The organism is Novispirillum itersonii (assembly GCF_014205675.1).
GTDB lineage: Bacteria > Pseudomonadota > Alphaproteobacteria > Rhodospirillales > Rhodospirillaceae > Novispirillum > Novispirillum itersonii_A.
On record NZ_JACIIX010000011.1, the window covers coordinates 1 to 115,343 of the forward strand.

The following is a 115,343-nucleotide window of genomic DNA, read 5'->3' on the forward strand; positions in this document are numbered from 1 at the left end:
CTTAGGCTATATGAGCCCCATCCAGTTCGAGAGCACCGCTCTTAAGCTGGCCGCATAAAGCCCGGTTCCCTCTCCACTTTTTCCGGGCAAGTCCACATAGGTCATCAGGCGGATCAGGGCATTAACGGTTTTTTCCGGATCTGCGGAAATCACACCGGAGCCTGCGATCCCAAGCGCCCCGGCGGCCTCGCGCCAGATCGGATGCGCCCACTCATCCGGCACAACCGGCAGGCACTGGACGCCCCCCCAGACCACGGCCACAGCAAACAGCAGGGCTGGCACTCTCAGGCGCCGCAACGGCATGCCGGGGTTAATCCGCCCCCGGAGAGCCGCGACCGCCCAGAGGACAGCAATCCCCCCCACGGCCACGGCCAGCAAAGACCATGACTACGGCCGGTTGGAGGCCAGCGGCAGCGGCGCCAGAACAACAAGAGCCGTCAAGGCCATAAACAGGCGGTCGTTCCCCGAGAAACGGTTACTGCCGGACATTGTCCCCTCCCGGAAGACCTGACGTTTCCTGCTCCATCAGATGGCGGACTATCATCTCAGCCGCCCCACCGGTCCCGAAGGCCAGCGTCCCCCGTGTGGAGGGTCCCCCGGCCCGCAGACCGGGCAGAATCTCCCGCACCGCTGCGAGAATGGTTCCGGCGTCGGTCCCGACCAGCTGCCCGGTCCCCGCGCCCAGGACCTCGGGCCGTTCCGTGCTGTCCCGCATGATCAGAACCAGCTTCCCCAGAAATGCGGCTTCCTCCTGCACCCCTCCGGAGTCACTCAGGATCATCGAGGCATCCTCAAGAAGACCGATAAAATCAACATAGGTTTGGGGCGCGATCACCTGAAGGTTCGGATGCCTGCCCCGAAGACGCTGGACCAGCCCCGACAGAGCCGGATTGGGATGCGCCGGGAAAACAACGCGGCACCCCTCTTCCACCGATAACCGGACCAGAGCCTCTTCAACCTGTGCAAGACGGTCTGCACGCAGGTTTTCACGGCGATGCAGGGTCACAAGCACCATCGGCGCGTCGTTCACAACCTCAGGGCCGGGGTCCGGCCGTGCGGAAGCCGCCCGTTTTTGCTCCAGCATGCGGCGGGCCAGCAACAGCGCATCAATCACCGTATTGCCCGTCACCACGATCCGGTCTTCCGGAACCCCTTCCCGCAGCAGGTTCTCCCGCGCCCCCGGTGTTGGGGCAAAATGCAGGTCAGCACAAGCACTCTTTCTTTGCCCATCGGGAATCCAGAGACAGAAGACGTACCCGTTATTCCAGAACCAGAGTCACCCACGGCTTCAGCCGAATCCGGCGCTTCAGCCGCAGCCCCTGCATCTGATAAGCGGCACGGACCATGGTTTCCTGACGCTCCAGCAGACCCGCCAGAATCACCCGCCCGCCCGGAGCAAGCGCCGCAGCAAGGTCACGCGCCATCGAACACAGCGGCCGAGCCAGAATATTGGCGCAGATCACGTCGTAAGGACCATTTTCCTTCACAGCGCGGGTCTTAAAGCCATCCCCCGGGAAAATGGTCATGTGATGAGCGACACCATTCCGCTGAGCATTGAAGCGGGTCACGCGGACGCTTTCTTCATCAATGTCAGTCGCCACCACCGGAATCTTCCAGCGCTTGGCCATCGCCAGCCCAAGGATCCCCGATCCGCAGCCCATATCAAGGGCATTGCCAAGGCCGGTGGTGATCGGCGCACCTTCCTTGCCAATCTGGTCCAGCGCCAACAGGCAACCATAGGTGCTCTGATGTTCCCCGGATCCAAATGCCGTCGCCGCATCCACCAGCAGAGGAATGCTGCCAACCGGAGGGCGGTCCGTCCAATGGGAACCATGCACGAAGAACCGCCCGGCGCGGATCGGCGGGAAGCTTTGCAGGTTTTCCGCCAGCCAATTCCGCGGCGCTTCATGCTCAACGGTCAGCTCAGGCTCCGGGATCCCCGCAACCTGCGCCGCCAGTGACAGGGCTGCCGTCACTTCTGCCTGATCAAACGGACCATCCGAATAGGCATCGACCATCCACATGCCATCCTGCGGCCCGCCATCTTCGATCAGAAAGCACAGGAAGGCACCAAAATGCGGCTCCAGAGCCGTTTCATAGGCTTCCACCGCTTCTTTCGGGATCACGAAGCGCAGACGGTACACGTCCTGAGCCTTCTTATGCGCCATTGCAGCTGTTCCTTCCTGACCGAATCAGACCGTTCTTCCGCGGTTTTTACCAGCCTCAGCCCCGCCTGTCTTGTGGTTTTCAGCGCCCGTTTCTATGCGCACAGGCTCACCCCAACCCGAACGGGTAGTATGGCAGCAGCCATGCACCAAATGCGCAGGGACCGTGCAAAAATGGCGCTCCAGATCCTGACGCAAGCGAGTAAGGTATAAGAGAAAGGTCAGCAATGCTGACTCTCATGTTTCAAGGAGACCTGACATGTCCACCCTGTCGCCCGAAACCAACACCGTCTCCGCATATCAGGCTGCCACCGCGGCCCGGGGTGCCATGGCTGGCAGCTTCTTCTCCACGCTGTCGCGTTGGCTGCGCGGCAAGCGCTGACACCGTCGCCTTCAAGGCGGTCCGGCCTCAGGTCGAAGAGGGTCTTCCCGTTAACGATCAGGCCACAGCACGCAGTGCCTGCGCCAAAAACAAACCCCCGCTGGCGTGACACGCCCAGCGGGGGTTTTTCTCCAACGACACTTCCAGCAGCTCAGGCAGCGGTTTCCCGCGCCAGACTGCTGTGGGCAAAGGCGCTTTCGAAGTCGACGGCCATCCGGATTTCGCGCAGCGGCCGGACCCGGCGGATCGACTCTTCATACAACGGGTGGGCCTTATAGGCCTCAAGCGCTTCGTAGCTGTCGAACTCCCCGTAGACGATCACGTCGATTTCCTTCGACAGACCATCGCGCTTGGAATTGTAAGCGACTTCAAAATGATGAGATCCGGGAATGTCGCGGAGAATCGACAGACCATCGCGGATCACTTCCACATCAGCCTGATTTTTGGCGCTGAACAGCACAATGTGACGGATCACAGCTTCACCTCTTCACCGGCAGAGCAGGCCTCTGACCGCTCCGCAATCGTTGTGGGGCATCCCGCCCCGGTTGCCCTGCACATGCACCCTTTCCCCTGCGCCGTCAAGGGAAAGGCCAGCCTCAGGCTTCAGGGCTCCGCGCTGACGAAACTGTCGATCACCTTCTTGCGCCCGGCCTTGTCAAAATCGACCTCCAGCTTGTTGCCATCCACGGCACAGACCCGGCCATGACCGAACTTCTGATGAAACACCCGGTCCCCGACGGAAAATCCACCAGCACTGTCCCGGGCCGCCACCTGCCACGTCAGCCCTTCCTTCTCCCGGAAAGCCTGCTTGCGCTGCCCCCAGCCACTGTCAGCCCCGGCCCCATCCCAGCTGGACCACGGCTCCCGCTGTCCACGCCCGCCACCCATCAGGCCGACATCAGAGTCCTCTTCCTTAAACTCCTCCGGAACCTCGCCGATAAACCGGGACGGCACGCACATCACCCAGTCGCGGAAAATCCGGCGCTGCGAGGCATGGGTGATGAACACCCGCTTCCGGGCCCGGGTCAGGCCGACATAGGCCAGCCGCCGCTCTTCCTCCAGCGCCGAGACGCCGCCCTCATCCAGCGCCCGACGGTTGGGGAAGACCTCTTCTTCCCACCCCGGCAGGAAGACGGTGTCAAACTCCAGTCCCTTTGCGGCGTGCAGGGTCATCAGGGTGACTGCATCGCCGCTTTCGGCCTTGCTGTCGTTCTCCATCACCAGCGAGACGTGTTCCAGAAAGTCCATCAGGCTGTCGTAGTCTTCCAGCCCACGGATAAATTCCTGAAGGTTTTCTACCCGGCCCGGAGCCTCCGGGCTCTTGTCCTTCTTCCACATCTCCAGATAACCGGAACCATCCAGCACCGTCGCCGCCAGTTCCGACGGATCCATCTGCTCCCGCAGAGCGGCCCATTCATCAATCGCCTCGACAAACCCGCGCAGGGCGGCACGAGGCTTCGGCTTCAGCTCATCAGTCTCCAGCACCGAGCGCGCCGCCTGCAACAGCGGACAGCCCAAAGCCCGGGATGACAGATGGATGGTCTGCAAGGCGGCATCACCCAACCCGCGCTTCGGCAGATTGATAATCCGCTCAAAGGCCAGATCATCGGCAGGCTGCTCAATCAGGCGCAGATAGGCCATCGCATCGCGGATTTCCTGCCGTTCATAGAAGCGCAGACCGCCGACCATGCGATAGGGCGTCCCGGTGGTGATCAGGCGTTCTTCAAACTCACGGGTCTGGAACCCGGCCCGCACCAGAACCGCCATCGATGCCAGCCGCTCGCCCCGGCGGTGCAGGCTTTCCATCTGCTCCACCACATGGCGGGCCTCCGCCGGGCCATCCCAGACCCCATAGACGCGGATCGGATCGCCATCTTCGGTGGCCCCGGCGGCCCGCAGGTCCTTGCCGAGCCGACCGGTGTTATTGCGGATCAGCGCCGACGCCGCCCCGAGAATCGTCGGGGTTGAACGGTAATTCCGCTCCAGCCGCACCACCTGCGCACCGGGAAAATCATGTTCGAAGCGCAGAATGTTGCCGACCTCGGCCCCCCGCCACGAATAGATCGACTGATCGTCGTCCCCGACACAGCAGATATTACGGTGCCCGCGCGCCAGCAGACGCAGCCACAGATACTGGGCGGTATTGGTATCCTGATACTCATCCACCAGAATGTAGCGGAACTGATCCTGATAGGCGGCCAGAACCTCAACATGATCGCGCAGGATCACCAGCACATGCAGCAGCAGATCGCCGAAGTCACAGGCATTCAGTGCCAGCAGCCGGGCCTGATAGGCGCGGTACAGCTCCAACAGGCGCCCCCCGGCGATCTCCCCGCCGGTTTCCTGCCCCGGAACCTGATCGGGCGTCCATCCCCGGTCCTTCCAGCGCTGGATCACCCCCATGACCATCACCACCGGCCACTTCTTCACGTCCACCCCGGCCTCTTCCATCAGGGCTTTGAGGACGCGGTTCTGGTCATCGCTGTCCAGAATGCTGAAACCGGACTGAAGGCCGACCTTGTCGGCATGCTTGCGCAGCATCCGCAGGGCCAGCGCATGGAAGGTGCCCAGCCAGACCGCATCGGCGGCCGGGCCGATCAGGCCGGAGACCCGTTCCCGCATTTCCCGGGCTGCCCGGTTGGTGAAGGTCACCGCCAGCACCCGCCACGGCTGGGCCAGCCGCGAGGCAATGATATGGGTCAGCCGGGTGGTCAGCACCCGGGTCTTGCCGGTGCCGGCCCCGGACAGAACCAGCAGCGGCCCTTCGGTGATTGTCACCGCCTGCCGCTGCTCCGGATTCAGGCCGGTCAGCCAAGGAGGATCCATTCCCACCGGCGGCGGAGGGGGGGTGTAGTCTTCGGTCAGGTCAAAGGCGTCGTCCATCATGCCGGTACTATAGGGGCTTCCGGGCAATCACACAGCAAAAAATGCGGACAAAAGCAGAACGGGGCCACCCTTCGGCAGCCCCGTCCCCGTTGATGGTCTGCAAGACCGTCAGGTCGTTGTTTTCACAAAACGGTCCCACTCCCCGGACAGCCCCTGCGTGCGGCCATCCAGCATCGATGCGGTTTCCGCCAGCGTTCCGGTGTGGGAACTGGTGCGGGTGATGCTGCTGCGCATACCGTCCAGCCGCTCCACCACGGTCCGCGTCCGCTCCGACGCCACCGTGATGTGTTCGGCCATTTCCCGGGTCGCCGCTGACTGCTGCTCCACCGATTCGGTGATGGTTGCGGCAATCTGCTCGATCGCCCCGATGGTCCCCGACACCTCATCGTTCACCCGGACCGCATCCAGCGCCGCCTCCTGCACTGCGGAGATCTGGGCGGCAATGTCTTCCGTCGCCTTGGCCGTCTGCTGGGCCAGCCCTTTGACCTCCTCCGCCACCACCGCGAAGCCTTTCCCGGCATCCCCGGCGCGGGCCGCTTCAATGGTTGCGTTCAGGGCCAGCATCTGGGTCTGGGAGGCAATCTCGGTGATCATGCTGGTGATCTCGCCGATGCGGTGGGTCACCTGCGCCAGACCGGAGAGGGTTTCGCTGCTGCGCTGCGCTCCCTGCGCCGCCTCTGCCGCGATGGCGGCCGAACGCCCGACCTGCGCGCTGATCTCGCCGATGGAGGCCGCGAGTTCCTCCGCCGCTGCCGCCACCGACTGCACGGTCGCCGACGTATCTTCCACCATCCCGGAGACAGACAGCGTCTCGGATGTCGCTTCCTCGGCAAAGGCATTCAGCGACACCACAGCATCGGAGACACTGCGGACATCACTCAACACCCCGTCAATCGTGGTGCGGAAGGTATTGGACAGACGCTCCTGCGCCGAGACCACCGTCCAGATCAGCATCGTACTGACATGGGCCCCGGACTGGTCGTGCAGGGCACTGAGGCGCTGATCAACCGTCTCGTCCCCGATCGCAATCCGGGCGCGGTGCGGCAGGGTGGCGGCCTGCGTCACCTGCCGCAGCAGATCAGCTCCGCCCCCCGGCAGATCGCTGACCCGACGCCCCGTCAGGGCCGCAGGATCGCAGGGCAGATGTTGCCGCATATCGTACAGCACGGTCCCCATCGCCTTGTTGAAATAGGTCACGGTGCCATCCTGCGCCGAGCAGGTCAGGATATTGATCGGCATTTCCTCCAGCATATCCTGGAGCATAAAGGCGCGGACCGTCACCGTGTGCAGCGATTCCAGCGCCACGGACATCGACCCGATCTCGTCACTGCGGGCGAAACTCGGCATTCGGCCGCTGGTATCCCCCCGGGCCAGCAGCTCCACCGCATCGGCCAGTTTTGACAGCGGATCCACCAGACGGCGCTGAATGAAGACCTGAACCCCGACAAAAATCACCGCCACCGCCGCCAGCGACAGGGCAAGGCTGAGGATGGCAATCCGCCATGCCGCCTTGTCCCGGGCTTCCAGCTGGGCATTGGCGGTGTCAAGCACCAGCCGGTCGAAGCCATAGGCGGCCGCGATCACCTTCGGGGCCAGTTCGGCAATTTCGGCCACATCCTTTTTCAGGATCCGCGCCGCCCCGATCGGCAAACCAAGGGCCGCCGCCATCGCCGGTTCCTGCGGCTCCGCCTTGGCTTTCAGGGTCGAAGCCAGAAAGTTAGACTGCTGCACGAAGGTTTTTGCCGGTTCCTCAAGCACCGGCATCAGGGCCGGGGCCGTCGCCGCCACCACTGACATCGCCTGATCCACCGACTGAAGGGCATTCACAATCACCCCTTCGGCCTTCAGGATCTCCATATTCCCTTCCGATGTGATCATCTTCCGGGGGGCCGCCTTCAGGTACAGGTCGGTGCTTTGCCCCAGCAGTCTGGACACCAACGGTGTCCGGTCCAGCGTCACCGCCATCAGGGCGGAGATTTCAGGGTTGGCATCGGCACTGATGCCGGACTGATTGGCGGCGGCACGGCGGGCTTCCGCCACCGCCCCCCGCAAGGAAAACAGGGTATCGGGATTGGCCGCCTTCTGCCACGCTTCCAGCGCGGCGGCGGCCTTGGCGACACTGTCGCTGACCCCCGGCAGATTGCCGGACTGTGCCACCGCCGCCGCCTGCTGGGCCACCAGCGGCTCGGCGGGTGGAGCCGCCGCCCCGGTGAGGTTGAGGGCCACCGCCTCATCAACCGAGGACAACCATTTTAGGATGGTCAGTCCGTAGAGTTCCCGTTCCGTATCCTTCACCAAGGTCATTTTTTCATTGAGCAGCAGCCCGAGAAAGATGACCGAAGGTATGAGGAACAGAACATTAACGACGGAAAGCTGGCCCCTGAGCTTCATTCTTTTAAACATGGGTATCCCCGGTTCAGTCCGGCTTCTGCGTGCCGGTAAACATTGACATCCCGGGAGCATCCTCCTTACGCCCGTTCTGTCTGCCATTCCTGCGATAGTGGCCGAAAGGGGCAGACAACAACAAGCCCGAGGGCAGTTAGGCGAAAAAACTATCAAATATGCTTTTTTCGGCACTATCTTCCAAAAAAATCCATGATCAATTCATAAAGTGACCCTGTTCCGCTGATAGCATGGCGGATTACCCTGTCACAGAATCCCGGAAACATCAGCAAATCCGCCGATTCGCAGTCTTCCATCCTGCGGAAGGCCTACGACAGGTTCAACACCCCCTTTTTCCGCGTGATGGAACGCAACACCATCGTATAATCGGCTTGCGCGCTCACTTTTTCGACTGACAGCATACAAAAACCGCCCGGTTTGCACCGGGCGGTTTTTTCAACGGGTCTGTTCAAAGACCAGACACGAGATCGGCACAGTGTCCACAGTCCGGACAGTTCTGACCTTTTTATAACCAGCTCCTCCGCAATCAGAGGAAGGCCAAAACCACCCCCGGACCGCACATCAGGACGGCTGCTGTGCCTTCATCTGATCAACCTGCAAACGGATCAGATCATTGAGGCGGCCAACCGTCACCGACGGATCAGACAGCGCTGCGGAATATTCAGAACGGTATGTGATGGCCATCGAAACCCCTTCGACAATCAGGTCAACCACCCGCCAGCCATCCTCGCGCATCCGCAGGCGCCAACGCACCGACAGCGGCTTCTGGCCTTCCGTCTGCTCCACCATCGTATCGACGTAAGCCCCGGCGTCGCCGTCAGCCTGCACCCCGGTCACAGCCAGCTTCTGGCCGTTGTAGTCCTTGAAGCGGCGCGCCCAGGTGTAGACGTTCAGTTCCCGGAACTGCTCGACAAAGCGCGCCTGCTGCGCCGCATCGGCATCCTTCCACGACCGCCCCAGCACAAAGCGGGCAATCGACGGCATATCAAAATACCGGTCGAACAGGCCACGGAACCGTTCAATCTTCTCCGCCTGCGGCACATTGGCACCGACAACCTCGCGCACCCCCTGCTCGGCCACTTCCGCGACCATCGCCCGGGCCTTCTCGAGATCAGCCGCAGCGGCTGCCGGAGCCTGCATTGAGGCCATCACCGAAACCAACACCATAAGCACCGGAGCAATCCAGCGAATCCAACGCATCATCTGACTGAGCTTCCTGCTTTACAGATCGGGACCAAAGAAGCCGCCCCCGGCGGACGGGGACACCATACGGTGGCAAAACACACGACACACCTGAAATATGGTTCCGGTGTGACATTCTGCGGGGGCATCGCCCCCGCCGCGCGGGAGACAGCCGGACCCCGGCTGCCGTCGCACGACGCCCTAACAGAACCGCCCCCCGGAAAATCCGGAGGGCGGCCCTGAAACAGACAACAGCCGGATCACTGCTTTTTCGGCGGATCCTGGAAGTCGAAGGAGGCCCCATCGACCCCACCGGCATAGGCTCCGGCGGGCTGATTGCTGATTTCGGCGGCCCGGCGCTGACGGTACATACTGCGCAGGGCGACATAGGTATCCAGAGAAGACCGTTCAATCTCGTTGATCGGGTCGATCAGACCGGCACGGGCATCGACAATGGTCAGGCCGGTCCGGGCCCACTGGAACTCATCCCAGTTTTTGGCCGCCGCCAGAATGCGCACCGGATCCATCGCCCAGTCAACCGCCCGGCCGACGGCATCGCGGGCGTTGGAGGGCCCGAGAAGCGGCAACACCAGATACGGGCCTTCGCCCACACCGGCGGTGGCCAGGGTCTGGCCGAAATCTTCGTCGTGGCGCTTGAAGCCCATCGGGGCGGCGATGTCATGCAGACCGGCCAGACCCCAGGTGGAATTGATCAGGAAGCGCATGAACGTGGTCCACGCCCGGTCCCACTCGCCCTGCATCAGGTCGTTGGCCAGAACCACCGGGCTGGCCAGATTGCGCAGCGTATTGCCGATCCGCTCCTGAATCGGGTCCGGCAGACCGTCGCGGTAGGCATAGGCCAGCGGACGCAGAAGCACATAGTCAACCGCCTGGTTGACGCCGTACACGGCCCGGTTGACCGGTTCCAGCGGGTCATTGGCACCGGTGTCGGAAGAGGCACAGGCGGTGGCGGTCAGCAGCACGGTGCCCAGCAGGGCAGCCCGCAGACCGGCCTTGCGCCAGCGCCGGAACGGAAGGAATGCGGCCGCAATGCCAGCAGCACGGTGAGACATTTCTTGGCCCATCTGCGGTCGGTCCATCTGTTTATCGATCCCTGCCTCTGTCATTCGGCGGCAGCCGCTGCTCTCTGCTGACCGGAGCCTGTCAGCCCCGGAACACTGCGCCGGTTTCCTTCAGAGCGGTCCCTTCCGCCCTGTCGGAGTCCACAAAAACTGCCTGTCCGCGCTTTATTTCAGGCCCTTTTCAGGGCTGACACTGCGTGACCTGCTTAGAAAGCGGTAGCACACAATGGTTAAAATTTCCAGACACGAGGACAGACTGCCCCCGTGGTCCCGCGTACAATTGCTGCGGATAGTGGCAGAGATGACACGCCTGCACCAGTCACTTTCTGGCATGGGTGCACTGCAACGGTCAGGCCCCGGGCAACCGCACCGGCAAAATTCCTCTGGACACATCCAGATATAAAGATATCCTTATGTCGCTTTAAGAGTAGAGCCATCGCCTGCCCACCACACTGCCTGCTCAGGAGCCGTCATGGAAACCGTACTTGCCGGACTGCGCGCCGCCGGAGAAGAGACGCGCCTGCGTCTTCTGGCCCTCTGCGCCCGGGGTGACCTGACCGTCACCGACATGTGCCGGATCGTCGGGCAAAGCCAGCCGCGTATTTCCCGCCACCTGAAAGTGCTGTGTGACACGGAGTTGCTCGAGCGGTTCCGTGAAGGCAGCTGGGTGTTCTACCGCGCGGCCCGCAACGGGGACGGTGCCGCCCTGACCGGCCACATCCTCGGCCTGATCCCCGAGGATGACGCCGTTCTCAGCGCCGACCGCGCCCGGATGGATCAGGTCCGGGAAGAGCGCGCCGAAGCCGCCGCCGCCTACTTCCGCGACAATGCCGCCAACTGGGATGCCATCCGGTCCCTGCATGTTGATGACCGGGAAGTGGACCGGGCCCTGCTGAGCCGTCTCGGCAACGGGCGGATCCGCCATCTGGTTGATATCGGCACCGGCACCGGCCGCCTGCTGACCCTGCTGGGGCCACAGGCCGATCAGGCTACCGGACTGGATCTCAGCCGCGAAATGCTGGCGGTGGCCCGCGCCGCGCTGGACCGGGACGGCCTGCGCCACTGCGTCGCCCGCCCGGGGGATATGTATGCGGTGCCCCTGCCCGATGCCACCGCCGATCTGGTGACCATCCATCAGGTTCTGCACTACGCTGACCGTCCCGCCGCTGCGATTCAGGAGGCCGCCCGCGTGCTGGCCCCCGGCGGACGGCTGGCGGTGATCGACTTTGCCCCGCACGATCTGGAAGAGCTGCGCACCCAGCACAACCACCGCCGCCTCGGCTTTTCCACCGAGGAGGTCTCGGCGTGGTGCTGCCATGCCGGACTGACCCTGACCTCGGCAGAATCCCTTGCCGGACGCCCGGCCTCCGGCCAGCCGCTGACCGTGGTGCTGTGGCTGGCGGAAAAAGCCGCCTGATCCCGTTTCCTCGCCGTCCCCGTGTTCCCTTTCCCGGAGTTTGAAAGACCATGACCGAGTCCCAACAGGCCGCGATCACCAAACCGATCGAAGTCAGCTTCGAGTTCTTCCCGCCGAAGACCGAGAAGATGCAGGAAAACCTGTGGACCTGCGTCAAGCGTCTGGCGCCGCTGGCCCCGTCGTTCGTCTCCGTCACCTACGGGGCTGGCGGATCCACCCGGGAGCGGACCCATGACATCGTCACCTCCATCACCCGCGATTTCGGCATTCCCGCCGCCGCCCATCTGACCTGCGTCGCCGCCACCCGGGAAGAGGTGAATGCGGTGGCACAGGAATACTGGGATGCCGGAATCCGCCATCTGGTCGCCCTGCGCGGCGATCCGCCGGATGGGGAAACCGATTACCTGCCGCATCCGGGCGGCTATGCCTATGCCGCCGACCTGATCGAAGGCCTGAAGGCGGTCGCTGATTTCGAAATTTCGGTGGCAGCCTACCCGGAAGTGCACCCGCAGGCGCTGTCCGCCCGCGATGATCTGGACAACCTGAAGCGCAAGATCGACGCCGGGGCCACCCGCGCCATCACCCAGTACTTCTTTGATGCCGACACCTACCGCCGCTTTGTTGACCGGGCGCAGGCCGCCGGGATCGGTGTGCCGATCGTGCCGGGCATCCTGCCGGTGACCAACTTCTCACAGGTGGTCAAGTTCTCGCGGGCCTGCGGCACCACCGTTCCCGCCTGGCTGCGCGACCGCTTTGAAGGGCTGGATGATGACCCGCGCACCCGCGAGCTGGTCGCCGCCACCACCGCCGCCGAACTGTGCGAGGACCTCCAGAAGGACGGCGTGCGGAATTTTCACTTCTACACCCTCAACCGCGCTGACCTGACCTACGCCATCTGCCATATTCTCGGCGTGCGCCCGCAGCGCCCGGCAGCGGCCTGACCATCCGCCTGTCCTATCTCTACCCAGCTGTGACTTTCCATAAGGACTCCCTGTGATGAGCGATTTCCTGACCCACCTGAAGGACCGCGTGCTGTTGTGCGACGGCGGCATGGGGAGTCTGGTGCAGGCGATGAACCTGTCGGTCGATGGCGACTTCGACGGCAAGGAAAACTGCACGGAAGTGCTGAACCTGACCCGTCCGGACGTCATCCGCTCCATCCACGCCCGCTATTATGCGGCCGGGGCCGATATGGTGCAGTCCAACAGCTTCGGCGGCAGCCCGCTCACGCTGGAAGAGTTCGAACTGGGCAGCAAGGCGTTTGAGATCAACAAACGCTCGGCGGAAATCGCCCGCGAGGCGGCGGAAGAGTTCGCCCATGATGGCCGGGCCCGCTTTGTGCTGGGCGGCATCGGGCCGGGCACCAAACTGCCCAGCCTCGGCCATATTGATTATGACACGCTGGAAAGCGGCTATCATATTCAGGCCGCCGGGCTGATCGCCGGGGGCTGTGATGCCATCCTGATCGAAACCTGTCAGGATCCGCTCCAGTTCAAGGCCGCCATCAACGGCAGCAAACTGGCGCGGGAACAGGCCGGAAAGCACATCCCGATCCTGCTGCAGGTGACGGTGGAAACCACCGGCACCCTGCTGGTCGGCACCGACATCGGTGCCGCCGCCACCATCGCCCATGCGCTGGGGGTGGACGGCATGGGCCTGAACTGTGCCACCGGCCCGGCGGAAATGGCCGATCATGTGAAATGGCTGTCGGAAAACTGGCCGGGCCTGATTTCGATCCAGCCCAACGCCGGGCTGCCGGAGCTGCGCGACGGCCAGACCTACTATCCGCTGACCCCGAACGAACTGGCCAGCTGGCACGAACGCTTCCTGAAGGAAGACGGGGTCAACATCCTCGGGTCCTGCTGCGGCTCCACCCCGGACCACACCGCCGCCGTCAACGCCATGCTGACCCGCGTCGGCAACGGCGACCGCCCGGCCCCGGTCAGGCGCAGCCATCACTGGGTGCCCGCCGTCGCCTCCCTCTATGGCCGCGTCGATCTGCGGCAGGAAAACGCCTTCCTGTCGATCGGTGAACGCTGCAACGCCAACGGGTCGAAGAAGTTCCGCCTGCTTCAGGACGCCGAGGACTGGGACGGCACCGTCGCCATGGGCCGGGAACAGGTGCGGGAAGGATCCCACACCCTCGATATCTGCACCGCCTTCGTCGGCCGCAACGAAATCCATGACATGACGCAGGTGGTCAGCCGCATGCGCGGGTCGGTCAACGCGCCGCTGGTGATCGACTCCACCGAAACCCCGGTGATTGAAACCGCCCTGAAGCTGTACGGCGGCAAGTCAATCATCAACTCCATCAACTTCGAGGACGGCGAACACCACGCCGACGAACGGGTCAAGCTGGCCCGCAAGTTCGGCGCGGCGGTGATTGCCCTGACCATCGACGAAGTCGGCATGGCGAAGGACTGTGACGGCAAGGTGCGGATTGCCAAGCGCCTGCACCAGTTCGCCTGCGAGGAACGCGGCCTGCCCGCCAGTGACCTGATGTTCGACCCGCTGACCTTCACCATCTGCACCGGCAACGATGATGACCGTCAGCTGGGGCTGGAAACCCTGAACGCCATCGAACAGATCGCCCGCGAGCTGCCCGAGTGTCAGATCATCCTCGGCCTGTCCAACATCTCCTTCGGTCTGAAGCCGCTGGCCCGGCAGGTGCTGAACTCGGTGTTCCTGCATCACGCCGTGCAACGCGGGATGACCGGGGCGATCGTCCATGTCTCCAAGATCCTGCCGCTGCACAAAATTCCGGCGGAAGAGGTACAGGTGGCCGAAGATCTGATCTTTGACCGCCGCCGCGAGGGCTATGACCCCCTGCATGCCTTCATCGCCCTGTTCAAGGACCGGGAAGGCGGAACTGCCGTCAAGCAGGCCCTGCCGACCACCATTGAGGACCGGCTGAAGCAGCGCATCGTCGACGGCGACCGGCTGGATCTGGAAACCGACCTTGCCAAGGCGATGGAAACCTACAGCCCGCTGGACATCATCAACACCCTGTTGCTGGACGGCATGAAGGTGGTGGGCGAGCTGTTCGGTTCCGGCCAGATGCAGCTTCCCTTCGTGCTGCAATCGGCGGAAACCATGAAAACCGCCGTCGCCTACCTTGAGCAGTTCATGGAAAAGGCCGACGGTCAGGCCAAGGGCACGCTGGTGCTGGCCACCGTCAAGGGCGATGTCCATGACATCGGCAAGAATCTTGTCGATATCATCCTAACCAACAACGGCTACCGGGTGATCAATCTGGGTATCAAGCAGCCGATTGCCTCGATCATTCAGGCGGCAAAGGAACATCAGGCCGACGCCGTCGGCATGTCCGGCCTGCTGGTGAAGTCCACCGTCATCATGAAGGAAAATCTGGAGGAAATGGCCCGTCAAGGGCTGTCGGTTCCGGTGATGCTGGGCGGTGCGGCGCTGACCCGCGCCTTCGTCGAGGAAGACTGCGTCAAGGCCTATGCCAACGGCGGCGACACCGGACTGGTGGCCTATGCCCGCGATGCCTTTGACGGACTGGACCTGATGGCCAAGGTGGTCGAGGGCCGCTTCGACGACCATGTGAAGGAGGCCACCACCAAGCGGGCTCAGCGCCCGTCGCGGCGGTCATCCAACGAGAACATGGCCGCCCCGGATGTGCAGTCGATCACCCAGCGCCCGGTGGACTGGGACGAGATCTCGCTGCGCCGTCAGGAGCTGGCACAGGCCAACGACATTCCGGCCCCGCCGTTCTGGGGGCCGGCACTGGTGGAGAATGTGCCGCTGAAGGCGCTGGTGCCCTACATCAACGAAGTGATGCTGTATCAGTTCCAGTGGGGCTTTAAAAAGCAGGGCCGCGACCGCGATGAATGGCGGGCATGGGTGCAGCAGGACGTCAAGCCGATCCTGAAGCGGATGCTGGACCTGTGTGAGGCCGAGGACATCCTGCATCCGAAGGCCGCCTATGGGTACTGGAAATGCGCCAGCGACGGCGACGCCATCGTGCTGTTCGAGGACGACGCACAGGGCAATGAGCGGGAAGCCGGGCGTTTTGCCTTCCCCCGCCAGCCGTTCAAGGGCGGGCTGTGTCTGGCCGATTTCGTGCGCGAAGCCGACAGCGGCCACCGCGACGTGATCGGCCTTCAGGTGGTGACCATGGGCGAGCGCGCCTCTGATGTCGCCCGCGACTGGTTCGCCGCCAACCGTTATCAGGATTACCTGTACCTGCATGGCCTGTCGGTGGAAATGGCCGAGGCGATGGCTGAATACGTCCACAAGCGGATCCGCGCCGAGCTTGGCTTTGCCGGGGAAGACGCCCGCGAGATCCCGGAGCTGCTGAAGCAGAATTATCGGGGATCCCGTTATTCCTTCGGCTATCCGGCCTGCCCCAATCTGGCCGATCAGGCCCTGTTGCTCGACCTGCTGAAGGCCGACCGGCTGGGCCTGCGGATGAGCGAGGGGGATCAGCTGCATCCGGAACAGTCCACCAGCGCCATTGTCCTGCATCACCCGCAGGCCAAGTACTTCAAGGTCTGAGGTCAGGCCATCCGCCGACAGCCCCGGGGATCCTTCTCCGGGGCTGTCCGGCAGGACTTACAGAATCACCGGGTGCCCCCGGCCTTTCAGGCAGTCGGTGACGATCTTCTGCCGTTCGTTGCGGGTTTCCAGCGCCCCCATCACCCCGACCGCGGCCAGACCGATCCCGGCCCCGGCCCCGACACTGCCCCACTGCCGGTCATTGGCGAGGCCGATCCCGCTGCCGACCGCCGTGCCCAAGGCCATTTCCTCCAGCCGGTTGCCATTGAAGTAGGACCGCTGCTCCGCCAGTTGCTGGCAGGCGGCAAGGTCACTTTCCAGCCGGGCGCGGACCTCCGGCGCATAGGCGGGATTGCCGGTATCGACAATCGGCCGGTATCCGGCCCCACTGTCCGCCGCACAGCCGGTGACCAGCAGGACCAGCCCCAGCAGAATCATCCGTCCGTCGTGTGTACCCTTTGACATGATCAGTCGTTTCCATCGGTCATCCATGACAGCGCGCCCCCGGTTCAAGTCCGGATGGCATCCTCCTGTTGTGTGCCGAAACGACCGGAAACGCGTCCGGATGGATCCGCCCGGACGTCCGGCAGGAGGATCCGGACACCGCCGGATAATCCCGGTTGCCGCCCGGACGCCGACACGGCAGGATGGCGCCCCGCTCCGGCGGCCTGACGGGTGATCCCCCCCTTCCTCACCGAAAGAACCATGATGCTGCGTCGTTTCCTGTCCCTCCTCAGTCTCAGCCTGTTCTGCGCCCTTGCTGCCTGTGGCGGCGTGCCGGAAGACGGATCCTCCGCCGCAGAATGGCGGAAGCTGGCCGCCGATGCCGCCGATGACCGGGCGTGGATCGCCGACCGCGAGAAAGAGGCCAAGGCCATGCACGTCAAAGTGCGGCAGCTGATCGGTGTGGTCCCGGAGGAACAGCCGAAATTCAAGGCACTGGTCGACTTCTACGTCCGCCTGAGCAAGCAGGAGGACGCGCTGGCCGAGGCGGTCGGATTCTATGACCCGATTCTGGAACGGATCTGGACCGGGCGCGGCTTTCCCGGCATCGAGTCGGCCCAGAAAGCACAGGCCGATGCCTTTGCCCGCGCCAGAGAGCCGGGCACCCGGATTGAGGCCTTGCGGGATGAATTTAAGGCCCTGTCGGCAAACTGAGGCAGACCGGCCCCGGTTTTCCGCCCTGCTGCCGGTTTCCCTGCGGGAGACCATTGATCCTGACCCGGAGGTTCCGTTAGTCTATTAACGAATGGTAAAGGTTTTTGCCGCACATCCCCACCGGGGGATTGGTCCAGACAGACACAAATCAGCGGATCCGCATGCGGATCCCGTACCGTCGCTGGGCTGAGCAAGCAGGGGAAAGACCGTCGTTGAGCAACGATGTGAACTATCATACCGCGGTTGCCGATCCATCGGATCGGGCCCACCGGTTCTCGCAGCAGGTGCTGCATAGTCTTCAGGCTTTGGGGCTTCCCCCCAGCCCGGAGAACTATGCGGCGTGGTATCTGTATGCCTCCGGGGCCAACCGCGCCCTGTGTGACGAGATTGATACCCACCTCGCCACCCGCCATGGCATCAGCAATGAGGCGCTGCGCGCCCTGCATGACCGCCACCTGGGATCCGCCAGCGAGGCCGAAGGGCTGGAACGGGTGTCCGGTGGGATTGACAGTGCCCTGAAGTCGCTTCTGATCCATATCGGGCATGCCGGGGCCACAGCGGTGCAGCACGGGCAGACCCTCGGCACCCTCACCTCGGCCCTGCGGCACGCCGACCCGGCGGATCTGACCCATCTGGTGCACAGCCTGATGGGCGAGGCCGAGCGGATGGCCAAGCTCAACCGCCAGCTGGAAGAGCGCCTCAATCAGTCGGCGCGCGAAATCGCCCGCCTGCGCAGCGATCTGGAAACGGTGCGTCTGGAGGCCAACACCGATCCCCTGACCGGCCTGAGCAACCGCCGCGCCTTTGAGCGGGTGGTCAGTGACCGCCTGCTGTCCCACGACGGGCAGCTTCTGCTGCTGATGCTGGATCTCGATCATTTCCACCGCTTCAACGAACAGTACGGGCACACGGTCGGCGATCAGGTGCTGCGGCTGGTCGGCAGAACCATCCAGACCCATGTTCCGGCCGGGGCGCTGTCCTGCCGCTATGGCGGCGAGGAATTCTGCATCGCCCTGCCGGACTGTACGGTGGATCAGGGCCGGAGCATCGCCGAAACCCTGTGCACCACCCTGTCCACCCGGGTGCTGCGCAACCGCCGCACCGGCGACATGCTGGGCAACCTGACCCTGTCCATCGGCATGGCCGCCCATCAGAGCGGCGAAAGCCAGCACAGCCTGTTCGAACGGACGGAAGCCGCCCTGCTGTCTGCCAAGGCGCAGGGGCGGAACCGCGTCTGTACCGCCGAAGACGATCTCGACGAACTGGATATGGTGGACTGACCGGCCAGCCGCCGGGGCACCGTCTTCAGACCGTGCTGAGCAGCATGCTGGTCTCGCTGTTTTCAATGCCGTCGATGGTCCGCACTTCCCGCAGGACACGGTCAAAATCCGTCAGGCTTTCTGCCCGGATCTCGGCAATCAGATCCCACGCCCCATTGGTGGTGTGCAGCGACACCAGTTCCGGCATGCCGCGCAGCTGCCGGATCACCGCAGTGGTTGACCGCCCCGCCACCTGAATCATCATGATGGCACGGATCGCCTGCGTGTCGTAATCCTGCCGGAACCGCACCGTGAACCCGAGAATCGCCCCGGATTCCATCATCCGGTCCAGACGGGTCTGCACTGTCGCCCGGGATACCCCGAGAATCGCCGCCAGCTTGGAGACGGGAGCCCGCCCGTCTTCCCGCAGTGCGGCAATCAGGCGGCGGTCAAGATCATCAAAGATATGCATTGTACAAAATGCTCACTGTCATCGGGCAAGAATGACAGTTTATCTATCAAATCCTCCAAGTTTCAACATTGTTGAGGCACTTTGCCCCTCCGTACACTGGTCTCAAGATCCAATGACGGATATGGGAGACGTCCTCATGGTACGGTATGTCGGTGTGGAAAATATGGTGCGGCTGGTCCGTACAGTCGGCGTTGAACAGTGGCTGACCGGCCTTGCCGCCGTGATCGAGGAAGATTTCCGCCGCTGGCCTTCCTTCGAGAAGACCCCGCGCGTCGCCAGCCATTCCCGCGATGGGGTGATTGAGCTGATGCCGACCAGTGACGGCACGCTCTATGGCTTCAAATACGTCAACGGCCACCCGAAGAACACCCGGTCCGGTTTGCAGACCGTCACCGCCTTCGGTGTGCTGTCGGATGTGGAAACCGGCTACCCGGTGCTGCTGTCGGAAATGACCCTGACCACCGCCCTGCGCACCGCCGCCACCTCGGCGCTGGCGGCCCGGTATCTGGCCCGCCCGGACTCGTCGGTGATGGCACTGATCGGGCTGGGGTCGCAGTCGGAGTTTCAGGCGCTGGCCTTCCGGGCCCTGATGGGCATCACCCGTCTGCGGGTGTTTGATATCGATCCCACCGCCACGGAAAAGTTTGTCCGCAACCTTGGCGCCGCCGGATTTGACATCACCGTGGCCACCAGCACGCAGGATGCCGTGCAGGGCGCGGATATCATCACCACCGTCACTGCCGACAAGCAGATGGCCACCATTCTGTCCGATAACATGATCGGGGCCGGGGTCCACCTGAATGCCGTCGGCGGCGACTGTCCCGGCAAGACCGAGCTTCAGGCCGATATCCTCCGCCGGGCCGATGTGTTTGTCGAACTGCCGGAACAGACCCGGATCGAAGGGGAAATTCAGCAGATGCCGGCTGACTTCCCGGTCACCGAACTGTGGCAGGTCATCACCGGACAGGTTGAAGGCCGCCGGACCGCCCAGCAGATCACGCTGTTTGATTCCGTCGGTTTTGCCATTGAGGACTTCTCGGCCCTGCGCTTCCTCTACGGGCAGCTCAACGGCACCGACTGCTACGAAGACATTGACCTGCTGACCGAACCGGACGATCCGCGTGACCTGTTCGGCCTGCTGTCTCCCCCCACCCCCGGCCACAGCAACGGCCAGTCCCGTGGCCTTGCCACCTGATATCCCCCCGGAGCATCCCCGATCATGAAAGCCGTTTACTCCCCGCTGCACAGCCGCCACGACGGCGGCATGGAACTGCACCGGGGTGAGCTTGTCCCCTGTTACGAAATGCCGCGCCGGGCCGATTACATTCTCGCGGCCATTGAGGCGGCGGGGCTGGAAACCCTGCCGCCCCGCCCGTTTACACTGGAAACGGTGCTTAAGGTGCATGATGCCGCCTTCGTCACCTTTCTGCGCACCGCCTTTGACCAGTGGAAGGCCATCGGCAAGGACGGCTTCATGCTGCCCAGCGGCTTCGCCGCCCGCTCGATGCGGCAGGACGTGATCCCGCCGGGCATCAACGGCAAGCTGGGCTATTACTGCTATGACGCCGGAACCCCGATCGTCGAAGGCACATGGGATGCGGTTCTGGCCTCGGCCCACTGCGCCCTGACGGCGGCGGCGCTGGTGGCGGACGGGGAGCGCAGCGCCTATGCCCTGTGCCGCCCGCCGGGCCACCATGCCGGGGCCAGCACTTACGGCGGCTACTGCTTCCTCAACAATGCCGCCATTGCCGCCCAGTACCTGCGCGATCACGGGTCGGCCCGCGTGGTGGTGCTGGATGTCGATTACCATCACGGTAACGGCACGCAGGATATCTTCTGGTCGCGCGAGGACGTGATGACGGTGTCGGTACATGGCTCGCCGGAAACCGAGTATCCGTTCTTCCGGGGGTTTGCCGATGAACGCGGAGAGGGCAAGGGCGAGGGCTTCTGCCACAACTTCCCGCTGCCGCGTGGCACCGGCTGGGATGAGTACAGCGCGACGCTGGATCAGGCGCTGGCGGTGATCCGCGACTATGCCCCGGATGCGGTGGTGATCTCGTTGGGGGTGGATACCTACGAGAACGACCCGATCAGCGCCTTCACACTGGGCCAGCAGCATTACCCGCTGATCGGGGCGAAGATCGCCACGCTCGGCCTGCCGACGGTGTTCGTGCAGGAAGGCGGCTATGCGGTGGCCGATATCGGCACCAACGTTGCCAATGTCCTCACCGGGTTTGAGCAGGCAACCGCCTGAGCCTGCCTTTCCAGAGACCGTCTCTGCTCCCTGTTACACGTTCCCTCTGAACGGACTCGACTGACCCCGCAGCCTTCTGCGGGGTCTTTTTTTCATACCGGAAGAACCATCCAAATCATAACGCCGGTTTCACTATGCAATTTGTATAATTTTTTCAAAAAATCTTAAAAGTCAGAGGATTGGCATATCACTTTGGCATTCATACAGTAAACCATAGAGACCGTTCCCTCAGAGAGGACACCTTCCATGCCCCGTCCGTCCGTTCAGGCTCCCCGCAGCGTTGTGATGATCCGGCCGCATCACTTCCGGCCCAACCCGGATACCGCCGCCGACAACCGCTTCCAGCGCGACAGTGACAGTGCGCAGGACGCGCTGGCCCGTGCTGCCTACGGCGAAGTCACCGAGGCAGCCCGCCAGCTGGAACAGGCCGGGATCACCGTTCACCTGTTTGAGGATACCGGCACCGAAACCCCGGACTCGGTGTTTCCCAACAACTGGTTTTCCACCCATTCCGGCGGGCACGTCGCCATTTACCCGATGTTTGCCCCCAGCCGCCGCAAGGAACGGCGCAGCGATGTGATCGAGATGCTGAAGCACCGCTACCGGGTGCAGGATGTCATCGATTATTCCGGTCTGGAGCAGGACAACCTGTTTCTGGAAGGAACCGGGGCGATGGTGCTGGACCACCTCGACCGCGTCGCCTATGCCGCCCGCTCCAACCGGACCAACGAAGTGGCGATGGAACGGTTCTGCACCCATTTCAATTTTGAGCCGATGGTGTTTGACGCTGTCGATGCCGACGGAACCCCGGTGTATCACACCAATGTCCTGATGTGCGTCGGCAGCGATATCAGTCTGGTCGGCCTCGACTGTATCCGTGACGCCCAGCGCCGGGCGGAAATTGCCGACCGCCTGACCGCCGGGGGCCGCGCCCTGATCGACCTCAGCCACGACCAGATTGCTGATTTCGCCGGAAATGCCATCGAGCTACAGGGCACCCATGGCCGGGTTCTGGCCCTGTCCGCCCGCGCCGCCGCCAGCCTGACCAAAAGCCAGAAGGCCCGGCTGGAACGCCATGTCACCCTGCTGCCGCTGTCGGTGCCGACCATCGAGCTGGCCGGGGGATCGGTCCGCTGCATGCTGGCAGGCATTCACCTTGCCCCGCGCCCCGGAACAGCAGCCTGAGACAGGCCTATCCAGAGGCAGATGGCAGAGACAGAAACCAAAGACAGAATGAAAAAAGCCCCGCCCGGTTTTCCCGGACGGGGCTTTTCTGTCGGAACCGATCCTCAGTTGTCGAGGAAGCTGCGCAGCTTGCGCGACCGCGACGGGTGCTTCAGCTTCCGCAGGGCCTTGGCCTCGATCTGACGGATACGTTCGCGGGTCACGCTGAACTGCTGACCGACTTCTTCCAGCGTGTGGTCGGTGTTCATCCCGATCCCGAAGCGCATGCGCAGCACACGCTCTTCACGCGGGGTCAGAGTGGCCAGTATACGGGTACAGGTCTCACGCAGGTTGGAGTTGATCGCGGCATCCAGCGGCTGTACGGCGTTCTTGTCCTCGATGAAGTCGCCGAGGTGGCTGTCTTCCTCGTCCCCGATCGGGGTTTCGAGGGAGATCGGCTCCTTGGCGATCTTCAGGACCTTGCGGACCTTTTCCAGCGGCATCTGGAGCTTTTCCGCCAGCTCTTCCGGGGTCGGCTCACGGCCGATCTCGTGCAGCATCTGGCGGCTGGTGCGGACCAGCTTGTTGATCGTTTCGATCATATGCACCGGAATACGGATGGTGCGGGCCTGATCGGCGATCGAGCGGGTGATCGCCTGCCGGATCCACCACGTGGCATAGGTCGAGAACTTATAGCCGCGCCGGTATTCGAACTTGTCCACCGCCTTCATCAGGCCGATGTTCCCTTCCTGAATCAGGTCAAGGAACTGAAGGCCACGGTTGGTGTACTTCTTGGCGATCGAGATCACCAGACGCAGGTTAGCCTCGATCATTTCCTTTTTGGCGCGGGAGGCTTCGCGTTCGCCCTTCTGGACGGTCTGAACAATACGGCGGAACTCGCTGATCGGCTGACGGGCCTGATCGGCGATCTGGGAAATCGCCTCACGCACCTTCTGCACTTCGCGGGCATGACGGGTGGCAAAGTCCTTCCAGCCCTTGCCAGACCGACCGGCCACAACTTCCAGCCAGTTCGGATCCATTTCCGAACCGTAATAGGCATCCAGGAAGTCTTCGCGCTTCACCTTGCTGTCAACAGCCAGACGCAGCAGCTTGCCTTCCAGCATCATCAGCTTCTTGTTCAGGTCGTTCAGATGTTCGACCAGATACTCGATGCGGGCGTTGTTGAGATGGACCCCTTCCATCATCTTGACCATTTCCGACCGCATCTTGTCGTATTTTTTCTCGACAGCGGCGGGCACTTCGTCCCCGGCGGAAATATGGGCCAGACGCTGGTCCTGGACCTTCTTCATCTTGTGGTAGGCACCGGCGATCTTCTCGAAAGACTCGAGAATGATCGGCAGCAGTTCGGTTTCCATGGCCGACAGGCTGACGGAGCTTTCCTCCAGTTCGCCTTCGTGCTCGCCTTCGCCCTCAGCGTCGGCTTCGCCCTCGACAACCGCTTCCCCGTCGGCTGCGGTCTCGTCGTCCTCGTCCCCGTCTTCTTTCTTGACCGGAGTCACAGCAGCCACCGGAGCGGCCGGAGCCCGGACCGGGCGGGCCCCCGGCTGCGGCAGGGCCGCTTCTTCGGCCTCAACAGCTTCCAGATCGACGCCTTCGGCAATCGGATCATCGGCGCCGTAGGTGGTTTCAAGGTCGATGATGTCGCGCAGCAACATCTTACCTTCGACCAGCGAATCGTGCCAGTCGAGCAGGGCGGAGATGGTCAGCGGGCTTTCGCAGATGCCGCCGATCATCATCTCGCGGCCGGCTTCGATCCGCTTGGCGATGGCGATTTCGCCCTCGCGCGACAGCAGTTCCACCGACCCCATTTCGCGCAGATACATGCGCACCGGGTCATCGGTCCGGCCCAGATCTTCTTCCGAAACATTCCCGGCGGTGGACTCGTCATCGGAGGATTCCGCCGTGCTGGCCTCTTCCTCGTCATTCTCGACGATATTGATCCCCAGATCCGACAGCATCGCCATCGAGTCTTCGATCTGCTCCGACGAAAAATCTTCCGACGGCAGGGCGGCGTTCAGCTCGTCATAGGTGACGTACCCGCGTTCCTTGCCCTTGGCCACCAGCTTGCGGACAGCCGCATTCAGGGTGTCGAGCAGCGGCCCTTCCTGCGCGTCTTCATTGGGTTCCGGGGTATCCGTCGTTGCGGTCGCCTTCGTCGCCATACCCGTGCAAACTCCTTAAACCTGTTGCGGCGGCCCCGGACGGAACCGCCAACCCTGCTCTTACTGGTACCGCGCGGTCCGGCCGGTTTCCCGGCCTGTCCGTCCTGTTACTCGTCACCGGGCATTCGCTCATGCCCCTTCAGCGCCACAAAGGTCTCGAAGGTCTCCGGGGTCGGGTCATCACCCAACTGCTCGACAATCCGGTCGATATCGGCCTTCAGATCAATACGGCGCGTCAGCTCGAACGTGTGATCCCATCCGGTCCGTGCCGCATCCAGTTCCGCATCGGGGCGGCAGAAGGCGGCATGGACCCAGACGTTGGAGGATAAAAGACCACGCACGGCGGATTCCAGCCCATCCGCGTGTAAGTGGCTTTTCACACTGTCAAAGTCAAGACCCGGTTCACGACCGAGCAGGATTAAGAGAGCACGACGGATCTTGTCAAGGTCCGGTTCCGGAAGTTCCAACGATCCGAGCCGTTCTTCGATGTGATCAAACAGCCGGGGATGGCACAGGGCGGTGGCCACCAGAATGCGCCGACGGGTGGCTTCAGCACTTTCCGCCGACAGTTTCGGCACCAGCATTCCGGCAGCGGGCAACGGCGGCAACGGGGCCGACCAGCGCGGTGGCTGGCGGTTTCCCCAGCCTTTTCCACCACTGCGCGGACCCCAGCCCCCCCCGCCTGCGGCAGGCTTGCCGCCATAGGCCGGGCGCTGCGGGCGGAACAGATCCCGCAGCCGGTCGCGAAAGGCCTGACGGTAATACTGCTGAACCGTCCGGTCTTCGATTCCGCGCGCCATATCTTCCAGATGGGCCTCCAGCGCGGCGCGGCGCTCCGGAGTCGTCAGGTCCCGGCCTTCCAGCGCCATCGACCACAGCATGTCCATCAACGGCCGCGCCGCCGACAGCGCCGACCGCAGGGCCTGCGGCCCCTCATCGCGGAGAATTTCATCCGGGTCACGCCCGCCCGGCAGCAGGGCAAAGCGCAGGGACCGCCCCGGCTTCAGCACCGCCAGCGCCCGTTCCGCCGCCCGCGCCGCCGCCCGTTGCCCGGCGGCATCGCCGTCGAAGCAGAGAATCGGCTCTTCCGCCAGCTTCCACAGCTCTTCAATCTGGGTTTCGGTGAGGGCGGTGCCCAGCGGGGCCACCGCCTGCGGAATGCCGCCCCGGGTCAGGGCGATCACGTCCATATACCCTTCGGCGACCACCACTTCGTTGGCTTTGCCCGCCGGTTCGCGCGCCTGCGCCAGATTGAACAACACCTGCCCCTTGTGGAACACCGGGGTCTCCGGGCTGTTCAGATACTTCGGCTGACCGTCACCCAGCGTCCGCGCCCCGAAGGCGATCACCCGGCCCCGGCGGTCGGTGATCGGGAACATCACCCGGTCGCGGAAATATTCACCAAGCGATCCATCGTCCCGGCGCTTCAGCAGCCCAGCCTCGACCAGTTGGTCCTCGCCGATGTTCTGCCGCGCCAGCGCGCCCTTCAGCACGCCGCCGCCGGGGGCCCAGCCCAGCCGGAACTGACGGATGACGGCATCACTCAGGCCCCGGCGGCGCAGGTAGCCAAGCCCGTCCTGCCCGCCGGGCAGCATCAGGTTCTGCTGGAAAAAGGCGCAGGCAGCCTCCAGCACCTCCAGCACCCCGGCCCGGCGCTTGGCATCCTCCGCTTCGCGCGGTGTACTTTTGGGGACCTCAAGACCGGCTTCGGCGGCCAGTTTCTCCACCGCCTCCATGAAGCCGAGATTGCCCTGCTCCATCTCAAAGGTCAGGACGTCACCATGGGCCCCACAGCCGAAGCAGTGGTAAAACCCCTTGTCGTCATTGACCGTAAAGGAGGGCGATTTTTCCTTATGGAACGGGCACAGGCCGACATGTTCGCGGCCGCGCCGGATCAGCCGGACCCGCCGCCCGATCACAGAGGACAGGGTGATGCGGGCCCGGAGCTCATCCAGAAACTGGGCTGGCAGCGCCATCAGCGGCCACCGTTACGACAGGCGGGCCTTCACCATCCCGCTGGCCTTGGCGAAATCCATCTGCCCGGCGAACTTTTCGCGCAGGGCGGTCATCACCCGGCCCATATCCTTGACGCCGGTGGCGCCCAGCTCGGTGACCAGCGCGTCGATGGCGGCCTCGATCTCGGCCCCCTCCATCTGCTTGGGCAGGAAGCGTTCGATGACGACGATTTCTTCCTGTTCCTGCTGCGCCAGCTCCAGCCGCCCACCCTGTTCGTACATGGTGATGCTCTCGCGGCGCTGCTTGATCATCGACTGCAACATCTGAAGAATCTCATCTTCGTTGATGCCGTCATAGTTGCCCTTGGAACGGGCAGCGATGTCACGGTCCTTCAGGGCGGCGGAAATCAGGCGCAGGGTTGCCGTCGAACGGGCATCCTTGCTCTTCAGCGCGTCCTTCAACGCCTCGCTCAGGCGGGTGCGGAGCATGGAGAATCCTCGGTCTTCTGTATCGGGAAAGGGTGGAGAATACAGCAAAACATGCCCGTTGGCAAAGGGTTATGCCATTCTCAAATCCTTGAAAAGACATGCGATTTTCTTTTCCCGGTTCTGCTTGACAGCGCCCCGGCAATTCTTTAAAAGCGCGCAAATTTATCCGCCGCCATCCGCGCACTTTCAAATACACACACCGGCACGTCCAACCCCCTGGAATGCCGTGGGTGTTTTGCGCGCGAAAAACGGACGGGTTCCCTCCGATGCCCGCTGGCAGTAGTCTGTTGCCGGGCGCGAACATCTTAAAGTCTCCTGCCGGTGCGCAGGCCCGGCCCGGGCCTGATGCAGCCTGACGGAAAAAGGAATGGTGTCCATGACAGAGCCGATGAACATTGCCGCCAGCACCCGCCCCGACGGTGCGACTGGCGTGCTGGTGCTGGCCGACGGGTCGGTCTTCTGGGGCAAGGGCCTCGGAGTACAGGGCCGGTCGGTCGGTGAGGTGGTGTTTTCCACCGGCCTGACCGGCTATCAGGAAACCCTGACCGATCCGTCCTTTGCCGGGCAGGTGATCACCTTCACCTTCCCCCACATCGGCAACGTCGGCACCAATGCCGAAGACAACGAAACCGTCACCCCTGCCGCCCGTGGCTGTATCCTGCGCGCCGACATCACCGAGCCCGCCAACTGGCGCGCCGCCCAGCATCTTGACCGCTGGCTGGTGTCGCACACTCTGGTCGGTCTGGCCGGGATCGACACCCGCCGCCTGACCCGCAAGATCCGGGACGGCGGCGCCCCCAACGGCGTGATCGCCCATGCCGCCGACGGCGTGTTTGACCTGCCCGCGCTGCTGGCGCAGGCGCAGGGCTGGCCGGGGCTGGAAGGCATGGATCTGGCCAAGGATGTCACCTGCCGCCAGTCCTACGACTGGACCCAGACCCGCTGGTCGCTGAAGACCGGCTACGGCACCCAGCGCGACCCGAAGTACCATGTGGTCGCCTATGATTTCGGGGCCAAGCACAACATTCTGCGCTGTCTGGCCGATGCCGGCTGCAAGGTGACCGTGGTGCCCGCCACCGCCACCGCCGAGGACGTGCTGCGCCACAATCCCGATGGCATCTTCCTGTCCAACGGCCCGGGGGACCCCGCTGCCACCGGCACCTATGTGGTGCCGGAGCTTCAGAAGCTGATCGGCACCGGCACCCCGGTGTTCGGCATCTGCCTCGGCCATCAGCTGCTGGCGCTGGCGCTGGGGGCGAAGACCTACAAGATGGACCGCGGCCACCGTGGCTCCAACCAGCCGGTGAAGGACCTGAAGACCGGCAAGGTGGAAATCACCAGCCAGAACCACGGCTTCGCCGTTGACCGGGCCAGCCTGCCCGACACCGTGGAAGAAACCCATGTGTCGCTGTTTGACGGCTCGGTCGAAGGGCTCGCCCTGAAGGGGAAGCCGGTGTTCTCGGTGCAGTACCACCCGGAAGCCAGCCCCGGCCCGCAGGATTCCCATTACCTGTTCAAGCGCTTCGTTGACACCATCGAAGCCCACAAGAAGTAACGGGGTGCGGGCATGACCGACACCGGCTATTCCGCCTACCGGTCCTCGCTGCTGGCCGTTCTGGCCGCCGAGGACCGCCTGCCCGGCCCGGCCTTCCGCACCCTGACAGAGGTGACGGACGAGCATGGCCTGCCGGAGCCGGAAACCGGTTGGCTGCTGCGTGCCGCCGGGGAATTCTGCGAAGAAGGCCTGATCCAGCTTGAGGATCATGCCCTGACGGTTTCCCCCGGTGCCCCGGTGGCCTACGCCCTGACCCTGCTCGGACTGGAGCAGGCCGGGGCCCTGAGATAAGCCCGCGTCCCCCGTTATCCGCCAGATGCACGCCTGCCCCGGAGGCTTCCCCAAAGCCGGGGCCGACCAGAAGCGAAGAAGTTAGACGACAATGCCCAAACGCACGGACATCAAAAGCATCCTGATCATCGGCGCCGGTCCCATCGTGATCGGTCAGGCCTGCGAGTTCGACTATTCCGGCGCTCAGGCGTGCAAGGCCCTGCGCGAAGAAGGCTACCGGGTGATTCTGGTCAACTCCAACCCGGCCACCATCATGACGGACCCGGACACTGCCGACGCCACCTACGTCGAGCCGATCACCCCGGAAATCGTCGCCAAGATCATCGAGAAGGAACGCCCGGACGCCCTGCTGCCGACCATGGGTGGCCAGACCGCGCTGAACTGCGCACTGGCGCTGGCGGCCAACGGCACGCTGGAAAAGTTCGGCGTCGAGATGATCGCTGCCAAGAAGGAAGTGATCGAAAAGGCGGAAGACCGTCAGCTGTTCCGCGATGCCATGGACAAGATCGGGCTGGAAAGCCCGCGCTCCCGCGTTGTGAAGTCGCTGGACGAAGCCCGCGCGGCGCTGGACTTCGTCGGCCTGCCGTCGATCATCCGCCCGTCCTTCACGCTGGGCGGCATGGGCGGCGGCATTGCCTATAACAAGGAAGAGTTCGAGCAGATCTGCGCCTCCGGCCTCGCCGCCTCTCCGGTGCATGAAATTCTGGTCGAGGAATCGGTCCTCGGCTGGAAGGAATACGAGATGGAAGTCGTGCGGGACCGCAACGACAACTGCATCATCGTCTGCTCCATCGAAAACATCGACCCGATGGGCGTCCACACCGGCGACTCCATCACCGTCGCCCCGGCGCTGACCCTGACCGACAAGGAATATCAGGTGATGCGCGACGCCTCGGTCGCCGTTCTGCGCGAAATCGGCGTCGATACCGGCGGATCCAACGTGCAGTTCGCCGTCAACCCGAAGGACGGCCGCCTGATCGTCATCGAGATGAACCCGCGTGTGTCCCGTTCCTCGGCGCTGGCGTCGAAGGCCACCGGTTTCCCGATCGCCAAGATCGCCGCCAAGCTGGCGGTCGGCTACACCCTCGACGAGCTGGAAAACGACATCACCGGCGGCCAGACCCCGGCCAGCTTCGAGCCGACCATTGACTATGTGGTCACCAAGATTCCGCGCTTCACCTTCGAGAAGTTCCCGGATGCCGACCCGCGCCTGACCACCTCGATGAAGTCGGTCGGGGAAGCGATGTCGATCGGCCGCACCTTCGCCGAATCGCTCCAGAAGGGCCTGCGGTCGATGGAAACCGGCCTGACCGGCCTGAATGAGATCAACCTGCCGGAAGCCAAGGGCGGCGAGGACAAGGACGCCATCCGCGCCGCGCTGGCCACCGCCCGCGCTGACCGGCTGCTGCTGATCGCGCAGGCCTTCCGCTGGGGCCTGACCGTCGAGGACGTGCACGCCGCCTGCGCTTACGAGCCGTGGTTCCTGCGCCAGATCAAGGCGATCATCGATACCGAAGCCGACATCCGTAAGGCCGGTCTGCCGACCGACCGTCAGGCCCTGCTGGGCCTGAAGAAGATGGGCTTCTCCGATGCCCGCCTCGGCGAACTGACCGGCAGGACCACCGAAGAGGTCACCGCCCACCGCCGCGCCCTGAACGTGCGCCCGGTGTACAAGCGCATCGACTCCTGCGCTGCCGAATTCGCCTCGCCGACCCCCTACATGTACTCCTGCTATGAAGGCGACGGGGTCAACCCCGCGGAATGCGAAGCCGAAGTCAGCGACCGCACCAAGGTCGTGATCCTCGGCGGCGGTCCGAACCGGATCGGTCAGGGCATCGAGTTCGACTACTGCTGCGTCCATGCCGCCTTTGCGCTGGAAGAGGCCGGGTACGAGACCATCATGGTCAACTGCAACCCGGAGACCGTCTCCACCGACTACGACACCTCCGACCGCCTGTACTTCGAGCCGCTGACCGCCGAAGACACCATTGAGCTGATCCAGCTGGAACAGAGCAAGGGCACCGTCAAGGGCGTGATCGTGCAGTTCGGCGGCCAGACCCCGCTGAAGCTGGCCCGGGCGCTGGAAAAGGCCAATATCCCGATCCTCGGCACCAGCCCGGATGCGATTGATCTGGCCGAAGACCGCGAACTGTTCCAGCAGCTGCTGCACAAGCTGTCGCTGAAGCAGCCGCCGAACGCCATTGCCGCCTCCGCCGATGCGGTGCTGGCGGAAGCGGAAAAGATCGGCTACCCGCTGGTGGTCCGTCCGTCCTTCGTGCTGGGCGGCCGCGCCATGGAAATCGTCCATGACATCGACGGTCTGTCGGCATGGCTGAAGCGCATGGAAATCGAACGTCTGCGCGGCCAGAACGCCATCGAGATCTCCGCTGACATGCCGGTGCTGCTCGACAAGTACCTGTCCGGTGCCATCGAAGTGGACGTTGACGCCATCCGCGATACTACCGGTGCGGTGTTCATCGCCGGGGTGATGCAGCACATTGAGGAAGCCGGGGTCCATTCCGGCGACTCCGCCTGCTCGCTGCCGCCGTACTCCCTGCCCGATGCCATGGTGGAAGAACTGAAGCGGCAGGCCCGCCTGCTGGCGGAAGGCCTGAACGTGGTCGGCCTGATGAACGTCCAGTTCGCGGTCAAGGACGGCACCGTCTACATTCTGGAAGTCAACCCGCGCGCCAGCCGTACCGTGCCCTTCGTCGCCAAGGCGACCGGGGTGCCGGTGGCCAAGATCGCCGCCCGCGTGATGGCCGGGGAAACCCTGGCCTCCTTCGCGGTGTCGGAAAAGCCGCTGGGCCATGTGGCGGTGAAGGAAGCGGTGTTCCCGTTCGCCCGCTTCCCGGGCGTGGACATCATCCTCGGGCCGGAAATGAAGTCCACCGGCGAAGTGATGGGCATCGACACCGACTTCGGTCTGGCCTTTGCCAAGAGCCAGCTCGGCGCCGGGGTCACCCTGCCGGAAACCGGCACCGTGTTCATTTCGGTGCGGGATGCGGACAAGATTCCTGCCCTGACCGTTGCCCGTAAGCTGACCGACCTTGGCTTCACCCTGGTCGCCACCGCCGGGACCGCCGCCTTCCTTGGCCAGCACGGCGTGACCGTCAGGCAGGTCAACAAGGTGACCGAGCCGCGCCCGCACTGCGTGGATGCCATGCAGTCCGGCGAAATCCAGATGGTGATCAACACCACCGAAGGGGCTGTGGCCGTGCGCGACAGCTTCTCGATCCGCCGCACCGCGCTGACCCGTAACATTCCGCACTACACCACCATCGCCGGGGCGCAGGCCGCCGTGGCGGGGATTGCCGCGCTGAAACGCGGGGCACTTGATGTTGCGTCGCTTCAGCACTACTCTAGTGTGTCGGCCTGAGGCGCGGAGGGGGGAACTCCCCCCTCCCCGCAGGCCTTTTGTACTTTCAGCCGGAGTGGCCCTCGCCGCTCCGGCTGATGCCTGAGACGGGACCGCCGCGCCACGGTGCGGGCGGCCCGTTTCGGGTTTTGGCGTACCGCGTGCCAGGGCCGATCCGATAGGGGGTAAGGCCGCACGCAGAGAGAAGGACTGGGTTGTAATGGAAAAGATCCCCATGACCCCGGCGGGCATCAAAGCCCTTGAAGACGAACTCCGGACCCTGCGGTCAGTGGAGCGTCCCGGTGTCATCCGGGCGATTGCCGAGGCCCGTGAACACGGTGACCTGTCGGAAAACGCCGAATACCATGCTGCCCGCGAGCGCCAGAGCTTCATCGAAGGGCGGATCGCCGAGCTGGAAGACATCGTCTCCCGCGCGGACGTGATCGATATCACCAAGCTGTCGGGCTCCACCATCCGCTTCGGCGCCACCGTGACGCTGGCTGATGAGGACACCGACGAGGAAGTGACCTATCAGATCGTCGGCCCGCATGAAGCCAATCTGGAAGAAGGCCGCATCTCCATCGCCTCGCCGCTGGCGAAGGCCCTGATCGGCAAGACCAGCGGCGATACCGCTGAAGTGGCTGCCCCGGGTGGGTCGCGGTCCTATGAAGTGGTTACCGTCCGCTTCATCTGAGGATCGCGGTGCTGCGGCACGATCATGACTGACAGGCAGCGCCGGAACCATCCGTTCCGGCGCTGTTGTCGTGTCAGAGCTCCGGTTTTCCTAGAGTTATTCCACGTTATCCCGACGGCTGTCCACGGACCCTGACCATGACCGACACCCCCGCGAAAAGAGGCCTGCTGCCGCTGATGATCGGCGCCATCGGGGTCGTCTTTGGCGACATCGGCACCAGCCCCCTGTACGCGCTGAAGGAAACCTTTGCCGGGGAACACCCGCTGCCGCTGGACAAGCCGCATATTCTGGGCGCGCTGTCGCTGATTGTCTGGACGCTGACACTGGTGGTGTCGGTGAAATATGTGGTGTTTGTGATGCGGGCCGATAACCGGGGCGAAGGCGGCAGTCTGGCCCTGATGGCCCGCCTGAGTGCCGCCCTGCCGTCAGGGTCCCGCTATCTGCCGACCGTGGCCTCCATCGGTATTCTCGCCGCCGCCCTGTTCTACGGGGACTGCGTGATCACCCCGGCGGTCTCGGTGCTGTCAGCGGTGGAAGGCCTGAAGATTGCCATCCCGCATATGGAAGACGCCGTCGTCCCCATCACCGTCACCATTCTGATCGGGCTGTTCCTGATCCAGCGCTTCGGCACCGATCTGGTCGGGAAACTGTTCGGCCCGGTGTGTATCCTGTGGTTTCTGGTGATCGGGGCCCTCGGGATCCATGGCATCGCCTCCGCCCCGGCGGTTCTGGCCGCGCTCAGCCCGCACCATGCGGCGATGTTTCTCGCCACCAACGGCTTTACCGGCCTGCTGATCCTCGGCGCGGTGGTTCTGGCGGTGACCGGGGCGGAAGCCCTGTATGCCGACATGGGGCACTTCGGCCGTCCGGCCATCCGGCTGGGCTGGTACATTCTGGTGATGCCGGCCCTGATCCTCAACTATCTGGGGCAGGGTGCGCTGCTGCTGAAAACCCCGGCAGCGGTGGAAAGCCCGTTCTTTCTGCTGGCCCCGAAAGGCCTGATCCTGCCGCTGGTAATTCTGGCAACCCTTGCCACCATCATTGCCTCACAGGCGGTGATCTCCGGGGCTTTCTCAATCAGCCGTCAGGCCATTCAGCTCGGCTATCTGCCCCGGATGACCATCGTCCATACCTCGGAACATGAGATCGGCCAGATCTACATTCCGCTGATCAACTGGGCGCTGATGGTGGCCTGCGTGGCGCTGGTGCTGGCCTTCAAAACCTCCAGCGGTCTGGCGGCGGCCTATGGGATTGCCGTCACCGGCAACATGGTGATCACCACGGTGATGATGGCGATCGCGATGCGGGTTCTGTGGTCGTGGAAAACCCCACGGACAGCCATTGCCTGTGCGATCTTCCTGACCATCGACATGGCCTTCTTCCTGTCGAACATCACCAAGGTCGGGAACGGCGGCTGGGTTCCGCTGGGGCTGGCCGGGGTTTTGTTCATGGTCCTGACCACCTGGAAGGCCGGGCGTCGCCTGCTGATCAACCGCCTGACCGAAGGCAGTCTGCCGGATGAGCATTACACCAGCCTGGTCGCCAGCGGCCGGGTCGCCCGGGTGCCCGGCACCGCCGTCTTCCTGACCGGCACCACCGAAGGGCTGCCGCTGGCGCTGATGCATAACCTGAAGCACAACAAGGTTGCCCATGAACGGGTGATCCTGCTGACGGTGGTGACGCAGGAAGTGCCGGTGGTGGCGAATGACAAACGGATGGAATCCCGGGAAATCGCCCCCGGCCTGCTGCGCCTGACCCTGACCTATGGCTTCATGGAAACGCCGGATGTGCCGAAGACCATGGCACTGGCCAAGGAACAGGACCTCGGCTTCTTCTACGAGCCGATGAACATTTCCTACTTCCTGTCGCGGGAAACCATTATCCCGTCGCGGGACCCGACCCTGCCGCTGTGGCAGGTCAACCTGTTTGCCTGGATGGCCCGCAGTGCCACCGGGGCCATGGGCTTCTTCCGCCTGCCGCCGGGCCGGGTGGTGGAGCTGGGCGGTCAGGTCGAGCTGTAAGCCTGAAAAATCAGCGCAAAAAACAGGGGCGCATCCCGGACCGGATGCGCCCCTGTTTTTACGGCTTGTAGGATCAGAGCGTCACTTATCAAACAGAACGTCCGAACCTTCCTCGGTATCAATCGGCACACCGGGTTTCAGCTTGCCGGTGCGGATCGCCAGCGCGCTCTTCACATGCGCCACATTCGGGGCCGCCGTCAGGCGGGTGGTCAGGAAACGCTGGTAATCATCCCAGTCCTTGGCCACCACCTTCAGCAGGAAATCGGTTTCCCCGGCCAGCATGTGGCATTCCCGCACCTGTTCCCAGCCATTGACCAGCGCCTCGAAGGCGCGCAGATCCGCTTCGGCCTGACTGTTCAGGCCGACCTGAGCAAACACGGTGACGTTATAGCCGAGGGCGTGGGGGTCAACATTGGCATGATAGCCACGGATATAGCCCGCCTCTTCCAGTGCACGCACCCGGCGCAGGCACGGGGGGGCTGAAATCCCGGCGCGACGGGCCAGCTCCACATTGGTCATCCGGCCGTCGTCCTGTAGATCGCGGAGAATTCGCCGGTCAATCCGGTCCAGCTTCACCCGCTGCATGCGATTCGTTCCCTTGTCACAAATAGGGTCCCTGTCACAAAGAGGCGCTTCATCTCAGAGCACGTTACTGGGCACGTTACTGGCAAGTCCATGATAGGAGCCCACCCTGTTCGGTCACCGCCTCCGGCGTCCGGTGGATCCATCCGGCCCCCCGGCATTACGGGATCAGGGGTTGACCGGGATCACAGCCCGACCGGGGCCGCTGTACGACCTGTTGTTATCGGGGCCCTTTCCGGGCACTCCGGCGATTCTCCGGGCTTTTCCCGGCCATCACGAAACGAAATTACAATCTCTTGCCCCGTCAGCGCAAGGACAATACGAGGCCCTTCGAAAATTCATATTTATCGAACACATAAGGGTATCGGATGACCACATCCAGAGGCTTTTTGACAGACTTCTGACTTTTAACGGCTCCAGGGTTTAAACCGGCGGGCGGGGGTTGAAACCGGCGGGCGGGCGGCATAAGGTCATGCCGCAATTCCCTGCGTCCGACTCCGGTATTGCACCGGACGGAGCGGGACGATTGACCGCAAAGCCTTTCATTATCCCTGTTTTTCAGATCTCTCAGATGGAGTGATTTTCCATGACCGAACAGCTGAACGTCGGCACCCTCGTCGGCAAGGCCGCCCCGGACTTCACCGCGCAGGCCGTGATGGGCGATAACACCATCAACCCGGCCTTCAATCTGAAGGACTATCTGAACGGCTCCTACGGCTGGGTGTTCTTCTACCCGCTGGACTTCACCTTCGTCTGCCCGTCGGAAATCATTGCCCATGATCACCGCCTGAAGAAGTTTGAGGAAGCGGGCTGCAAGGTCGTCGGCATCTCCGTCGACAGCCAGTTCACCCATCTGGCGTGGAAGAAGACCCCGGTCGAAGACGGTGGCCTCGGCAACGTCGGCTTCCCGCTGGTCGCCGACCTCAACAAGACTATCGCCCGCTCCTTCGGCGTGCTGATCGAAAACGCCGGTGTCGCCCTGCGCGGCTCCTTCCTGATCGACAAGGCCGGTAACGTCCGCCACGCCACCATCAACGACCTGCCGCTGGGCCGCAATGTTGATGAAGCACTGCGTCTGGTCGATGCCTTGCAGTTCCATGAAGAACACGGCGAAGTCTGCCCGGCGGGCTGGACCAAGGGCAAGAAGGGCATGACCGCCACTCCGGACGGTGTCGCCGCCTTCCTGAAGGAAGAAGCCGGTAACCTGTAATCCCCTGCGGATACACGGGTACGGTCATACGGGGTCTTCCATCCGGAAGGCCCCGTTTTCCTTTCTGGCCCAAAGCACCCGGACCGGTGTCAGCGCCCGGTCTGCCGTTGCATCCCCCGCCGGGGATCACTATCTTCACCGCAACGCTACACCGCAGTTTCGCAAGGATTCCTTCATATGGCCGAACACCGGACCAAGGTGCTGATCCTCGGATCGGGCGCCGCAGGCTGCACTGCCGCCATCTACACCTCCCGCGCCAATCTCGAGCCGGTGATGCTGGCCGGACTCCAGCCGGGCGGGCAGCTGACCATCACCACCGATGTGGAAAACTATCCCGGCTTCGCCGACCCGATTCAGGGGCCGTGGCTGATGGAACAGATGCAGAAGCAGGCGGAGCACTGCGGCGCGAAGATCATCTATGATCTGGCCACCGCTGTTGACCTGTCGAAGCGGCCGTTCACCGTGACCACCGACGGCGGCGACACCTACATCGCCGATACCCTGATCATCGCCACCGGGGCCTCCGCCAAGTGGCTGGGGCTGGAGAGCGAACAGAAGTATTCCGGCCTCGGCGTCTCCGCCTGCGCCACCTGCGACGGTTTCTTCTTCCGTGGCAAGGATGTGGTGGTGGTTGGCGGCGGCAACACCGCCGTCGAGGAAGCGCTGTATCTGGCCAACATCGCCGGAAAGGTGACCGTGGTTCATCGCCGCGACAGCTTCCGCGCCGAACGCATCATGCAGGACCGCCTGTTCAAGCATCCGAAAATCACTGTGGTGTGGGACAGCGTGATCGACGAAATCACCGGCGGCGGCATGCCGGAAGCGGTGACCGGCGTGCGCCTGAAGAACATCCAGACCGGTACACTGTCCGAGGTGCCCTGTGACGGCGTGTTCATCGCCATCGGCCATAAACCGAATACCGAGCTGTTCAGCGGCCAGCTCGACATGGACGAAACCGGGTACCTGATCACCAAACCCGACTCGACCGCCACCAACATCCCCGGCGTGTTCGCCGCGGGCGACGTGCAGGACCATGTGTTCCGTCAGGCGGTCACCGCCGCAGGCACCGGTTGCATGGCGGCGCTGGAAGCCGATCGTTTCCTACAGGCCACCGACGGGCATTAAGCCCCAGCCATACCTTTTTTGCAGGGTGGGCGTGGATTCTCCGCGCCCACCCTTGCGTTTTTTGCAATGCTACCGATATGGTAGAGAATTGGATCCGGCCTTGACGGATCCGCCGTATTTTACAGGGGCGCACAATGCCGACGCGGCAAGCCAGCATGATGGACTGGGATAAACTGAGGGTCTTCCACACGGTGGCGGAGGCAGGCAGCTTCACCCACGCCGGGGAAGTGCTGAACCTCAGCCAGTCGGCGGTCAGCCGCCAGATCAGCGCGCTGGAAGAAAGCCTGCATGTCTCCCTGTTCCACCGCCACGCCCGTGGCCTGATCCTGACCGAACAGGGCGAACTGCTGTACCGCACGGTGCATGAGGTGTTCGCCAAGCTGGCAATGGCCGAGGCGCGGATCACCGAAAGCCGGGAACGCCCGGAAGGACCGCTGAAGATCACCACCACCGTTGCCTTTGGCTCGGTGTGGCTGACTCCCCGCATCAAGGAATTCATGGAAACCTATCCCGGCATCGAAATGTCGATGCTGCTGGATGATGGGGAAGTGGATCTGGCGATGCGGGAGGCCGATGTGGCAATCCGTTTCAACGCCCCGCGCCAGCCGGACCTGATCCAGCGTCACCTGATCGCCCTGCACTACAATGTCTATGCCGCCCCGGAATACCTGAAGAAGTATGGCCTGCCGAAAACCCCGGCGGATCTGGACAACCACCGCCTGATCGTTTACGGCGACGATGCCAAGGCCCCGGTGGAAAACATGAACTGGCTGCTGTCGGCGGGCACCTCAACCCCGCGCCAGCCGGTGTTGCGGGTCAACAATATTTACGGCATCTACCGCGCGGTCCGCTCCGGGCTGGGGATTGCGGCGCTGCCGGACTATTTCTCCACCGTGGCAACCAATCTGGTGCAGGTCCTGCCGGAGCTGCGCGGCCCCAGCTTTGACTGTTACTTCGTGTATCCGGAAGAGCTGCGCCATTCCAAGCGGGTGATGGTGTTCCGTGATTTTCTGCTCCAGAAGCTGAGCGAAAACAACCTGTAATCCGCGCCCTTCACCGGCCGGACAGACCGTGACCTGACCGATTAAAGGCATTCTCTGAGTCGAGGATGCCTTTTTTCTTGGTCGCGAAGAAATTGTAACGATTTTGAAAGAATCCAAAAGGTATGCGCGCGTCGCATATCAGTGCAGCGGCTTTTGCTGTGGTGCAATATCAGAGGTCCCTCTATAACAGGGCCATGGACGCGCTGCACAGCGCTCCCACGGAATACAGCGCCGGACGGTCTCCCGGCTGGCGCCTACCGGATCGGTGATCAGGTCATCCTCCCAGAGCCTGCATCACCTTAGTCGGGCCTCGGGCCCGACGAAGGGTCTTCGGATCCTACGTCTCCCAGACGTGAAGCCTCCCTGTTCACCTTGGCCCCAGTCCTACCGGACTGGGGTCTTTTTTTCGTTCTTTCCCCTCCGATACGGTTCATTCCCCCTACCCTACCCATTGTGCTGGGGGCAACAGGGGCACAGTTCAACGGCTTCAGGGGATCCGGCCTGCTCAGGGCGCGGACACAGACCTACCCGACAGGGTGGGAAAAAGCATAAAAACATCAACTTTCCGGCCCAAACGACAGAGTAGAGGATGGAAAGTCATCGCATCACCAAGCATAATGCGCCGCATAATCCGCCTGCATGGCGCCCCGGCAACAGGGTCCGGTTCCGAAGACCCCGTGCTGATGCTGTCATGAGCCAAATCACCCTTGGCCAATTAACCTTGGAGAGAACATCGATGCTTGAAGCTTATCGCCAGCACGTTGCCGAGCGCGCCGCCCTTGGCATTCCGCCCCTGCCGCTGTCTGCCCAGCAGACCGAGGAGCTGATCGCGCTGCTGCAAAACCCGCCGAAGGGCGAGGAGCAGACGCTGGTCGAGCTGATCACCCACCGCGTTCCTGCCGGTGTGGACGATGCCGCCAAGGTCAAGGCGTGCTTTCTGGCGGACATCGCCAAGGGCTTTGTAACCTCGCCGCTGGTGTCCCGGGCTCTGGCCACCCAGCTGCTGGGCACCATGCTCGGCGGGTTCAACATTAAGCCGCTGATCGAGCTGCTGGACGACACCGAAGTCGGCTCCGTCGCCGCCGAGGGTCTGAAGAAGACCCTGCTGATGTTCGACTATTTCCATGACGTCAAGACGCTGGCCGACTCCGGCAGCGCCAACGCCAAGGCCGTGATCCAGTCCTGGGCCGATGCCGAATGGTTCACGTCCCGCCCGGAAGTGCCGGAAAGCCTGACCATCACCGTGTTCAAGGTCACCGGTGAAACCAACACCGACGACCTGTCTCCGGCCCCGGATGCGTGGAGCCGCCCGGACATTCCGCTGCACGCGCTGGCGATGCTGAAGAACCCGCGTCCGGGCATCGAGCCGGAAGAAGCCGGTGCCCGCGGCCCGGTCAAGTTCCTGGAAGAGCTGCGCGCTAAGGGCCATCTGGTCGCCTATGTCGGTGACGTGGTCGGCACCGGGTCGTCCCGCAAGTCCGCCACCAACAGCGTGCTGTGGTTCACCGGGGAAGACATTCCGTACGTGCCGAACAAGCGCTTCGGCGGCGTCTGCCTCGGCAGCAAGATCGCCCCGATCTTCTACAACACCATGGAAGACGCCGGTGCCCTGCCGATCGAACTGGACGTCGGCCAGATGAACATGGGCGACGTGATCGAGCTGCGCCCGTTCGACGGTAAGGCCCTGAAGGATGGCAAGGTCATCGCCGAATTCACCGTCAAGTCTGACGTGCTGTTCGACGAAGTCCGCGCCGGGGGCCGTATTCCGCTGATCATCGGCCGCAGCCTGACCGCCAAGGCCCGTGATGCCCTCGGCCTGCCGGCCTCCACCCTGTTCCGTCTGCCGAAGGACCCGACCAACAGCGGCAAGGGCTTCTCCCTCGCCCAGAAGATGGTCGGCCGCGCCTGTGGCCTGCCGGAAGGCACCGGGATCCGTCCGGGCACCTACTGCGAACCGAAGATGACCACGGTCGGCAGCCAGGACACCACCGGCCCGATGACCCGTGACGAACTGAAGGATCTGGCCTGCCTCGGCTTCTCCGCCGACATGGTGATGCAGTCGTTCTGTCACACCGCCGCCTACCCGAAGCTGGTGGACGTGCAGACTCACAAGACCCTGCCGGACTTCATCTCCACCCGTGGCGGTGTCTCCCTGCGTCCGGGTGACGGCGTGATCCATTCGTGGCTGAACCGCCTGCTGCTGCCCGACACCGTCGGCACCGGCGGCGATTCGCACACCCGCTTCCCGATCGGCATTTCCTTCCCGGCCGGGTCCGGTCTGGTCGCCTTTGCCGCCGCCACCGGCGTGATGCCGCTGGATATGCCGGAATCGGTGCTGGTCCGCTTCAAGGGCGAACTCCAGCCGGGCGTCACCCTGCGCGATCTGGTCAACGCCATTCCGCTGTACGCCATCCGTCAGGGCCTGCTGACCGTCGAGAAGAAGGGCAAGAAGAACATCTTCTCCGGCCGTATTCTCGAAATCGAAGGCCTGCCGGACCTGAAGGTGGAACAGGCGTTCGAACTGACCGACGCCTCGGCCGAACGCTCCGCCGCCGGCTGTACCGTGCGCCTGAATAAGGAGCCGATCATTGAGTACATGCGGTCCAACATCACCCTGATGAAGTGGATGATCGCCGAGGGCTATTCCGATGCCCGCACGCTCGGCCGCCGCATCAAGTCGATGGAAGCCTGGATCGCCGATCCGCAGCTGCTCCAGCCGGATGCCGACGCCGAATACGCCGCCGTGATCGAAATCGATCTGGCTGACATTCAGGAACCGATTGTCGCCTGCCCGAACGATCCGGACGACGTGAAGGTGCTGAGCGAAGTCTCCGGCGACAAGATCGACGAAGTCTTCATCGGCTCCTGCATGACCAACATCGGCCACTTCCGCGCCGCCGGTAAGGTGCTGGAAGGCAAGACCGACATCCCGACCCGTCTGTGGGTCGCCCCGCCGACCAAGATGGATGCCGCGATCCTGAACGAGGAAGGCTATTACAGCATCCTCGGCCGGTCCGGCGCGCGGATGGAACTGCCGGGCTGCTCGCTGTGCATGGGCAATCAGGCGCAGATCCGCAAGGGCTCGACCGCCATTTCCACCAGCACCCGTAACTTCCCGAACCGTCTGGGCATCGACACCCGCGTCTATCTCGGCTCCGCCGAGCTGGCCGCCGTCTGCGCCCTGATGGGCCGCATCCCGACCCCGGCGGAATATCTGGAACAGGTCACCGTGGTGAACGCCAAAGCGGCGGACATCTACCGGTACATGAACTTCGACCAGATCGACTCCTTCCGGAAGGTTGCCGACACCGTTACCGTCTGAGGTCAAGGGTCTGCGGACCTGACACCGTGACAGAAAACCCCCGCCGGGCTTCCGGCGGGGGTTTTTTCTGCACAAAGGGCAAATCAGCGCGGGGGACACACCGGTTACTGACACCCCATCATGCCGCCACCGGCTCCTCCGGCTGGCCCAGCGACAGCATCAGGCGGTTGGCCCAGTTGAAGAAGGCCGCCCCGTTGATGACATCAATGATTTCCAGATCACTCAGCCCGGCCCCGGCCAGCGCCTGAATATCGCGGGTCCCGAACCCCGACGGTGTTTCCGTCAGGGCTTCCGAGGCCCGGGCAATCGCCGCCCAGCGCGGATCGGCCACCCCGCTGATCCCCTCGTCCAGCAGGGTTTGCACTTCCTCCCGCCGCTTGGAATGCACGGTGGCAAAGCGGGCATGGACCGATGCGCAGAAGATGCAGCCGTTGACGCGGGAGGTCGCCGCCGCCGCCACTTCCCGGTCAGCCCGGGGCAAGCCGTTCCGGGTATTATAGAAAATATCTTTGTCGGTGCGGGTGCGGGCCCCCAGAACCTCCGGATCCCGCACCAGCAGCATGAAATAGGGCGATTTGGCCCGGGCCGGGTCCACCAACCCGTCCCGGTGACGGTCGGTCAGGGCGCTTTCCGGCAGCGGCTCCAGCCACGGTAACCACCCCAGTTCGTCCTGGGTGAACACAGCCGGTTCCGACTGGGCAGGATAACGGATCACCTGTTCGGTCATGGCATCAGACTCCCGGCAGAGAATATTTAAGGGCGGTCAGACCGCTGACGACGCGGATCTGGAAGGTGAGGAAGGCGACAAGCTGCGACAGGGTGACGATCCCGGTGGTGTCCCACCCGGCATCCAGCAGGGCCTGAAGGTGCAGCGCCGAGGCATCGCGGGGATGGAACACCAGCAGATGCGCATGGGTCAGCGCCGCCGTCAGCCGGGGACCGAGCACATCCGCCTGCGCCGGATCGACCCGGTACAGCGGGCCGGAGCGGTTTTCCACCCGCAGCGGGCCGTCCGGGTAGGCCCCGTAGGGGCCTTCGGTCAGCCCCCGGCGTCCTTCGGCGATCACCGTGGCCTCCAGCTCCAGCCCCCCCGGCTGTGACACCAGCAGGTCGCGGTAGAAGGCAAACACCGCCGCCTGCCGGTGCAGACCGGCCACGAACAGCGCCACCGCTGCCCGCTCCGCCCGGCTGAACACCGTCTCCTCCGCAGGCAGGAACAGGGCTTCGGCACTCAGCTGGGCATTGCGGCGGGCTTCCGGGCGCTCCGCCCGCAGGGCCGCCAGCGGCGACCCCGGCTCAATTCCGGCCAGATGGTCAATCCAGTCCGCAGGCCAGTGGGCGGTGACGTTTACGGCACCCCCGTCCCGGGTCAGGGGACGATCGATAACATCAATGGTCATGGGGAGTTCTCCTGTTCCAACAGACAGTTCAGACGCTGGCCTGCACCCAGCCCAGCGCCGGGGCAACCGTGGTGGCGGTCAGTTCAATCGAGCGCAGGATCAACGGATGCGGCGGATCCACCGAATGGACCTGAAACACCAGATCGGTGGCGCGCGGCAGAACGCTGTCACGCGACAGGCTTTCAATCACCTGATCCGGCGTACCGACGTGAACGTCCAGCGTGTCGATCAGGTCCTGCACGGTATCGCCGCGCAGGATGTGGCCGCTGCGGGCAAAGCCGTCCGCCACCCGGCGCAGACCGGTTTCCGCCAGCCGCAGGGCTTCCGCCGGATCATCGGCAACAAACAGGCTGCGGGATGCCAGAATGCGCGGAGCGGCCCCGGCGGGCAGGGCCGCCAGATAGGCATCAAGGATCGGATGCTGGATCACATCAAGGGCCCGGGTCGGGTCTTCCTGCGGGCGCGGCTGGGTCCGGGACAGCATCAGGCCATCCCCGGCCAGACCGGCACGCTCCCCCCCCGCCACCGAGAAAGTGGCCTGCCACAGCCGTTGCAGCAGATGCGGCGCGGCCGGATACAGGCGGTTCTCCGCATGCCCCAGCGCCTCGCCGCGCCAGGCGGCCAGCAGGGTCTGAAGATGGCGGGCATAGACATCGCCGCGCTGATCGGCGGTAAACCCGAAGGCGTTGAACGAGGCCGGAGTTCCGCCGGTGCCCAGCCCCAGTTCCAGACGGCCATCCGACAGCAGATCGGTCACCGCCGCATCTTCCGCCACCCGCACCGCATCCTCCATCGGCAGGGTAATCACCCCGGTGCCAAGACGGATCCGGCTGGTGCGGGCCGCGACATAGGACAGGAAGGCGAAGGGGGACGGCAGCCCCCCTTCCGCTTCATGGAAGTGGTGCTGGGCCACCCAGGCGCTGTCAAACCCATGCCGTTCGGCGTGGATGATCTGCTCCGCCGCCAATCGGTAGCGCTCTCCGGCCGGGGCGTCATCGAGCAGGCGGGTGAAGAAGCCCAGACGCTTGCGCCCCCCGTCACTGGCGGGGGCAGACAGCGGACTGTGGGCGGAGGGAGGAACGGAAACGGTCATGATGGAAACCCTCTTTGCTGATTTTCTTGATCGGCTGGTTTTCTGGGTGGCCTGATTTTCTGGGTGAATAGAGAGAGGCAGGCCGGTCAGGCCGCCTGCCGGGCCCGGCCCGGAATCGCCGCCAGAAGATCGCGGGTGTAGGCGCTGGCCGGGGCATGGAACACCTGCTCCACCGGCCCGTCCTCCACCACCCGCCCGCCCTGGAGGACGGAAACGGTGTCGGCGATCTGCCGCACCACGGCGAGATCATGCGAGACGAACACGTAGGTCAGGCCGAGATCACGCTGGAGTTCATCCAGCAGGGACAGGATCTGCGCCTGCACCGTCACATCCAGCGCCGAAACCGCCTCGTCCAGCACCACCACCTGCGGCTTCAGGATCAGGGCCCGGGCAATGGCAACCCGCTGCCGCTGCCCGCCGGACAGAGCCCGGGGCGGACGGGACAGCACCGCCTGCGGCAGTCCGACCCGCTCAATCAGGGCCGCCACCTGCCGCAGACGCTCCGGCTTCGGGACCGGATCGAAATTGCGCAGCGGCTCCCCGACGATCTCGGCGATGGTCTGCCGGGGATCGAGCGACCCATAGGGATTCTGATAGACCAGCTGGATCGACCGCCGCAGGGCAGGCACCTGATCATGGCGCAGGGTGGCAAGATCCAGTCCGTTGACCTGCACGGTCCCCGCCGTCGGCCGGGTAAAGCCCAGCAGGGTACGGATGGTGGTGGTTTTGCCCGATCCGGATTCCCCGACCAGAGCATGGGTGGTGCCCCGGGCAACCCGGAAGGACACCCCATCCACCGCCCGGAACGGCTGGGTCCGGCTGAAGGGTGCCCAGCCGGAGCGCTGGGAAAACTCCTGCACCAGACCGTCAACCACCACATCGGCATCGGCATACAGGCGGGCAGGGCGGGACGGGCGCGGCCCGTGGAACGCCGGGGCATCCGCCAGCAGGCGGGCGGTATAGGCATGGGCCGGGGCGGTCAGCACCTGCCGCACATCGCCCTGCTCCTGCACCTGCCCGCCCTGCAACACCACCACCCGGTCGGCCCGGTCAGCGGCAATGCCCAGATCATGGGTGACGAACAGAACGGCCGTCCCGGCCTCGCGGCGCAGGTCGTCCAGCAGATCCAGCACCCGCTTCTGTACGGTCACGTCCAGCGCGCTGGTCGGTTCATCGGCGATGATCAGCGCCGGGCGCAGGGCCACCGCCATCGCAATCAGCACCCGCTGCCGCATCCCGCCGGACAGTTCATGCGGATACTGGCGGTACCGCAGCGCCGGATCCGGCAGACCGACCCGGTCCAGCAGGGACAGAACCTGTTCCCGCACCGCCCGGCGGTCCCGCCAGCCATGCAGGCGGAACACTTCGGCAATCTGCGCACCAATGGTCCGGACCGGGTTGAGGGCATGGCCCAGATCCTGCGGCACCAGACTGATCACTGCCCCGCGCAGCGGATCCAGCCGCGCCTGCGGCCATCCGGCAATGTCGGTGCCATTCAGGCGGATGGATCCGGCGGTGATCCGTCCGGTTTCCGGTAACAATCCGATCACCGACTGGGCGATGGTGCTTTTGCCGGACCCGGACTCCCCGACCAGCGCCACAACCTCTCCGGCCCGTATGGTGAAGGACACCCCATGGACCACCGGGGTCACAGGGGTCCGGGCATCGCCCCGGGCATCGGTATAGCCAACCGAGAGAGACTCCACCGCCAGAAGCGGCACAGAAGGGGTATCGGGGGAGATCTCAGGCGTGCTCATCGTGTCCCCTCCCCGCGCAGAGAGGCACTGATGCGGTTGGCGGCAATCACCACCGCCACCACCACCAGACCGGGGAAGGTGGTCAGCCACCACGCCGTGGCGATGTAGTTCCGTCCTTCGGCGATCAGCAGGCCCCATTCCGGGGTCGGCGGCGGCGCGCCATAGCCCAGAAAACCGAGCGTGGAAATCGCCAGAATCGCCGTCCCGAACTGGAGGGCCGACACCGCCAGCACCGCTGTCAGGGAATTGGGCAGCACATGCCGCCACAGCACCGCAGCGAAACGGCCGCCGCTGCCGAAGGCCGCCTCGACATAATCGGTATAGCGGACCCGCACCACCTCGGCCCGGGCCAGACGGGCGAAGTTGGCAACGGAGGCAACACCGACGGCAATCGCCGCATTGGTGGTGCCAAACCCCAGCAGGATGATGATCGACAGCGACACCAGCAGCGCCGGAACCGACAGCAGAACATCAACCGCCCGCATCAGCAGGTCATCGACCCAGCGGCGGGAGGATCCGGCAATCAGCCCGGTCAGGGTGCCCAGCACCAGTCCGACGGCGACGGCGACAAAAGCCCCGGTCAGGGATTCCGACGCCCCGTAAATGATCCGGGCCAGCAGATCCCGCCCCAGTTCATCGGTCCCCAGCCAGTGGGCGGCAGACGGCGGCAGACGTGCTTCCGCCGCCTCGCCGGACACGGCGCTGTATCCGGTAAACAGGCCGGGCGCCGCCGCCCACGCCGCCACCAGCCCGATCACCCCCCACGCCAGCGCCAGCCCGGACGGAACCCGGCGGGCCGCCGACCACAGGGCCCGGCCCTGCCGGTGCAGAACCGATGCCAGCGGCACCGCCGGATCCACCGCCGCAGCGGCACCATAGGCCGAAAAGTCTGACGGCACGGCAAAATCAAGGGCAGAGAAACTGTTGTTCGGGGTCTGCCCGGGCAGCCAGCCCCGGGCGGACAGATCCTGTGTCGGAACGGTGCTCATGCCGGACCTCCTGCAGAAAGGGAAGAACGATGGAGGGCAAGACGGGGATCAAGCAGCGGCGTGATCAGATCGACCAGCAGGTTGACGGTGACAAACCCGGCCGCCGCCAGAACCACCACCGCCTGCAACACCGCAGCATCCTGAAAGTTGACGGCCTGCTCGGTCAGGCGGCCCAGTCCGTTCAGGCCAAAGACGGTTTCCGTCACCACCGCCCCGGCCAGCAGTTCGCCGAACAGCACGCCGCCAAGGGCCAGCACCGGCGGCACCGCATTACGCAGCACATGCCGCCACAGCACCCAGCGCCGGGATGCCCCCTTGGCCCGGGCCACCGCCACAAACGGCTGGGTCTGCACCGCATCCAGACTGCGGATCAGCACCTGCGCCAGCGGGGCGGAGATCGGCACTGCCAGCGTCGCCACCGGCAGGATCAGGCTTTCCCACGGACCGGCCCCGATCACCGGGATCAGCTTCAGCCGGAAGGAAAAAATCTGGATCAGCGCAATCCCCAGCCAGAACACCGGGATGGAGATGAACAGCGACGGCACCGACAGCAGGGCAGAGCGCAGCCAGCGCAGGGGCGTCAGGGCGCTGACCGCGGCCAGCAGCAGGGCCAGCGCCACAGCGGCGATCACCGACAGGACGGTCAGCCCGGCTGTCACCGGCAGGGCCTGCCCCAGACTGTCGGCCACCGGCACCCCCCGGTGCAGGGAATAGCCGAAGTTCCCCTGAAGGAACCCGGACAGCGTCGCCCCATACTGTTGCCACAGCGGGCTGTCCGCGCCGTACAGGGTCCGCAGCTCGGCAATCTGCTCCGGGCTCAGGCCCAGTTCCGGACTCTGGAACTTGATCAGGATTGCGTCGCCCGGCAGGGCCTGTAACAGCAGGAAGGTGGCGGTGAAGGCCGCCCACAGGACCACAAAAGCCTGCCCGAAACGACGCAGCAGAAACCGGATCATCGCAGCATCCTCCTGTCAGAAACGCGCCGGGCGAACCCGTTACTTCCTGTCGAGCCAGGCAGCATAGAAGCTGGGACGGCCCACGGCCTCGAAGGCCAGATCCTTCACGTACGGAGCGGCGGCAAAGGCCTGCGGCTCCTCGAACAGCGGGATCGCATAGGCCTGATCGACGACATAGGTCTGCACCTCTCCGGCGATCGTCAGGCGCTTCGCCGGATCGGTTTCCGACGCCAGCCCTTCCAGCAGGCGGTTCAGATGGTCATCAACGAACGACTGCACCTTGCCCGGACCGCCCTTCTGGCGCAGGACATCGCGGTTAAGCGGGTAATACTGGCTTTTGATCACGTCCGGATCGGCCCGGCCGACCATCGCCGGGGCCACCGGGGTCTTCAGCGGATCCAGATCATCGGCAACCCGGCTGCCGGAATCCCCGGACAGGACGGTCAGCCTGACCCCGACCTTGGCCCATTGCTGCGCCAGAAGCTGAAGGGTCGCCTTGTTCTGCGGCTGCGGCAGGGATTCATAAGCGGTCAGCACCAGATCCTTGCCATCCTTCTGGCGCAGGCCATTGGGGCCGGGAGTCCAGCCCGCCTGATCCAGCAGCGTTGCCGCCGCCTTGGGGTCAAAGGTCAGCTTCGGAGCCAGATTGATGTAGCCCTGCGCGGTGGAGGCGATGATGGAGGTTGCCTGCGGATAGTTTTTCGAAAACAGGGTCCGCACCACTTCCGCGCTGTCGGTGGCCTTCAGCAGGGCCTGCCGGACCCGCACATCGGCAACCAGCGGATTATCCGGGCGGAACACCACCGAATTGTTCACCCCCCGGGTCGGCGGGGCATAAATGGTGTAGCCCTTATCCAGCACCTGCTTCTCGTCATAGGCCTGCACCTGACGGATCACATCCCCCTGCCCGGCGGTCAGGGCACCAATCCGCACGCTGTCTTCCGACACCACCAGCAGGCGGATCCCATCCAGATGCGGCGGGCCCTGATGCTCCAGCTTTGCCGGACCCCAGGCATAATCCTTGCGGGCCTTGAAAGTGATTTCCTTGCCCAAAACCTCGTTGGTAACCACAAAGGGGCCGGATCCGATGATCTTGGTGGCATCGCCCAACTCATCGAGTTTGCGCGACAGCGTGGACAGAGACACCAGACCGGAGCCGATCACCGAGGTCCCCTGCAGGAAGCCGGGCGACGGCTTTTTGAAGGTGAACTTCACCGTATACGGGTCGATGACCTCGCTGTGATCATAGTTGTTGATCACTTCTGACACCGGCAGTTTCAGATCTTTGTTGCCAAGGCCGAAGGTGTCGTAATTCTTCGCCACCACCGCAGAGTCCAGCGGCGTACCGTCAGAGAAAGTCACGCCTTTGCGGATCTTGAAGGTGTATTCCGTCCGGTCGGCGTTCACCGTCCACGACTCGGCAATCCATGGCTCGATCTCCAGCGTTTTCGGATTCTGGTAGGTCAGCTTATCGGTGATCTGGTTGAGAATACCGCCATTGGGATAGAAGCCGCCCGCCGGGGGATACAGAGCGGTATGCCCCTGCTGTTCCAGATAGATCAGGGTTCCGCCATTGACCGCTGTCTCCGCCGCCATGGCCACGGACAGGGCCGACAGGCTGACAGCCCCGGCAAAAACAGACGCAGCCAGCAGGCGGGGACGGAAAACAGAGACGGTCATGGACTGATCCTTTCAGGGCAAACCATCCGGTCCGGCAAGGCTCCGCCCCGGCCAGCCGCCGATAGCATCGGGCGGCCCGGCGACAGACGGGCGAAGGACTGGGGACGGAACAAAATCATCGGCCACGGGGCCGGAGAAAGCGGGAGAAGACCGGAGGGTTCCGTGCCTCATACCTAAAACGCTATTTCTTTATAGATTTATGGTCAACATATTTCCGCATATCTATATGATTTTTTCATTATTTAACGAACCAAAGCTGTGTATTAAAAATATCTCTTTGAAAATAAAAAGAACCCGCCCCAATCCGGGGCGGGTTTCAAGGTGTCGTCATGAGGAGGGCCGACCTGGATCACTCCGGCCCCGACACAGCAGGCTGCCCGTTCAACGGGACTCACGACGATGGGGAGACACATGCCGTTCCAGCCACAGGCTGTAGCGGGATCCGAAGAAGCACAGGGTGAAATACACAAGGGCGGCAAAAGCATAGGCCTCATCATGGCGGCCCATCCATTCGGTGTCGTTGGCAGCGACCCGGGCCGCATTCAGGAAATCGAACAGGCCGATCACCAGCACCAGCGAGGTATCCTGAAACACATTCAGCAGGATATTGACGATGCCGGGGATCACCGTACGGATCGCCTGCGGCAGGATGATCCGCCGTAGGGTCTGCCAGCGCGACAGGCCCAGCGCATAGGCGGCCTCATACTGGCCTTTCGGCACCGCCTGCAATCCGGCCCGCAGGGTCTCAGCCAGAAAGGCCGCAACAAAGATACTGACCGCGATCTGCGCCCGCAGCAGCTTGTCCACCGCCGCCCCGGCGGGCAGCATCAGCGGAAACAGCAGAGTCGCCGCATACAGCACGGCGATGAACGGAATGCCACGGGTGATCTCGATCCCCAACACCGACAGCAGGCGCAGCCCGCCCATTTTCGACCGCCGGGCCAGAGCCAGCGCCACCGCCAGCGGGGCCGCCATCAGCACCCCGGCGACAAAAACCAGCAGACTGAGGGTCATTCCCCCCCACACATCGGTGGCCACCGGAGCCAGCCCGAAGCCCCCGCCCAGCAGGATCACCACCACAGCCATCCCGACACCCCACGCCACCAGCAGCGGCCAGCGCCACAGGGCGGGAATACCGGTGGCAACAATCAGGCCCGCCATCACCAGCAGCGCCGCAGCGGACCGCCCCTGCTCCGGCCCCGGGTACAGGCCGAACAGGATGAAGCGGATCTTGTCCGCGACAAAGGCCCAGCACGCCCCCTGCCCCACCTCCTGCCGGCAGGCATCGCCATTGCCGGTCCACACCGCCTTGACCAGCGCCCAGTCCAGAAACGGCCAGACCACCACGGCGATAAACCCAAGGTAGGCCAGCGTGATGACGCTGTTCAGCGGGGTGCCGAACAGCCCCCCCCCCCACAGGCGGCGCAGGGCCAGCCGGAGCGGCGACGGCGGGACCGCCGGAGCCATGACAGTCTCCTCGAACGGCAGATCGGACGGGTTTTCCACGGCGGCGGCAACGGCAGTCATCGGTGGTTTTCTCCCCGCAAGGCGACACGGTGGTTGTAGAGGTTCATCAACGCCGAGGTGATCAGGCTGAGGGTCAGGTAGACAAAGATCATGATGCTGATCGCCTCCAGCACATGCCCCCCTTGATTGGCGGTGGTGTTCAGCACGTTGACCAGATCAGGGTAGCCGATGGCCACGGCGATGCTGGAATGCTTGGTCAGCGACACATAGCTGGAGGTCAGGGCCGGAATAATCACCCGCAGGGCCTGCGGTAACACCACCAGCCGCATCACCCGCCGCTCCGGCAGGCCCAGCGCCCGGGCCGCCTCCCACTGACCGCGCGGAACCGACTGAATACCCGCCCGCACCAGCTCCGCCACCGAGGCCGAGGTATTGACGGCCAGACCGATCCACAGGGCGACGAATTCCGGGCTCAGGGTGCGCCCCCCGGTGATGTTGAAACCGGTCAGGCGCGGCAGATCCAGCGTCCATACCGGACCGGCCAGTCCCCACAGCAGGGCGGTTGCTGCGGCAGCCAGTCCCAGCGGCAGACCTGTCCTCCACAGGACCGCACCCCGGAGCCGGGCAGGTCCCCACCGCCGCAGGGCCGCCCACAGCAGCACCGCCAGACCCACGCCCCCCAGCATCAGCAGACCGCCGGACAGCGGAGCCTCCTCCGCCGTGATCCCCGGGGTGAACAGCCCGCGGTTGGTCAGAAACACCCCCGGCAGCGGCGACAGCGCCTGACGGGGAGACGGCAGGGCATGAACGGTCAGGCTCCAGAAAAACAGTTGCAGCAACAGCGGGGTATTGCGGATGACCTCGATGTACACCTGCACGGTGCGGGACAGCAGCGGATTGGACGACAGCCGCGCCACCCCCAGCGACAGCCCCAGCACCGTCGCCAGCGCACAGCTGAGCACGGCCACCTGCACCGTGTTCAGAAAGCCGACGGCCACCGCCCGCCCGTAACTGTCCGCCGCCGAATAGGGGATCCAGCTTTCGCCGATCTCAAACCCGGCAGACCGGGACAGGAACCCGAACCCCGGCGTCAGCCCCAGCCGCGCCAGATTGCCGGACAGGGTCATCCCCAGCCAGACCGCCACGGCCAGAACCGCCCCGACCGCCAGAAGCTGGACCCGGGGGTAATCCCCCCACCAGCCGCTGATCCGGTCCGCAGCACTGGCCACCCCGCCGCGCAGGGCACCCCCGATCCACAACAGGACCGGGGGCTTGCGGGCAGACGGTGATCCGGGAGAAACCGGCGGAACGGGACGGATCATGCCTGCCCCCTCTTAGCGGAACGGCGGGGCGTACAGCAGGCCGCCCTTGGTCCACGACTGGTTGAAGCCGCGCTCAAAACCAAGGCCGGAGGCCTTGCCAAGGCTGCGTTCAAAGATTTCGCCGTAGTTTCCGACCGTCTTGATGATGGTGTAGAACACCTTCGGATCCAGCTTGGCAGCCTGCCCCAGCGCCGGATCAACCCCGAGGAACCGGCGGATGGTCGGGTTCTCGCTGGTCAGGAAGCTGTCAACGTTATCCTTGGTGATCCCCAGCTCTTCAGCCTGCAAGGTGGCATAGACCACCCAGTTGACCACTTCCAGCCAGCGGTCATCGCCCCAGCGGATTGCCGGAGCCAGCGGCTCCTTGGAAATCCGCTCCGGCAGGACGATGTAGTCATCCGGATTGGGCAGCTGTAAACGGCGGAAGGCCAGATCGGTGGAATCCTGCGTCACCACATCGCAGCGGCCGGAGGTGAAGGCCTTGCGGATTTCGTTGGTGTCTTCAATCACCACCGGCTTGAAGGTGGCGTTGTTCTGGCGGAAGAAGTCAGCGATGTTCAGTTCACCGGTGGTGCCGCTCTGGATACACACCGTCGCGCCGTTCAGCTCGGTGCCCTTGGTGACGCCCAGCTTCTTCGGCACCAGCAGGCCCTGCCCGTCATAGAACACCACCGGCCCGAAGTGGAACCCCAGCTGGTGCGACCGGGTAAAGGTCTGGGTCACGCCGGACAGCAGAATGTCGAATTCCCCGGACTGGAGGGCCGGCAGGCGCTGCTGCGGCGAAGAGGTGATGAACTCCACCTTGTTCGGGTCGTTGAACAGCGCAATCGACAGGGCGCGGCCAAAATCGACGAAGAAGCCTTCCCACCGCCCCGACTTATCGACGTTGAAGAACCCCGGCCCCGGGCTGCCGACGCCAACCTTGATGGATCCACGGGCCTGAATGGCATCGATGGTCGGCCCGGCCTGCGCCACACCGGGGGCGGCCAGCGCCCCGACACCGACGGACAGGGCCGCCACGGCCCCAAGGAGCTTCGCTTTCAGTTTCTTCAGCATCACAGGATCCCTTTTTCTGCTGTCTGTTGAAATGGTCTGTCTGGGAGAGGAGCGGCAGAGGCGGCCCACGCATCTGCGCAGGATTGTTGCGTCTGCGGAAACCGGGGGTTCCGGACCGACAGAAAAGGCCACGGGCTGGCGCGATAGCGCCGAACGGGTACGGGCGAAAGGCCAGCCCGGGCATCAAGTCTGGAGAGGTCACGAGGAAACGTTGCAGCGGCACAACAGCATCCGGTCCGGAAGGGCCGGGGCGTCTGTTGCATCAGCCGCAGGGCCAAGACTAAACATATAAATCTATCTGTAAATAGATTTTTGATATTCGGTGTTATTTTTTTGAAAAATAACATTCATGAAGTGGAAAATATGGGCCTTCAGGCAACAAAAAACCCGCCTGCCATAGGCAGACGGGTCTTTGCACAGCAGAAACCGGCAGGCTATTCGCTGGCGCTGCGGCGGGAGCGGTCAATCTGCCGCTCCACAATCGCCTTGGCCGCCAGGGTCACCACCGCCAGCGAGGTCAGAATCGACGCCACGGCAAAGGAGCCGGAGTTGTCATAGTCATGGAACAGCAGGTCGATATACAGCGGCAGGGTGTTGGTTTCGCCCCGGATATGCCCGGACACCACCGACACCGCCCCGAATTCCCCCAGCACCCGCGCCGCACAGAGAATCACCCCATACAGCAGCGCCCAGCGGATATTCGGCAGCGTCACCCGCAGAAAGGTCCGCAGTCCCCCGGCACCGAGAATAATCGCCGCCTCCTCGTCATCCGTGCCATGCAGACGCATCAGCGGCAGCAGCTCGCGGGCGATGAACGGGCTGACCACAAACAGGATTGCCAGCAGGATTCCCGGCACCGCAAACATCACCGGAATGTTGTGATCCTGTAGATAGGAGCCCAGCGGACTCGACGCCCCGTACACCAGCAGACAGGCCACCCCGGCGACAATCGGCGACACCGAAAACGGCAGCTCGATCAGAGACACCAGCACCGTCTTGCCCCGCCAGCGGAACTTGGTCAGTGCCCAGGCCGCCGCCAGCCCGAACAGCGCCGACAGCGGCACGCAGACCACCAGCGTCAGCAGGGTCAGACCGACCGCCGACAGGGTTTCCCGCGCCGAGACCACCTGCCACCACGCCGCCGCCCCCTTGGAAAAGGCATGGCCGAACACCACCGCCAGCGGGGTACCGAACAGCAGCACCGCCAGCAGCACTGCCGCCGCCACACACAGCCATGCGCCAACCCCGTCCGGGCGACGCCGTTCCCGATGATGCTGCATCACACGCCCTCCTTCTCCAGATAGCGGTGCTGCCACGCCTGAATGGCATTGGCCAGCAGCATCACCCCCAGCGCTGACAGCAGAATCACCACCGCAATCGCGGTTGCCGCCGGATAGTTGTATTCCTCCAGCCGGATATAGATCAGCAGCGAGGTGATCTCGGTCTTCATCGGACGGTTCCCGGCAATGAAGATGATCGCCCCGAATTCCCCCAGGCAACGGGCAAAGGCCAGCGTCATCCCTGCCAGAACCGCCGGTGCCACCACCGGGGCAATTACATGGCGGAACACCTGCCAGCGCCCGGCCCCCAGCAGACCGGCGGCCTCCTCGGCATCGGCATCAAGGTCTTCCAGCACCGGCTGCACGGTCCGCACCACAAACGGCAGGCTGGTAAAGGCCATGGCGACGGCAATCCCCGCCTGTGCGTTGACCACGGTCCAGCCCATCGCCGCCAGAAGCGGCCCGAACCAGCCGGTGGCCGACAGCGCCGCCGACAGGGCCACCCCCGCCACCGCCGTTGGCAGGGCGAAGGGGATATCCATCACCGCATCCAGCAGACGGCGCCCGGGAAACTCATAACGGGCCAGAACCCAGGCAAACAGCAGACCGGCCACCCCGTTAAACGCCACCGCCTGAAGGGCAGAGGTCAGGGTGACCTGATAAGTCGCCAATGCCCGCGGGCTGGCCACCGCCGCCACGAACTCCGCCGCCGACAGCCCGGCGGCCCACCACAGCAGGGCCGCCAGAGGCAAAAGGACAATCACGCCGAGATACCCCAGCGTGATGCCCAATGTCAGCGAAAAGCCCGGCAGGGTGCGTCGGGAGCGGCGCAGACTCATTTCGCGACGAACACCTGATCCAGCAGCGCCCCTTCGGCGAAGTGAGCCTTATTGACCGCCGCCCAGCCACCGAGGCTGTCGATGGTCAGCAGCCGCACGTCCGGGAACTGCGCCTTATACTTGGCCACCACCTCCGGATCACGGACCCGGTTATAATTCTGCGCCAGCACATCCTGCGCCGACTTGGTGTAGAGGAAATTCAGGTAGGCGGACGCCTCAGCGCGGGAGCCCCGGCGGTCGGCCACCTTGTCAACCACCGCCACCGGGAAATCGGCCAGCAGGCTGACCGGCGGCACCACCGCATCAAAGCGGTCAGCCCCGAATTCCTGCTGAATGCCCCGCACTTCCGCCTCGAACGTCACCAGCACGTCACCGGTGCCACGTTCCACGAAGGTGGTGGTGGCCGCCCGCCCGCCGGTATCGAACACCGGCACATTGGCCAGCAGCTTGCCGACAAAGTCCTTGGCCTTGTCGGCATTGCCCCCGCTGCTTTCCAGCGCATAGGCATAGGCGGCAAGATAGGTGTAGCGGGCATTGCCCGAGGTCTTCGGATTCGGGAACACCACCTGCACATCCGCGCGGACCAGATCGTCCCACGACTTGATGCCCTTCGGATTGCCCTTGCGCACCAGGAAGGCCGGGAGCGAATAGTACGGTGAGGCATCGTTGGGGAACTTCTTCGCCCAGTCGGCGGCGACAAAGCCCTTGTCGGCCAGCACCTGCACATCCGGCACCTGATTGAAGGTGACCACGTCAGCGGCCAGCCCTTCCAGAATCGAGCGGGCCTGCTTCGACGACCCACCGTGCGACTGCTTCACCTCCAGCGCTGGCAGGCCCTTGGCCGCCCGTTCGTCTTTATAGAGGGTGTTCAGCTTGGCATAGAGCTCGCGGGAAATGTCGTAGGAGACGTTCAGGATCTCGCTGACCGGGGCATCGGCGGCGCGGACCGGGGCCGCGGCGAGGGAAGCCGCAACAGCGGCGGAAGCGAACAGGGCTTTCAGATTCAGGCGGCGCATCGCGGGAACTCCTTCGATCAGCGTCACGGCGTTGTGTTGTTGTAGGGATATTTCACACATTCTGTAAAGTTGTTTATTTTAAATAACCTTTTTTCATAGTTAATTATGCAAAATCGACACTGCCATCAAAAAAGGCGGCTTCCGTTGTGGAAACCGCCTTTTCAGCATTCAGCCCGCATTCGGGGCATCTCATCTTCATCCCGCTGCACCTTGCGGCCGGGACAACAACAGCCATCAGACATCGGGATCATCCATTCAGTGCGGCAGCGCGCTTCAGGTCAGCACGTTTCAGGTCAGCACGTTTCAGGTCAGACTGGGCCTGCCGGATCACCGGCCACACCTGCTCCGACCGCAGGCCGTCCCGCTGCATCACCAGATGCACCAGCGGATCGGTCATCACATCCGTCAGCGACGGTTCACCGGTCCGCCACGGATCCGGGCGACGGGACGGAACGGCCCCCAGGGTGACAGCCTTGCCATGGGGCGGCGGCAGGCCGGGAGTCGAGGCTGTAAAAGCATAAGTCTGCATCGCAGGTCTCCTGATTGGGGAAGGGATTGAAAAGGGAAGCGGAGCCCGGCGGAAGGCGTCCACTTCCGCCGGGCCGTGCCCGGGCGGGGGATATAGCAGGAAACCCGCCCGGTACTCAGACACTGTAGGGTTCCCTCATCCTGAATGCAACACATAATTCTATATTTTTATAGATTTTATAGAAAATAATGCCGCAACCCTTGACTCCGCGCGGTCTCTTTGTAAATACGGGCGTCATAAAATGGAGACGCCCACACCAATGCTGTCCAGCAAAGCAAAATACGGCCTGAAGGCGATGGTCTATCTGGCCCGCAACGAAAATCAGGGCGCCATCGTTATTCAGGATATTGCCGACGCGGAAACGATCCCGAAGAAGTTTCTCGATGCGATCATGCTGGAGATGAAGAACAACGGCCTGCTGACCAGCAAAAAAGGCAAAGGCGGCGGCTACATGCTGGCGGTTCCGGCGGCGCAGATCCGCGTCGGCGATATCATCCGCATTCTGGATGGCCCGCTGGCCCCGGTGCCCTGCGCCTCCCGCAATGCCTATAAGCCCTGTGCCGACTGCCGGGACGAAGCGGGCTGTGCGGTGCGGGCCGTGATGAGCGATGTGCGGGATGCTATCGCCGCGATTCTCGATACCTGCACCCTGTCTGACATGGCCAGCAAGGGCGCGGGCGAGATGATCCTGAATTACGAGATCTGAGCCCGGGTAACGGTCCAAGGTACCGCCTTAAGTCCGATCCCAGCTTGAGTCCGATGCCAGAAGGGTATCAGCTCAGGCCGTCAAACAGCGGTGTCGACAGATACCGCTCGGCGCAGGACGGAACGATCACCACCACCGTCTTTCCCCGCATTTCCGCCCGCCGCGCCACTTCCAGCGCCGCACACAGGGCAGCGCCGGAGGAGATTCCCACCGGAATCCCTTCCTGCCGGGCGGCCAGACGTGCTGTGCGGAAGGCGTTTTCGTTGGTGATGGTCAGGATTTCGTCAATCAGACCCCGGTCCAGCAGCGGCGGCACGAATCCGGCCCCGATCCCCTGAATTTTATGGGGGGCTGGCATCCCGCCGGACAGCACCGGGCTGGCGTCCGGCTCCACTGCAATCACCCGCAGGGCCGGATTATACTGCCGCAACGCCTGCCCGATGCCGGTCAGGGTCCCGCCGGTCCCGACTCCCCCGACCACAGCATCAACCCTGCCCCCGGTATCCGCCCAGATCTCTTCGGCGGTCGTGCTGCGGTGAATCTCCGGATTCGCCGGATTCTGGAACTGCTTCAGCGACACCGCTCCAGGGATTGCCGCCAGCAGCTCCCGCGCCCGGGCAATGGCCCCGCCCATTCCCTTGGCTGCCGGGGTCAGATCAATTTCCGCCCCGAACAGCTGCACCATCTTCCGCCGTTCCACCGACATGCTTTCCGGCATGGTCAGGATCAGCCGGTATCCTTTGACCGCCGCAATTCCGGCCAGCGCAATACCGGTGTTTCCTGATGTCGGCTCGACGAGGGTTGAATAGCCGGGAATCAGGTCCCCCCGGGCCTCTGCCGCCTCCACCATGGCCAGCGCAACCCGGTCCTTGACCGAGGCCCGCGGATTGAAGAATTCGAGTTTAGCCAGCAGATCAGCGGTCCCCGTGGCATTCATCCGGTTGATCCGCACCAGCGGGGTTCCACCGACGGTCTGCATGATATGATCATAGACACGGCCGCGCGGCGGGGCGGCAACAGCGTCGCGCCGGGGCAACGGCGGCTGCGAGGACAGGGCGGTGCGACAGGCAAAATCCGAATCGGGAGACATGGGGCGCGTCCTTCTGCCGGGGCCAGCGGAGAGCACCGCCATCGCGGTACCATAAAAACTATAACAAGGTAGATTAATAGATTTCAAGCTCTCCGTCTGGCTGCTCGACACGGGCCATCCCCGACTTTCCCCTTTGCCAAGCATCCCTTTAATCCATTGATATATAAATATTTTCCCCTTTATCTCCAACGGCAAATTTAACCAGATTCGGCTGTATTTAAAGAATGAAAAAACAGCGCTTGACGGTATAAAAATACAAATTCATAGTTTTATGGCCATTTCGCCATGGGAGGCCCACAATGATCTTCACCACCCGTCAGACTACCCTGCCGACCAAGACGGCCCGCCCGTCTCTGCTGTCCCGTCGTATGCTGCTGGTGGCGGGCGCCCTGGCCTGCTTCGCCGGGGGCCTTGCCGGCCCCGTCACCGCCCGCGCCGCTGAACAGAAAACCCTGCTGAACGTCTCCTACGATCCGACCCGGGAGCTGTACCAGAAGCTGAACGCCGCCTTCATCCCGACCTATAAGGATGCGGAGCTGAAGATCAACCAGTCGCATGGTGGTTCCGGCAAGCAGGCCCGCTCGGTGATCGACGGCCTTGATGCCGATGTGGTGACGCTGGCGCTGGCCTATGACATTGACGCCATCGCCGACACCGGCCTGCTGGCCAAGGACTGGCAGACCCGTCTGCCGCAGAACAGCTCGCCCTACACCTCGACCATCGTATTCCTCGTCCGCAAGGGCAATCCGGCAGCCATTAAGGACTGGCCGGATCTGATCAAGCCGGGCGTGCAGGTGATCACCCCCAACCCGAAGACCTCCGGCGGTGCCCGCTGGAACCATCTGGCCGCCTATGCCTATGCCCTGCAGGCCAACGGCAACGATGCCGCCAAGGCCGAGGACTACCTGAGCAAGCTGTACGCCAACGTGCCGGTGCTGGACACCGGGGCCCGGGGAGCCACCAACACCTTCGCCCAGCGCGGCATCGGCGATGTGCTGCTGGCGTGGGAGAATGAGGCGATCCTGTCGCTGAAGGAGTTCGGTGACGCCTTCGAAATCGTCGTTCCGTCGATCTCCATTCTGGCGGAGCCGCCGGTGGCGGTGGTCGATAAGGTGGCGGACCGCAAAGGCACCCGTGCGGCGGCCGAAGCCTACCTGAAGTTCCTCTACACGCCGGAGGCGCAGGAGATCATCGCTCAGAACCACTACCGTCCGCGTGATCCGGCGGTGGCGGCCAAATACGCCAAAAACTTCCCGGAGGTGAAGCTGGTGACCATCGACGGGGCCTTCGGTGGCTGGCGCAAGGCACAGGAGACCCATTTCGCCGATGGTGGTATCTTTGACCGCGTCAGCGTGAAGAAGTAAGCGGCCCGGACCAGCACAGGAGGTCCGCCATGACAGCGTCCCCTTCTCTCCATCCCGGACAGGCTCCACAGACCGTACAGGGGGCCGGGCATTCCCCGGCCCCCGTGCCACGCCGCCGCAGCCTGCTGCGGCGACAGGTCATTCCCGGCTTCACCCTCAGCATGGGCATCACGCTCGGCTGGCTGTCGCTGATCGTGCTGATCCCGCTGGCGGGATTGGTGATCCGCGCCTCCGGCCTGCCGCTGGACCGCTGGATCACGGTGCTGACCGACACCCGGCTTCTGGCCGCCCTGCGCCTCAGTTTCGGCGGGGCACTGATCGCCGCGCTGATCAACGGCGTTCTGGGGCTGATCGTCGCCTGGGTGCTGGTGCGCTACCCCTTCCCCGGACGCAAACTGATCGATTCCATGATCGACCTGCCGTTCGCCCTCCCGACCGCCGTCGCCGGGATCGCGCTCAGCGCCCTGTATGCCCCCAATGGCTGGCTGGGCAGCCTGCTGGCCCCACTGGGCATCAAGGTGGCCTTCACCCCGCTGGGGGCGGTGGTCGCCATGGTGTTCATCGGCCTGCCGTTTGTGGTGCGCACGGTGCAGCCGGTGCTGGAAGACATCGACGTGGAACTGGAAGAAGCCGCCGCCTGTCTGGGCGCGTCCCGCCGTCAGACCTTCTGGATGGTGCAGCTGCCGACCATCGCCCCGGCGCTGGCCACCGGCATCTCGCTGGCCTTCGCCCGTGCGGTGGGGGAATACGGATCGGTGATCTTCATCGCCGGGAACCTGCCCCGGGTGTCGGAAATTGCCCCGCTGCTGATCGTCACCCGGCTGGAGCAGTATGACTATGTCGGGGCCACCGCCATCGCCACCATCATGCTGGCCGCCTCTTTTATCCTGCTGCTGATCGTCAATGTCCTGCAAAAATGGAACCGTGACCGTCAGGGAGGTCTCCGATGAGCAAGCGATCCCTGCGGGACCACTCCGCCACCCGCCTGTCACTGGTCGCCCTGACCGTGGTGATCGTCCTGCTGTTCCTGCTGCTGCCGCTGGCACAGGTGCTGCAACAGGCTTTTGCCAAAGGTCCGGCAGTGTTCTGGCACTCCCTTCAGGGGGAAGACCCGCTGGCGGCCATCCGCCTGACCCTGCTGGTGGCGGCGATCTCCGTTCCGCTTAATCTGGTGTTCGGGCTGGCGGCAAGCTGGGCGATCACCAAATTCGATTTTCCCGGCAAAAGCCTGCTGGTGTCCCTGATTGACCTGCCGTTTTCGGTGTCGCCGGTGATTTCCGGCCTGATCTACGTGCTGCTGTTCGGGGCACACGGGTTTCTCGGGCCGTGGCTGATCGAGCATAACCTGAAGATCATCTTCGCCGTTCCCGGCATCGTTCTGGCCACCGTCTTCGTCACCTTCCCCTTCGTCGCCCGCGAACTGATCCCGCTGATGGAGGAACAGGGCCGTGAAGAAGAAGAGGCGGCACTGGTGCTGGGGGCCAGCGGATGGCGGACTTTCTGGTCCGTCACGCTGCCAAATGTAAAATGGGCATTGTTATACGGCGTATTGCTGTGTAATGCTCGGGCCATGGGCGAATTTGGCGCCGTTTCTGTCGTATCCGGCCATGTCAGGGGCCTGACCAACACCATGCCGCTGCATGTGGAGATATTGTACAATGAATATGATTTCGTCGGAGCGTTCGCGGTGGCTTCGGTTCTCGCGCTCCTCGCCCTCGTCACCCTCGGGATCAAATCCGCAGTCGAATGGTGGCACCGGGACGAACTTGCGGCCACCCGCCGCCATTGAGGAAGGACAGGCACAGGCCATGATTGACCTGCAGCAGATTCACAAGACCTTCGGCGCCTTCACCGCGCTGGACCATGTCAGCCTGTCCATTCCGCGCGGGCGGATGGTGGCGCTGCTGGGGCCGTCGGGGTCAGGGAAGACGACGCTGCTGCGCATCATCGCCGGACTGGAACATGCCGACGGCGGCATCATCCGGCTGGATGGGCAGGATGCCACCGACCTCAGCGCCCGCGACCGCCGCATCGGCTTTGTGTTCCAGCACTACGCCCTGTTCCGTCATATGACCGTCGCCGATAACGTCGCCTTCGGCCTGAAGGTCCGCCCGCGCGACAGCCGCCCGTCGAAGGATGAGATCCGCGAGCGCGTCAGCACCCTGCTGAAGCTGGTGCATCTGGATGGTCTGGCCGGGCGGTACCCGACCCAGCTGTCCGGCGGGCAGCGGCAGCGGGTGGCGCTGGCCCGGGCACTGGCGGTGGAACCCCGCCTGCTGCTGCTGGACGAACCGTTCGGGGCGCTGGATGCGCAGGTCCGTAAGGATCTGCGCCGCTGGATGCGCCGCCTGCATGATGACATGGGCCTGACCAGTGTGTTCGTCACCCACGATCAGGAGGAAGCGCTGGAGCTGGCCGACGACGTGGTGGTGATGTCGCATGGCCGGATCGAGCAGATCGGCACCCCGGCGGATATCTACGACAATCCGGCCACACCGTTCGTCTATCAGTTCCTCGGCAATGCCACCAGACTGGCCGCCACCGTACAGGGCGGCACCGCCCATCTGAACGGCTGGCAGATCCCCGCCACCGCCCCCGACGGCGCGGCGGTGGCTTTCATCCGCCCGCATGACTGGACGCTGGAGGATGCCGCCGCCGGGGCCAACGCCACCCTGCGCCATGCCTCGGTGCTGGGATCCAGCCTGCGGCTGGATGTCACCCTTGAGGATGGGCAGGATATCGAGGTGGATATCCGTCGCGATGCCGGACAGGCGGTGCCTGCCGCCGGATCGGCCCTGCGGCTGACCCCCAACCGGGTGGCGGTGTTCCCCGCCACAGCATAATCCACCGGCCTGCCCTCCCTCCGGATCTCCGGCGGGAGGGCAGGCAGGCAGGGTCCCGGAAAATTCGCCTCCACAGAGACATTTTCCCCCTGTTCTCACAAAGACGTTGCCGGAGGGCGATAAACGGACGACGGTCGTAGGCATCATGTCTGATCTGCCTGCCATACGGCCCCCCATCCTGCCCCTCAGCGATGCCGTGCTGTCGTTCATCGCCAGCTGTGGCAGCATCCGGCTGGCCAGCCGCACCGCTGCCTTCCGCCCCATCGCCGCCCGGGGCCTGTCCGTTGTGGTCGCCGACCGCAGCAGCGGACTGCTGCGGGTCTGCGTCTCCACCCCCGGCTGCCGCCCGCTGCTGGAGGCCGTGCAGGACAGCGGAACCCTCGCCGTAGCCCTGTCCCAGCCGCTGACGCACCGATCCCTACAGATCAAGGGGCGGGATGCGGTGCTGACCGGCATTCAACCGGAAGACCGCGACCAGATTGACCGGCTGCGCCGCATCATGGCGCTGGACCTGCGGGAACTGGGGTATGATACCAGCCTGACAGACTCTTTCTGGAAGGCCGCAGAGGATCCGCTGACCGGCATCACCTTCACCGCCGCCGCCCTGTTTGATCAGACCCCCGGCCCGGCGGCAGGGTCTGCCATTGATGGGCGCACCGGGCCATCCCTGCCATGACCCGCATCCGTCTGGAACAGATCCGCGACTGCCTGGAAGGCGGCGTCCCCGCCACCATCGCCACCTGTGGCGAAGACGGTCTGCCCAATGCCTCGCTGCTGACACAGGTGCAGTACGTGGATGGGGATCATGTTGCCCTGACCTATCAGTTCTTCAACAAGACCCGGCACAATATTCTGGCCAATCCCTACGCGATGGTGCAGGTGATGGATCCGGTCTCAGCCATGGAGTTCCGGCTGACCCTGCGCTACCTGCGGACCGAAACCTCCGGCCCGCTGTTTGAGGCGATGCGGGCGCGGCTGGCGGGCATTGCCGCCCATGCGCATATGCAGGATGTGTTTGTTCTGCGCGGAGCCGATCTTTACCGGGTGCTGGACATTGAAGCGGTCGACGACACCGGCCGCCTGCCCTGCTCCGGCCCCCGCCCCAGCCTGCTGCCCGCCGTACGGCGGATCTGCGACCGCCTCAGCCGCTGCCCGGACCTTGATGACCTGATCGACACCGCACTGGATGGCATGACCGGCCCGCTGGGGCTGCGCCATGTGATGATGTTCATTGCCGGAGGCGGCCCGTCGGCCGCTGCTCCGCCGGACCGGCTGTATGCCCTGTCCAGCCGGGGATTTGACACCTCCGGTGCCGGGTTTGAGGTCGGCATGCAGGATGGCATCGTCGGTGTCGCCGCGCGGGAGCGGGTGCCGATCCGCATCACCAATGTCGCGGCGGAATACAGCTACAGCCGGGCAGCGGGTGGCGGCCCGACAGTCCTCTCCGCCATTCCCTTCCCCGGCCGGACGCCACCGGGCAGCCAGATGGCCGTACCGGTCCAGTGCGGACAGCGGCTTCTGGGGGTTCTGTATGCGGAAAGTGCTGAAGAATGGCGCTTCTGCTACGACGATGAAGACGCGCTGGCCACCGTGGCCGCGCATCTGGGGGTGACGATGGCCTTACTGGAGGCCACCGCCAGCCCGGCGGATCCCGGCCCGGCCCGGATCTGTCCGCATGGGGGCGGCGCACCGGTGACCGTGCGGTACTATCCGGTTGATGACAGCGTGTTCATTGACGGGGACTATCTGATCAAAGGAATCGCCGGAGCGATCCTGTCCATCATCCTGCGGGATCACCTGCGGGACGGCCGCTGCGATTTCACCAACCGGGAACTGCGACTGCACCCGGACCTGCGCCTGCCGGAGGTCAGCGATAATCTGGAAGCCCGGCTGATTCTGCTGCAACGGCGTCTGACCGACCGTAGCGATGCCCTGAGGCTCCAGAAAACCGGGCGCGGCCGCCTGCGGCTGGTGCTGCGCGGGCCGGTCACGCTGGAAACCGTCGGCTGAGGCGGCTTCAGAAGCCCGTCCTCAGCCGGTCAGCCGGACCACCGGACGCTCTGACAGGCGGATGCAGTTGCGCCCGCATTTCTTGGCGTCATAAACGGCAATATCCGCCGCTTCCATCAGCAGATCAAAATCCAGCGTCTGCGCCGGGGCATCCACCGGCACGGCAGCCACGCCGACAGACACCGTCACCCGCACCGAGGCGGTCGGATCCGGCAGGGTCACCGTGGTGCTTTCCACCGCCCGACGGATTTTCTCAGCCACCACCATGGCCCCGTCAGCATCGACGTCAGTGCACAGCACCAGAAACTCCTCGCCGCCGAACCGGGCAACCAGATCAGTGGTGCGGATCGACCGCTCGATCACCCGGGCAATCTGGCGCAGACATTCATCACCGACCAGATGGCCGTAGCGGTCGTTCACATCCTTGAAATGGTCGATATCAATCACCAGCAGCGCCACTGCCGCATCACCGGGACGGCGACGGCGGGACAGGGCATCAAACCGGTCCATGAAGCGGCGACGGTTGGCCAGCCCGGTCAGCGGATCGCTGTGGGCAATCTCCACCAGCTGGGTTTCGCGGCTGGTGATCTCCCGGGCCAGCTGAAGGAAAGCGCGGGCAATCCCGGCAATTTCGTCATTGCCACTGATCACCGGATCAAACGACCGGCTGGTGCCGAACTGGTCAATCGCCTGCCGCAGCCGCAACAGCCGCAGCAGCACCCGGACTTCCAGATAATAGGCCAGCACGACGATGGCGATCACCGCCAGCGCCGCCACCCCGGCCAGCATCAGGTTGCTGCTCTGGGTCTGGGCGTTGATCTCCTGCACCATCTGCTTGGTCTGGCCGGAAATTTCCCGCTGGTACTGGGTGCTGACCGCCGCCAGACGCTGGGCCTGACTGTCCACCTTGCGCACCGCCACCGTCACCTTCTGGCGCAGTTGCAGCAGGGTCAGCCGGGTCTGGACGATGCCTGACGGCCCCAGAACCGCTTCCTGCAAATAGGGGGCGGCGCTGTCCCCGACCCGGGCCGGGGTCCCGGCCTTCCCCAGTCCGGCCAGCAGCGCGGCAAACTGATCACCGCGCTTGGTGACCGCTTCCGGTCCGTCCGCATTCAACACCGCGAAGGCGGCGGCAAACAGCCGCTCATTCTGCCCTTCCACCAGCGGGCCGGCCTTTTCCAGCGTCCGGTCCCGGCTGTTCTGAAGGTCTTCCCCCAGCTGATACAGGCGGCTTTCCAGCCGCTGCACATCGGAGGACAGCGTCGACAGTGCCTGTACCTGCACCCGGAACAGGTCAAGGTTATCTTCCAGACGTTGCAGCTCCGACGACGGGGTGGTGCTGCCGCGCAGGCGGGAAATGGTGCTGTCCAGCGCCAGCAGGCGCTCATGGACGGCAAACATGATCCCTTCCCGGTCAAACTCCCCCCGGGCGGCTGCCAGCTCCCGCCCGGCCCCCAGAACCGCCTCGGTCCGGCGGCCCAGTTCCGCCACCAGCAGGGCTTCCGGCAGACGCCGCAACATGGTGTCAGACACCACGGCATCGGCGCGCGTCACCGCCAGCAGCGCCTGCCCGACCGCCGACAGCACGATCAGGACAATCACGGTGATGGCGGCGATCAGTTTGGTCTTCAGGCTGAAGGCCCGGATCAGTCGCACTTTTCAAGCCCCCCGGCCTGACCCGACAGAATGGCGGTACGGGCAGCATCGACCTGATCCCAGACCGGTTCCGGCACCACCAGCGCGTTATTCTCATCCTGCGCGATACCAACGGCGTCCTCGGCCAGCCCCAGCGCCTGCACGCCGCCGCGCAGGGTTCCGTCCCGACCATCCCGCAAAGCGCGGTAGACCGCGATATCCACCCGCTTCACCGCCGAGGTCAGGACCATGCCGGGGTGGCGGCCATTCTGGTTGGCATCGACCCCGATGGAATACTTTCCGCGTTCCGCCGCCTCATCCAGCACCCCGATCCCGGAGCGCCCGGCAGCGGCGAACAGCACGTCCGCCCCCCGGTCAATCTGCATCAGGGCCAGCCTGGCCGCCTTTTCCGGTGCCCGGAAGCCGGACGAGGAGACATCCACATAGGACCCCAGCACCGAAATGCCCGGATTGATGCTCCGGGCCCCGGTTTCATAGCCGCAGCGGAAGCGGCGGATCACCGGGTTATCCATGCCGCCGATAAAACCGATGGTACCACTGCGGCTGAGCCCGGCCGCCACCACCCCGGCCAGATAGGCCGCCTGCTGTTCCCGGAAGACAATGGAGGTGACATTCGGCTGCCGCACCTCGGCATCCAGCAGCACAAAGCGGACCTGCGGAAACTCCGCCGCCACCGCCTCGACGGCGGCAGCATGGCGGTGGGCCCCGGCCACCGCAACAATCAGGGTGGCCCCCTGCCGGATCTGCTCCCGAAGAATATCCGCCGCATCCCGGCTGGCATCATCAATCACGGTACGGACGGCCACCCCGGTTTCCGTGCTGAACCGCTCCGCCCCCCGGCGGATGGTGTCATTGAAACTCGGCTCCGGCGTATAGCGGACCCCACCCGGCGGCGGCGGAACCGGTACCGCCCCCACCGACAGCACCACCGCAGGCGCAAACACCGGCGCGGCGGCCCGGGCCGGGGCCCAGCCTGCCAGCAGCGGCACAGTCCCGGCCATAACCAGCGCCGCCCCCAACAGGGTTCTTACCCCGGATCCTGTCCGGCGGCCAATCCCCTGACCTGTCCCAGCCATCCCCACGTCCCCCTTTGCCAACCCCTCATCAGCGGCATCGTCCCCCGATGCCGCTGTGGTTTGTTCCTGCCCGGACCCAGCCGGAGTCCGGCGGGTTCCGCAGGGGAAAGACAGGCTGCCCCGCCGTCCTTTCCCCCCGGCACCGGATAAGGTGCCTGCGGGTCATTTGTGTGCCGTCAGGGTAGCGGATATGGCATCAAATGACCAGCCGATGCCGCATTTTTCATCAGAGGAAAACATCACCCGGCCGTTTCTGGATCGGGCGTTCCACGGCCTGCCACGCAAAGGCCAAGAGGTCAGAGAAAGGTGGCAATCTCTTCCAGCGGCCGCTTGGTCAGGGCATGGGCCGGGATATGGGCTCCCTCCGCCGGGTAGCCGACCACCAGCAGAATATACGGTTTATCCTCGTCCGGGCGGCCACACAGCGCGTTGAGAAAGCCCATCGGGCTGGGGGTGTGAGTCAGGGTGACCAGACCGGCGTGATGCAGGGCTGCCAGCAGAAAGCCGGTGGCGATCGAAACGGACTCCGGGACGTAATAGTTTTTGCGCAACACCCCGTCAGCACTGCGGCTTTTCCGCTCCCCGAAAATACAGATCAGCCACGGTGCCGTTTCCAGAAACGGCTTGTCCGCATCCGTCCCCAGTGGCAGCAGGGCTTTCAGCCATTCCTCTCCGGCGCGGCCCGCATAAAAAGCCCGTTCCTCCTCTTCAGCCGCCACCCGGATCTGCCGCTTCAGGTCCGGAGTGCCGATCACCGAAAAATGCCAGGGCTGATGATTGGCCCCATTCGGGGCGGTTCCGGCGGCCCGCAGACAGGTTTCGATGATATCGCGCGGCACCGGCCGGTCGGAGAATTCCCGCACTGTATGGCGGCGGCGGATCTGATCGTAGAACGCCTGCGCCCGGCGACGCATCTCGTCCTGCGGATACTCGACATAATCCGGCAGAGGGACCGGCTGAAACCCGGGAACAGCAGACATGGTACGCCTCCAATGATTGTCTGATTTAATTGTCAGACAATCATTGGAACTCCCGACTGTCAAGACCCCCGCTATCCCGCCGAGAACAGGGTATCCGGCAGGTTCTGGATCAAGGCCCCGGCCAGCGCCACATGCGCCAGCATCACCGCCTCAGCGTCCGTCGCCTGATTGGCCAGAATCGCCGCCGCCATGTCCCGGTGCTGCTGGTTGGTGCGGTAAATGGACTCCCGGTCAATCAGGACCCGGAACTGCAACCAGTACACACTGTTCCGCAGACGCTCCAGCTGTTGGGCCAACAGCGGGTTGTCCGCCGCGCTGACAATCAGGTCATGGAAACGCCGGTTATGCTCCGACAGAGCAACCATATCGCCGATCAGCTCCGCCGCCGTCAGGGCCTCAACCACCTGCGGCAGATCCCCCGGCGCGGCCGCCAGACGCGGCGTCGCCAGCCGGACCGCCAACCCTTCCAGTACCGCCCGGACCTGAAACAGGTCCTGCATATCCTTGCGGCTGTACTGCCGAACCATCACCCCTTTATTCGGGATAAACAACAACAGCCCGTCTGCGGTCAGCCGCTGAAAGGCCTCGCGCACCGAACTGCGGCTGACGCCCATCCGGCGGGTGAAATCCGCCTCAATCAGGCGCTGCCCCGGGGCCAGCTGCCCCTGCCGCACCGCCTCGGTAATCGATTCGGCCACGGCCTGTACCGTTGATCCAGTAGAGGTTTCTGCCATCTACACCTTTCCCCTGCGACCACAGCGGCTGCCACGCCCTGCCCCCGGTGGCAGCCCTGCCAACCCGCACACTCTGACCGATCCCTCTGCCCCCGTCACCCCCTGCCTGTCAGTGCAGCGGATCCGGACCCGTCTGTCATCATACGGTTGTCCACAGACAGAGTGCCCGAATACCATAAACAAATAAAACATCATATTCACGTTATTTGAAAATAATTTTCCTTTACTTTAATGGAAAAAATATCCCATAGTGCCGCCGCTGGCCGTTTTCGCAGGGCGGAGCAGCTCTGCACACTTCGCACTGGCTTTTACGGCGCAAACGGAGCAGAACGTCAGCGTTGTGATCCGTCGGGACTGCCCCTGCCCAGCAGGATACCCGAGAGAGGCCGGATCAGTCGGTTCACCCTTATCGTGTTGTTACGGACGACAGAGCAGACCACATGAGCAACATTCGTCAGGAGCGTGTTACCTACGTTCACCACTGGACTGACCGGCTGTTCACTTTCAAGACCACCCGTGACCCCGGCTTCCGGTTCATTAACGGCCAGTTCGCCATGATCGGCCTCCAGATCAACGGTAAGCCGCTGATGCGCGCTTATTCCATGGCCAGCGCCAATTATGAAGAAAATCTTGAGTTCTTCAGCATCAAGGTGCCGGATGGTCCGCTGACCTCGCATCTTCAGAAGATTCAGGTCGGCGATACCGTGCTGATCGGCACCAAGCCGGTGGGGACCCTGATTCAGGATAACCTGCTGCCGGGCAAGCGGCTGTACCTGCTGTCCACCGGCACCGGTCTGGCCCCGTTCATGAGCATCATCAAAGATCCCGATGTCTATGAACGCTATGAAAAGGTGATTCTGGTGCATGGCTGCCGCGAAGTCGCGGAACTGGCCTATGCCGACTACATCACCCGCGACCTGCCGGAGAACGAATTCATCGGCGACATGGTCCGCGACAAGCTGATGTATTACACCACCGTCACCCGGGAAGACCATGTGCATCAGGGCCGGGTCACCGACCTGATCAAATCGGGCAAGCTGATGGAAGACCTCGGCCTGCCGCCGGTCAACGCCAGCGAAGACCGCTTCATGCTGTGCGGCAGCCCGGCGATGCTGACCGACATGGTCAAGATCCTTGAGGATCTCGGCCTTGAGGAAGGCAGCGGCAGCACCCCCGGTGACTACGTCATCGAAAAAGCCTTCGTCGAGAAGTAAGCTGAAAACCCCCTCCCCCGGCGGAGGGGGTTTTTGCATCCCCTGACGGCATCCCCCCAGTTCCCGGACACTCAGACACCGCATCACCGGGCCACATCACCGGGCCACATCACCGGGGCGGTGTTTTTGTTTGTCTCTCCCGCACTTGCCCCATACTGTATACAAAAAGTGCGATCTCGTATGGGAGGGATCAGATCAATGACCGCCACGGTCTCCGCCGTTGATGACGGCCTCTATGATTTCATCGTCGTCGGTGCCGGCACCGCCGGCTGCGTGCTGGCCAACCGCCTCAGCGAAAACCCAGCGCACCGGGTGCTGCTGCTGGAAGCCGGATCGCGCGACACCTATCCGTGGATCCACATCCCGATCGGCTACCTGTTCTGCATGAACAATCCGCGCACCGACTGGATGATGAAGACCGAGCCCGACCCCGGCCTGAACGGCCGCAGCCTGAATTACCCACGCGGCAAGGTGCTGGGCGGCTGTTCCTCCATCAACGGCATGATCTACATGCGCGGTCAGGCGCGGGACTATGACCAGTGGCGGCAGCTCGGCAATCTCGGCTGGGGGTGGGACGATGTCCTGCCCTACTTCCGCCGGTCGGAGGACCATTACGCCGGGGCCACCCCGCTGCACGGCAGCGGCGGCGAATGGCGGGTGGAGAAACAGCGCCTGTCGTGGGATATCCTTGATTCCTTCGTCCGCGCCGCCGAGGAACTGGGGATCCCCCCGACCGCCGACTTCAATTCCGGGACTAACGAAGGTGCCGGATATTTTGAGGTCAACCAGCGGGGCGGTGTGCGCTGGAACACCAGCAAGGCGTTCCTGCGCCCGGCGGAAGCGCGGCCCAACCTGCGGGTCATCACCCGTGCCCTGACCACCGGCCTGACCCTTGACGGCAGCCGGGTCACCGGCGTGACCTACACCGTCAACGGCCAGCCCCGACAGGCCCGGGCCGGGGCCGAGGTGCTGCTGGCCGCCGGGGCGATCAACTCCCCCAAGCTGCTGGAACTGTCCGGCATCGGTCAGCCTGAGGTTCTGGCCCGCCATGGCATTGCCGTCCGCCATGCCCTGCCCGGCGTCGGGGAAAACCTTCAGGATCACCTTCAGATCCGCACCGTCTTCCGGATCGAGAACGGCAAAACCCTGAACGATCTGGCCAACAGCCTGTTCGGAAAAGCAAAAATCGGCCTGCAATATCTGCTGACCCGCAGCGGCCCGCTGTCGATGGCCCCCAGCCAGCTCGGTATCTTCACCCGCAGCGCCCCGGAGGTGGACACCCCGGATCTGGAGTACCACGTCCAGCCGCTGTCCACCAACAAACTGGGGGAACCGCTGCATCCGTTCCCGGCGGTCACTGCCTCCGTCTGCAATCTGCGCCCGGACAGCCGTGGCCATGTCCACCTGACCTCCACCGATCCGGCACAGCAGCCGTCCATTTTTGCCAATTACCTGTCCGCCGCGTCCGACCGCCGGATCGCCGCCCAGTCGATCCGCCTGACCCGCCAGTTGATGGCAACGCAGGCGCTGGCCCGGTTCAACCCGCAGGAAATGCTGCCCGGGCCGCAGATTGCCAGTGATGAGGAACTGGCAACGGCGGCAGGGAACATTGCCACCACCATCTTCCATCCGGTCGGCACCTGCAAAATGGGCGATGACCCGATGGCCGTCACCGATGCCCGGCTGCGGGTGCATGGCCTGAGCGGCCTGCGGGTGGTCGATGCCTCCATCATGCCGACCATTACCTCCGGCAACACCAATTCGCCGGTGATTATGATCGCGGAGAAGGCAGCGGTCATGATTGCCGAGGACCTGCGGGCCCGATGACCCTTCCCTGCCGTACCGTGCTGATCCTTGGCGGCACCACCGAAGGCTATGCTCTGGCAGATGCCCTGACCACGCTGCCCGGCTGGCGGGGCATCAGCTCCCTCGCCGGGCGGACCCGGCAGCCCCGCCTGCCTGCGGGCGAAACCCGGATCGGCGGATTCGGCGGGCCGGACGGACTGGCAGCCTACCTGCGGGACAATGCCGTTGCGGCGGTGATCGACGCCACCCATCCGTTCGCCCGCCGTATGGGCTGGAACGCCGCCGCCGCCTGCACCGCCGCCGGGGTGCCCCTGCTGCGGCTGGACCGTCCGGCATGGTCCGCCGGGCCGGGGGACCGCTGGCAGCAGGTGGAGGACTGGGAACAGGCGGTGACAGTCCTGCGCGATCAGAGGATCCGCCGCGCCTTTCTGGCCTTGGGCCGACAGGAGGCCGAGGCCTTTGTCCCGCTGACCACCTGCCACTTTGTGATCCGCGCCGTGGACCGGCCCGATCCGCTGCCCGCCTTTACCGCCGCCGAATGGATTCTGGCCCGGGGGCCGTTTACGGCCACAGAAGAGGAAGCCCTGTTCCAGGAACACCGGATTGAGGCCATCGTCTGCAAGAACAGCGGCGGCCCGATGGACGGAAAGCTGGAGGCCGCCCGCAGCCTGTCCCTGCCGGTTATTCTGCTCCGGCGGCCACCCCGTCCGCAGACAACCTGTGCGCCGACGGTGGCAGCGGCCCTGTCATGGCTGGCCGGGCTGTAACCGGCTGCTCCACCAGCGCCAGAAACTCCGCCGCCACCTCCGGCCAGCGCCGCACCGGCTGCTCGCAGGCCGCCCGGTGCAGGTGCGACCACAGCACGTTTTTCTCCAGCACCGCGATCAGGGCCTCGGCGAAGGCCGCAGCATTTCCCGCCGGGGTGACAAAACCGGTGACGCCGTTCTGCACCCGCTCCGGCAAGGCCCCGCGCGCCATCACCACCCCCGGCAGCCCCAATGCCTGCGTTTCAGCGGCAGGCAGGCAGAAGGCCTCCTCGACCGTCGCCGGGTAGCAGAACGCCCGCAGCCCGGCCAGCTCCCCGGCCAACGGCTTCTGGGGGACCGCCCCATGCAGGACCACCCCGGCCGTCTGCCCGGCCCGCGCCAGCAGCCCGGCGGTTTCCGGCAGATCGGCATCGCCCCGCCCCATGATCGCGCTGCCGGTGAACACATGCAGCTCCGCCCCCGGCAGACGTGGCAGCACCCGCTGTTCCCACAGATCCAGCAGATCCGCCAGCCCCCGCCGGGGATCGGACAGGAAGGCCGCCCGGGGCGGGGGCGGATCCTGCCGGTGCGACACAAACAGCGGAGCCACCCCGTGCGGGATCACCCGGCGCAAACCCGGCACCCACACCGGACAGGCCGCCGCCTGTGCCTGAGACACGAACACCAGCAGGGGCCGCCGCCGCCACAGCCGCCACAGCAGGGGCAGAGACACCTGCGGTCCGGTCAGAGACCACAGAACCAGCCGCCCGACAGCGCCGCCCCAACGGGCGGCCAGATCCAGCGCCCGCCCTCCCCGGGCGACGATGAACAGATCCACCGGCAGCGTTTTCCACAAGGGGACATCATGCAGGGGGATCCACCGCACCCCATTGCGCAGCAGGGGATGGCGGCACCGGGTCAGGCAGAGGACCTCATGCCCCGCTGCCGCAAACGCCTCCGCCAGACGGACCAGACACAGCTCCGCCCCCCGGAGCGGTCGTTCTCCGGCCAGAGTACTGTCAAACGGATCACCCTCATCGGCAATCACGATACGCATGGCGACCTGAATCCCCGGACTGAGTCCGCCCCTGTCCCCCCGGACAGCGAAATCATCCGTTTATTGTTCCGATGATTGACCGCTTTTGGCAATCCTTATCCTTCGGCCGCCAAGCGTCCCGGATCCTTCGGCCGCCAAGCGCCCCGCCACCCAGCCCCCCTGATCCTGCGGCCACCCGGCGTTCCGGGCCTTGCACCGCGCCCGCCGCCGCCGCATTGTTTCTGCGGCCGCCATGGCCCAGAAACAGACCCCGGATCCCAACCGGCCCCGCAGGAGGAAAACCATGCCGTTCTATGCCATTGACGGTGTCCGCCCGGTGGTGGACCCCACCGCCTACATCCACCCCACCGCCGTGCTGATCGGCGATGTCATCATCGGCCCCGGCGTCTACGTCGGCCCCGGGGCATCGCTGCGCGGCGATTTCGGGCGGCTGCGGCTGGAGGCCGGGGCCAACATTCAGGACAACTGCACCATGCACGGCTTTCCCGGCACCGAGACACTGGTGGAGGTCGATGGCCACATCGGCCATGGTGCCGTTCTGCACGGCTGCATCATCCGCCGGGGCGCATTGGTCGGGATGAACAGCGTGGTGATGGACGGATCCGAGATCGGGCCGGAAAGCATCGTCGCCGCCATGTGTTTCGTCAAAGCCGGGATGAAAGTGCCGGAGCGGTCGCTGGTGGCCGGGATCCCCGGCAAAGTCATCCGCGCCGTCACCGACGAGGAATACGGCTGGAAGACCGCCGGGACCCGCGATTATCAGACGCTGGCCCGCCGCAGCGCCGCCACCATGGTGGAATGTCAGCCGCTGACCGCACTGGACCCCGACCGTCCGCCCATGAATGGCGGCACCACAAAACCATTGTTTGAGGTTAAGAAGGATTGACCCCATATAGAGGGGGCGGTGCCACAGCCGCCCCGCCTGCCCGGGCGCATTCAGCAGGCCAGATCCCTGTGTCTGCGCCCGGAAATACTCTGAGATGTCCCGTAACAGGGCATAATTCCTGATCTACCGGCCTGCCCGGGGACCGGACCATGCCCCAGCCTGCCGGAGAGTACCGCGTTCATGCCGCAATGGGTTAAATTCGCCCTCGAAATGGGGCCGCTGCTGGTGTTTTTTGTTGCCAACTCCCGCTTTGGCATCGTCACCGGCACTGCTGTTTTCATGGTGGCAACAGCGGTGGCGCTGGCCGCCTCGTGGCTGCTGGCGCGGAAGATTCCGGTCCTGCCGCTGGTCTCCGGGGTGTTCGTTCTGGTGTTCGGCGGGCTGACGGTGTGGCTTCAGGATGATCTGTTCATCAAGCTGAAACCGACCATCGTCAACACCCTGTTCGGCCTGATCCTGCTGGGCGGGCTGGCCACCGGCCGCAATTTCCTGAAGATGGCGCTGGATACCGCTTTTCAGGTGACAGAAGAGGGCTGGCGGATTCTGGCGGTGCGCTGGGGCCTGTTCTTTCTGGCGCTGGCGGTCATCAATGAAGTGGTATGGCGCAGTGTTGCCACCGATGTGTGGGTCAACTTCAAGGTGTTCGGCATCATGCCGCTGACCGTGGTGTTCAGCCTGACCCAGATCCCGGTGCTGCTGAAGCACCAGATCCAGCCAGAGGAAAACGGGCAGGAAGAGAGCATCGGCGACGGGCGGGCCTAACGCCCCCTCTCCGGCTTGCCGGGGGCAGCGGGTTACCCGTGGCTGGACCCGCCGACGGTCAGGCCGATCACCCCGGCAATCACCAGCCCGATACAGGCAATCTTGAACGGGGTCAGCTGTTCACCGAACAGCTGCCACCCGATCAGCGCAATCACCGTGGTGCCGATACCGGACCAGACCGTATAAGCCACCGATACATCAATCTTCTTCAGCGCCAGCGTCAGCATGGTGAAGCTGATGGCATAGAGGATAAACAGCGCCACGCTCGGCACCGGGCGGGTGAACCCCTCCGACAGCTTCATGCTGGTGGTGCCAGCCACTTCAAACACGATCGCAGCGGCGAGAAACAGCCAGGAAACGGTCATGGGGCGGACTCCGCAGCCGGGGGCGTGGTCAGGGTTGCGGCATCTTCATACCGCACCGCCCGGAAGTAAAGCCCGGTTGGCGGCGCTGTCGGACCGGCCTTGGCACGGTTCCGGGCCTCCAGCGCCCGGCGCACGTCGTCCCGGCTCCAGCGCCCGAGTCCGACCAGAGACAGCGTGCCGATGATATTGCGCACCTGATGGTGCAGAAACGACCGCGCCCGGACGAACATTTCCACATGCTCACCCTGCCGCGACACCACCAGCTCGTCGATGCTCTTGACCGGGCTGTTGGCCTGACATTCCGCCGCCCGGAAGCTGGTGAAATCATGCTGCCCGACCAGTTCCTGACCGGCGGCATGCATGGCATCGGCATCCAGCGGCTGCGGCACCCACCACACCTTTCCGGCTTCCAGCACCGCCGGGGCGCGGCGGTTGAGAATCCGGTACACGTAGGACCGTTCCACCGCAGAAAACCGGGCATGAAAGGTGTCATCCACCTCCTCGGCCTCGACCACCGCCACCGGGTGCGGGCGCAGATGGGCGTTCAGGGCTTCCCGCACCTTGCGGGCCGGATCAGCGCGGCGCAGGTCAATATGGGCCACCTGTCCGTAAGCATGCACCCCGGCATCGGTCCGCCCGGCGGCATGGGCGGTGACGGTTTCGCCGGTGTAGCGCAACGCCGCCTGTTCCAATGCCCCCTGCACCGACAGGCCATTGTCCTGCCGCTGCCAGCCGACAAACGGGCCGCCGTCATATTCAAGGGTCAGTTTATAGCGTGGCATCGCGGGGATTCTGCTGCTGAAAAGTGGTCCCCGTGTGTAGCGCCTGCCGCCCGCCCCCGCAACGGCGATGCCTGCGGGGATCAGCGATTTTCCGCAGGATGGGTGAAAAAATCTAAGCGTCAACGCCATTGACGGGCCGATGGCCCCGGCTCGACACTGGGGCGGCGGTTCGTTCCGCAGACTCCCCATTCACGAGGTCATGATGTCGCTGCAAACCTGGCTGCTGTATGTCACCACGGTGTTCTTTGTCTCCGGCACCCCCGGACCGAACATGCTGCTGACGATGACCCACGGCATCCATTACGGGGTGCGCCGCACCACCATCACCTGTCTGGGGCTGGCCAGTGGCCTCAGCCTGATTATGGCCGGATCGGCGGCGGGCCTCGGCGCGCTGCTGGCCGCGTCGGAAACCCTGTTCACCGTCGTCAAATATGCCGGGGCCGCCTATCTGGTCTATCTGGGCATCAAAGTGTGGCGGGCCACCCCGACCCCGGTCGCCGAAGCCGGAACCGCCGCCGGGCAGCAGTCGGCCTGGGCCCTGTACCGCAGCGGTTTTCTGGTGTCGATGAGCAACCCGAAAGCCTTCGTGTTCTTCACCGCCCTGTTCCCGCAGTTCATGGACGCCACCCAGCCGCAGACGGAACAGCTGGCGATCCTTGGTGCCACCTTCTTCGCCATCGAACTGTCGTGGAACTTCCTCTACGCCGCCGGAGGAGCCCGCATGGCCCGCTGGCTGAACACCGCACGCCGCCTGAAGATGGTCAATCAGGTGTCCGGCGGGGTGTTCGTCGGGGCCGGGCTGCTGCTGACCGGCGTCTCCCGCTGAGCGCCTCACACCTCACGCAGACCGCACACACACACAAACAAAAAGGCCGGGGACATTCCCGGCCTTTCTGTATCAGGGATCTTTGGCGGGCCTTACGCCAGCGCTGTTCCCGCAGGCAGCGGAGTCCCGCGCAGGAAGTCCGCCGTCGGCAGCGCGCCCTTGCCTGCCCGTTGCAGGCTGAGCAGACGGACACAGGCCCCATCGCCACAGGCCACGGCCAGCAGATCATCGGCCACAATCCCCGCCGGGTGACCGCTACGGGGGGGCAGGGCCTCGGCCTGCAAAACTTTGATGCGCTGGCCATCAACCTCAAACCACGCCCCGGGAAACGGCGACAGACCGTTAATCTGCCGGGCAACGTCCACCGCCGGGCGCGACCAGTCGATCCGGGCTTCCGCCTTGTCGATCTTGGCGGCATAGGTGACACCCCCGTCCGGCTGCGGAGTCGCAGGCAGGGTTCCGGCATCCAGCCCGTCCAGCGCGGTCAGGATCAGGGTTGCCCCCTGCTGCGACAGCGCATCATGCAAATCACCGGTGGTCAGGGTCGGGGTGATCGCCATCGTCCCCTTCAGCAGCATCGGGCCGGTATCCAGCCCGGCTTCCATCTGCATGATGGTCACGCCGGTTTCAGTATCCCCGCTGAGGATCGCCCGGTGGATCGGGGCGGCCCCCCGCCAGCGTGGCAGCAGCGAGGCATGAATGTTGATGCAACCCAGACGCGGCGCATCCAGCACCGCCTGCGGCAGAATCAGCCCGTAGGCCGCCACCACGGCGATATCAGCGTTCAGCGCCGCGAAGTCGGCCTGCGCCTCCGGCGTGCGCAGGCTGACCGGATAGCGCACCGGAATGCCCAGCGCTTCCGCCGCCACCTGCACCGGGCTGGGGCGGTCTTTCTGGCCGCGCCCGGCCGGACGCGGCGGCTGGCAGTACACCGCCACCACCTGATGGCGGGCGGCGATCGCCGTCAGAGCGGGGACCGAGAACTCCGGGGTCCCCATAAAAATGACGCGCATCACGCCTCCTTCTGGCCGGTGCGGACCACCGGCACATATTCCCCCAGCAGATCCCCGGTCTTCTTGGCCTTGGTCAGGCGACGGACAATCATATTACGCTTCAGCGACGACAGATGATCAACAAACAGGGTCCCGTTCAGGTGGTCCATCTCGTGCTGGATCACCACCGCCAGCAGCCCGTCGGCCTCACGCTCGCGCAGCTCGTTGTTCTCATCCAGATAGCGGACACGGATCCGCGCCGGGCGCATCACCTCGGCGTATTCCTCCGGCAGGGACAGACAGCCTTCCTCGTAAGGGGCCAGATCATCCGACTCCCAGACAATCTCCGGGTTGGCCATGCGGATCGGGGCCGGATCCTCGCCACGGTCGGCGGCATCGACCACGATCACCCGCTTCAGCACCCCGACCTGCGGCGCGGCGAGGCCGACGCCGGGGGCGGCATACATCGTCTCCAGCATGTCATTCATCAGGGTGACGATGCTGGCATCAACCGTCCCGACCGGAGCCGCCTTGGTCTTCAGGCGCGGATCGGGAGCGACAATGATCGGAAGCAGGGCCATGGTCAGCCTTTGTGTTCGAAAAATCCGGAATGCGTCCGGCTGAGATAAGCCGCAATGCGGATGAAATCAAGAAATCCCGCCGCACTTCCCGCCCTCTCTGCCCCGGCAGGCAAAAAAGAGTGGCCCCATCCGGAGGAACAGGGCCACGTCAAGGCGTCTCGACCCGACAGGGGTCTTTCAGGCAACAGAAACGCCGGAGGGATGAACAGCCCCGGCGTCTCAGTCATCCGCAGTGGCCCACACACCGGCCCCTGCGGACATTTCCTCTACCGGACGGAACCGGAGCGGAAAGATCAGATGCTCAGATCCAGCTTACGGGTATCCTTGGCTTTCGCTGCCGGGGCCGGGGCCGGACGGGCACTGACACCGGCCAGCCCTTCCACCACCTGCGTCAGGGTGAAGGCGGCCAGACCGATTTCGCGGTCAGCGTCCCCCAGACTGGCCTGAAGCGCCCGCTGGCTGACCTCATCCTGCGGAGTAACCGTCGCCAGCGACCCCAGAGTGGCCTGCCCCTGCCGCAGGGTATCAGAAGCCCGGCGGGCCACATCCGTAATCGCCTGCACGACAGCACGCTGCTGGCTGTCCTGCTTTGCGGCATTATCACCGGAAACAGGCCCCACCGGCGGCAGGTCTTCCTGCTCGCCCGGGGCTGCCCTCTGGGAGGTCTGAACCGGCTGCGGCCCCAGCGGATGACCGACCGGCGGAATATCCTCCGCCTCGCCGCTGGCAGTGCGGCTGGCAGCCAGAGCCGCTGCCGCCCGGCGGGCTGCCTGTTCGGCCTGATCGCCGGAATTGCCGCCGGTGGAGGCATCATTCCCGGTATTGCCGCCACTGCCACCACCATCAGACCCGGTCTTCCCCCCCGGAACCGAAGGGCTGATCCCGACCGGAGCCAGATCTTCCACCCGCTGGCCGGACGCAATCTGGAACGCGGTCGGCTGCGAGGCTGACTGAGAAGACGCCGAAGCAGACACGACGGTCTGGGCCACCTGCGCCACCATTTCGGTGGCTGGCAGAACACCGCCATCACTGACCGGACGGGTCACCGAAGCGGGAACGGCCCCGGCCGCCGCATTGGCAGCCGTGCTTCCCCCTGCGGCCTCAGCCAGAACCTGCGCCGCGGCCCGGATGCTGCGGGCAGCCCCGGCAACCTGCTGCGCCGCCGAACGGGCGGCGACCACATCGTTGCGGATCACCGCCTGTCTGGCCCCGGCAGCCGCCTCCGCCCCGTCCAGACCGGCCAGAATGACCTGCTGACGACCGGACTGGAGCAGCTGTTCGCGGCGCTGCCCACTGTCCCCGGACGCACCGTCCTCAAAGGACGATCCGGACGACGACTGGGCCGACTGCGGCGTGTTCAGGGATGCCGCAAAGGACGCAAGAACAGCGTCCAGCGACTGAATATGGCTTGTTTCTGTATCATCCCGCCGACTGTACGGGATGGCAAACGTTGCGCCGGCTGCGCGGGCGCGTTCGACCGGACCGATCATGGCTTCTGCCTCCAGGGTGTCTTCCCCCGGGATCCGTCCGGACGCCGCCCACGGCCTTATTCTTAAGGTGTGTGCACGTCCAGTATCCACCGGGTTGCTGACAGGACTCCAGCATGGCGCTACTTCTGGCACCAGTTATGGAGAATTTACCCGATTGTCGCCGGTTTCACCATAATCCGGATGGACTATGACCAAGACAAAAGTCTGAAACAATTCCCCGGAAAGACCAGTATCCGCCCTCTCTCTTATTTAAGATTTACTGCCCAGAATGGCAGAAACGGGAGGGTTCTGCCCCGGTGGACAGCCCCTCCCGCAGTACGGCCGGTTAATAGGTGGTGCGGACGGTATACGTCAGGGTTACACTTTTTCCCGCCGGAACCGGCACGCTCCAGACCGCAGCACTGCCGTCCAGACGCTTCCCGGGCATCGACTCGGCGGTGATTTTCCAGTCGCCGCCCATCGGCTCGACCACTTCGACGGTTTCGGCGGACGCCTTGGCGTTATGCAGCACGATTTCGTGGCTGGTTTCCTGCGTGCGGTCGCTGATTTTGGTCAGGCCAGTCATCCGGCCACTGGCGGTCAGATCAAAGGCAGCCCCCAGCGGCAGGCGGGCGCTGCCGTCCACCGGCAGGTCATTCAGCTGGGTCGATCCCAGCAGACGGGCCTGCCCCTTGGAATCGGACTGATACAGCCGCACCGCGCCCCCCGGCACCGGCTGACCGGTGCCGCCCTTACCGCTGTTGGTCACCGTCAGGAAGGAGGGAACCGCCTGCGGCACTGCCGCCTCATCCCCGCTGTCACGGCTGCCTGCACCGGTGACCACGTAGACTGTCTTCGCCGGCAGGGCATCCGCCCGCAGCAGGGTGATCTGGCGGGTCTCATCCGGGGCCAGCGACACCGGACGATCCACGGTATACAGATAGACATTGCCGAAGGCTTCCCGCTCCGGCAGGGCGGCACGCTTTTCCATCATCGGGGCCGCCGACATCACCGCCATCGGGGCCGGGCGCGGCGGCGGCATCATATCGGCAGCGGAGGCCTCAACCTGCCCGGCCACCAGTGCCAGCTTCACGGCATTCCACGGCTGATGGGTGGTGTTGCCCAGGGTTGCCGCCGTGGTCAGCTGGGCGGACTTCCCATCGGCGGACAGGTCGATCACATGATCCGCCGACCACACCAGCCCCCCGGACAGATAGCGCAGAGCCACCACCCCCGCCCCGGCAGAGGCCGCATCCGCCGACACCGTCAGGGCCGGGGTCAGCGGCAGATCCGGCGGCAGACTGTCAAACAGCACCGCACCGGGCAGACCAAGGCGGATCTTGCCGTTGATCTCCAGCACCGGCTCCGGCTCCGCCCGCAGCACCTTCGCCTGCTCCAGCACCTCCTTGCCGTCAACCTGACGGATCAGGGTGATGGTCTTCCCCTCGCTGGCCCGCAGCAGGTCCTGCATCAGCGGACGGGCCGGACGCCACGCCTGTTCCCGCACGGCAAAGGACGGGCCGGACACCGGAATCACCCGGACACTGGGCGGGATCAGTCCGCTGCTGACATTGCCGAAAGTCAGGGTCGAGTCGCCCTTGTCGAGCTGGACCGCCCGCTGTTCCTCAATCAGGGCCGGGCCGGTCTGATACAGGGTCATCGCCACCCCGGTCCGGTCGCCGACACTGGCCGCCTGTGCCGGGGACAGGGCCAGCACCCCGCCGCACAGCGCCACCCCGGCCAGCAGAGCGGCCGCCCGGCGGCTGCGGCCAAACACCCCAGCGGACACCCCGGCGGTCCCCCCGGCAGTCACCGGACGGGAAGACGGAACAGGCTGAAAACGGATCATCGGGGAAGACTCCTGAAAGACGATAAGCCCGCCGTCGGGAAGAACATCTTGGCAACACACGAACGGCAGCGTACACAGGCAGTATCTCATCTCACAGCTATGGCGAGAATACGGTCAATGGATGGCATGATTTGGGGGCTGATGACGGTCGTGGTCCTCTCCTGCGCCGGGGCGGCAGCCGCTGTGGTGATCGCCCTGCGAACCCGCCGGGACAGCCCGGGGACCGGCGCGGACTTCGACCAGACCGCCCGCGCCCTCTATGCCGCTCAGGCTGAACTGGCCGGACGGATGGCGCAGATGGCACAGGCACAGGCCGCCGCCAATGCCCAGCTGGCGGAACGGATGCACCATCAGGAGCGCACGGTGTCCCGTGTACTGGAAGAACGGCTGGCCGAGATGTCCCGCCGGGTCGGCGAAGGCCTGCATGTGACCACCGAACGCACCTTCGCCCATATGAACGCCCTCGGCGAGCGGCTGGCGGTGATCGACGCCGCCCAGCGGACCATTCAGGACCTGTCCAGCCAGATCATCGGCCTTCAGGATATTCTGTCCAACAAGCAGGCCCGCGGCGCCTTTGGCGAAGTGCAGCTGAACGACCTGATCACCAGCACCCTGCCGCCGTCGGCCTACCGGTTTCAGGCGGTCCTGTCCAACGGGCGGCGGGCTGACTGCCTGCTGACCCTGCCGAATCCGCCGGGATCCATCGTGGTCGATGCCAAATTCCCGCTGGAAAGCTATTACGCCCTGCGCAGCGCCAATGATGATGCCAGCCATCTTCAGGCCGCCCGCGCCTTTGCCAATGATGTGCTGAAGCATGTGCGCGACATTGCCGACCGTTACATCCTCGCCGGGGAAACCGCCGAGTCGGCACTGATGTTCCTGCCGTCGGAAGCGGTCTATGCCGAGCTGCACGCCAGCTTCCCCGAGGTGGTGGAAAAAAGTTACCGCGCCCGGGTGTGGATTGTCAGCCCGACCACCCTGATGGCAACCCTGAACACGGTGCGGGCGGTGCTGAAAGATGCCCGGATGCGGGAGCAGGCCGGGGTGATTCAGGCCGAGGTCGGAAAGCTGCTGGAAGACGTCGGCCGTCTCGACTCGCGGATCGGCAAGCTGGCCACCCACTTTGCACAGGCGCAGGACGATATCCGGCAGGTGCAGATCAGCACCGACAAGATCACCAAGCGGGCCGAACAGATTGAGGATATCCAGATCGGGGATGACCGCGACACCGCCCGGACCGGGCAGGCCGCAGGCGTGACCGCCCCGGTGCCGCCCCCCCCGGCCGCCGTCGCCCCCGCCCATCCGGACCGCTGGTCCGGCAGCGGACTGCCACCCCGGAGCTGAGCCGTGGGGGCGGGGGTCCCCGATGCCGTCCGGCTCAATACTGGTGTTCGTCCCCGCGCAGGCCCAGCGCCCACATCAGCCCCAGCGCCGCCCCCTTGGCCCGGGGCAGGCAGGACAGCACCATTTCCGCCCCGATCGCACCAAACACCAGCAGATGCACCCAGAACGGCGGTTCCCACAGGCGTTCGACCGAGATCACCGCCGGAACCAGCAGGTGCCCGATCACCAGAATGCTCAGCCACGGGGCAAAATCATCGGTGCGGATTCCGGCGAAGGACTCGCCGCAACCGGCGCAGGACGGAGTCGGCTTCAGGTAAGCCACCATCAGCCCGGCCTGACCGCAGCGCGGGCAGCGGCGGCGCATCCCCCGCCACAGAGACATCATCAGCGGGCGCTCCTGCCGCAGGCGGCGGTGGTCGCGGCGATGGGCCGCCCACTGGCGCTGCCATTCGGTCTCTTCAGCATGATCGTTTACGGCGGAAAGACGGCGGACCTCTTCAGGCCCATCAGGCGGAACCGGCATCGGCGGATCCTTTCGCAGCCCCTCCCGCAACGGTGCGGGGATACCGGCAGTATAGCCGAAACCTCCCCGGCTGAAGAGTGGCAGAAATCAGGCGGGAACCTGAACGGGGCCTAAACAGCGGTTTCAGAGTGGGTTCAAACCCCGGGGCCTATAACAGGATTATTGGAACGGGGCACTGATCCCCGGCGCGGCCACCGACCCCTCCGTCATTCCCCAACGGCCGCGACGGGTTCAGCCCCAGTATCCTCTCCCGTTTTTCCCCGGAGTACCCCATCATGACCGCCCGTAAGACCTTCGCCATCGGCCTTATCGCCTCTGCCCTGACCCTTGGCGCCATCAGCCTGCCCGCCATGGCGGCGGATGCCACCGGCTGCCCGACCCCGCCGGCCCACGGCCCGATGAAGGACGGTCCGGTCAGCAAGCAGGATTTCCTGAGCATGCACGCCAGCCGCTTCGACCAGATGGACGCCAACAAGGACGGCCTGTTGTCCCGCGAGGAAATGGCCGCCTTCCACAAGGCGATGAAGGAGTGCCGTGGGGAACGCCATGGCAAGAAAGGGGATCACCCCCGCGACGGCATGAAGCGTGGTCCGGCTCCGGCCCCGCAGGCCCTGCCGGACCGTGACGAACCGTAAGGTCCGCAGCACCTTCCCCTTCCCGGTTTCCCTCCCTGTTCCCTCTCCCTGTTTATCCTCCCTGTACGTTTGTTTCCCCTCCTCCCAAACTCAACGGCCCGGTACGCACACTGTACCGGGCCGATTTTTATCCGGGGAAAACAGAACAGCAGATCACCCGGCCTTCTTGCGGGCTCCGGCAGGACGGTCCAGCTCCTGCAACATCTCCATCAGGGTGGTACGGATGGTCTTCAGCTTGGCCGGATGGTCAATCTTCATCCCGAACACGTCTTTCACATAAAACACGTCCACCACCCGCTCGCCGTAGGTGGAGATATGCGCCGAGGCGATCTGAAGGCCGAGATCGCTGATGGTCCGCGCCACCGAATACAGAAAACCGGGACGGTCCCGGCCATTGACCTCAAGGATGGTGTGAGTCTTCGACAGGGCATTGTCGACGATGACGCGCGGCGGCACGGTGAACACCTGCGTGCGTGACGGCAGGCCGGATGGCTTCGCCGCCAGTTCCTTCCGCAGGTTGGTCCGCCCGGTCAGCACATCCTCCACCGATTTGCGCAGCCGGGCCTGCTTGTCGGTATTGACCGGCAGTTCCCCCTGCGGGTCATGCACGCTGAAACTGTCCAGCGCCATGCCATTGGTCAGGGTGACAATCTTGGCATCCACGATCGAACAGCCAAGCAGCGAAATCGCCCCGGTCAGGCGGGCGAACAGACCCGGATGGTCACTGGTATAAATCGTCACATCCACCACATCGCTGGACTTCAGCGGGCGGATATCGACCGTCAGCGGGGCCTTGGCCGCTTCCGCCGCATCGACCATCCGCGCATGCAGGGCCTGCGTTGCCGTATCATAGGCCAGCCAGTAGGACGGATAGCCCAGCGCCAGGAACCAGTCGATCCGCTCCGGCACCCAGCCGGACAGGGCGGTGCGCACCGCCTCCTTGGCCCGGGTGACCCGGATATCCCGCGCCTCCGCCGACAGACCGCCGGACAGGGCGTCTTCGGTGCGGTAGTACAGTTCCCGCAGCAGGGTGGCCTTCCAGTTGTTCCACACCTTGGGGCCGACGGCGCGGATATCGACGCAGGTCAGCACCAGCAGAAGGCGCAGACGCTCCGGGCTCTGCACCAGTTGCGCGAAGGACAGGATGGTCTGCGGGTCGTCGATATCACGCTTGAAGGCAACCCGCGTCATCGCCAGATGATGCAGCACCAGCCACGACACGGTTTCCGTCTCTTCCGGGGTCAGGCCCAGACGCGGCCCCAGCTTGCGGGCGATGTCCGCCCCCAGCTCGGAATGGTCCCCGCCCCGGCCCTTGGCGATGTCGTGCATCATCACCGCCGCATACAGGGCCCGGCGCGACTGCACCGTATGCACCACCTGCGACGCCACCGGCAGCTCGTCCTTCAGGTCCCCGGCCTCGATCCGCCGCAGAATGCCAATGGCACGGATGGTGTGCTCATCGGTGGTGTAGACGTGGTACATGTCGTACTGCATCTGCGCCACCACATGCCCGAACTCCGGGATGAAGCGCCCGAAGACCCCGGCTTCGTTCAGCTGGCGCAGGGTGCCTTCCGGGTCACGCTCGTCGGTCAGCATCTCCAGAAACAGCGCGTTGGCCGCCGGATTGGGCCGCAGGCGGGACACCAGCTTCAGGTTTTCCGTCACCAGCCGCAGGGTGTTGGGGTGAATATCCACCTGCTGGGTCTGGGCATGGCGGAACAGCATCAGGAACTGGATCGGATCGGCCAGAAAGGCTGCTTCGTCCTTGACCCCGATCCGCCCGCCGTCGATGACAAAATTGCCGATGCTCTTCTTCCGCCGCAGCGAAAAGCGCGGCTTGCGCTTGTTCTGCTCCTCCAGCACCGCACAGAACACCCGGGTCAGGTCCCCGACATCCTTGGCGATCAGGAAGTAATGCTTCATGAACCGTTCCACCCCGGCGGCCCCGGCGTGGTCGGTGTAGCTGAGCTGGGCGGCAATCGCCTTCTGGGCATCGAAGGTCAGCCGGTCTTCCGCCCGGTTGGTCAGGTAATGCAGGTGACAGCGCACGGTCCATAGGAAGGTCTGCGCCTTGATGAACAGCCGCGCCGTCGGGGTGGTCAGCACCCCCAGATCGACCAGCTCCCGCACATCGGTGATGCCGTAGAGATATTTGGCAATCCAGTACAGGGTGTGCAGGTCACGCAGCCCGCCCTTGTCTTCCTTGACGTTGGGCTCCAGCACATAGCGGGAATCCCCCAGCCGGTCATGGCGGGCATCGCGTTCGGCCAGTTTCTGCTCGACGAATCCGGCACCGCTTCCGGCGATCACCTCGGCGCGGTAACGCTGGCGGAACTCCTCAGCCAGCGCCTTATCCCCCCACAGCCAGCGGGCTTCCAGCAGGGCGGTGCGGATGGTGATGTCGGTTTTCGCCAGCCGGATGCATTCGTCAATCGACCGGGTGGAATGCCCGACCTTCAGCCCCAGATCCCACAGGATATAGAGCATGTATTCCACCACCTGTTCGGAATAGGGAGTGGACTTGTAAGGCAGCAGAAACAGCAGATCGAGATCGGAATAGGGGCACAGCTCCCCCCGGCCATAGCCGCCGACAGCCATCAGGCTCAGATGTTCCCCCTTGGTCAGCGATCCCCGGATGAACACATGGCGGGTGACATAGTCGTACAGGGTGACGATCAGCTGATCCATCAGATAGCAGTGTTCGCGCACCGTCACCGATCCGTTGGCCCGGTCCTCCAGACAGCGGCGCTTGACCTCGTCAAAGCCGCGCCGGTAGGCATCTTTCAGGGCGGCCAGCAGCTCCTTCCGCTTTTCGTGCGGCTTCAGGTCGCGCTCGGCAAGGTCATCCAGACGGATCACCAGATCCTTACGGTCGATGATCTGACGCGGATGGCGGATGGCATGGGTCGGCATGGTGGCGGCAGCCCCCCTTTACGGAACACGCGGTGTGCTGTTCACTATAGGCACTGGCGGCCAAACTGCCAGCCTCCAAACGGCCTAGACTGCTGATTTGTTTGGCATTGCCCTTGCGTTGCAGTGTTTTTAAGCAGATCCTGTTTTTCATCCCTGCCCCAGAAAGCCCGCATCCCCCGTGCACCAGCCTGTTTCCCCGCCCCTTCCGCCCGTTTCACCGACGGGCCGCCCCGATCTTCCGGTCGCGCTGGGTAAAGTGATCCGCAACAGCCCGGCCGCCCACGCCATCCGGCTGCTGGGGGACCGCTGGAGCTTTCTGGTCATCCGCGATGCCTTTCTCGGCCGCACCCGGTTTGACGATTTCGTCCACACCACCGGGGCACCGCGCAGCACCCTGACCAAGCGCCTGAATGCCCTGACCGAGCGCGGGGTTCTCGCCCGCCAGCCCTATCAGGCCCACCCGCCCCGGGATGACTATGTCCTCACCCCGATGGGGGAGGATCTGTACGATTTCGCGGTCTCGGTCTGGCACTGGGAGATCACCCACGGCCCGAAGACGGCAGGCACCACCGTGCCGGATCGTCTGCGCCACCGCCTGTGCGGGCAGGCCTTTGATCCGGTCACGGTGTGTCTGGACTGCGGGGCCCCGGTGCTGCCGCGCGAGGTCGCCTACCGGGTGGAGGCCGAACAGATCGCCGACGCCGACGCCGCCCTGAATGACGGCAGCCCCCAGCGCCGCAGCCGCCCGCCGGGGCCGGGACAGGTTCCCGGTGACCCCTCGATGCTACAGGCCGCCGAGCTGATCGGCGACCAGTGGACGCCGCTGCTGGTCTCCGCCCTGCTGCTCGGCATCCGCCGTTATGACGAGTTCCAGAAGGAGCTGAAAGCGGCCACCAACATTCTGGCCGACCGCCTGCGTCTGCTGGTGGAGGCCGGGGTGGTGCGGCGGATCGCCTATCAGGATCATCCGGTCCGCTATGAATACCGCCTGACCCGGAAAGGCCGGGATCTCTACCCGGTGATCATGGCCCTGCACCGCTGGGGGGAACGCTGGCTGGTCCCCGACGCTGCGGTCGGCCTGCACCACCACTGCACCGACACCCCGCTGGCCACCGCCACCGTGTGCAGCTACTGCCGCCACCCGCTGAAACGGGGGGATGTGACCTTCAAGGTCTCGGTGCCGGTGCGATAGCGGGTTCTCAGGGGTGCTTACCGGCCCCTTTGGTGATTTTATCGACCACCTTGCGGTCTGCCCGCAGGCCGATCCCGACCACCTTGGCATCGTCAGGACCAAACCCGGAAAACACCGCCCGGTTTTCTCCGTCATGGCCGGACAGGAACATCTCCTCGATGAACAGCGCCGTCTGCACACCCCGCTCCAGAGAACGGCGGTGGATCACCGCCATCTGCGCCGCATCGGCGGCCAGCACCACCACCGGCTGGACCGACAGACGGTGATACTCCCGTCCGTCCCGGTCAAAATAGGCCTCGCCGATCACCTCCGGCGCCCCGGCCACCACACCGGACATCAGGAAGGCGGTGACATTCAGCTTCTGCCACACCGCCAGATCCTCGCGCAGGATCATTGCAATCTTGGTCTCAAACATTGACTCTTCCTCCTCTCGGCCAGAGCATTTTTCCATGGCGCAGAAACCGGTTGGGTCCCCATATCTTCTGAGACCCCTCCATGGTTGGAGAGCCCGGACAGATGACTGATACAGATGACTGATCCTGTAGACCACCCCGCCCCCGGCGGTCTTGAACGTTTGTGCCAGAACGACGAATCCATCCGCATGATCCGGGCGGAAACCCACCCGGAGCTGGAGGCCCTGCATGCCCGTTTCAGCGGCGATGTGTTTGAACCCCACCGCCATGACAGCTATGGAATCGGGGTAACTCTGGGCGGGGTGCAGCGGTTTTTCTACCGGGGGGAGGAACGGCGCAGCCTGCCGGGGCAAATTCTGGTGCTGCATCCGGATGAGGAACATGACGGTGGGGCGGGCAGCGATGCCTCGCTGGTCTACACCATGCTGTATGTCTCCCCGGCGCTGGTGGCGCAGGCCCTGCCGGGCGGCCGGGGCAGCCTGCCGTTCGTGCGAGATCCGGTGCTGAGCGATCCAACCTTCCGCAGTGGCCTGACCGGGGCCTTCTCGGCGCTGGAAACCGTCACCGCCACCCCGCAGCCGGAGGATGATCTGGCCCTGACTGCCCTGCTGGCCGGGATCACCGATGCGCTGTGCCGTCATAGCGGTTTCCGCCCACAGGCCGGGCGGGCATTGCCGCTGCGGCAGGTGGAGCAGGCCCGCGCCCTGTTGGAAGCCTCGGTGGAAACCGGCGTCTCCGCCGCCGCGCTGGAAGCGGTGACCGGCCTTGACCGCTTCAGCCTGTCGCGGGCCTTCCGGTCAATCCACGGCACGTCACCGCACCGCTATCTGCTGATGCGCCGCCTGAGCTTCGCCCGCCGCCTGATTGAGCGCGGGTTGCCACTGGCCCGTGTCGCCGCCGAGGCCGGTTTTGCCGACCAAAGCCACCTGACCCGCCATTTCAAAAAAGCGTTCGGCCTGACGCCGGGGCGCTGGAACAGCCTGTCTCTTGCCCGGCCCGGCTGAGACGGCCCTGAGGAAGAGAAAAACAGACGGAAACCGGGGTCAGCCCGCCGTCCCTGCCGCTTTTGCGTCCTCGGGCTTGCCCTCCGGTTTTGCCGGGGCCGGTTTCCGCACCGGGGGCCGCAACACCCCCTCCGGGATCCAGCCGGAAACGCTCGATGTCACCAGCAGGGCCCAGCCCTTCTGGCGGTCCATCACCGCCACATTGTAGTCCCCGGCGGGAAGACTGCCGACCGGCGCACAGTCCGACGCCCCGCAACGGCGCACGGTGGTGGCCTTGGCGGTCAGGGTCAGCGGCTGACGGTCCAGAAACGGCAGATCCCCCGGGCGCAGGGGTTTCACCGTCACCGAAGCCGGAGCCTTGACGGTGTCCGCCGGAAGGGTCAGCGGCTGCTCCCCCCGCAGCGGATAGGCGAACTTGCCATCCCGCACCGCCAGCACACTCAGGACCGGCTTGTCGCAGCGGGGCAGCAGCTCCACCGGCAGCCGCAGGGTCCAGCCCGCCGCCGACAGGTTGCTGTGAATCGTCCGTCCGATCTCCGGGGTTGGGTCCTGCACCGGGGCCATCCCGACCACCCGGCCACACAGTGCCGCCAGAACATGGCTGAAGCGGATGCCGATCAGAGAGTCCCCGGCCCAGCCGGACACCTCCAGCGTCTCCGCCAGACCGGGGCGGCGGTCCTTCAGCGGCTCCCCGTTCAGGGTCAGGCGGCCCAGATACCCTGCCTCGCCATAATCCAGCGTCCAGTCGGTCAGGGGATACTGGTCCGCCGGGGCAAAGGCGGTGGCCACTGGCGGCGGCGCAGGCGGGGCATCGGGAATCGGCGCCGAAACCGGTGTGCGGCTGGCCGGAGCCTTAAACCGTTCCGCCATCTGCGCCAGATCAAGACCGCCGGACACGGGCGGCACATCCGGGGGTGCCGGAGGCACGCCCGTCGCGGCCTGCGGGGTTCCCCCCTTCCCGGAGTCAGGTTTTCCGGCTTCAGGCTTCCCGGAATCAGGCCGGACCGCCTCAGCGATTCCGCTGCCGGGTTTTCCCGGGTCCGTTTTCTGCGGACCGCTTTTCTGGGGGTCCGTCTTCTGGGACTCAGCTTTCTGGCCGTCGGCTTTCGCCGGATCGGGTTTTGCGGCGGGGGCCTTGGTCGGCTCCGTTTTCGGGGTCTCCGCTTTCGGCGGGTCTGTCTTCACCGGGCCAGCCTTGGCCGCATCGGGCTTCGGCCCCTCTGCTTTTGCAGGGGCCGGTCTGGAGGGATCAGACGTCACCGGGCCAACTTGCGGGCCAACCTTCGGGGTGTCCGGCTGGACCGGGGCCAGTGCGATCTCCCCATGCCCCGCCACCGGCGGCGGCGACTCCGGGGATAGCAGGGCCTTCCCGGCGCGGGAAACCGCATCGGCAAAGGCTCCGGCCTGCCGGATCACCTCGGTGAACGGGGCTGCCGGATCATCGGCGGGAACCGCTGTCCCCAACCGGGCCGGAACCGCCCCGGTCACCGGCGGACGGGACAATTCAATCATCCCATAGCGCAGGCCAATGCCGGTTATCACCGCCACCGCCGCACCAGCCCCCAGCCACACCGCCTTACCCATTATCCCCCGCGCGTCTGCTCTGTCCCGACACCACCCCCTTTAAGGGTGCGGTGTTTCCGTCCGCTTGGCGAACATCTCGATCTGCCATTCCATTTCCGTGATGGTCAGACCGAAGGGCAGATCCCCCGATTCCGTCAGCACATCCGCCGGGGCCACCCGGGCCAGACGCGATTGAATCTGCACCGACAGGGCCGGAGGCAGAGCGGCATGCCAGACCAGCGCCGCGATGGCCTTACAGCTGGCCATGCGGATGGCCTCCAGCGACGCCCCCGGCACCAGATGGTTCAGCACATCCAGCGAGGCGGCGACAAACTCGATATCCCCGACCTTCACCGCCTGCAACAGCACCGGCCCGCCCAGATCCCCCCGGCGGTACATTTCCACCGCCTGACGGAAGGCTTCAATCCGGGTGTGCGGCCAGCTGGAAACGTCAATCCGGTGCAGGATCTCCGGCAGCGGTGCATCGGCGGAGGCACTGACCGCCGTCCGGTATTCCGGTGCCGGCAACGGATCGCCTTCATGCAGGCGGGCGTGGACCACCCGCTTCACTTCCGCCAGCGTCTCCGGTGACAGATCCCGGCGGTCCCGCAGCACCTGCAACCAGCGGTCAGCGACAAACTCGGCCAGCCGCATCGCCGCCTGCCGGTGCAGGCCGGGGCGGCGCACCAGCGGTTCGTGCCATTCCAGCCGGTCTGGCGCGGTTTCGATCAGGTGGTCGAGGGTTTCCTCACGGATCTGGGCCGAGGTATTACGCAGCAGGTCGGCAATCGCCACCGTATCATCGGTCTCGGCAATGGCATCGGCCACGTCGGCGCACAGGCGCTGACGGCGCGAAATCGCCGACAGCATCGCCGACGACGGGCTGGCGGCAATGATATCCAGCAGGTCTTCATCCTGAAGGACCGGAGAATATTCCAGAACCGGCGTGGAGACCTCCTCCACATCGCGGGCCAGCGTGCGGATCACATCGGACGGCGCGTCAATCACATCCTTGATCGCTTCCGACAGGATCTGGCGCACCCGCACCATCTGGTCCTGCGCCAGCCGGGAAATCACCCGGTAGGCTGCCTGCCGGGCCCGGTCATGCTCATCGGGGCTGAGGCCGGGGGCCAGCCGGGCAATCCGGAAGGCCAGATCGGCCCGCACCCGGTCATCCTGATCCTCGACCAGCACCAGATGCGCCAGTGCCGGGGTCGACCCGTTCAGCGCCACCGCCCGGCGTACCGCCGCATGGCCGTCTTCCGAGAGGAAATAGAGGATTTCCGCCGGCACATCGGTGCGCGAGGCCAGCGCGATGCGGATCGCCGGATCCTCGCTGCGGGCATACTGCTTGGCGGCATCATAGGAAATCGGCTCGAACGACATCAGGTCTTCCGGCAGCGCTGCCGTGCCCTCTGCCGGTTTCCCGAAGGCACCGGACGACACGACATCCTCCGGCACAGCATCCGCGGTGACGTCTTCAAGACCAAGGAGACGCTTGAGGAAGGACGTCATGACAGGGCCACCTCCTCAGGCACTGGCCGGAGGAGCTGCTGAGAGGACCATCCGGCAAAAACACGCACGTTCACGGCTGCGACACACCACACCAAAGACAACGGATCCGCCGGTCTGGGGGGAGATACCGGCGCCACCCCGTCAGAACAGGATACCCCAAAAAAACACCTGACACAGACTCTGCCGCAAATCCGGGCGGATCAGACGGAGCGGACCGGAAGGTCCGCCACCGCCACCCCCAGTTTACCTGTCTTTTTAACCGAGTACATCGCCTGATCAGCCCGGGCGATCAAATCATGCAGGGTTTCCGGATGGGCGGGATCATGAACGGCAATCCCGATCGACAGCCCCAGCGGATGTGCCGGGTTCCCCGAACGGGGCCGCAGCAGGCGGTCCGCCATCGACAGCAGCAGACGGGCCTTGTCCTCGGCCACCTCCAGCGTCCCGCCCTCCAGCCAGACCGCGAACTCATCGCCGCCGAGGCGGGCCACCAGATCGGTCGGCCGGGTATTGCCCAGCAGCATATCCCGCACCAGCTGCAACACCGCATCCCCGGCGGCATGGCCGTGGACGTCGTTGACCATCTTGAAGTTATCAAGATCGACATAGAGCAGGGCGGCGAAGGCCCCGGTCCGTTGCAGGCGCTTGTGACGGCGGTCCAGTTCTTCGAAAAAGGCCCGGCGGTTGAACAGGCCGGTCAGGCTGTCGGTGCGCGACAGCCTGACAATGCTTTCATGCGCGGCGATCTGTTCGTTGGCGATCCCGATCTGGTCAGCCAGATCCGACAGCAGGAAGCGGTCATCAACCCCCCAGTTGCCGCGTTCCGCCACCCGGTACAGCACCACCGCCCCGTTGACGCGGTGATGATGGCGCGAGGCCACGGCCAGAACCTGCCGCCCCTCAACCTCCATCTCCACCAGCTCTTCGCCATGGTCGAGGGCATCCAGCACCGGCAGGGAGCTGAGATAGGCCAGCGCCCCATAGCGGGCCCCGGGGATCAGCCCGGCGGGCAGTTCACTCGGGTGGCTTTCCTCCAGCGTGTCGCTGGGACGGCGGAAGATATGGCAGTCACTGGCCCCCATGCCCCGCGCCAGCGTCTCCGCCGCCACATTCAGCATGTTGTTGGGATCAACCTCATCGCGGAAGGTGCGGACGATATGGTTGACGATCCGTTCCCGGTTGCGGGCCCGGGCCAGCTGAAGATCGCGCTCCCGCTCGGTCGTCACATCGCGGCAGACGCCCCGGGTGCCGATCCAGCGGCCGGAGCGGTCAAAAATCGGCCGGGCGGCCACGGTGACACAGACCGGGGATCCATCAACCCGACGCACCCAGACCTCGCCATGATCGATCGGCACATGGGTGGAGAACGGAATGCCCATCTGCGCGTCCCGCTCCATCACCAGATCAACCGGATCGCGGCCGATCAGGTCCGCCGCCGGATGGCCCAGCGCCCCGCGCGGGCTGACAAACACAAAGGTGCCGTCAATGCCGGTTTCCCAGGCAAAATCCGACGAAATCTCGACAAAATCCTTATAACGCTGACGGCTTTCCACCAGCGCGGCGCGCAGATTGTGATGCAGGGTGACTTCCCGGGTCAGCATGGCAACCCGGCCATCAGGCATCGGCAGCACGGTCAGGTCATAAGTATAGACCCCGTCGCCGTTCTCGATCTGCACCGTGCCCTGATTGGCCATCCGGCTGCTGGCACAGACCGCGATCAGGGCCTGCGCCTCAGCCGCCCCGCCCGCCGCCAGCAACACGGCAAGGGGGGTCTCCTCCGGCTGGGCGGACAGCAGGCCGCCTGTCGGGGAAAACATCAACAGCGGTCCGGGAAAGCCGTTCAGGATGCTGTCGGACTGGTTTTCCGCACCACCGGACACCCCCCCGCCGCCCGCAACGGTGCCGTTAACCGGGGTGGCACCGCCATCCGGCCGTTCCATCCGGGGCGCGGCCCCATCTGTCCGGGGCGGGGCACTATCAGCCCTGTTCACCTCTGTCCTCTCCCGTCAGCAGGATCTGTACAATGTCTTCTTTAGCATGGTTCCCCCGCAACTGGCATCAGCCATTCTGTTCATATCCAGCCGGACATAACGGCCGGATATGCGGGCCAGAGCGAACAGAACCGGGCAAGGCCCTGAGCGGCCTGAAATCCTGCTCCGGCGGGGGCTGCGGGCAGATGGCCGGTTGACTGACACGGTTCAGCGGGTATCCTCGCGGCCACACCTGCCGCCACGGCAGGTCTGCCGTTGTGTCCGGGCCGTCAGACCCCGGACATCCTTATCCGCAGACACCGGAGTTCCCCGTCCCATGTCCGTCACTTCCTCCTTCCCGTCCGTGACCGCGCTTCAGGCTGCCGTGGAAGCGGCGTGGGAAGCCCGCGACCAGATTTCCCCCGCCACCACCGGCGAAGCCCGCGACGCTGTTGCCGACGCGCTGGCCGCCCTTGATTCCGGGACCCTGCGGGTGGCGGAGAAAAAAGACGGCGCCTGGGTGGTCAACCAGTGGCTGAAGAAGGCGGTGCTGCTGTCCTTCCGCCTGAATGCCATGGCCCCGATCTCCGGCGGCCCCGGCGGCTCCAGCTGGTGGGACAAGGTGCCGTCCAAGTTCGACGGCTGGTCGGATGCCGAATTCACCGCAGCCGGATTCCGCGCCGTGCCGAACTGCGTGGTCCGCAAGTCCGCCTACATCGCCCCCGGCGTGGTGCTGATGCCCAGCTTCGTCAACGTCGGGGCCTATGTCGATTCCGGCACCATGGTGGACACCTGGGCCACCGTCGGCTCCTGCGCCCAGATCGGCAAGAACGTCCATATCTCCGGCGGCGCCGGGATCGGCGGCGTGCTGGAACCGCTTCAGGCCGGTCCGGTGATCATCGAAGACAACTGCTTCATCGGCGCCCGCGCCGAAGTGGCGGAAGGCGTGGTGGTGGAAACCGGGGCCGTGCTGTCGATGGGCGTGTTCATCGGTGCATCCACCAAGGTGATCGACCGCGCCACCGGCGAAGTCTTCATCGGCCGCGTCCCGGCCTATTCCGTGGTGGTGCCGGGCAACCTGCCGGGCAAGCCGCTGCCGGACGGCACCCCGGGGCCGAGCCTGTACTGCGCCGTGATCGTCAAGCGCGTTGACGAAAAGACCCGTTCCAAGGTCTCGATCAACGAGCTGCTGCGCGACTGATCCCTGTTCCTCCTGCGGCCGGGGGCGGGCCTGCCTGCCCCCGGCACCGTGATCCCCCTTTTCCTTCCCAGAGAACGGATTCCCCAACCGTGTCCAACGCCGCCCTGCCCGTGATTGATCCGGTCGCCCTGACCCAGTCGCTGATCCGCTGCCCGTCGGTGACCCCCGCCGATGCCGGGGCACTGGATGTGCTGGCGCAGGCGCTGACCGGCCTTGGCTTTGTCTGTCACCGCATGACCTTCTCGGAAGAGGGCACACCGGATATCGACAACCTCTATGCCCGGCTGGGCACGCAGGGGCCGAATTTCTGCTTTGCCGGGCACACCGATGTGGTGCCGGTCGGCAATGCCGGGGGCTGGACGGTGGACCCCTTCGCCGCCGAAATCCGTGACGGCAAGCTGTACGGGCGCGGTACCGCCGACATGAAGGGGGGGATTGCCGCCTTCGTCGCCGCCGTTTCCCGCCTGATGGCGGAACAGGGAACGCCGGATGGCTCGATCAGCCTGCTGATCACCGGCGACGAGGAAGGCCCGTCGATCAACGGCACCCGCAAGGTGCTGGACTGGATGGCCGAACGCGGCGAAACCATCGACGTCTGTCTGGTCGGCGAACCGACCAATCCGCGCGTGCTTGGCGACATGATCAAGATCGGGCGGCGCGGCAGCATCAGCGGCTGGATCACCGTGCATGGCACGCAGGGCCACGTTGCCTATCCGCATCTGGCCAACAACCCGGTGCCGCGCCTGATCCGGATGGTCTCAGCCCTGCTGGCGGAGCCGCTGGACCTCGGCAACGATTTCTTCCAGCCGTCCAATCTGGAAGTGGTGTCGATTGATGTCGGCAACCCGACCACCAATATCATCCCCGGCGAAGCCCGGGCACTGTTCAACATCCGCTTCAACACCCTGCACACCGCCGCCAGCCTTGAGGCATGGATCCGCGCCCGACTGGACGCCAGCGTCCTCGACCCCGCCCGCGACGGTGCCGATGCCGATCCCGCCGCCTTCTACACCCTGAAGATGACGGAATCGGGCGAGGCCTTCCTGACCGAGCCGGGGCCGTTTTCCACCCTGCTGACCAAGGCCGTGGAGGCGGTGACCGGCCGGACCCCGGAGCTGTCAACCACCGGCGGCACCTCTGATGCCCGCTTCATCAAAAACGTCTGCCCGGTGGCGGAGTTCGGTCTGGTCGGCCAGACCATGCACAAGGTCAACGAGCATATCGCTGTTGAGGATCTGGAAAATCTGACCCGGATCTATCAGCAGATCCTGACCGGTTATTTCGCCATTGGTGGCAGGATCTGATTTTCATGCACTCCCTTCACGCCCTGCGGCAGATCCTGATTCAGATTCTGCGGTTCAACACCAAGGTGATTGATGCCTTTCCGGCATCCCCGGCGATGACACTGGCCTCCTTCCGGGTCGGCCTGTATGTCGCCCCGGTTTACCTGCTCCAGAGTCTGTTTCACGTTCTGCAACCGGGCGGGGCGGACGATTTCCTGATGTTCGCCGCCACCGAGGTGCTGACCTACGTCATCGGCTGGGCGCTGTTTCCGGTGGTCCTGCTGCAACTGGCTCCCCGTCTCGGCTGGGGCCTGCGGGTTCTGCGTTACATTACGGTCTACAACTGGTTTCAGGTGGTGGTGGCCCTGGCGCTGCTGCCCTTTATTGTCCTGAACGGCCTGAACCTGCTGCCGCCGCAGGCAGCCCAGCTGCTGATGATGCTGATCGGCACCGCCATCATGGTCTACAGCTGGTTCATCGCCCGCCACAGCCTGAAGGTCCCCGGCATGACCGCCACCGGCTGCGTGATCCTCGATCTGCTGCTGTCGGTGTTCATCAACGGGGTTCTGCCCAGCCTGATTTAACGGCACCGCCGCCCGCACCGGACCATGGCCCGTCGTTTTCCCGCTTGACCCTCTAGTCACTAGAGCAATTACCGTCGGTCTCAACGCTTCATCGCCCCCTCTGCGGGGCCGGAACCGGAGAGATCCGATGACCCATTCCCTCGCCACCCGGCGGGTGTGGACGGTGACCGGCATGGACTGCGCGTCCTGCTCCACCAAGATCACCCGCGCCCTGAGCCGCCTGCCCGGCGTCAGCGACGTTCATGTTGCCCTGATGGCCGAACGGCTGACCCTGACCCTTGCCCCGGCCACCACCGCCCCGGCAGAGATCGAGGCCGCCGTCACCCGGCTCGGTTTCGGCATCACCCCAGCCCCATCCCGCCCCGCTGCACCCCAGCCGGAGGAGGCACCGCCCCCCTGCTGCGGCGGACATGGGTGTGGAACCGATCCTGAGCCACAGCCGCACCAGAGCGCATGCCATGACCACGACCACAACGGTCATGGCCATAGCGGTCACAGGCATGATCATGAACACGGGCATGACCACACCACGCCGGAGCGCCCGGACCAGCGATGGTTCCAGACCGGCAAGGGCCGTCTGGTGCTGCTGACCGGAGCGCTGCTGGGGGCGGCATGGGGGCTGGAACGCCTGACCGCATCGCTTACCGGATCGGCGGACATTGGCCGCTGGGCCTTCACCGCCGCCTGCCTGATCGGCCTCGCGCCGGTGGCCCGGCGGGCGTGGGAGAGCCTGCGCAGCGGCAATCCCTTCACCATCGAAGGACTGATGACGATTGCCGCCCTCGGGGCGCTGATCATCGGGGCGGCGGAGGAAGCGGCGCTGGTGGTGTTCCTGTTCGCCGTTGGCGAGCTGCTGGAAGGGGTCGCCGCCGGAAAGGCCCGCAATGGCATCCGCACTCTTGCCGCACTGGTTCCGAAAACCGCCCTGCTACTGGTCAACGGCCAGCCACAGGAGGTTGCCGCCGCCAGCCTGCGCCCCGGGGCGGCGGTTCTGGTCCGCCCCGGTGACCGCATCCCGGCTGATGGCACGGTTGCAACGGGGGTCTCCGGCGTTGACGAAAGCCCGGTCACCGGGGAAAGCGTCCCCCGCACCAAGGCCCCCGGCGACCCGGTGTTTGCCGGATCCATCAACACCGAAGCCGCCCTGACCGTGACCGTCACCAAGGAGGCCAGCGATACCACGCTGGCACGGATCGTCCGGCTGGTGGAAGAGGCGGAAGAGGCCCGTGCCCCGACCGAACGCTTCATCGACCGTTTCTCCCGCTGGTACATGCCGGTGATCGTTCTGGCGGCCCTGCTGGTGACGGTGCTGCCGCCGCTGCTGGCGCAGCAGCCGTGGGATGTGTGGATCTATCGGGGTCTGTCACTGCTGCTGATCGGCTGCCCCTGTGCGCTGGTGATTTCCGTGCCCGCCTCCATCGCCTCCGCCCTGTCGGCCGGGGCCCGGCGCGGCCTGCTGATGAAGGGCGGCGCGGTGATTGAGGCCGCCGCCGCCGTCCGCCATGTGGCCTTTGACAAGACCGGAACCCTGACACAGGGCCGACCGCAGGTGACCGATGTGCTGCCTGCCGACGGAACCGACACCAGTACCTTACTGACGGTGGCCGCCGGGATTGAGGCCGGGTCCAGCCATCCGCTGGCACAGGCGATCCTGCGCCGCGCCGCTGACGGCGGCATTGCCCCGCCCCGCAGCGAAGCCGCCCGCGCCCTGCCGGGCCGGGGCGTCGAGGCGGTCATCAACGGCATGGCGGCGGCCATCCTGTCCCCCCACAGTGCCGCAGACCGCGGACTGCTGCCCGACGCCCAGCGCGGGCAGGCAACCACACTGGAAGCCACCGGAAAAACCGTGGTTGCCGTCAGCCACGGCGCAAACGCCCTCGGCCTGATCGCCCTGCGCGATGAACCGCGCCCCGACGCCGCCGACGCCGTCCGCCAGCTTCAGGCGATGGGGATCACCGCCACCATGCTGACCGGGGACAACAGCCGGACCGCCGCCGCCATCGCCGCCCCGCTGGGGATCGCCGTTCAGGCAGAGATGCTGCCGGAAGACAAACTGGCCGCGATCCGCGCCCTCGCAGAGTCCGGTCAGGACCGGAAGGGGCCGGGAGGAGTGATGATGATCGGGGATGGCATCAACGATGCCCCGGCCCTGAAACAGGCCAGCGTCGGGGTTGCGATGGGATCGGGGACCGATGTGGCGCTGGAAACCGCCGACGCCGCCATCCTGCGCGACCGGGTCAGCGATGTTCCGGCCCTGATCCGGCTGTCCCGCCAGACCATGCGCAACATCCGCCAAAACGTGGCACTGGCCCTTGGGCTGAAGGCGGTGTTCCTCGTCACCTCGGTCCTTGGCATCACCGGTCTGTGGATCGCCATTCTGGCTGATACCGGGGCAACCGTTCTGGTGACGCTGAATGCCCTGCGTCTGCTGCGGACCGATCCGACCCGGAGCCCATAAGCGCCGGAGACCATCGCAGAAGAACAGGCTCTATGATCAGTGGCGGTCAGTGGCGGCGCACGGTGGTGCTGTCCTGCCCCTGCATCATCCGGTTGCCATCCCCGACCCAGCCGACTTCCCCGTCCAGCCCCCAGTCTGCCTGTGTGGCGGTGCGCAGCAACACCGCCAGCAGGCGGTGGGCGTCGGCCCGGGTCAGCGGCAGCATCACCGCACAGGCCTCTCCGCCGAACAGGCGCAGGTCGAACCGTCCCTCCTGCGGGGTGACATCAATCCGGTTCATCAGAACGGTGCCGGGGCCCGGCACCACCGGGGCAGCAGGCAGGGGCTCTGTCCCTAACGGGTCCGCAGCGGCGCCCTCCTCCGCCGGGGGCGGCGGGGCCGAAGCCGAAACCGCGCCGCCTTCGGTCGGCGCGCTTTGCGACGCCGCCGCCATCTGCGCACTGGCTTCCTGATCCCGGGCAAGGGCGGCCTGATCGTTCAGGGCGTCCAGATGTTCAAACAGCACCATCGCCTGACGCTGTTCATCCGGGACACCGGCAGCCTGCGCCGTCATCGCCAGCAGGGCCCCGAACTGTTGCAGGAAGGCCCGGCACAGCCGCCGGGTCAGCCACAGGTGGTGAGCCGCCCCGGCCTGATCGAGACAGCGGACCAACATCCGGTCTTCCATCGGACTGAAGGCGAAATCAATGCTGGCGGCGAGCAGAACCGGAGACCCCATTCCCTCTCTCATCCTTCTGTTTGCCCCCGCTCTCTCCACGGAGGAGGTCCGGGCTGGCATTCCCCCTGTGTAGCCCACCCGACGGCGGCCTGTACAGACGCGCCCGCCGGTTATCCCCATCTGTTTTCAGTCCTTCTGTGTGCCGGAAAACGGAACACCCCCGGCACGTCCGCACCGGGGGTGTTTCCGGTCAGGGCTCCGGCCGGTCCGCCGGAGCAGGATCACAGACTGCGGATGTTATGGAAGAACCCGTCCACCTTGCTCTTCAGGGTTTCGGCCTGACGCGCCAGCTCCGCCGCCGCCCCCAGCACCTGCGCCGCACTGTCCCCGGTTTCGCGGGCCCCTTCCGTCACGTTGATCACACTGTGCGAGACATCCTGTGTGCCCTGCGCCGCCTCCGCCACATTGCGGGCGATTTCACGGGTCGAATCCCCCTGATCCTGCACCGCCTGCGAGATATCCCCGGCCAGCGTGTTGATGCGGGTGATGACCGAGGCAATGCCCTGAATCGCCTGTACCGCCTCGTTGGAAACCGTCTGGATCTCGCCGATCTGCGAGGCGATCTCGCCGGTGGCCTTGGCGGTCTGGTTGGCGAGGGATTTCACCTCGTTCGCCACCACGGCAAAGCCCTTTCCGGCATCCCCGGCCCGCGCTGCCTCGATAGTGGCATTCAGGGCGAGCAGATTGGTCTGACTGGCGATATCGTTGATCAGCCCGACAATCTGACTGATCCGGTCGGTGGCCTGCACCAGCGACCGCACGGTCTGGTCCGTCCGCGCGGCCGCATCCATCGCCTGTTCCGCCACCTGCCGGGATTCCCCGGCACTGTCGGCAATATTGGCGATCGACCGCACCAGCATATCGGTGGAGGAGGCAACGCTTTTGACGTTGACCGAAGCCTGCTCGGTCGCCGCCGCCGCCGTGGTGGCATCCCCGGCGGAACGGTGGGCGGTGGCCTGAAGCGACTGGGCCGTCGCCTCCAGCTCCGTCGCCGCCGAAGTCACCAGTTCCAGAACCTGCAACATATCGCGGTCGAACAGGGCGATCAGCTCTTCCATCCGCTGGGTGCGGACCTCCCGCGCCCGGGCGGCTTCGGCCTGTTCGGCCTCCAGCCGCTGCCGTTCCAGCGCATGATCGCGGAACACCTGCACCGCCGAGGCCATCGCCCCGATCTCATCCTCGCGGCCAAGGCCGGGGATGTCGGCCTGTAGATCCCCACCGGCCAGACGGCGCATCGCCCCGGTCATACCGGTCACCGGCTGGGCCACCACCCGCTTCAGGGCCTGCTGCATCAGGATGATCAGCAGAACCGCCCCGATCAGTGCCGCCACCAGCGCCGCAATCCGGAAGGTTGCCAGCGGGGCAAAGGCCAGCCCTTCATCAACCACCAGCACCAGCGACCACTGGACGCCCGACACGGTCAGCGGGGCAAATTCCACCAGCACCGGACGGCCGTTGAGCCGGGTCGAACTCAGGGCCGGACCGATCACCGGCGTATTCTGCGGAAACAGGTCCGACAGCGTCTTGGTCGCCAGCGCCGGATCGGGATGGATCAGCACCATCCCCTTGGCGTCCACGACAAAGGCGTGACCAAGGCCGCCCAGCGTGATGTGGCTGAGCATCGACCCCAGCGCCTTCAGGGTGAAGTTCCCCCCGGCCACCGCCACAACCTTTCCGTCCCGCATCACCGGTACGGTTGCTGTCATCACCAGTTCCTTGGTGGCCGCCTGAATGAAGGGCGGGGTCATCGTCGCCCCTTTCTGCTGCACCGCCGCCGCGTACCACGGGCGGGTCCGGGGATCGAACCCCGGGGGCAGTTTCGGCGGCGGCCAGGCGATAAAATCACCATTCTCCCGGCCAAGATAGGCGGTATCAAAGGTTTCGGTCAGGACCTTGGCTTTCAGGAAACTTTCCAGTGCCGCATCGTCCTTGGTCTCACCCTGCGTTTCCGCCACCATGCGGATCAGCCGGGCCCGGGCCTCCAGCCAGTCACTCAGCCCGGCGGCGGCAGTCTCTCCGGTGTTCTGGAGCGAGGCTTCAAGTTCCGCCTCAATCTGGGATTTCTGGTAGCGGTCAAGATAGACAGAGAAAATTGCAAAAATAACCAGAACCATCGCAACCATGACGAAAAGTATTCTCGTCATAATGCTTTTGCGGGTTCTTTCGGTCGTCGTGGTTTCGTATGTCCGGTCGGCCATTCTGTGCCCCCCTGTGATCTCCGCCCCCTACCTACGGAGAGTATTTGATAGATCACATATTAAGGGTCACGAAGATTGGATACAATTCGAAAAGACCATACTATCCGTAGGAGTTAATACCGCAGACGGTCATCCCCGTGCCTGCCAGCGGAAAATCCGGGTGTCCCGGTGTTCGGACTCTTCCACGGCACGGGACGTCGGCACCGTATAGCGCCCGACCTCCATCAGCCCTTCTCCATCAGGTAGATAGGCACGGCCGGGATCCGCCATCAACACCACCGCCCCGGCCCCGGCCCGGTCCCGCAGCCAGGGGATCACCCGGGCCGCCATCTCACGGTCATAACAGACATCCCCGGCGAGAATGACCTCCGGCCGTTCCCACCCGTCCGGCAGGCTCCCCCCCAGCAGATCTTTCCCGCACAGGTCTACGGTGACTCCGTTCAGCCCGGCATTCAGCCCACAGGCCACCTGCGCGATCGGATCAATATCATTGGCCAGAACCCGCGCCGCACCGGAACGGGCAGCGGCAATCGCCTCGACCCCGCCCCCGGCGGCAAAGGACAGAACGGTCTTCCCCCGGACAGACTCCGGTTGATCCAGCAGAAGGCGGGCGAGGGCCTGCCCTCCCGGCCAGGCAAAGGCCCAGAACGGTGGCTCCAGTCCATTCTGATCGAGAAAATCCTGTGTCGCCGACCACAGCGGCGTCACATCCGTCGCCAGATACAGCGACAGCTCCGGGATCAGCCCGGGGGCTGTCACCGCGGTATGCCTGCGGATGAATCCGGCAGCATCCGGCCCGGTCACACCTGACCCGCCACAATCGCCAGCAGCATGATCCAGCCAAAAGTCTTGTTGGATTTGAACAGCCGCAGACAGGTCGGTCCGTGGTCAATATCCAGCACCAGAACCTGCCAGACAAAGTGGCCCAGCGCCGCCAGCATCACCAGATAAAAGCCCAGATGCAGCCCGGCCAGCGCCCCGGCGGCGGTGAACAGACCCCACGCCAGCAGGTAGAACACCCCGACCACCGCCCGGGTGTGCCGCCCCAGCGCCAGTGCCGAGGACTTCACGCCCACCGCCAGATCATCCTCGCGGTCCTGATGGGCATAGATGGTATCGTAGCCAAGGGTCCAGAACAGCCCACCGACAAACAGCAGCAGGGCGGGCAGCCCCACGGTCCCGGTGATCGCCGCCCAGCCGACCAGCGCCCCCCAGTTGAAGGTCAGCCCCAGCCAGGCCTGTGGCCAGTGGGTGATCCGCTTCATCAGCGGATAGACGGCAAACATCGGGACCGAACCGATCCCGACCAGAACCGCCATCTTCGACAGGCTGAGCAGAACCAGCAGACCGATCAGCAGCAGGGCCACCAGAAACACCGCCGCCTGCCGCAGGCTGAGTGCGCCGCTGGCCAGTGGCCGGGCGGCGGTGCGCGCCACCTGACGGTCAATATCGCGGTCAAAGATATCATTGATGACACAGCCCGCGCCGCGCATGACCGTCGCGCCGATGCCAAACAGCACGATCAGCGACAGCCATTCCAGCGGGCCGACATCCTCCACCGCCGCCGCCAGTGTGGTTGACCACCAGCAGGGGAACAGCAGCAGCCAGACGCCGATCGGACGGTCCAGCCGCATCAGTTTGCAGTACGGGCGCCATGCTTCCGGCAGGATCCGGTCGATCCATCCGTCGGTCGGCATGTCGCCAATCATTGGCCTTGGCTCAGTCATAGGGGTATACATACCGACGCCCCGCGGCAAACTCAACACAGCAAACTCGCCTTCCCGTCTCCGGTGCCCCGATGGACCGCAGCCGGGCCCTGTCAGGAAACCGGTCTCATGCCTGCCCGCCCCGCCCTCCGCCTGTTCACCGATGCCGCTCTGTCCGCAGGGGCAACCGTCGCCCTCAGCGAGGGGCAGGCCCACTACCTGCATGCCGTGATGCGCACCGCCGCCGGGGAAGAGATCGCCCTGTTCAACGGCCGCGATGGCGAATGGGTGGCCACCCTGACCGAAACCGGCAAGCGCCGGGCCACCGCCACGGCGCAGACCCTGCTGCGCCCGCAGTCCGACGAACCCCGGCCCGGCCCGTGGCTGCTGTTTGCCCCGCTGAAAAAAGACGCCACCGACATGGTGGTGGAAAAAGCCACCGAGCTGGGGGCCAGCCACCTGATCCCGGTACTGACCCGTTACACCAATGCCACCCGCGTCAACACCGAACGGCTGACCGCCAACGCCATCGAAGCGTCGGAACAGTGTGAGCGCCTGTCGGTGCCGACCGTGGCGGAACCGGAAAAGCTCGACCGCCTGCTTGATGGCTGGGCTCCGGCGCGGTGCCTGCTGGTGATGGACGAAACCGGAGCAGGCCGGGATGTTGCCTCCGCTCTGTCCGCCCTGCCGCCGGGCACCGAAGCCGCGATTCTGATCGGCCCCGAAGGCGGGTTTGAAAAATCGGAACTTGAACTTTTACACCGGTATCCCTTTGTTATCCGCGTCACTCTCGGTCCCCGGATTCTGCGGGCGGAAACGGCGGCCCTGTCCGCCCTGACCTGCTGGCAGGCCCTGCGGGGTGACTGGCAGGGCCGCCCGGCCTTCCGGGGCGGTTGACCGCCCGTAGAGTCTTTCAGTTCCGCCGGAGCCTGCTCCGGCCCCGTTTCAGGCCAGCCGGGTTCTCCGGCCCGTTTTTCAGGAGTGCCCTGCATGTCCGCCTTCTCCAAGCCTAACGCGGCCCCGGTCGCCAGCCGCGACGATCTGGTCGCCTATCTGGAAAGCGGGTCCCGTTCCCGGGACGAGTGGCGGATCGGCACCGAGCACGAGAAATTCCCGTTCCGCATCGCCGATGGCAGCACCCTGTCCTATGACGAGCCGGGCGGAATCCGCGATATCCTGAAGGGGATGGAACAGTTCGGCTGGACCCCGGTCCGGGAAGGCGACAACGTGATCGCCATGACCCGCGAGGATGGGGCCTCCATCTCGCTGGAACCGGCAGGACAGCTGGAACTGTCCGGGGCCCAGCTGGAAACCCTGCACCAGACCTGTGTCGAGGTGACCACCCACCGCCGCCACATCAAGCAGGTGGCCGAAGCCAACGGTGTCGGTCTGATCGGCCTCGGTTTCCACCCCACCGCCCGCCGCGACCAGATGCACTGGATGCCCAAGGGCCGCTACCGCATCATGCGCGACTATATGCCCAAGGTCGGCACCATGGGGCTGGACATGATGCTGCGGACCTGCACCGTGCAGGTCAACCTCGACCACGGCTCGGAAGCCGATATGGTGCAGAAGATGCGGGTGTCGATGGCCCTGCAACCGGTTGCCACCGCCCTGTTCGCCAACAGCCCCTTCACCGAGGGCAAGCCGAACGGCTTCAAAAGCTACCGCGCCCATGTCTGGACCGATACCGACAACGCCCGCTCCGGGAACCTTGATCTGGTGTTCGAGGACGGATTCGGCTTTGAACGCTACGCCGATTACCTGCTTGATGTGCCGATGTACTTTGTCTACCGCGATGGTGGATACATTGACGCCTCCGGCCAGTCGTTCCGCGATTTCATGGCAGGCCGCCTGCCCGCCTACCCCGGCCAGACCCCGACCATGGGGGACTGGGCGGACCACATGTCCACCGCCTTCCCCGACGTGCGCCTGAAGAAATATCTGGAAATGCGCGGCGCCGACGGCGGGCCGTGGGATCGCCTGTGCGCCCTGCCTGCCCTGTGGACCGGCCTGCTGTATGACCAGACCGCACTGGATGCGGCGTGGGATCTGGTGAAGGACTGGACCGCCGAGGACCGTCACCGGCTGGTGGCCGATGTGCCGCGTCTGGCCCTGCAAGCCACCATCGGCGGCCGCAGCGTGCAGGAGGTCGCAAAGCAGGTGCTGGAAATCGCCCACGACGGTCTGGCCCGCCGGGCCCGCCTGAACAGCGCCGGAGACAATGAAACCGGCTTCCTGACCCCGCTGCGCGAGATTGCCGACAGCGGTATGACCGCTGCGGACCGCCTGCTGGAGGCCTACGACCAAAAGTGGAAGGGAGACATCAGCCGGATTTTCCAGGATTACGGCTACTGACCGGGAAAAGACCGTTCATTCCCGGATGATCCCCTCTTTTATTTCATGGTTTTATCATAAAGCCCGACTGGTCTCCGGTCGGGCTTTATGCTTTTTTCCCCGTTGCCATACCACTTCCCCATAGGTCGTTTGATGCAGGTCAATCCGCCCGGTTAAGGTTGCGCTACGCTGCGTTCTTTGAGAGAGTCCTTGAGTAAACTAAGGTAAACCAACAGGGCGAATGGTACGGGGAACATACGGGATAAACACCTGAGACCGGAAGGCGGGCGCGGCTTTCCGGGACACAGGGCAAACCTCCGGTCCCAGGCAAACCTCCGGTCCCACAGGGGCACCGCCGGAGACATCCGGGCCAGACTCCGGCAGGATGCCCGGAGCCAGCAGAACAGGGGCAGCTGATCCTTATGCGTGTATTCAAGACCATGAAGATTGGAACCCGTCTTGTTGCCGGGTTTTCTGTGGTTTTCACCCTGTCGACCCTGGTCGCGATCGGCACCGTCTGGATGTTCGAGAACGTCGCCGGGCATGTGCGCATCATCTCGGGGGCCTCCACCAACGCCGTACTGGCTGTACAGCTGGACCGGCAGGTGCTGGCCTATGACAAGTACGTCTCGGCCTATATTCAGGTCCCCAGCCCGGAAAATGCCAGGTCTGTTGACGTCGAACAGAAACGTCTTGATGAACGGATCTCTGCCCTGACCGCCTCCGCCGATGGCACCGAGGTGGCCGCAACCGTTGCCGAGACCGCAACCGCCGTCGCCAGCTACAAAGATATTCTGGAGCCGACCATGGCTCTGGTTTCCGCCCGGGTCCAGCTGATCACCGACCGGCTGAATCCTCTGTCAGACCGCCTGATCGACGGGGTTTCCGCCATCCGCACCAAGGCGGCGGAGTCCCGGGACGCCACCCTGACCGAAGTCGCCGGCCGCCTGATCCAGCACATGCTGATGGCCCAGCGGGCGGTGGACGAATTCATGGTCACCCAGAAGGAAGACGCCTACGCCCGGGCGTGGGAAGAACTGTTCCGCGTTGATGAGGCGATCGCCCAGATTCCGGACGCGGCGCAGGTCAACGCCCTGTATACCGATTACCAGACCGCCCTGAATGACCTGTCGGCGATCATCGGTGAACTCAGCGCACAGCAGGAAAAGCTGCATACGGTGGAGCGGCAGATCAACGCCAGCACCGAACAGACCAAAGTCGCCTCGCTGGAGATGGAACGCCGGATCCAGCAGGAAACCCAGACCAACATCCTCAACAGCCTGCGCGGATCGCAGATCACCGTTTCGCTGATCGCCCTGCTCAGCATCGTCGCCGGTGTCACCGCATCCTATCTGATCGGGCGCAGCATCACCCGGCCGATCAACGCCATGACCAGCGCCATGCGCCGTCTGGCCGAGGGCGATAAATCCACCGAGGTTCCCGGCACCGACCACCGCGACGAAATCGGCGAGATGGCCGCCGCCGTCAGCGTGTTCAAGGATAATGCGCTGGAAATGGAGCGTCTGGAGCACGAGCGCGCCAAGGCAATGGAGCGGGAGGAAACCGAACGCCGCCAGATCCTGCTCAGCCTTGCCGATGATCTGGAAAGCCATGTCTCCGGCGCGATTTCCGCGATCAGCGCCTCGGTTGACGGCATGCACGAAACAGCGCAGGTGATGACTGCCACCGCCGAGGATACCAGCCGTCAGGCCCACCAGGTGGCGCGGGCCACCCGGGAAACCAACACCAACGTCGAGATTGTTGCCTCCGCCGCCGAAGAGCTGTCCGCCTCAATCCACGAAATCTCGGAGCAGGTGGCCCGTTCCGCCTCCATCGCCGGTCAGGCGGTGGAGGAAGCCCGCCGCGCCAATACACAGGTCGAGGGCCTGCTGGCCGCCACCGATCACATCGGTGAAGTGGTCCGGATGATCACCGCCATCTCGGAACAGACCAACCTGCTGGCCCTGAATGCCACCATTGAGGCCGCCCGTGCCGGAGATGCCGGAAAAGGCTTTGCCGTGGTCGCCAACGAGGTGAAGACCCTTGCCAACCAGACCGACCGGGCCACCGAGGAAATCGGCCGCCAGATCACCTCTGTCCAGTCGGCGACCCGCGATGCCGTCAAGGTGATCCAGCGGATTGCCCGGGTGATCGACCGTATGAACGAGATTGCCGCCGCCATCTCCTCCGCCGTGGAAGAACAGGGGGCGGCCACGCAGGAAATCGCTCGCAACACCCAGCAGGCAGCGATTGGCACCCAGTCGGTCAGCGAGACCATCAGCGAGGTAACGCTGGCCGCCAAAGAAACCGGCACTCAGGCCGAAGCGGTCCTGACCAGTGCGGATTCCCTGAAGGCACAGGCGGCATCCCTGTCCCGGGCCGTCACCAGCTTTCTGGAGCAGGTGCGCCACACCAATACCTGATCCCCCTTTCCGGTTCAGACCTTGCCTTTTTTCCGGCCCCTGTCCGCCTTTCCGGACCGGGGCCGTTTCTTTTTTCGATGTGCCCACCCTGCCCCACAGCAGGAGTGCGAAGCATTTTCAGACACGAAAAGCGGGAAATTTTCGACGATACCAATCGAAAGATGATATCTATAGGTATTATGGTCGTATTTACCCATAATTTTAAAAAGAGATAATTGGCTTTAACAGTATTCACAGAAATCAAATTAATCTGACCGTCTGGTCAGATTTCATATCTTTGGCGTATTTATACTCAGGGACACAGTCCCGCTGACTGCGCCGGAAGAGAGGAGACATCCAGATGGCTGAAGGCCTTCTTTCCCGCCCGACACCCCGTCAGGGCAAGAGCATGATGACCCGCATCCTGCTGACCCTGTCCGGCTTTGTTGTTGCAGTTTTTCTGATCTTTGCAGTCTATACCGACGTTTATGAGCGCCAGTCGATTGAAAAGTCAGTCGAAACCACCATGACCGGTATCGGCACATCAGCAGCCCTGAACGCCCACAACTGGCTGTCCGCCCGCATCACCCTGATTGATGTGCTGGCCCATATGGCGGCCCCGGATTTCAGCAAAGACCGTATTCAGGATCTGGTCAGCAACAAGATCTTTTTTGACACCTACATCATGGTGTTTATCGGCATGGAAGCCGACGGGGCCTTCCCGCATGCCCCGGTCCGGCAGATGCCGGAGGGCTACGACCCCCGCAAGCGGGGCTGGTATCAGCTGGCCAAGACCTTCGGCAAGGCAACCATCACGGAACCCTATGTTGACGCCTCCACCAAGGAACTGGTGGTGTCAGTGGTTGCTCCGGTCCATCAGGGCACCACGACGCTGGGGGTCGCCGGTGGTGATTTCTCCATCGCCGATCTGGCAAAAAGCATCGGTGCCATCAGGCTGGGCGAAAAGAGCAGTGCTTTTATCGTCGACAGCAAAGGCACCATCCTGATCCATCCCCGCCCGGAGCTGCTGACCAAACCCCTGAAGGATCTCTACCCGCAGCAGACTCCGTCCGTCAGCACCACACGGCAGACCGCTTCCGGCCCGCAGGGGGAGGATCTGGTTCAGTTCTTCCCGCTCAACCTGCCCGGCGTTGACTGGTATCTGGCGGTCAGCATTGATCACGCGGAAGCGTTCTCGGCCCTGACCAAATTCCGGACCTCCACCCTGATTGCCTGCATCCTTGCCGCACTGGTGCTGGTGCTGGTGATGCGGCAGGTGGTCCGGCGTCTGGTGGCGCAGCCGTTGCAGGCAATGACCCTGACCATGAAGCGGCTGGCCGAAGGCAACCGCACAGACGACATTCCCGGAACCGACCGCACTGACGAAATCGGCGCCATGGCCAATGCCGTTCTGGTGTTCCGCCACAACGCCGAGGAGCGGGCGCGGCTGGAAGCGGAACAGGGCGCCGAGATTGCGGCCCGCGAACAGCGCTCCGGAAAAATGAACAGCCTGCTACAGACCTTTGATCAGGATCTGTCGCGGGTGCTGGAAACCGTCACCTCCGCTGCCACCCAGCTGGAAGCGACCGCCAAGGTCCTGTCCGGCACAGCGGAACGCTCGGCGCAGGATGCCACCATCGCCGCCGCCGCCACCGAAGAGGCCTCGGTCAACGTCCGCAGCGTCTCGGCCTCGACCGATCAGCTCGCCACCTCAATTTCCCACATCGCGGAGCGGGCCGGACAGTCACGGACCGTTGCCGAACAGGCCCGCCAGTCGGCGGAGCGGACGGACGCGACGGTCCAGTCGCTGGTGGAAGCCACCGACCGCATCAGCCAGATCATCGGCCTGATCAATGACATCGCCAGCCAGACCAACCTGCTGGCCCTGAATGCCACCATTGAGGCGGCCCGCGCCGGAGAAGCCGGGAAAGGCTTTGCCGTCGTTGCCAACGAAGTGAAAAGTCTGGCCAACCAGACCGCCAAGGCCACCGGAGACATCGGCGCACAGATCACCGAGATCCAGAAGGTGTCGGGCGAGGTGGTGTCGGCGATCCGGGATATTGCCCGGGTCATCACCGATATCAACGCACTGGCGGAAGATATTTCCTCGGCCGTCGCCCAGCAGGGCGACTCCACCCGCGCCATCGCCGTCAACGTCTCCGAAGCGGCGAAAGGCACGCAGGATGTCGCCCAGAGCGTGATCAGCGTGACCGAAGGAGCCCGGGAAACCGGGGACAGCGCCGGTCAGGTTCTGGCCTCCGCCGCCGAGCTGGCCCGCCAGTCGGTGACCATGAAAACGCAGGTGGAAGCCTTCTTCAACCAGATCCGGGGCCTGTAACAGGACCGAGGCCGCTGCCGGGGGAAACAGCCTCCCCCCGGCAGCGGTTTCATCACCGGGCTTTACGGCTGCACACCAATGTTATCAATCAGGCGGGTGCGACCCAGGAAGGCCGCCACGAACAGACGGGCCGGGCGGGTCAGTTCCGTCACCGGGGTCAGGGTTTCGGCATCCCGCAGTTCCAGATAATCCACCGCGCGGAACCCGCTGTCCAACAGGGCCGCAGTGGCGGCAGCGCAGGCCTCAGTCACCGGACGTCCTCCGGCCAGTGCCCCGGCGGTCTCGGTCAGAATCGCGTGAATCCGGGCCGCGACCGGCCGTTCTTCCGCCGACAGGTAGGCATTGCGCGACGACATCGCCAGCCCATCCGCTTCCCGCACGATCGGCGCCCCGATCACCTCCACCGGAATGTCCAGATCCCGCACCAGACGGCGGATCACCATCAGCTGCTGGAAATCCTTTTCCCCGAACACCGCCACATCCGGCAGGGCCTGCAACAGCAGCTTGGTGACAATCGTGGCCACCCCCCGGAAATGACCGGGCCGGGCATCCCCACACAGACCGGCAGAAACCCCGCTGACCTCGACCATGGTCGAGGCCCCTTCCGGGTACATCTCCGCAACCGTCGGCAGATACACCAGATGGCCTCCGGCGGCGGCAATCGCCGCGCTGTCCTGCTCCGGCTGACGCGGATAGGCCGAGAAATCCTCTGTCGGGCCGAACTGGGTGGGATTGACGAAGACCGACACCACCACCCGGTCGGCCTTGGTCAGGGCCAGCCGGACAAGGCTCATATGCCCGGCATGCAGTGCGCCCATGGTCGGCACCAGTGCCACGGTCAGCCCGGCCGCCCGCCAGTCCCGCACCTGCGCCCGCAGCTCCGCGACCGAACGCGCCACCGCGCATGAGTTACCCTGTGTCATCATCAACGCCTTATCTTCAGACTGTCTGCTGTGGCCCGGTGAACAGGCCTTCCCATAAAAACGCCGCCCGGCTTTGCAGCGGGCGGCGTTCCTGTTATCGCAACGGCAAGGGTGTCAGACTTCCAGAACCCGCGGCTTGGCGGGAATGCCGAAGCAGTGTTCGTCCGCCGGGAAGGTCCGGGCCCGGACCTCTTCCGCGTACTGGGCTGCAACAGTGCTGATCTGGCTGCCGAGATCGGCATAGCGCTTCACGAATTTCGGCTTGAAGGCCGAGAACAGGCCCAGCACGTCTTCGGTCACCAGCACCTGACCGTCACAGGCCGGAGAGGCCCCGATGCCGATGATCGGCACCTCAACGGCGGCGGTGATCTCCCGCGACAGGCCTTCAACCGTGCCTTCCAGCACAATGTTGAAACATCCGGCCTCCGCCACCGCCTTGGCATCAGCCATCACCCGCGCCGCTTCCGCCGCATCCCGGCCATGGGCCCGGAAGCCCCCGGCAGCATGCACCGACTGCGGCTTCAGGCCGATATGGCCCATCACCGGGATCCCGCGCTCGGTCAGGAAATGAATGGTATCGGCCAGCTCAGTCCCGCCTTCCAGCTTGACGGCGGCACAGCCGGTTTCGGCCATGATCCGGGCCGCATTGCGGAAGGCCTGCTCCCGGCTTTCCTGATAGCTGGCAAACGGCATATCCACCACCACGCAGGCGTGCTGGCTGCCCCGCACCACGGCCTTGCCATGGTTGATCATCATATCAACCGTCACCGCCAGC

At 64.6% G+C, this 115,343-nt stretch carries 95 protein-coding genes (1 of these 95 running past the window's edge); 43 read left to right on the forward strand and 52 right to left on the reverse strand.

All coding sequences use genetic code 11. From position 1 onward, the window contains the following. Positions 1 to 6: 6 nt before the first annotated feature. From FHS48_RS13925 to FHS48_RS13935, 3 genes are all read right to left on the reverse strand, one after another. The gene (locus tag FHS48_RS13925) at positions 7 to 303 is read right to left on the reverse strand and encodes a hypothetical protein (RefSeq protein WP_184264189.1); all 297 of its coding nucleotides are present in this window, start codon (positions 301 to 303) and stop codon (positions 7 to 9) included. Between the two features lie 172 nt (positions 304 to 475). Continuing rightward, a complete protein-coding gene (locus FHS48_RS13930) occupies positions 476 to 1,237 on the reverse strand; it encodes a UDP-N-acetyl glucosamine 2-epimerase (protein ID WP_184264372.1) in 762 nt (253 codons plus the stop codon). Positions 1,238 to 1,259: 22 nt separating this feature from the next. Next, positions 1,260 to 2,168: a 50S ribosomal protein L11 methyltransferase gene (locus FHS48_RS13935; protein ID WP_184264190.1), complete on the reverse strand. Its 909-nt coding sequence runs from the start codon at positions 2,166 to 2,168 to the stop codon at positions 1,260 to 1,262. A gap of 256 nt (positions 2,169 to 2,424) precedes the next feature. On the opposite strand from FHS48_RS13935, the gene FHS48_RS20170 reads away from it, so the two are divergent. Continuing rightward, complete coding sequence (locus FHS48_RS20170) at positions 2,425 to 2,547, forward strand: hypothetical protein (protein ID WP_260402486.1); 123 nt, start codon at positions 2,425 to 2,427, stop codon at positions 2,545 to 2,547. A gap of 151 nt (positions 2,548 to 2,698) precedes the next feature. Here the strand turns inward: FHS48_RS20170 and FHS48_RS13940 are convergent, their stop codons facing one another. The 5 genes from FHS48_RS13940 to FHS48_RS13960 form a co-directional block, all read right to left on the reverse strand. Continuing rightward, the gene (locus FHS48_RS13940; protein ID WP_184264191.1) at positions 2,699 to 3,022 is read right to left on the reverse strand and encodes a Dabb family protein; all 324 of its coding nucleotides are present in this window, start codon (positions 3,020 to 3,022) and stop codon (positions 2,699 to 2,701) included. Positions 3,023 to 3,150: 128 nt separating this feature from the next. Further along, on the reverse strand, positions 3,151 to 5,433 hold the full coding sequence (locus FHS48_RS13945; RefSeq protein WP_184264192.1) for an ATP-dependent helicase: 2,283 nt from the start codon (positions 5,431 to 5,433) through the stop codon (positions 3,151 to 3,153). Between the two features lie 108 nt (positions 5,434 to 5,541). After that, positions 5,542 to 7,737 (reverse strand): methyl-accepting chemotaxis protein, encoded by a 2,196-nt coding sequence (locus tag FHS48_RS13950; RefSeq protein WP_184264193.1) that lies wholly within the window; start codon positions 7,735 to 7,737, stop codon positions 5,542 to 5,544. Between the two features lie 660 nt (positions 7,738 to 8,397). Beyond that, a complete protein-coding gene (locus FHS48_RS13955; RefSeq protein ID WP_184264194.1) occupies positions 8,398 to 9,039 on the reverse strand; it encodes an MlaC/ttg2D family ABC transporter substrate-binding protein in 642 nt (213 codons plus the stop codon). 239 nt (positions 9,040 to 9,278) lie between these two features. Next, positions 9,279 to 10,091 (reverse strand): MlaA family lipoprotein, encoded by an 813-nt coding sequence (locus FHS48_RS13960; RefSeq protein WP_260402487.1) that lies wholly within the window; start codon positions 10,089 to 10,091, stop codon positions 9,279 to 9,281. 481 nt (positions 10,092 to 10,572) lie between these two features. Between FHS48_RS13960 and FHS48_RS13965 the strand changes: the two genes are divergently transcribed. From FHS48_RS13965 to metH, 3 genes are read left to right on the forward strand one after another with little or no spacing between them, the layout of a single operon-like run. Further along, a complete protein-coding gene (locus FHS48_RS13965; protein ID WP_184264196.1) occupies positions 10,573 to 11,517 on the forward strand; it encodes an ArsR/SmtB family transcription factor in 945 nt (314 codons plus the stop codon). A 50-nt stretch (positions 11,518 to 11,567) separates the two neighbouring features. Then, on the forward strand, positions 11,568 to 12,458 hold the full coding sequence (gene metF, locus FHS48_RS13970; protein ID WP_184264197.1) for a methylenetetrahydrofolate reductase: 891 nt from the start codon (positions 11,568 to 11,570) through the stop codon (positions 12,456 to 12,458). Between the two features lie 55 nt (positions 12,459 to 12,513). Continuing rightward, entirely contained in the window at positions 12,514 to 16,035 is a 3,522-nt protein-coding gene (gene metH, locus FHS48_RS13975) for a methionine synthase (RefSeq protein ID WP_184264198.1), read from the forward strand. A gap of 57 nt (positions 16,036 to 16,092) precedes the next feature. Here metH and FHS48_RS13980 read toward each other — a convergent pair whose 3' ends face one another. Next, entirely contained in the window at positions 16,093 to 16,500 is a 408-nt protein-coding gene (locus FHS48_RS13980; protein WP_221443523.1) for a hypothetical protein, read from the reverse strand. Between the two features lie 240 nt (positions 16,501 to 16,740). Between FHS48_RS13980 and FHS48_RS13985 the strand changes: the two genes are divergently transcribed. Both FHS48_RS13985 and FHS48_RS13990 read left to right on the forward strand, forming a co-directional pair. Next, positions 16,741 to 17,193, forward strand: a complete 453-nt coding sequence (locus tag FHS48_RS13985) for a hypothetical protein (RefSeq protein ID WP_184264199.1) — start codon at positions 16,741 to 16,743, stop codon at positions 17,191 to 17,193. Positions 17,194 to 17,405: 212 nt separating this feature from the next. Beyond that, the gene (locus FHS48_RS13990) at positions 17,406 to 18,473 is read left to right on the forward strand and encodes a GGDEF domain-containing protein (protein ID WP_184264200.1); all 1,068 of its coding nucleotides are present in this window, start codon (positions 17,406 to 17,408) and stop codon (positions 18,471 to 18,473) included. Between the two features lie 25 nt (positions 18,474 to 18,498). Here FHS48_RS13990 and FHS48_RS13995 read toward each other — a convergent pair whose 3' ends face one another. Then, complete coding sequence (locus tag FHS48_RS13995; protein WP_184264201.1) at positions 18,499 to 18,924, reverse strand: Lrp/AsnC family transcriptional regulator; 426 nt, start codon at positions 18,922 to 18,924, stop codon at positions 18,499 to 18,501. A 136-nt stretch (positions 18,925 to 19,060) separates the two neighbouring features. Here FHS48_RS13995 and FHS48_RS14000 point away from each other — a divergent pair, with 136 nt between their 5' ends. From FHS48_RS14000 to ctlX, 3 genes are all read left to right on the forward strand, one after another. Then, on the forward strand, positions 19,061 to 20,119 hold the full coding sequence (locus FHS48_RS14000; RefSeq protein ID WP_311769143.1) for an ornithine cyclodeaminase: 1,059 nt from the start codon (positions 19,061 to 19,063) through the stop codon (positions 20,117 to 20,119). A gap of 24 nt (positions 20,120 to 20,143) precedes the next feature. Next, positions 20,144 to 21,178 (forward strand): histone deacetylase family protein, encoded by a 1,035-nt coding sequence (locus FHS48_RS14005; protein ID WP_184264203.1) that lies wholly within the window; start codon positions 20,144 to 20,146, stop codon positions 21,176 to 21,178. Between the two features lie 246 nt (positions 21,179 to 21,424). Beyond that, complete coding sequence (ctlX, locus tag FHS48_RS14010) at positions 21,425 to 22,363, forward strand: citrulline utilization hydrolase CtlX (protein ID WP_184264204.1); 939 nt, start codon at positions 21,425 to 21,427, stop codon at positions 22,361 to 22,363. 104 nt (positions 22,364 to 22,467) lie between these two features. Here ctlX and rpoD read toward each other — a convergent pair whose 3' ends face one another. From rpoD to FHS48_RS14025, 3 genes are all read right to left on the reverse strand, one after another. Beyond that, complete coding sequence (gene rpoD, locus FHS48_RS14015) at positions 22,468 to 24,525, reverse strand: RNA polymerase sigma factor RpoD (protein ID WP_184264205.1); 2,058 nt, start codon at positions 24,523 to 24,525, stop codon at positions 22,468 to 22,470. A gap of 107 nt (positions 24,526 to 24,632) precedes the next feature. Continuing rightward, positions 24,633 to 26,501, reverse strand: coding sequence for a DNA primase (gene dnaG, locus FHS48_RS14020; protein WP_184264206.1), 1,869 nt, complete (start codon positions 26,499 to 26,501; stop codon positions 24,633 to 24,635). A gap of 12 nt (positions 26,502 to 26,513) precedes the next feature. Continuing rightward, a complete protein-coding gene (locus FHS48_RS14025; protein WP_184264207.1) occupies positions 26,514 to 26,969 on the reverse strand; it encodes a GatB/YqeY domain-containing protein in 456 nt (151 codons plus the stop codon). A gap of 376 nt (positions 26,970 to 27,345) precedes the next feature. Here FHS48_RS14025 and carA point away from each other — a divergent pair, with 376 nt between their 5' ends. The 5 genes from carA (at position 27,346) to FHS48_RS14050 (ending at position 34,888) form a co-directional block, all read left to right on the forward strand. After that, the gene (gene carA, locus FHS48_RS14030) at positions 27,346 to 28,524 is read left to right on the forward strand and encodes a glutamine-hydrolyzing carbamoyl-phosphate synthase small subunit (protein WP_184264375.1); all 1,179 of its coding nucleotides are present in this window, start codon (positions 27,346 to 27,348) and stop codon (positions 28,522 to 28,524) included. Positions 28,525 to 28,536: 12 nt separating this feature from the next. Next, the gene (locus FHS48_RS14035) at positions 28,537 to 28,815 is read left to right on the forward strand and encodes a hypothetical protein (protein WP_184264208.1); all 279 of its coding nucleotides are present in this window, start codon (positions 28,537 to 28,539) and stop codon (positions 28,813 to 28,815) included. Between the two features lie 91 nt (positions 28,816 to 28,906). Continuing rightward, positions 28,907 to 32,194 carry a carbamoyl-phosphate synthase large subunit gene (gene carB / locus FHS48_RS14040; RefSeq protein WP_184264209.1) on the forward strand — a complete coding sequence of 1,096 codons (3,288 nt, stop codon included), beginning with the start codon at positions 28,907 to 28,909 and terminating at the stop codon, positions 32,192 to 32,194. A 199-nt stretch (positions 32,195 to 32,393) separates the two neighbouring features. Next, positions 32,394 to 32,867, forward strand: a complete 474-nt coding sequence (greA, locus tag FHS48_RS14045; protein WP_184264210.1) for a transcription elongation factor GreA — start codon at positions 32,394 to 32,396, stop codon at positions 32,865 to 32,867. Positions 32,868 to 33,004: 137 nt separating this feature from the next. Continuing rightward, entirely contained in the window at positions 33,005 to 34,888 is a 1,884-nt protein-coding gene (locus tag FHS48_RS14050) for a potassium transporter Kup (protein WP_184264211.1), read from the forward strand. Between the two features lie 81 nt (positions 34,889 to 34,969). On the opposite strand, the gene FHS48_RS14055 is transcribed toward FHS48_RS14050, so the two are convergent. Continuing rightward, positions 34,970 to 35,473, reverse strand: a complete 504-nt coding sequence (locus FHS48_RS14055) for an Lrp/AsnC family transcriptional regulator (RefSeq protein WP_184264212.1) — start codon at positions 35,471 to 35,473, stop codon at positions 34,970 to 34,972. A gap of 583 nt (positions 35,474 to 36,056) precedes the next feature. Here FHS48_RS14055 and FHS48_RS14060 point away from each other — a divergent pair. The 4 genes from FHS48_RS14060 (at position 36,057) to acnB (ending at position 42,170) form a co-directional block, all read left to right on the forward strand. Next, positions 36,057 to 36,680: a peroxiredoxin gene (locus FHS48_RS14060; RefSeq protein WP_184264213.1), complete on the forward strand. Its 624-nt coding sequence runs from the start codon at positions 36,057 to 36,059 to the stop codon at positions 36,678 to 36,680. A gap of 177 nt (positions 36,681 to 36,857) precedes the next feature. Further along, positions 36,858 to 37,805, forward strand: coding sequence for a thioredoxin-disulfide reductase (trxB, locus tag FHS48_RS14065; protein WP_184264214.1), 948 nt, complete (start codon positions 36,858 to 36,860; stop codon positions 37,803 to 37,805). Between the two features lie 134 nt (positions 37,806 to 37,939). Further along, positions 37,940 to 38,848: a LysR family transcriptional regulator gene (locus FHS48_RS14070; RefSeq protein WP_260402488.1), complete on the forward strand. Its 909-nt coding sequence runs from the start codon at positions 37,940 to 37,942 to the stop codon at positions 38,846 to 38,848. A 736-nt stretch (positions 38,849 to 39,584) separates the two neighbouring features. Then, on the forward strand, positions 39,585 to 42,170 hold the full coding sequence (gene acnB, locus FHS48_RS14075) for a bifunctional aconitate hydratase 2/2-methylisocitrate dehydratase (protein ID WP_184264215.1): 2,586 nt from the start codon (positions 39,585 to 39,587) through the stop codon (positions 42,168 to 42,170). A gap of 118 nt (positions 42,171 to 42,288) precedes the next feature. Here acnB and FHS48_RS14080 read toward each other — a convergent pair whose 3' ends face one another. The 14 genes from FHS48_RS14080 to FHS48_RS14145 form a co-directional block, all read right to left on the reverse strand. Further along, complete coding sequence (locus FHS48_RS14080; protein WP_184264216.1) at positions 42,289 to 42,897, reverse strand: alkylhydroperoxidase domain protein; 609 nt, start codon at positions 42,895 to 42,897, stop codon at positions 42,289 to 42,291. Between the two features lie 4 nt (positions 42,898 to 42,901). Further along, positions 42,902 to 43,570: a CMD domain protein gene (locus FHS48_RS14085; RefSeq protein ID WP_184264217.1), complete on the reverse strand. Its 669-nt coding sequence runs from the start codon at positions 43,568 to 43,570 to the stop codon at positions 42,902 to 42,904. Between the two features lie 28 nt (positions 43,571 to 43,598). Further along, positions 43,599 to 44,663, reverse strand: a complete 1,065-nt coding sequence (locus tag FHS48_RS14090; protein ID WP_221443525.1) for a putative FMN-dependent luciferase-like monooxygenase — start codon at positions 44,661 to 44,663, stop codon at positions 43,599 to 43,601. Between the two features lie 86 nt (positions 44,664 to 44,749). After that, positions 44,750 to 46,420: a dipeptide ABC transporter ATP-binding protein gene (locus tag FHS48_RS14095; protein WP_184264218.1), complete on the reverse strand. Its 1,671-nt coding sequence runs from the start codon at positions 46,418 to 46,420 to the stop codon at positions 44,750 to 44,752. Then, positions 46,417 to 47,409, reverse strand: a complete 993-nt coding sequence (locus FHS48_RS14100) for an ABC transporter permease (RefSeq protein ID WP_184264219.1) — start codon at positions 47,407 to 47,409, stop codon at positions 46,417 to 46,419. Before FHS48_RS14100 ends, FHS48_RS14095 begins: the two co-directional genes overlap by 4 nt. Next, entirely contained in the window at positions 47,406 to 48,365 is a 960-nt protein-coding gene (locus FHS48_RS14105) for an ABC transporter permease (protein WP_184264220.1), read from the reverse strand. The genes FHS48_RS14100 and FHS48_RS14105 overlap by 4 nt, the downstream gene beginning before the upstream one ends. 39 nt (positions 48,366 to 48,404) lie before the next feature. Then, a complete protein-coding gene (locus tag FHS48_RS14110; protein ID WP_184264221.1) occupies positions 48,405 to 50,045 on the reverse strand; it encodes a TIGR04028 family ABC transporter substrate-binding protein in 1,641 nt (546 codons plus the stop codon). Between the two features lie 381 nt (positions 50,046 to 50,426). Then, complete coding sequence (locus FHS48_RS14115; protein ID WP_184264222.1) at positions 50,427 to 51,572, reverse strand: amino acid ABC transporter permease; 1,146 nt, start codon at positions 51,570 to 51,572, stop codon at positions 50,427 to 50,429. Further along, a complete protein-coding gene (locus FHS48_RS14120) occupies positions 51,569 to 52,834 on the reverse strand; it encodes an amino acid ABC transporter permease (RefSeq protein WP_184264223.1) in 1,266 nt (421 codons plus the stop codon). The genes FHS48_RS14115 and FHS48_RS14120 overlap by 4 nt, the downstream gene beginning before the upstream one ends. 12 nt (positions 52,835 to 52,846) lie before the next feature. Then, positions 52,847 to 53,890: an amino acid ABC transporter substrate-binding protein gene (locus tag FHS48_RS14125; protein ID WP_184264224.1), complete on the reverse strand. Its 1,044-nt coding sequence runs from the start codon at positions 53,888 to 53,890 to the stop codon at positions 52,847 to 52,849. 434 nt (positions 53,891 to 54,324) lie between these two features. Then, complete coding sequence (gene cysW, locus FHS48_RS14130) at positions 54,325 to 55,170, reverse strand: sulfate ABC transporter permease subunit CysW (protein ID WP_184264225.1); 846 nt, start codon at positions 55,168 to 55,170, stop codon at positions 54,325 to 54,327. Beyond that, positions 55,170 to 56,009, reverse strand: a complete 840-nt coding sequence (cysT, locus tag FHS48_RS14135) for a sulfate ABC transporter permease subunit CysT (RefSeq protein ID WP_184264226.1) — start codon at positions 56,007 to 56,009, stop codon at positions 55,170 to 55,172. The genes cysW (FHS48_RS14130) and cysT (FHS48_RS14135) overlap by 1 nt, the downstream gene beginning before the upstream one ends. Then, positions 56,006 to 57,025 (reverse strand): thiosulfate ABC transporter substrate-binding protein CysP, encoded by a 1,020-nt coding sequence (gene cysP / locus FHS48_RS14140; RefSeq protein WP_184264227.1) that lies wholly within the window; start codon positions 57,023 to 57,025, stop codon positions 56,006 to 56,008. The genes cysT (FHS48_RS14135) and cysP overlap by 4 nt, the downstream gene beginning before the upstream one ends. A gap of 247 nt (positions 57,026 to 57,272) precedes the next feature. Then, a complete protein-coding gene (locus FHS48_RS14145; protein WP_184264228.1) occupies positions 57,273 to 57,554 on the reverse strand; it encodes a hypothetical protein in 282 nt (93 codons plus the stop codon). 259 nt (positions 57,555 to 57,813) lie between these two features. On the opposite strand from FHS48_RS14145, the gene FHS48_RS14150 reads away from it, so the two are divergent. Beyond that, the gene (locus FHS48_RS14150) at positions 57,814 to 58,260 is read left to right on the forward strand and encodes an RrF2 family transcriptional regulator (protein WP_184264229.1); all 447 of its coding nucleotides are present in this window, start codon (positions 57,814 to 57,816) and stop codon (positions 58,258 to 58,260) included. A 67-nt stretch (positions 58,261 to 58,327) separates the two neighbouring features. Here the strand turns inward: FHS48_RS14150 and cysK are convergent, their stop codons facing one another. Then, positions 58,328 to 59,350, reverse strand: coding sequence for a cysteine synthase A (gene cysK / locus FHS48_RS14155; RefSeq protein WP_184264230.1), 1,023 nt, complete (start codon positions 59,348 to 59,350; stop codon positions 58,328 to 58,330). A gap of 299 nt (positions 59,351 to 59,649) precedes the next feature. Between cysK and FHS48_RS14160 the strand changes: the two genes are divergently transcribed. The 6 genes from FHS48_RS14160 to FHS48_RS14185 all read left to right on the forward strand — a co-directional run bounded on the left by FHS48_RS14160 (position 59,650) and on the right by FHS48_RS14185 (position 65,567). Next, on the forward strand, positions 59,650 to 60,714 hold the full coding sequence (locus tag FHS48_RS14160) for a sulfate ABC transporter substrate-binding protein (protein WP_221443526.1): 1,065 nt from the start codon (positions 59,650 to 59,652) through the stop codon (positions 60,712 to 60,714). 29 nt (positions 60,715 to 60,743) lie between these two features. Further along, a complete protein-coding gene (gene cysT / locus FHS48_RS14165) occupies positions 60,744 to 61,664 on the forward strand; it encodes a sulfate ABC transporter permease subunit CysT (protein ID WP_221443527.1) in 921 nt (306 codons plus the stop codon). Beyond that, positions 61,661 to 62,503, forward strand: coding sequence for a sulfate ABC transporter permease subunit CysW (gene cysW, locus FHS48_RS14170; RefSeq protein WP_184264231.1), 843 nt, complete (start codon positions 61,661 to 61,663; stop codon positions 62,501 to 62,503). Before cysT (FHS48_RS14165) ends, cysW (FHS48_RS14170) begins: the two co-directional genes overlap by 4 nt. Before the next feature lie 19 nt (positions 62,504 to 62,522). Continuing rightward, positions 62,523 to 63,557, forward strand: coding sequence for a sulfate/molybdate ABC transporter ATP-binding protein (locus FHS48_RS14175; RefSeq protein ID WP_184264232.1), 1,035 nt, complete (start codon positions 62,523 to 62,525; stop codon positions 63,555 to 63,557). A 145-nt stretch (positions 63,558 to 63,702) separates the two neighbouring features. After that, positions 63,703 to 64,233 (forward strand): hypothetical protein, encoded by a 531-nt coding sequence (locus FHS48_RS14180; protein WP_184264233.1) that lies wholly within the window; start codon positions 63,703 to 63,705, stop codon positions 64,231 to 64,233. Further along, positions 64,230 to 65,567, forward strand: a complete 1,338-nt coding sequence (locus FHS48_RS14185; RefSeq protein ID WP_184264234.1) for a GAF domain-containing protein — start codon at positions 64,230 to 64,232, stop codon at positions 65,565 to 65,567. The genes FHS48_RS14180 and FHS48_RS14185 overlap by 4 nt, the downstream gene beginning before the upstream one ends. A gap of 21 nt (positions 65,568 to 65,588) precedes the next feature. Here the strand turns inward: FHS48_RS14185 and FHS48_RS14190 are convergent, their stop codons facing one another. From FHS48_RS14190 to FHS48_RS14205, 4 genes are all read right to left on the reverse strand, one after another. Then, positions 65,589 to 67,223 (reverse strand): GGDEF domain-containing protein, encoded by a 1,635-nt coding sequence (locus FHS48_RS14190; protein ID WP_184264235.1) that lies wholly within the window; start codon positions 67,221 to 67,223, stop codon positions 65,589 to 65,591. Continuing rightward, entirely contained in the window at positions 67,214 to 68,299 is a 1,086-nt protein-coding gene (locus tag FHS48_RS14195) for a BMP family lipoprotein (protein ID WP_184264236.1), read from the reverse strand. Before FHS48_RS14195 ends, FHS48_RS14190 begins: the two co-directional genes overlap by 10 nt. Positions 68,300 to 68,595: 296 nt before the next feature. Next, entirely contained in the window at positions 68,596 to 69,279 is a 684-nt protein-coding gene (locus FHS48_RS14200; protein WP_184264237.1) for a nitroreductase family protein, read from the reverse strand. Between the two features lie 71 nt (positions 69,280 to 69,350). After that, positions 69,351 to 70,013, reverse strand: a complete 663-nt coding sequence (locus FHS48_RS14205) for a GntR family transcriptional regulator (protein WP_184264238.1) — start codon at positions 70,011 to 70,013, stop codon at positions 69,351 to 69,353. Positions 70,014 to 70,453: 440 nt separating this feature from the next. Between FHS48_RS14205 and FHS48_RS14210 the strand changes: the two genes are divergently transcribed. From FHS48_RS14210 to FHS48_RS14220, 3 genes are all read left to right on the forward strand, one after another. Continuing rightward, positions 70,454 to 71,227, forward strand: a complete 774-nt coding sequence (locus FHS48_RS14210; RefSeq protein ID WP_184264239.1) for a ferredoxin--NADP reductase — start codon at positions 70,454 to 70,456, stop codon at positions 71,225 to 71,227. A 198-nt stretch (positions 71,228 to 71,425) separates the two neighbouring features. After that, positions 71,426 to 73,054 carry a GMC family oxidoreductase gene (locus tag FHS48_RS14215; protein WP_184264240.1) on the forward strand — a complete coding sequence of 543 codons (1,629 nt, stop codon included), beginning with the start codon at positions 71,426 to 71,428 and terminating at the stop codon, positions 73,052 to 73,054. Further along, positions 73,051 to 73,800 carry a cobalt-precorrin-6A reductase gene (locus FHS48_RS14220; RefSeq protein WP_184264241.1) on the forward strand — a complete coding sequence of 250 codons (750 nt, stop codon included), beginning with the start codon at positions 73,051 to 73,053 and terminating at the stop codon, positions 73,798 to 73,800. The genes FHS48_RS14215 and FHS48_RS14220 overlap by 4 nt, the downstream gene beginning before the upstream one ends. On the opposite strand, the gene FHS48_RS14225 is transcribed toward FHS48_RS14220, so the two are convergent. Then, positions 73,715 to 74,836 (reverse strand): glycosyltransferase, encoded by a 1,122-nt coding sequence (locus tag FHS48_RS14225; protein ID WP_184264242.1) that lies wholly within the window; start codon positions 74,834 to 74,836, stop codon positions 73,715 to 73,717. The two genes, FHS48_RS14220 and FHS48_RS14225, sit on opposite strands and share 86 nt — an antisense overlap. A 283-nt stretch (positions 74,837 to 75,119) precedes the next feature. On the opposite strand from FHS48_RS14225, the gene FHS48_RS14230 reads away from it, so the two are divergent. Both FHS48_RS14230 and FHS48_RS14235 read left to right on the forward strand, forming a co-directional pair. Beyond that, on the forward strand, positions 75,120 to 75,722 hold the full coding sequence (locus FHS48_RS14230; protein WP_184264243.1) for a phenylacetic acid degradation protein PaaY: 603 nt from the start codon (positions 75,120 to 75,122) through the stop codon (positions 75,720 to 75,722). A gap of 180 nt (positions 75,723 to 75,902) precedes the next feature. Then, positions 75,903 to 76,484: a septation protein A gene (locus FHS48_RS14235; RefSeq protein WP_184264244.1), complete on the forward strand. Its 582-nt coding sequence runs from the start codon at positions 75,903 to 75,905 to the stop codon at positions 76,482 to 76,484. A 32-nt stretch (positions 76,485 to 76,516) separates the two neighbouring features. Here the strand turns inward: FHS48_RS14235 and FHS48_RS14240 are convergent, their stop codons facing one another. Both FHS48_RS14240 and truA read right to left on the reverse strand, forming a co-directional pair. Then, positions 76,517 to 76,849 carry a DMT family transporter gene (locus FHS48_RS14240; RefSeq protein WP_184264245.1) on the reverse strand — a complete coding sequence of 111 codons (333 nt, stop codon included), beginning with the start codon at positions 76,847 to 76,849 and terminating at the stop codon, positions 76,517 to 76,519. Next, complete coding sequence (truA, locus tag FHS48_RS14245) at positions 76,846 to 77,631, reverse strand: tRNA pseudouridine(38-40) synthase TruA (RefSeq protein WP_184264246.1); 786 nt, start codon at positions 77,629 to 77,631, stop codon at positions 76,846 to 76,848. Before truA ends, FHS48_RS14240 begins: the two co-directional genes overlap by 4 nt. Positions 77,632 to 77,833: 202 nt before the next feature. On the opposite strand from truA, the gene FHS48_RS14250 reads away from it, so the two are divergent. Further along, positions 77,834 to 78,457 (forward strand): LysE family translocator, encoded by a 624-nt coding sequence (locus FHS48_RS14250; RefSeq protein ID WP_184264247.1) that lies wholly within the window; start codon positions 77,834 to 77,836, stop codon positions 78,455 to 78,457. A gap of 92 nt (positions 78,458 to 78,549) precedes the next feature. Here the strand turns inward: FHS48_RS14250 and fmt are convergent, their stop codons facing one another. From fmt to FHS48_RS14270, 4 genes are all read right to left on the reverse strand, one after another. After that, the gene (fmt, locus tag FHS48_RS14255; protein WP_184264248.1) at positions 78,550 to 79,470 is read right to left on the reverse strand and encodes a methionyl-tRNA formyltransferase; all 921 of its coding nucleotides are present in this window, start codon (positions 79,468 to 79,470) and stop codon (positions 78,550 to 78,552) included. Then, positions 79,470 to 80,030 (reverse strand): peptide deformylase, encoded by a 561-nt coding sequence (gene def, locus FHS48_RS14260; protein WP_184264249.1) that lies wholly within the window; start codon positions 80,028 to 80,030, stop codon positions 79,470 to 79,472. The genes fmt and def overlap by 1 nt, the downstream gene beginning before the upstream one ends. Before the next feature lie 293 nt (positions 80,031 to 80,323). After that, a complete protein-coding gene (locus FHS48_RS14265; protein ID WP_184264250.1) occupies positions 80,324 to 81,520 on the reverse strand; it encodes a hypothetical protein in 1,197 nt (398 codons plus the stop codon). A 325-nt stretch (positions 81,521 to 81,845) separates the two neighbouring features. Then, positions 81,846 to 83,348 carry a DUF4139 domain-containing protein gene (locus FHS48_RS14270; protein WP_184264251.1) on the reverse strand — a complete coding sequence of 501 codons (1,503 nt, stop codon included), beginning with the start codon at positions 83,346 to 83,348 and terminating at the stop codon, positions 81,846 to 81,848. Between the two features lie 117 nt (positions 83,349 to 83,465). Between FHS48_RS14270 and FHS48_RS14275 the strand changes: the two genes are divergently transcribed. Beyond that, positions 83,466 to 84,692 carry a DNA recombination protein RmuC gene (locus FHS48_RS14275; RefSeq protein ID WP_260402489.1) on the forward strand — a complete coding sequence of 409 codons (1,227 nt, stop codon included), beginning with the start codon at positions 83,466 to 83,468 and terminating at the stop codon, positions 84,690 to 84,692. A gap of 34 nt (positions 84,693 to 84,726) precedes the next feature. Here FHS48_RS14275 and FHS48_RS14280 read toward each other — a convergent pair whose 3' ends face one another. Further along, positions 84,727 to 85,215, reverse strand: coding sequence for a DUF983 domain-containing protein (locus FHS48_RS14280; RefSeq protein WP_184264253.1), 489 nt, complete (start codon positions 85,213 to 85,215; stop codon positions 84,727 to 84,729). 275 nt (positions 85,216 to 85,490) lie between these two features. Between FHS48_RS14280 and FHS48_RS14285 the strand changes: the two genes are divergently transcribed. After that, positions 85,491 to 85,850, forward strand: a complete 360-nt coding sequence (locus tag FHS48_RS14285; RefSeq protein WP_184264254.1) for an EF-hand domain-containing protein — start codon at positions 85,491 to 85,493, stop codon at positions 85,848 to 85,850. A 153-nt stretch (positions 85,851 to 86,003) separates the two neighbouring features. On the opposite strand, the gene FHS48_RS14290 is transcribed toward FHS48_RS14285, so the two are convergent. Then, positions 86,004 to 88,763, reverse strand: a complete 2,760-nt coding sequence (locus FHS48_RS14290; protein WP_184264255.1) for a [protein-PII] uridylyltransferase — start codon at positions 88,761 to 88,763, stop codon at positions 86,004 to 86,006. A 256-nt stretch (positions 88,764 to 89,019) separates the two neighbouring features. Here FHS48_RS14290 and FHS48_RS14295 point away from each other — a divergent pair, with 256 nt between their 5' ends. Continuing rightward, the gene (locus FHS48_RS14295) at positions 89,020 to 89,955 is read left to right on the forward strand and encodes a winged helix-turn-helix transcriptional regulator (protein ID WP_184264256.1); all 936 of its coding nucleotides are present in this window, start codon (positions 89,020 to 89,022) and stop codon (positions 89,953 to 89,955) included. Positions 89,956 to 89,962: 7 nt separating this feature from the next. Here the strand turns inward: FHS48_RS14295 and FHS48_RS14300 are convergent, their stop codons facing one another. Next, positions 89,963 to 90,370: a DUF2000 family protein gene (locus FHS48_RS14300; protein ID WP_184264257.1), complete on the reverse strand. Its 408-nt coding sequence runs from the start codon at positions 90,368 to 90,370 to the stop codon at positions 89,963 to 89,965. A gap of 114 nt (positions 90,371 to 90,484) precedes the next feature. Between FHS48_RS14300 and FHS48_RS14305 the strand changes: the two genes are divergently transcribed. Further along, complete coding sequence (locus tag FHS48_RS14305; protein WP_260402490.1) at positions 90,485 to 91,372, forward strand: AraC family transcriptional regulator; 888 nt, start codon at positions 90,485 to 90,487, stop codon at positions 91,370 to 91,372. A 39-nt stretch (positions 91,373 to 91,411) separates the two neighbouring features. On the opposite strand, the gene FHS48_RS14310 is transcribed toward FHS48_RS14305, so the two are convergent. The 3 genes from FHS48_RS14310 to FHS48_RS14320 form a co-directional block, all read right to left on the reverse strand. After that, entirely contained in the window at positions 91,412 to 92,956 is a 1,545-nt protein-coding gene (locus FHS48_RS14310) for a hypothetical protein (protein WP_184264258.1), read from the reverse strand. Between the two features lie 39 nt (positions 92,957 to 92,995). Next, entirely contained in the window at positions 92,996 to 94,450 is a 1,455-nt protein-coding gene (locus FHS48_RS14315) for a DUF2336 domain-containing protein (protein WP_184264259.1), read from the reverse strand. A gap of 200 nt (positions 94,451 to 94,650) precedes the next feature. Next, positions 94,651 to 96,390, reverse strand: coding sequence for a sensor domain-containing diguanylate cyclase (locus tag FHS48_RS14320; protein ID WP_184264260.1), 1,740 nt, complete (start codon positions 96,388 to 96,390; stop codon positions 94,651 to 94,653). 367 nt (positions 96,391 to 96,757) lie between these two features. Here FHS48_RS14320 and dapD point away from each other — a divergent pair, with 367 nt between their 5' ends. The 4 genes from dapD to FHS48_RS14340 all read left to right on the forward strand — a co-directional run bounded on the left by dapD (position 96,758) and on the right by FHS48_RS14340 (position 101,946). Next, on the forward strand, positions 96,758 to 97,621 hold the full coding sequence (gene dapD, locus FHS48_RS14325; protein ID WP_184264261.1) for a 2,3,4,5-tetrahydropyridine-2,6-dicarboxylate N-succinyltransferase: 864 nt from the start codon (positions 96,758 to 96,760) through the stop codon (positions 97,619 to 97,621). An 89-nt stretch (positions 97,622 to 97,710) separates the two neighbouring features. Next, complete coding sequence (dapE, locus tag FHS48_RS14330) at positions 97,711 to 98,925, forward strand: succinyl-diaminopimelate desuccinylase (RefSeq protein ID WP_311769144.1); 1,215 nt, start codon at positions 97,711 to 97,713, stop codon at positions 98,923 to 98,925. Between the two features lie 5 nt (positions 98,926 to 98,930). Beyond that, positions 98,931 to 99,488 (forward strand): hypothetical protein, encoded by a 558-nt coding sequence (locus FHS48_RS14335; RefSeq protein WP_184264262.1) that lies wholly within the window; start codon positions 98,931 to 98,933, stop codon positions 99,486 to 99,488. 127 nt (positions 99,489 to 99,615) lie between these two features. Further along, positions 99,616 to 101,946 carry a heavy metal translocating P-type ATPase gene (locus tag FHS48_RS14340; RefSeq protein ID WP_184264263.1) on the forward strand — a complete coding sequence of 777 codons (2,331 nt, stop codon included), beginning with the start codon at positions 99,616 to 99,618 and terminating at the stop codon, positions 101,944 to 101,946. Positions 101,947 to 101,992: 46 nt separating this feature from the next. On the opposite strand, the gene FHS48_RS14345 is transcribed toward FHS48_RS14340, so the two are convergent. The 4 genes from FHS48_RS14345 to ubiA all read right to left on the reverse strand — a co-directional run bounded on the left by FHS48_RS14345 (position 101,993) and on the right by ubiA (position 106,559). Beyond that, positions 101,993 to 102,664: a hypothetical protein gene (locus tag FHS48_RS14345; RefSeq protein ID WP_184264264.1), complete on the reverse strand. Its 672-nt coding sequence runs from the start codon at positions 102,662 to 102,664 to the stop codon at positions 101,993 to 101,995. A 221-nt stretch (positions 102,665 to 102,885) separates the two neighbouring features. Next, positions 102,886 to 104,787 (reverse strand): methyl-accepting chemotaxis protein, encoded by a 1,902-nt coding sequence (locus FHS48_RS14350; protein WP_260402491.1) that lies wholly within the window; start codon positions 104,785 to 104,787, stop codon positions 102,886 to 102,888. A 204-nt stretch (positions 104,788 to 104,991) separates the two neighbouring features. Further along, entirely contained in the window at positions 104,992 to 105,621 is a 630-nt protein-coding gene (locus FHS48_RS14355) for a class I SAM-dependent methyltransferase (protein ID WP_311769145.1), read from the reverse strand. A 41-nt stretch (positions 105,622 to 105,662) separates the two neighbouring features. Further along, complete coding sequence (gene ubiA, locus FHS48_RS14360) at positions 105,663 to 106,559, reverse strand: 4-hydroxybenzoate octaprenyltransferase (protein WP_260402492.1); 897 nt, start codon at positions 106,557 to 106,559, stop codon at positions 105,663 to 105,665. 138 nt (positions 106,560 to 106,697) lie between these two features. Here ubiA and FHS48_RS14365 point away from each other — a divergent pair, with 138 nt between their 5' ends. The 4 genes from FHS48_RS14365 to FHS48_RS14380 all read left to right on the forward strand — a co-directional run bounded on the left by FHS48_RS14365 (position 106,698) and on the right by FHS48_RS14380 (position 113,645). Then, positions 106,698 to 107,465: a 16S rRNA (uracil(1498)-N(3))-methyltransferase gene (locus tag FHS48_RS14365; protein ID WP_184264267.1), complete on the forward strand. Its 768-nt coding sequence runs from the start codon at positions 106,698 to 106,700 to the stop codon at positions 107,463 to 107,465. A gap of 93 nt (positions 107,466 to 107,558) precedes the next feature. Further along, entirely contained in the window at positions 107,559 to 108,926 is a 1,368-nt protein-coding gene (locus FHS48_RS14370) for a glutamate--cysteine ligase (protein ID WP_184264268.1), read from the forward strand. Positions 108,927 to 109,327: 401 nt separating this feature from the next. Continuing rightward, positions 109,328 to 111,328: a methyl-accepting chemotaxis protein gene (locus FHS48_RS14375; RefSeq protein WP_184264269.1), complete on the forward strand. Its 2,001-nt coding sequence runs from the start codon at positions 109,328 to 109,330 to the stop codon at positions 111,326 to 111,328. 340 nt (positions 111,329 to 111,668) lie between these two features. Further along, entirely contained in the window at positions 111,669 to 113,645 is a 1,977-nt protein-coding gene (locus FHS48_RS14380) for a methyl-accepting chemotaxis protein (protein WP_184264270.1), read from the forward strand. 62 nt (positions 113,646 to 113,707) lie between these two features. Here FHS48_RS14380 and panC read toward each other — a convergent pair whose 3' ends face one another. Together panC and panB are read right to left on the reverse strand one after the other, a co-directional pair. Further along, a complete protein-coding gene (gene panC / locus FHS48_RS14385; RefSeq protein ID WP_184264271.1) occupies positions 113,708 to 114,571 on the reverse strand; it encodes a pantoate--beta-alanine ligase in 864 nt (287 codons plus the stop codon). Between the two features lie 111 nt (positions 114,572 to 114,682). Beyond that, a protein-coding gene (gene panB, locus FHS48_RS14390) for a 3-methyl-2-oxobutanoate hydroxymethyltransferase (protein ID WP_184264272.1) crosses the window boundary here: on the reverse strand, positions 114,683 to 115,343 show its 3' portion. It continues 182 nt past the right edge of the window; 661 of the gene's 843 nt are visible here — the last part of the coding sequence; its start codon lies beyond the right edge, outside the window; the stop codon is at positions 114,683 to 114,685.

Bases quoted from the DNA above. Each gene is read 5' to 3' on its own strand.
- FHS48_RS14235 (WP_184264244.1), top strand. From the start codon at position 75,903: ATGCCGCAATGGGTTAAATTCGCCCTCGAAATGGGGCCGCTGCTGGTG.
- FHS48_RS14090 (WP_221443525.1), bottom strand. From the start codon at position 44,663: ATGACCGTTTCCGTTCCTCCCTCCGCCCACAGTCCGCTGTCTGCCCCC.
- FHS48_RS14365 (WP_184264267.1), top strand. From the start codon at position 106,698: ATGCCTGCCCGCCCCGCCCTCCGCCTGTTCACCGATGCCGCTCTGTCC.
- FHS48_RS14200 (WP_184264237.1), bottom strand. From the start codon at position 69,279: ATGTCTGCTGTTCCCGGGTTTCAGCCGGTCCCTCTGCCGGATTATGTC.
- carB (WP_184264209.1), top strand. From the start codon at position 28,907: ATGCCCAAACGCACGGACATCAAAAGCATCCTGATCATCGGCGCCGGT.
- FHS48_RS14315 (WP_184264259.1), bottom strand. From the start codon at position 94,450: ATGACGTCCTTCCTCAAGCGTCTCCTTGGTCTTGAAGACGTCACCGCG.
- FHS48_RS14285 (WP_184264254.1), top strand. From the start codon at position 85,491: ATGACCGCCCGTAAGACCTTCGCCATCGGCCTTATCGCCTCTGCCCTG.
- dapD (WP_184264261.1), top strand. From the start codon at position 96,758: ATGTCCGTCACTTCCTCCTTCCCGTCCGTGACCGCGCTTCAGGCTGCC.
- FHS48_RS14225 (WP_184264242.1), bottom strand. From the start codon at position 74,836: ATGCGTATCGTGATTGCCGATGAGGGTGATCCGTTTGACAGTACTCTG.
- cysW (WP_184264225.1), bottom strand. From the start codon at position 55,170: ATGCAGCATCATCGGGAACGGCGTCGCCCGGACGGGGTTGGCGCATGG.
- FHS48_RS14290 (WP_184264255.1), bottom strand. From the start codon at position 88,763: ATGCCGACCCATGCCATCCGCCATCCGCGTCAGATCATCGACCGTAAG.
- cysW (WP_184264231.1), top strand. From the start codon at position 61,661: ATGAGCAAGCGATCCCTGCGGGACCACTCCGCCACCCGCCTGTCACTG.
- FHS48_RS14265 (WP_184264250.1), bottom strand. From the start codon at position 81,520: ATGATCGGTCCGGTCGAACGCGCCCGCGCAGCCGGCGCAACGTTTGCC.
- FHS48_RS14220 (WP_184264241.1), top strand. From the start codon at position 73,051: ATGACCCTTCCCTGCCGTACCGTGCTGATCCTTGGCGGCACCACCGAA.
- FHS48_RS14110 (WP_184264221.1), bottom strand. From the start codon at position 50,045: ATGACCGTCTCTGTTTTCCGTCCCCGCCTGCTGGCTGCGTCTGTTTTT.
- FHS48_RS13950 (WP_184264193.1), bottom strand. From the start codon at position 7,737: ATGACCTTGGTGAAGGATACGGAACGGGAACTCTACGGACTGACCATC.
- FHS48_RS14380 (WP_184264270.1), top strand. From the start codon at position 111,669: ATGGCTGAAGGCCTTCTTTCCCGCCCGACACCCCGTCAGGGCAAGAGC.
- FHS48_RS14300 (WP_184264257.1), bottom strand. From the start codon at position 90,370: ATGTTTGAGACCAAGATTGCAATGATCCTGCGCGAGGATCTGGCGGTG.
- FHS48_RS14350 (WP_260402491.1), bottom strand. From the start codon at position 104,787: ATGGTTGCGATGGTTCTGGTTATTTTTGCAATTTTCTCTGTCTATCTT.
- cysP (WP_184264227.1), bottom strand. From the start codon at position 57,025: ATGCGCCGCCTGAATCTGAAAGCCCTGTTCGCTTCCGCCGCTGTTGCG.
- trxB (WP_184264214.1), top strand. From the start codon at position 36,858: ATGGCCGAACACCGGACCAAGGTGCTGATCCTCGGATCGGGCGCCGCA.
- FHS48_RS14185 (WP_184264234.1), top strand. From the start codon at position 64,230: ATGACCCGCATCCGTCTGGAACAGATCCGCGACTGCCTGGAAGGCGGC.
- acnB (WP_184264215.1), top strand. From the start codon at position 39,585: ATGCTTGAAGCTTATCGCCAGCACGTTGCCGAGCGCGCCGCCCTTGGC.
- ubiA (WP_260402492.1), bottom strand. From the start codon at position 106,559: ATGCCGACCGACGGATGGATCGACCGGATCCTGCCGGAAGCATGGCGC.
- FHS48_RS14240 (WP_184264245.1), bottom strand. From the start codon at position 76,849: ATGACCGTTTCCTGGCTGTTTCTCGCCGCTGCGATCGTGTTTGAAGTG.
- truA (WP_184264246.1), bottom strand. From the start codon at position 77,631: ATGCCACGCTATAAACTGACCCTTGAATATGACGGCGGCCCGTTTGTC.
- panC (WP_184264271.1), bottom strand. From the start codon at position 114,571: ATGATGACACAGGGTAACTCATGCGCGGTGGCGCGTTCGGTCGCGGAG.
- ctlX (WP_184264204.1), top strand. From the start codon at position 21,425: ATGCCCCGTCCGTCCGTTCAGGCTCCCCGCAGCGTTGTGATGATCCGG.
- FHS48_RS14095 (WP_184264218.1), bottom strand. From the start codon at position 46,420: ATGAGCACGCCTGAGATCTCCCCCGATACCCCTTCTGTGCCGCTTCTG.
- FHS48_RS13960 (WP_260402487.1), bottom strand. From the start codon at position 10,091: ATGTCTCACCGTGCTGCTGGCATTGCGGCCGCATTCCTTCCGTTCCGG.
- FHS48_RS14180 (WP_184264233.1), top strand. From the start codon at position 63,703: ATGTCTGATCTGCCTGCCATACGGCCCCCCATCCTGCCCCTCAGCGAT.
- FHS48_RS14000 (WP_311769143.1), top strand. From the start codon at position 19,061: ATGGTACGGTATGTCGGTGTGGAAAATATGGTGCGGCTGGTCCGTACA.
- FHS48_RS14005 (WP_184264203.1), top strand. From the start codon at position 20,144: ATGAAAGCCGTTTACTCCCCGCTGCACAGCCGCCACGACGGCGGCATG.
- FHS48_RS13955 (WP_184264194.1), bottom strand. From the start codon at position 9,039: ATGATGCGTTGGATTCGCTGGATTGCTCCGGTGCTTATGGTGTTGGTT.
- FHS48_RS14370 (WP_184264268.1), top strand. From the start codon at position 107,559: ATGTCCGCCTTCTCCAAGCCTAACGCGGCCCCGGTCGCCAGCCGCGAC.
- FHS48_RS14150 (WP_184264229.1), top strand. From the start codon at position 57,814: ATGCTGTCCAGCAAAGCAAAATACGGCCTGAAGGCGATGGTCTATCTG.
- FHS48_RS14215 (WP_184264240.1), top strand. From the start codon at position 71,426: ATGACCGCCACGGTCTCCGCCGTTGATGACGGCCTCTATGATTTCATC.
- FHS48_RS14125 (WP_184264224.1), bottom strand. From the start codon at position 53,890: ATGCTGAAGAAACTGAAAGCGAAGCTCCTTGGGGCCGTGGCGGCCCTG.
- FHS48_RS14050 (WP_184264211.1), top strand. From the start codon at position 33,005: ATGACCGACACCCCCGCGAAAAGAGGCCTGCTGCCGCTGATGATCGGC.
- fmt (WP_184264248.1), bottom strand. From the start codon at position 79,470: ATGCGCGTCATTTTTATGGGGACCCCGGAGTTCTCGGTCCCCGCTCTG.
- FHS48_RS14055 (WP_184264212.1), bottom strand. From the start codon at position 35,473: ATGCAGCGGGTGAAGCTGGACCGGATTGACCGGCGAATTCTCCGCGAT.
- FHS48_RS14145 (WP_184264228.1), bottom strand. From the start codon at position 57,554: ATGCAGACTTATGCTTTTACAGCCTCGACTCCCGGCCTGCCGCCGCCC.
- FHS48_RS13925 (WP_184264189.1), bottom strand. From the start codon at position 303: ATGCCGTTGCGGCGCCTGAGAGTGCCAGCCCTGCTGTTTGCTGTGGCC.
- dnaG (WP_184264206.1), bottom strand. From the start codon at position 26,501: ATGGCGCTGCCAGCCCAGTTTCTGGATGAGCTCCGGGCCCGCATCACC.
- rpoD (WP_184264205.1), bottom strand. From the start codon at position 24,525: ATGGCGACGAAGGCGACCGCAACGACGGATACCCCGGAACCCAATGAA.
- FHS48_RS13980 (WP_221443523.1), bottom strand. From the start codon at position 16,500: ATGTCAAAGGGTACACACGACGGACGGATGATTCTGCTGGGGCTGGTC.
- FHS48_RS14035 (WP_184264208.1), top strand. From the start codon at position 28,537: ATGACCGACACCGGCTATTCCGCCTACCGGTCCTCGCTGCTGGCCGTT.
- FHS48_RS14230 (WP_184264243.1), top strand. From the start codon at position 75,120: ATGCCGTTCTATGCCATTGACGGTGTCCGCCCGGTGGTGGACCCCACC.
- FHS48_RS14375 (WP_184264269.1), top strand. From the start codon at position 109,328: ATGCGTGTATTCAAGACCATGAAGATTGGAACCCGTCTTGTTGCCGGG.
- FHS48_RS14160 (WP_221443526.1), top strand. From the start codon at position 59,650: ATGATCTTCACCACCCGTCAGACTACCCTGCCGACCAAGACGGCCCGC.
- FHS48_RS13965 (WP_184264196.1), top strand. From the start codon at position 10,573: ATGGAAACCGTACTTGCCGGACTGCGCGCCGCCGGAGAAGAGACGCGC.
- FHS48_RS14105 (WP_184264220.1), bottom strand. From the start codon at position 48,365: ATGATCCGGTTTCTGCTGCGTCGTTTCGGGCAGGCTTTTGTGGTCCTG.
- FHS48_RS14270 (WP_184264251.1), bottom strand. From the start codon at position 83,348: ATGATCCGTTTTCAGCCTGTTCCGTCTTCCCGTCCGGTGACTGCCGGG.
- FHS48_RS14195 (WP_184264236.1), bottom strand. From the start codon at position 68,299: ATGGCTGGGACAGGTCAGGGGATTGGCCGCCGGACAGGATCCGGGGTA.
- FHS48_RS14275 (WP_260402489.1), top strand. From the start codon at position 83,466: ATGGATGGCATGATTTGGGGGCTGATGACGGTCGTGGTCCTCTCCTGC.
- cysK (WP_184264230.1), bottom strand. From the start codon at position 59,350: ATGTCTCCCGATTCGGATTTTGCCTGTCGCACCGCCCTGTCCTCGCAG.
- FHS48_RS14310 (WP_184264258.1), bottom strand. From the start codon at position 92,956: ATGGGTAAGGCGGTGTGGCTGGGGGCTGGTGCGGCGGTGGCGGTGATA.
- FHS48_RS14320 (WP_184264260.1), bottom strand. From the start codon at position 96,390: ATGGAACGGCCGGATGGCGGTGCCACCCCGGTTAACGGCACCGTTGCG.
- FHS48_RS14210 (WP_184264239.1), top strand. From the start codon at position 70,454: ATGAGCAACATTCGTCAGGAGCGTGTTACCTACGTTCACCACTGGACT.
- metF (WP_184264197.1), top strand. From the start codon at position 11,568: ATGACCGAGTCCCAACAGGCCGCGATCACCAAACCGATCGAAGTCAGC.
- cysT (WP_184264226.1), bottom strand. From the start codon at position 56,009: ATGAGTCTGCGCCGCTCCCGACGCACCCTGCCGGGCTTTTCGCTGACA.
- FHS48_RS14070 (WP_260402488.1), top strand. From the start codon at position 37,940: ATGCCGACGCGGCAAGCCAGCATGATGGACTGGGATAAACTGAGGGTC.
- def (WP_184264249.1), bottom strand. From the start codon at position 80,030: ATGGCCCTGCTTCCGATCATTGTCGCTCCCGATCCGCGCCTGAAGACC.
- FHS48_RS14345 (WP_184264264.1), bottom strand. From the start codon at position 102,664: ATGGGGTCTCCGGTTCTGCTCGCCGCCAGCATTGATTTCGCCTTCAGT.
- FHS48_RS14205 (WP_184264238.1), bottom strand. From the start codon at position 70,013: ATGGCAGAAACCTCTACTGGATCAACGGTACAGGCCGTGGCCGAATCG.
- FHS48_RS13995 (WP_184264201.1), bottom strand. From the start codon at position 18,924: ATGCATATCTTTGATGATCTTGACCGCCGCCTGATTGCCGCACTGCGG.
- FHS48_RS14025 (WP_184264207.1), bottom strand. From the start codon at position 26,969: ATGCTCCGCACCCGCCTGAGCGAGGCGTTGAAGGACGCGCTGAAGAGC.
- FHS48_RS14060 (WP_184264213.1), top strand. From the start codon at position 36,057: ATGACCGAACAGCTGAACGTCGGCACCCTCGTCGGCAAGGCCGCCCCG.
- FHS48_RS14250 (WP_184264247.1), top strand. From the start codon at position 77,834: ATGTCGCTGCAAACCTGGCTGCTGTATGTCACCACGGTGTTCTTTGTC.
- metH (WP_184264198.1), top strand. From the start codon at position 12,514: ATGAGCGATTTCCTGACCCACCTGAAGGACCGCGTGCTGTTGTGCGAC.
- FHS48_RS14340 (WP_184264263.1), top strand. From the start codon at position 99,616: ATGACCCATTCCCTCGCCACCCGGCGGGTGTGGACGGTGACCGGCATG.
- FHS48_RS20170 (WP_260402486.1), top strand. From the start codon at position 2,425: ATGTCCACCCTGTCGCCCGAAACCAACACCGTCTCCGCATATCAGGCT.
- FHS48_RS14115 (WP_184264222.1), bottom strand. From the start codon at position 51,572: ATGACTGCCGTTGCCGCCGCCGTGGAAAACCCGTCCGATCTGCCGTTC.
- carA (WP_184264375.1), top strand. From the start codon at position 27,346: ATGACAGAGCCGATGAACATTGCCGCCAGCACCCGCCCCGACGGTGCG.
- FHS48_RS14305 (WP_260402490.1), top strand. From the start codon at position 90,485: ATGACTGATCCTGTAGACCACCCCGCCCCCGGCGGTCTTGAACGTTTG.
- greA (WP_184264210.1), top strand. From the start codon at position 32,394: ATGGAAAAGATCCCCATGACCCCGGCGGGCATCAAAGCCCTTGAAGAC.
- FHS48_RS13985 (WP_184264199.1), top strand. From the start codon at position 16,741: ATGATGCTGCGTCGTTTCCTGTCCCTCCTCAGTCTCAGCCTGTTCTGC.
- FHS48_RS13945 (WP_184264192.1), bottom strand. From the start codon at position 5,433: ATGATGGACGACGCCTTTGACCTGACCGAAGACTACACCCCCCCTCCG.
- FHS48_RS13935 (WP_184264190.1), bottom strand. From the start codon at position 2,168: ATGGCGCATAAGAAGGCTCAGGACGTGTACCGTCTGCGCTTCGTGATC.
- cysT (WP_221443527.1), top strand. From the start codon at position 60,744: ATGACAGCGTCCCCTTCTCTCCATCCCGGACAGGCTCCACAGACCGTA.
- FHS48_RS14280 (WP_184264253.1), bottom strand. From the start codon at position 85,215: ATGCCGGTTCCGCCTGATGGGCCTGAAGAGGTCCGCCGTCTTTCCGCC.
- FHS48_RS14080 (WP_184264216.1), bottom strand. From the start codon at position 42,897: ATGACCGAACAGGTGATCCGTTATCCTGCCCAGTCGGAACCGGCTGTG.
- FHS48_RS14335 (WP_184264262.1), top strand. From the start codon at position 98,931: ATGCACTCCCTTCACGCCCTGCGGCAGATCCTGATTCAGATTCTGCGG.
- FHS48_RS14100 (WP_184264219.1), bottom strand. From the start codon at position 47,409: ATGAGCACCGTTCCGACACAGGATCTGTCCGCCCGGGGCTGGCTGCCC.
- FHS48_RS14120 (WP_184264223.1), bottom strand. From the start codon at position 52,834: ATGATCCGTCCCGTTCCGCCGGTTTCTCCCGGATCACCGTCTGCCCGC.
- FHS48_RS14085 (WP_184264217.1), bottom strand. From the start codon at position 43,570: ATGACCATTGATGTTATCGATCGTCCCCTGACCCGGGACGGGGGTGCC.
- FHS48_RS14175 (WP_184264232.1), top strand. From the start codon at position 62,523: ATGATTGACCTGCAGCAGATTCACAAGACCTTCGGCGCCTTCACCGCG.